The sequence below is a fragment of the Aquidulcibacter paucihalophilus genome (genome assembly GCA_030285985.1).
Classification (GTDB): Bacteria; Pseudomonadota; Alphaproteobacteria; order Caulobacterales; family Caulobacteraceae; genus Brevundimonas.
The window spans coordinates 1267882-1380904 of the sequence record CP127384.1; the positions used below are offsets into that span (position 1 = coordinate 1267882).

Here is a 113023-nt window from a genome sequence, read left to right on the forward strand (position 1 = left end):
GGAGGGTCGCTCCCAGATCGGCGTCGGTCATGGCCCTGACCTAGTCGCGGGCGGCCTCCGGCGCCATACCCACGGCTATGAGCGACTCTCACAAGACCTTTGACGACGACCGCCCGCGGCCCGCGTGGGACGACGGCAGCGACCGGCCGCCGCCGTGGCGGGACGCCGGCTCGGCGGTGACGTTCGAGAATCCGTGGCTCCGAATGACCCGGCATGATGCGACGGCACCGACGGGGGTGAAGGCCGACTATGTGGTCATGCGGCCGCGCAATCTGTCGGTCGGGGTGCTGCCGGTGCATGCGGACGGCACCGTGACCCTGGTAGGCCAGCAGCGGTTCGCCCTGATGAACTGGTCGTGGGAGATGCCCGAGGGCGGGGCCCCGTTCGACGAGGACCCGATCGAGGGCGCGCGTCGGGAACTGATGGAGGAGGCGGGGCTGGAGGCCGCGCACTGGGCCTCGGCCTACAAGGCGGAGATGAGCAACTCCGTCACCGACGAGCGGGCCATGGCCTGGATCGCCTGGGGCCTGACGCCCGTACCGGTCGCGCCGGACCCGACCGAGATCATCCGGGTGATCCGCGTACCGTTCGGCGACCTGCTGCGCGAGATCGGAACCGGGGCGATCCGGGACATGTTCACGCTGGCGACGGCGCTGCGGGCCTACCATATGGCATGGGAAGGCGAACTGCCGCCCGAACTGGCGAAGGCCATGCTGGCGAGCGTATGATGACGCTGGAGGACAGACCGATGCCCAGGCTCGAAATCGTTGCGCAGCGGCCGGACTGCTGGTCCGACCTGCGCGCCTCCGCCGAAGCGGCGACGCGGGATGAGCCGCATCTGGCGTCCCAGATGAGCGCCGTCATTCTGGCGCACAACGACCTGGCCAGCGCCCTGAGTTTCCAGATCGGACGCAAGCTGGGGGACAGCGAGCTGGGGCCCATGTCGGTGCGCGAAGTGTGCCGTGACGCCTTCGCCGCCGATCCGTCGATCGTCGCCGCCGCCGAGGCTGACCTGCAGGCCGTGGCCGAGCGTGATCCGGCGATCAAGACGCTGTTGCAGCCGTTCCTCTACTTCAAGGGCTTCCAGGCGCTGCAGGCCTGGCGGGTGTCGCACTGGCTGTGGACCCAGGGCCGCGAGACGCTGGCCTTCCATTTCCAGAGCCGGATTTCAGAGCTGTTCCAGGTCGACATCCATCCGGCGGCGAAGCTGGGGTCGGGCCTGTTCCTCGACCACGGCACGGGGATCGTGATCGGCGAGACGGCGGTGGTCGGCGACGAGGTGTCGATGCTGCACGCCGTGACCCTGGGCGGAACCGGTGCCGATCGGGGCGACCGGCATCCGAAGATCGGCAAGGGCGTCCTGCTGGGGGCCGGGGCCAAGGTGCTGGGCAACATCACGGTCGGCGACTACGCCAAGGTCGCGTCGGGTTCGGTGGTGCTGAAGCCGGTGCCGGCGCACTGCACGGTGGCCGGGGTGCCCGCGCGGCTGGTCAACTGCCCGACGGATGCGACGCCGGCGCGCACGATGGACCATACGCTGGCCGACATCGTCTACGACTTCGTCATTTGAGGGTTTCCCGCAGGCGGGGGTTTCTCTAGGGTCCGCGCCTTCACGAAAGACCTGAGGCCAAGCATGAACACCGCCGACATGAAGCGCGTCGAGACGCACCTGAAGCGCACCTTCAACACCGGCGGCATCATCCTGAAGCCGCGCGGCAAGCCCAATGACTCCTGCGAGGTCTATGTCGGCGATGAGTTCATCGGCGTCGTCTTCGAGGACGAGGACGAGGCCGGCAGCTTCATGTTCGAGATGGCCATCCTGGCGGAAGACCTGCCGCAGGACTGATCGCTCCCGGCGAAGACCGCGCACGAAAAAGCGCCGGTGGAGCGATCCACCGGCGCTTCGTCGTTTCAGGTCGTGACGGTCAGCTCTTGCCGAAGATGAACCGGCTGATCGACGCGAAGAAGCCCTTGCTCTCGGCGGGCTTGGCGGCGGCCGGAGCCGGCGCGGGGGCCGGGGCGGCAGCGGGAGCCGCCGGCTTCGGAGCCGGTGCGGGCGCAGCGGCGGCAGGCTTGGGCGCGGCGGCCGGTTTGGCGGCGGGCTTCGCAGCGGCCTTCGGCGCAGCCTTGGCGGCGGGCTTCTTCACGGCCGGCTTGGCGGCGGGTTTGGCGGCAGCCTTGGGAGCAGCGGGCTTGGCGGCCGGCTTGGCAGCGGGCTTCGCGGCGGCCTTGGGCGCGGCTTTCGCGGCCGGCTTGGCGGCCGGTTTGGCGGCGGGTTTCGCAGCCGGCTTCGGCGCAGCCTTGACCGCGGCGGGCTTGGCGGCGGCCTTCGGAGCGGCAGGCTTCGCGGCAGGTTTTGCAGCCGGTTTCGGCGCAGCGCTCGACTTTGTCGCCGGTTTCGGCTTGGAAGCGGCGGGCGCCGCCTTCGGTTTGGCAGCCGCCTTAGGCTTGGATGGTGCTTTAGCCATGAATTCCCCGACCCCTCGGTTCGATTGGTTGATGCTGGCGCAGGAGAGCGCACCAGCGTGCGTCTCGATTCGCAATGATAGCGGTGTTTGAGAAATGTCCGAGTCCGCAGTTCAAATAATCGCGAGGGGCCCGCGCGCCGTCGCCGAGGCCGCCGCCGTGTCGCTGGATTCCGATCCGCTGCTGGAAGGCGCGACCTATTCCATCCTCGAGGAAGACGAGGACAAGGGGATCTGGCGCATCGACGCCTTCCCCAATGACGCCGAAGACGCGCGCGGCATCGAGGCGCGGCTGAAGGCGCATGACGGCCTGACCGTGAAGGTGGAGAAACTGGCCGACGCCGACTGGCTGGCCATGTCGCTGTCGGGCCTGCCGCCGGTGCGCGCCGGACGGTTCTTCGTCTACGGCGCCCATGATGAGGGCATCGTTCCGAACAATACCGTCAATCTGAAGATCGATGCCGGCGCGGCCTTCGGCACCGGCCACCACGGCACCACGGTCGGCTGCCTGATCGCCTTCGACGAACTGCTCAAGAAGGAACGGTTCGAGCGCGTGCTCGACGTGGGCTGCGGCACGGGCGTGCTGGCCATCGCCGCGGCCAAGACGGGATCGAAGGTCGCCGTCGGCACCGACATCGACCAGCCCTCGGTGCGGATCGCGAACGAGAACGCCAAGCTGAACATGGCCGATGCGCGCTTCGTTCACGCCTTCGGCCTGAACGACCGCAAGGTGCGCCAGCACGGCCCCTATGATCTGGTCTTCGCCAACATCCTGGCCCCGCCGCTGGTCTCGCTGTCGCAGGACATCAAGAACGCCCTGAGCCTCGGCGGCGTCGCCATCCTGTCCGGCCTGTTGCGGACGCAGGAGCGGCGGGTGTCGGCGGCCTATCTCTCGCGCGGCTTCGTGCTCGAGCGCCGCATCCATCGCGACGCCTGGAGCGCGCTCGTGCTGAGGCGGGTGGGGTAGCCGCGGAACGGGCGTCCTTCGCAACCGTTGCGGCAGTTCAATGGAGGACTGCCCGTGACCCAGTACGACCCGAACACCGATCCGAACCGGGTTCCGCCGCCGGTCTATACCGAGACCGTCGAAACCGTCGTCGTGCGTGAGTCCAATACGGGCTGGTGGATCGCGGGCATTCTGGGCGGGGTGGTCCTGATTGCCGTCCTGTGGATCCTGTTCGCGCGCGGTCCTGATACGCAGACCGATCAGGCCCTGATCGAGGCGCAGTTGGATGCCGCCGCCGCCCAGGCTCAGGCGGACTCCGCCCTGATCCAGGGCCAGGTCGCCGGTGCCCAGGCCAGCGTCGACATCGCCCGCGCCGACGCCGCCCGTTCGCAGGCCGACGCGATCCGCGCCGCCAGTGAGGCGCGCGCGGCTGAAGCCCGTGCCTCGACGCCGATGGTGATCGAGCGGGAAGTCCAGGTTCCGGCACCGAGCGGCGGTGTGGCCGTGGTCACGCCGACGGCACCGCAGGGGTAGTTCGAACGACCGGCTCTCCCTCCCCCCAGGGGGAGGGAGAAGTCACTGTGGCCTCTCCCCACGCCATTGCGTCCGGTGCTATGCCTCGCCCATGCGCCAGTCCTTCGATGAAACCACCGATCCGTCCTTCGGGGCCAAACACCTTCCCCGCGTCCGCGCGAAAATGGCCGAGCAGGGGCTCGACGGGCTGCTGGTGCCGCACGAGGACGAGCACCAGAACGAATATCTGCCGGCCGCCAACGACCGGCTGGCCTGGCTGAGCGGCTTCACCGGGTCGGCGGGTGCGGGCGTGGTGATGAAGGACCGGGCGGCGGTGTTCGCCGACGGCCGCTACACCGTTCAGGTCCGGGCCCAGGTGGATGCGGCGCAGTTCGAGATTCTCGACCTCGTGGAAGGCGGCGTGCCGGCGTATCTGGAGCGTGCGCCCAGGGGTTCGGTGATCGGCTATGACCCGCGCCTGCACAGTCCCGATGCGCTCGCGACCTTGAAGCGCGCGGCGGCGAAGGCCGGGGCTGAACTCAAGCCGGTCGCGCCCAACCCGCTCGATCTCGCCTGGGCCGAGGAACGGCCCGAGCAGCCGACCGCCCCCGTGGTGCCGCACGAGGACCGCTACAGCGGCGAGAGCAGCGCCTCCAAGCGCGCCCGCATCGGCGCGGCGGTGGCCAAGGCCGGGGCCGAGGCGGCGGTGCTGACCGCGCCGGCGTCGCTGGCCTGGCTGTTCAACATCCGCGGCGGCGACGTGATCCGCACGCCCCTGCCGCTGGGACAGGCGGTGGTGAAGGCAGACGGCACAGCGCAGCTGTTCCTCGATCCGCGCAAGGTGACCAATGAGTTGCCCGGCTGGCTGGGCGATGCGGTGACGCTGGAGGCTCCGGCTGCGCTGGACGCCGCGCTCGACGCCCTGTCGGGTCAGAAGGTGCTGGTCGATCCGGGCCAGTCGCCGGCCTGGTATTTCGACCGGCTGGAAGCGACCGGCGCGACGGTGGTGCGCGGGATGGACCCCTGCACCCTGCCGCGGGCCTGCAAAAACCCGGTCGAGATCGAAGGGACGCGGCAGGCGCATATCCGCGACGGCGCGGCCCTGACCCGCTTCCTGCACTGGGTCGATACGGTGGGGCAGGCGACCCTGCCCGACGAACGCCAGATCGCCGAGGCGCTGGAGGGATTCCGCGAGGCGACAGGTGCGTTGAAGGACCTGAGCTTCGACACCATCGCGGGCTGCGGGCCGAACGGCGCCCTGCCGCACTACAAGCCGGTGACACGGACGATCCGCCGTATGGAGAAGGGCAGTCTGCTGCTCGTCGACGGCGGCGGCCAGTATCTGGACGGCACCACGGACGTGACCCGGACCATGGCCGTGGGCGAGCCGACGGCGGACCAGCGGCGGATGTTCACCCTCGTGCTCAAGGGCCATATCGCCATGGCCGTGGTGCGCTTCCCGGTGGGCACCACGGGGTCCCAACTGGATGCCATGGCGCGCCTGCCGCTGTGGATGGCCGGCCACGACTATGACCACGGCACCGGCCACGGCGTCGGCAGCTATCTTGGGGTCCACGAGGGCCCGCAACGGATCGCCAAGGCCCCCAACAGCCAGCCGCTGCTGACCGGCATGATCCTGTCCAACGAGCCCGGCTACTACCGCGAGGGCCACTGGGGCATCCGCATCGAGACCCTGCAGGTGGTGACCCCGCCGACGGCCATTCCCGGCGGCGAGCGCCCGATGCACGGGTTCGAGCAGCTGACCCTGGCACCGCTGGATCGCAAGCTGATCGACGTCGATCTGTTGACGACGGACGAGCGCGCCTACGTCGACGCCTATCACGCCGAGGTGCTGGCCAAGGTCGGCCCGCTGCTGGACGGGGACGTGCTGGCCTGGCTGAAGGTGCAGTGCGCGCCCTTGAAATAAGGCCGAACGGCGCCCATCTCGGGTGCGCCGGCGGAGGCTCCGCTGGCCCCCCATATTTCAAGGAGAGCGGTCATGAAGACGCGCAAACTCGGCCGCAGCGGTCCTGAGGTTTCGGCCATCGGCCTCGGCTGCATGGGCATGGCGTCCTTCTATGGACAGCCGTCGATCGAGGCCGAGGCGTCGGCCGTGATCCACCGCGCGCTCGATCTCGGTGTCACCTTCCTCGACACGGCCGAGATGTACGGCCCGCACACCAACGAAATCCAGATCGGCAAGGCGCTGGCGGATCGTCGGGACAAGGCGTTCGTCGCGACCAAATTCGGCATCGGCTACAATGCCGACCGCACCGCCCTGGCCGTGGACGGCTCGCCGGCCAATGTGCGCCGCGCCATCGAGGGCAGCCTGCAGCGGCTGGGGATGGATCACGTCGATCTCTACTATCTGCACCGGGTCGATGCGAACACGCCGATCGAGGAGACGGTCGGGGCGATGGGCGAGCTGGTGAAGGAGGGCAAGGTGCGCTTCCTCGGCCTGTCCGAGGCCTCGCCGGCGACCCTGCGCCGGGGACATGCCGAACATCCGATCACCGCGCTGCAGACCGAATACTCCCTGTGGAGCCGCGAGCCCGAAGACGAACTGTTCGCGACCTGCGACGAACTCGGCATCGGCTTTGTGCCTTACAGCCCGCTGGGGCGGGGCTTCCTGTCGGGCGACATCAAGTCGGTCGAGGACCTCGCGGCCGACGACTTCCGCCGCACCAACCCGCGCTTTCTCGGCGAGAATTTCCAGAAGAACATCGACCTCGTCCACGCCGTCGCGGCCATCGCGGCGGACAAGGGCGTGAGCGCGGCGCAGCTGGCCCTGGCCTGGGTGCTGGCGCAGGGAGAGACGCTGGTTCCGATCCCTGGCACGCGCCGCGTCCGGACGCTGGAGGAGAACGCCGCGGCAGCCGATCTGGTACTGACGGCCGACGATCTGGCGCAGATCGAGGCGGTGTTCCCGAAGGGGGCGGCATCCGGCCACCGCTATGCCGAAGCGGCGCGGGCGGCGTTGAACCGCTAGAGGTCTGGCTCGACGGCCCAGACCTGAATGCCAGCCTTCTCGAATTTTATGTGTCGCCCGGCGCTGAAGCCCGGGCACATCATGAAGACGTAGCGGTGTGACTCCGTCGCGCCGGCAAGCTTCAACATGTCCTTGTTGAGCTTGTTATTGCTGGCCGGGTGAGTGGCGGCGAAGGTTTCGGCTCCGACGAGGCCTGGAGTGATGCTCATGATGTCGAGAGGCAGAGACATGTGCGCGCCGGGGGCGACCCGATAGCCGCCGGCCTCCGGATGCAGTCCCAGGAGTTGCCGGGTCGCCAGCATGGCGACCATGTAGGTCCAGGTCTGATTGATTTGCTCGATGGCGTTGAGAGGACGATCCTCGACGGGGTGGCACCCGACGGGCTCGAACTTCAAAGCCCGCATCATGTCCAGCGGCGTGCCGGAATGTTCGAGCAGCCAGGAGCGCGTTCGCGCTGCTGAGGCCGCTAGCAGGTCCAAATGATGATCGACGTCGGCAGTGGATCTGATTTCGATCATCATCTAGCCGCCGATCAACGCCAGCCATTCGTCCTCGGTCAGGACCGCCACGCCATGCTTCACCGCGTCGGCCATCTTCGAACCCGCGCCGGGGCCGGCGACCAGATAGTCGGTCTTCTTCGACACCGAGCCGGACACCTTGGCACCGAGGGATTCGGCGCGGGCCTTGGCCTCTTCGCGGGTGAAGCGTTCGAGGGCACCAGTGAAGACCACAGTCTTGCCGGCGACCGGGGTGTCGGACTTCGGCTTCTCGGCGTCCTCGATCCGGGTCATCTCGGCGACGAGGGCGTCGACCATGGCGCGGTTGTGGGTCTCGCGGAAGAACAGGGCCAGCGCCCGGGCGGCGACCGGGCCGACGCCGGAGACGCCGGCGATCTGGCCGAGGCCTTCTGAGGGGCCTTCGTTGCGCGCCACGGCCGCCAGTCGGACCAGTCCGGCCCAGTCATCGGCGAGGGTCGCCAGACCGCGGCGGGCGGGGGCGGCGAGGCCGGGGAAGGCGAGGGCGATCTTCTGGTCGATGGGGGCCTCGGGCCAGGGGTCGGCTGCGGGCGGCGTCGCTTCGGCGAGGGTCGCCACGACGCGGGGCGAGACGGCGTGGGTCTCGTTCAGCCGCATCCAGTCCTCGCTCGGAATGCCGTCGGCGGCGGCGAGGCAGGCGGCCTCGAAGACCGGCCAGGTCTCGAAGGCACGGGCGAGGACGATGGAGGTCTGTTCGCCGATGTCGCGCACGCCGAGGCCGTAGATGAAGCGGTCCAGGGCGATGGTGCGGCGGGCGTCGATGCCGGCGACGAGGTTGCCCACGCTGGTCTCGCCATAGCCGTCCTCGGCGCGCAGGGCGTCGAGCTTTTCGGCGTCGCGGGCGAGGCGGAAGATGTCGGCGGGCTGGTTGATCCAGCCGCGTTCGTGGAAGGCGATCAACTGCTTCTCGCCGAGCCCCTCGATGTCGAAGGCGCGGCGGCTGCAGAAATGCTTGAGGTGTTCGATGCGCTGGAAGGGGCAGGCCAGTTCGCCGGTGCAGCGGCGGACGACGCTCTCGACGCCCGAGGCATTGGTCTCCTTCACCAGGGCGGTCTTCAGGGGGCAGATGCAGGTGTGGGGGAAGGCCCAGGGCTCGCTGCGCCCGGGGCGGTCGGGATCGACGACGCCGAGGATCTGCGGAATGACGTCGCCCGCGCGCTGCAGGGTCACCGTGTCGCCGAGGCGGACGTCGAGGCGGGCGATCTCGTCGGCGTTGTGCAGGGTGGCGTTGCGCACGACCACGCCGCCGACGGTGACCGGATGCAGGCGGGCGACGGGGGTGTGCGACCCCGTCCGGCCCACCTGGATGTCGATCCCCTCCAGCACGGTCGTGGCCTGCTGGGCGGGGAATTTGTGGGCGATGGCCCAGCGCGGGGTGCGAGCGACGAAGCCGAGGCGCGACTGCCAGTCCAGCCGGTCGACCTTGTAGACCACGCCGTCGATGTCATAGCCGAGGCCGGCGCGGTCGCGTTCGAGCCCGGCATAGAGGCCCTGGAGGCCGGCGGCGTCCTCGACCTTTTGCGAGCGGGCGTTGACCTGAAAACCCCAGCTTTCCAGCGCCTTCAGGGCGTCGGCTTGCGTATCGGCGAAGGCGGTCGAGGTCTCGCCCCAGGCGTAGGCGAAGAAGCGCAGGGGCCGCCTGGCCGTGATCGCGGGGTCCTTCTGGCGCAGGGAGCCGGCGGCGAAATTGCGCGGGTTGGCGTAGGTGCGCTGGCCCTCGGCCTCGGCGGCGGCGTTGAAGGCGTCGAAGGCGTCGTTGGGGGCATAGACCTCGCCACGGACCTCGATGACGTCGGGCCAGCCCGAGCCGGACAGGGTCTGCGGAATGTCGGCGATGGTGCGGAGGTTGGCGGTGACGTCCTCGCCGGTCCGGCCGTCGCCCCGCGTCGCGCCGGTGACCAGCACGCCGTGCTCGTAGCGCAGGCTGGCGGAGAGGCCGTCGATCTTGGGTTCGCCGACAAAGGCCACGACCTCATCGACGGGCAGCTTCAGAAAGCGGCGGATGCGGGCGACGAAGTCGGTCACCTCTTCGGCGGAAAAGGCGTTGTCGAGCGACAGCATGGGCACGCCGTGGCGCACCGGGGCGAACTGGCTGGAGGCGGCGGCACCGACGACCTGCGACGGCGAGGCGGCACTGGTCAGGTCGGGGAACAGGTCCTCGATCTCGAGTGCCCGGCGTTTGAGGGCGTCGTAGTCGGCGTCGCTGATCTCCGGGGCGTCCTGCCCGTGATAGAGGGCGTCGTGACGCGCCAGCTCGGCCGAGAGGCGAGCCAGTTCCGTCTCGGCTTCGCCCGCGCTCAGGTCCGGGATCGGTATGTCGGTCATCGGGAATCGGGCGGTTGGAGGACCTTCACCTGTAGCACCGGCAGTCAGGTGGGGGCCACGCGCAAACCGGAGGGATCCTCGACCGAAATCGGTTTAGTTGGTCGGCAGGGACGACCGGTCGTAGTCCGGGCCGAAGTCGAGGATGAAGACCGGACCGAGGTCAATCGTCTGACTGGCCGCGGCCAGCTGGATTGTCGCGGCGGCCGCGCCTGGGGAATAGTCACGCGTTGCCACGGCCTGGGCGAAGTACATTTTCCACTCCGGCCCGACCAGGACCTCCGCGCTGCCGATCTCGGCATAGGGCGCGGCGGCGTCCTGCAGGCGGACGTTGACGCGCGCGGTCTCCGCCCCCGCGGGCAACCGCTCGGCCCGCAGCCAGACGGCCAGCAACAGGACGTCGCCGTTTCGAACGGGCTTCGTCGTCGCTGATCCCGCGCCGACATCCCAGAGGTTGGTGCCGGCCGTCGCGACGTCGACCCGCAGCGCCCGGCCACCCTGGACGGTGGATTCGACGATGGCGTGGCTCTGGCCGGGTCCGTAGACGTTGAAGCTGCTGACGTGAACCGCATTGACCGCGCGTTCGAGCAAGGATGGGCGGGCGGTTGTGGGCGGTGCCTCCTGGGCCGTCGACGACGCCGCGTTGAAGATCAGGACCGCAGCTGCGGCGGCGATCGCCAGTCGTTTCATGTATCCCTCCTCTGCCGGGACACTATCGAGCCTCGGCCTGGAGCTCGCAACGGGCGGGGCACTCACCTTTTGTTTCGCCATGACAGGACGTTAACCTGACGTCTCGCGCCTGGCCTGCTAGCCTGAAATCGACCTTGAGGAGCTTCCATGTCGCACGCCCGTCTTCTCGCCCTGTCCACCGCGCTGGGTGGGGCCCTGCTGCTTTCGGCCTGCGGAAGCCTGTTCGGCCCGGAGGCGACGCCGCCGGCCGCGGCGGCACCCGCGCCCTCGGCGATGCACACCCAGCTGCTGGAAGACGTCCGCATCCTGTCCGCCGACGCCATGCAGGGACGCGACACTGGTGCGCCGGGCGGTGAGATGGCGCGCAGCTATATCGTCGGCCGGCTGGAAGGCCTGGGCGTCGTCGCGCCGCCGATGGGCCGGCTGCAGCCGTGGGAGATGCAGGGCCGGACCCGCGCCGGGCCCCGGACCTACAATGGCGTCAACGTCATCGGGGTGATCCCCGGTACGCGCGTGACCGACCGCTATATCGTCGTCACGGCCCACTACGACCATGTCGGCGTCAATGCCGAGGGCCAGGTGTTCAACGGCGCCGACGACAACGCCTCGGGCGTGGCGACCATGCTGGCGCTGGCGGCGGATCTGAAGCGACAGGCCCCGGAGCACAGCGTGCTGATCGTGGCCCTGGATGGCGAGGAGCACGGCCTGCTGGGCGCAAAGCATTTCGTCGAGGCCCCGCCGATGCCGCTCGAATCGATCGCCATGAACCTGAATTTCGACATGACGGCCCGGGCCGAGACCGACGGCAAACTGTGGGTCACGGGCACCTACCAGCACCCGACCTTCCGTCCGATCCTTGAGGGCATCCCGGCCAATGGCGCGGTCGCCCTGGCCTTCGGCAAGGACACGCCGCAGGACACCGGCGAGGACAACTGGGTCGAGGCGTCGGACCACGGGGCCTTCTACAGAGCGCAGGTACCGTTCCTGTATCTGGGCGTGAACTACCACCCCGACTATCACCGGCCGTCGGACGATTTCGAGAAGATCACGCCGTCGGTGTTCTTCAGCGCCACCGAGCTTTCGATCGCCTCGTTCCGGGCGCTGGACGCCGCGCTGGACCGCTGAGGCTCGACACGGCCCGCGGGGCGTGATGGGTTGAATGCCGGAGGACGCCATGCGCACCAGACTTCTCGCCGTCGCCGGCCTCGCGGCCATGCTCGCCGTCGCATCATGCGATCGCCCGGATACGCAAGGCGAGGCCCCGTCTGGCCCGGCCCCTGCCGCTCCGGCCGCAGCCTTCAGCCACAGCATCAGTTCGGACCTGTCCGGCTACTATATGCCTGCGACCGAGGTGCGGATCGGGAAGTGGTCGTTCGACCATATCTTCGTCGGCCAGGCGCAGGAGTTCGAGGCCTGGGAAGGCGGAAGCCGGAGCGGGACCTTCGGGCCGGTCATGCTGCAGTTCGACGACGTCACCAGCCCCATGGTCCAGACCGAGATCGGTGAGGCGCGCAGCATCACCGCGCGCGTCCTGCCGTCCACCTATTCGGTCACGGACAACCGCATCGCCTTCGAGGGCCGGTCAGCGGAGCTGGGCGCGGTCCGCTTCGAGGGCACGCTGGATCCCGGTGCCCTGGCGACGGCGCGGCGCAACCTCGGCGATGAGGGCGTGGTGGTCACGGGCCGGCTGACGGTCGGCGACGCCCCGGCGCAGGCTGTCCAGTTGCGCTGGTGGGCCGGGGACTGACCCCGCTCAATCGCCCGAGCGGATATCCAGCTTCAGCCCCATGGCCTCGGCCAGGGCCTTGCCGCGGCGGCGGGTCTGTTCGCCCAGCAGGACGTCGGCGTAACCCGCTGACGCCGTCAGGACGAGGGAGCCGTCCTTCACCCCGGCGCGGGCGTTGACCAGCAGCTGGGGCGAGCGGCCGGAGAGGTCGCAGGCCAGGCGGATCGCGAGACCGAGGGCACGGGCCCCCTGGCGCTGTTCCTCGCTGAGCAGGCGGGCCACCGTGGCGGGCTCGGGCGTCGCGGCGGACCCGCCGTAGCGGGCGTTGACGGCCACGGCCAGGAAGGCGCGCTCGGCGTGGGTCTGGCCCGGCACCGGCGCGCGCAGCACCTGATCGAAGGCCAGTTCGACGCGGTGGTCGGGATGCAGGCGCGCGCCGAGATCGGCCAGGCGGCAGGCGGCGTCAGCGAGGATGGCGTCGCGCTCGCGATCAAACACCGGCGGCAGGGCGGCCAGAAGGGGCGCGATCCAGCCGTTCAGGGCTCCGGGCAGGGTCGGTGAAATGCCCTGCCGCGCGCCGAGGGCCGAACTGCCCGCCAGCAGCGGATCGGCTGCAGCGATATCCGGCTCCAGGGCCTCGTACAGCAGACCCTCGCGCACGCCCCAGGCCGACAGGACAATGCGTTTCAGGCCCAGCCGCTCGATCAGCCCTTCAAGGACGAGGGCGGCATGGGGCAGGGTCTCGGCGCGCTTCTTCGACAGGCCGGGCCATTTCTCCAGCGCGGTCTTCGATGCCCGGGCGATCAGCCGGGCCGTGTCGAGCACCTCGGCGGCGTCCATTTCGTACTGGTGCACGATCCGCAGGGGGTAGTCGCTGACGCCCATATGGACCTGGGCCAGTGTCCGCCAGGCACCGCCGACGGCGTACAGGGTGTCCGCCCTGAAATCCCCGGCGACCTTGAGGCGGTCGGCGATGGTCTGGCGCTGCCGGTCGGCGTCGAAGCCGCGCGCGTCGGCCAGGGCGAAGGGGCCGAGGGGCAGGGTGGCACCGCGCCCGACCTCGCCCGCCGTCAGGCGCACGAGCTCAAGACTGGATCCGCCCAGATCACCCACCACGCCGTCGGCCTGGGGAATGCCGGCGAGCACGCCGAGGGCGGCGTAGCGCGCCTCTTCCTCGCCGGACAGGACGCGGATCCGCAGGCCGGTTTCGGCGGCCACGCGGTCGCAGAAGTCCCGGCCGTCCGCGGCCTCGCGCACGGCGGCGGTGGCGGCGACGAAGGTGTGGGCGGGCTGGACGCCCTCGATCACGGCGGCGAAGCGTTTCAGCGCGGTCAGGGCCTGGGCGGCGCCCTCCACGGACAACCGGCCGGTCGATGCGAGGTCCCGGCCGAGGCCAGCCAGCACCTTCTCGTTGAACACCGTCCAGATGGCGCGGCCTTCCAGCCGGTACAGCACCAGACGCACCGAGTTGGAGCCGATGTCGATGGCGGCGACGTCACGCGGCGCGCCGATCGCGGAATGCAACGCTTCCGGCATCAACGCTTCTTCCGCGACGGCTCGTAGCTGAGGTGGCCGGGCAGGGTCTTCACCTTGCGGCCGCGACCCGAAAGGCTGGGGTTGGTCATGAAATATTTGTGCGCCGAGAAGGGCCGCTCGGGGTCGACCGGCGTGACCCGGCGGTAGCTGCCGTCTGCCTCCAGCACCCAGCTCTGGGCGTCGTCCTTGAGGTTGGCGACCATGATCTGGTCCAGCACCTGATCGTGGACGGTGGCGTTCAGCACCGGCGTCATCAGTTCGACCCGCCGGTCCAGGTTCCGGTTCATCCAGTCGGCCGACGAGATGTACAGCTTCGCCTTGTCGTGCGGCAGGTCGCGTCCGTTGGCGAAGGCGACGATCCGGCTGTGCTCAAGGAACCGCCCGACGATGGACTTCACCCGGATGTTCTCTGACAGGCCAGGCACGCCGGGGCGGAGACAGCAGATGCCGCGGATGACCAGTTCGATACGAACGCCCCACTGGCTGGCGCGGTAGAGGGCGTCGATGATCTGCGGGTCGACGAGGGAGTTCATCTTGGCCCAGATCGCCGCCGGCTTGCCCTTGGCCGCCGCCTCCATCTCCTTGCCGATCAGGTCGAGCAGGGTGGTCTTCATGTTGAGCGGCGAGACGACCAGCGCCTCCAGCTCGTCGGGCTGGGCGTAGCCGGTGATGTAGTTGAACACGCGCGAGGCGTCGCGGGCCAGCGCCGGTTCACAGCTGAACAGCGACAGGTCGGTGTAGATGCGCGCCGTGATCGGGTGATAGTTGCCGGTGCCGAAATGGCAGTAGGTCTTGAGGCCGTCGCCCTCGCGCCGGACGACCACGCTGAGCTTGGCGTGGGTCTTCCATTCGACGAAGCCGAAGACGACGTGGACGCCCGCGCGCTCCATGGCGCGGGCCCAGCGCAGATTGGCCTCTTCGTCGAAGCGGGCCTTGATCTCGACGAGGGCGGTGACGTTCTTGCCGTTCTCGGCGGCCTCGATCAGGGCGGCCACGATGGGGCTGTCCTTGGAGGTCCGGTAAAGGGTCTGTTTGATGGCGATGACGTTGGGATCGCGGGCGGCCTGGCGCAGGAACTGGACCACCACGTCGAAGCTCTCGAACGGGTGGTGGATCAGCATGTCCTTCTCGCGGACCGCCGCGAAGATGTCGCCGCCGTTGTCGCGGACGCGTTCAGGATAGCGCGGCTCGTAGCCCTTGAACTTCAGCTCCGGGTGGCCCGAGGGAATGAGCTCCGCCAGCTGGGCGAGGCCCAGCATGCCGTCGACCAGAACGATGTCCTGCGGCGCCGCGTCCAGCTCGTTGGTGATGAAGGTACGCAGATCGTCGGGCATGGAGGCCTCGATCTTGATCCGCACGACCGATCCGAGGCGGCGCTGCTTCAAGGCCTCCTCGAACTCCATGACGAGGTCCTCGGCCTCTTCCTCGATCTCGATGTCGCTGTCGCGGATCAGGCGGAAGACGCCGCGCTCCAGGACGTCGCACCCCGGGAACAGGTGGTCGATGAAGAGCATCAGCAGGCTCTCCAGCGTCAGATAGCGTTTGCGCCCCGGGGTCGAGCGACCGTCGGTGGCCAGCGGCCAGAAGCGCTTCACCTGGGTCGGCACGGGGACGAGGGCGTAGAGGGTGCGGTTGTCCGACCGCCGCTTCAGCTTCAGCGCCAGCGAGAAGCCGAGATTGGGCAGGAAGGGGAAGGGGTGGGCCGGGTCGATCGCCATCGGCGTCAGCACGGCGAACAGCTGGTTCAGGAACTCGGGCTCCAGCCGCTCGCGCTCGGTCTTGGTGATGCGGGCGGCGTCGACGACCTCGATACCGACGCCCGTCAGTTCCTTGCGCAGCTTGCGCCAGCGGCGCTGCTGTTCAGCCATCAGTCCGCCGGCCGCGACATTGACCTTGTCCAGCTGCTCCGCCGGGGTCAGGCCGTCGGCGGAGAGGACGCGCACCCGTTCCCGCACCTGGCCCTTGAGGCCGGCGACCCGGGTCATGAAGAATTCGTCGAGGTTGTTGGCCGAGATCGACAGGAAGCGCAGCCGCTCGAGCAGCGGGTGGCCCGGATTGGCGGCCTCTTCCAGCACCCGGCCGTTGAACGCCAGCCACGAAATCTCGCGGTTGAAGAAGCGCGTCGGCGAGGCCATCAGGGCCTCGGACAGCTCAAGCTGGGGCGCGCGCGAGGACGGGACCTCCTCGCCGGTGGTCGTGTCGCTGATCGCCGTATCGCTCATGTGACCGGTTCTGGCCCGGCGCGACGATGGCCGCAACCTTGCTGTGACAAAGGAAAACGCCGCCCGACCCGGGGGTCGGACGGCGTTTCCTCCGTATACTGATGGCTTACCAGCGCCAGGCGTCGAAGATGACGTCGATGATATAGCCGTCGTATTCGTCGATCAGATAGATGTGGTTGTCGACCAGCACCCAGCGCGTGCCCTCGGGCGGATAGCCGAGGCCGTACGTACGCCAGTCGTTCAGCTGATAGCGCCAGAAGATCGACGGCAGGTAGTCGCCGACATGATAGCGCTGGCCCCAGTAGTTCCGCGGCACCTGGTAGTAGCCGTAGCCCGGCGCGAAATAGAAGCCGATGCGCAGGCCGTTGTAGCCGCGGAACCGGCGGTCGTTACGCCACCAGTCGCTGCGATGGCTGCGATCCCAGTTGCGCCGCCATTGGTCGCCGTTGAAGCGATTGCGGAACTCCCGGTACTCGCGGCGATCCTGACGCCGTTCGGAACGGTCCTCGCGACGATCCCGACGGTCATCACGGCGATCCCAGCGGTCGTCACGCCGGTCATCCCGGCGATCCCAGCGGTCGTCGCGACGATCATCGCGGCGATCATCACGGCCTCCGCGAGGGTCCTGGGGACGGTCGGGCCTTTCAGGACGGTCGGGCCAGCCGCCGCCGCCGCCGGCACCGCCGCCGGGGTTGGGCCGGTTAGGACGGTCCGGTCTGTCGGGGCGATCGGGACGCCCGCCGCCGCCACCCGCGCCGCCGCCACCGCCGGCACCGGGGTTGGGCCGGTCAGGACGATCGGGTCGGTCGGGGCGATCGGGACGTCCGCCGCCGCCACCCGCGCCACCGCCACCGCCGCCTGCACCAGGGTTGGGCCTGTCGGGTCGATCAGGACGGTCAGGTCTGTCAGGACGATCCGGCCGGTCAGGGCGTCCGCCGCCGCCACCCCGGTCGATGAGCGGCGGGGCCGTGGGCCGGTCAGGGCGATTGTCGCCGCCGCTGCGTTCGCTGGCCGGCCGTTCCGGCCGGTTCGGTCTGTCGGGGCGAGCTTCTTCCCCGTCCTGGTTCGAGGCACCGCGGCGGCCCCCGCCCCGTTCGCCGTCCTGGGCCAGCGCCGTCAGCGGCGCCATGGCCGGAACGGCGAAGGCCATGATCGCGGCGGCCATCATCAATGAGCGTTTCATTCTCGTCTTTTCCCCGCACGCCCCTGTCAGACGGCTTGATGTTACGGTCGCGCTTTCATCATGAACCGTGACTGAACAGACGGTGCCATTGCAAGCGGCTGGCCAGATACGAAAACGCCCCGCGAGCCGGAGCCCGCGGGGCGCATGGTCGATCCTCGATCGGGGCCTAGTAGACGCCCGACAGAACGCTGGCGATCAGGCCGGTCGCGATGGCGATCAGCACGATGTCATTGCCGGCATGGACGTAGCGATAGCCGCGCGGCGCGGGGCGCAGGTCGTAGGCGTACGGATCGCGCACATAGTAGTCGCGATAGGCGGACGGCAGATAGTGTCCGCGCTGCCAGCGCTGGCCATAGTAGCGCGGCTCGACGCGGTAGTAGCCGTAGCTCGGTGCGTACCAGTAGCCGTTGCGGGCACCGCGGTAGTCGCGGAAATCGTTGCGGCCGCGCCACCAGTCGCGATTGCTGCGGTCCCAGCGCTGTTCGCGGCGGTAGTCCTGACGGTCTTCGCGGCGCTCTTCGCGGAAGTCGCGGCGGTCGTCGCGGCGATCCTGACGGTATTCGCGGCGGTTGTCGTATTCGCCCTGGCGCCAGTCACGCCGATCGTCGCGCCGCTCCCGGCGGAAGTCCTGCCGGTCATCGCGGCGGTCTTCACGATAGTCGCGGCGGTTTTCGCGACGGTCGCCGCGGTCCTGGGCCTGGGCGGCCATGGGGGCGGCTGTGGCCAGCACCAGTCCGAGCACGGCGGCCTTGGTCAAGCGGTTCATGATCACTCTCCAACTGGGGGGACGGCGACGGCAAACCGGGTCCGGCCCGTTAATCATGCGCCACCGTCTCGCCGCGCGCATGAACTCTCCCTGAACGCGAATGTCAGGAAGAGGTGGTTGGTGATTGGTGGTTGGTGGCTGGCCGACACTCGCGGAGCCGGGCTGACGGCGCCGCCCTTCCGCCGTCAGTGAAGCTGCAATCACCAGCCACCAGTCACCAACCACCCGCCATTGCACTCAATCGGCCCGCCGCCCACCTGTGACCCAGCTTCACAGGACACGCCCATGACCGCGCCGATCGAACTCTGGTACTGGCCCACGCCCAACGGCTGGAAGATCTCCATCGCCCTGGAGGAGATGGGACTGCCCTATGAGATGAAGCCGGTGAACATCGGCGCGGGCGAGCAGTTCGGGGCGGCCTTCCGGGCCATCAGCCCGAACGGCCGGATGCCGGCCATCGTCGATCCGGACGGGCCGGACGGCCAGCCGCTGTCGATCTTCGAGTCCGGAGCCATCCTGCAGTACCTCGGGGTGAAGTCCGGGCAGTTCTATCCGCAGGACCCGCGCGGCAAGGCCGAGGTCGATCAGTGGCTGTTCTGGCAGGTCGGCGGCCTGGGGCCGATGGCGGGCCAGACGCATCATTTCCGGCAATACGCCCCGGCCATCGTCAGGGATCAGCGCCAGATCGCCTATGGCGTCCGCCGCTATACGGACGAGACGCACAGGCTCTATGGCGTGATGGACCGGCGGCTGGCGGACCGTGACTATCTGGCGGGCGACTACTCCATCGCCGACATGGCGGCCTGGCCGTGGATCCTGCCGGAGCTGCAGGGACAGGACCTCGCTGGGTTCCCGAACCTCAAGGCCTGGATGGAGCGGGTCGGTGCCCGGCCCGCCGTGATCGCCGGCCGGGCTCTCGGTGAAGAGATGCGCCGCAACCTCGCCTCGTCGGGCAAGGCCGCCGAGGCGGCCCGCAAGGTGCTGTTCGGACAGCGGGCGCGGTAACCCTTCGTAAGGCTCCCGGTCATGCTCTGTTAGCAGGTGTGAATCAGGGATTTCCGAACTATTTCAGAGGTCTGAACAAGGGCGGAGTATTCGGTCGAACTGTACTGAAAAGGCCCGTAACGGCCCGCGCTGTTAACTTTACCTTCAAGCCCCGGGTATTTGATCGCGTCTCAGAGGACGGGGCCAGAAAGGCGCCGGTTCGGGAGATACGGTGATGAACGCGCAAGAAATGGCGCCCACGGCCAACGAAGAGCAGGGCCTGCCCCTGCCGACCGCCGACATGAGCGGCGACGACCTTTTCCGGCTGGGCATGATGTATTCGAGCGGCCAGGGCGGTTGCCCCATGGACCGCGTCTCGGCCCATATGATCTTCAACCTTGCCGCCATGAAGGGCAGCATCGAAGCGCGCGTCTATCGCCGCGAGATGAGCCAGGAGATGGAGCAGGACGAGATCGCCGAAGCCCAGAAGGCCGCGCGCCGCTGGATCGACGCGGGCGTGGTCTCGCTGGCCGCCTGAGGATCGCCGTCAGGCGCCGCGATCAGCGGGCCTGACGGGTGACGCGTACCGCGACCTCGTTGCGGCGAAGCGGCGGCAGGGTCCAGGGCGGGTCATAGAACCAGACGACCGGATCGCCCGCCGCAGCCCAGCCGCTGCCGGTCAGGGCGGCGTCCAGTTCGGCTTCCTTTACGGCGACCGCCTGGGCGGATCCTGTTCCGGAAAAGCGCAGCACCGCATAGGTCTCGGCCGGAACCACGGCCAGAACGACGGCCGGGTCCCGTGGCACGGGCAGGCTGGCCATCGTATATTCCGACGGCATGAAGAACTGGATCGTCCAGCGATCCTGCCCCACCGCCCCCTGGGCGACGGGCGCAGTCATGGCGATGCTCTGTGACCGGCCCGATGCTCCCTCGCCCGCCTGGGCGACCGGGGCCGTCATGGCGATGCTGGTCCGGGCCGTATTGCCCCCGAAAATATAGCCGGCCAGGCGCTGGAAGCCGCGATTGCGCGCCGCCTCGCTGGAACCCGTGACCACGGTCTGGGCGGCAATCCGCTCGCCATAGGTGCGGATCTCGACGGCACCGACGCGCGCCACCTCCGTAAAGGCCGGCTCCTCGGTGCCGGAGCGAACGCCGACGGTCGAACAGGCGGAGGTCAGCAGGGCCGCAGCCACGGCGACGATTTTCGATTTCATGATCGTGCGGTCCATACCTTGAGTGCGCCCCCTACATGGGGCTGATCGCGTCGCTTCGCCCGTGTCCATCTTGTCGCAGACCGGTGTTCAGTCTTTGCCGATCCCCGCATGGGGCGAGAGGGGGGCGAATTCGGCGGGCGTCCGGGTCATCCGGGCCTGGATGGCGGCCAGAATGTCCGCCGTGTTCCAGATCGAGCCCTGCATCACCGCCACCCATTCCAGCCCCTCGGCGACCGTGTGATCCCGCGCATAGGTCACCGCGGCCTTGGAGCCGGAAATCGCCAGCGGGGCCTTGGCGGCGATGGCATGGGCCATCTCCAGCGCGGCGGCCACCAACGCCTCTGCGTCGGGCAGGACCGCATTGACGAAGCCCAGGCGCTCGGCCCGGTCGGCCGTCAGCGACGTGCCGAGATAGGCCAGTTCGCGAACCACGGCTTCGGGCAGGACATAGGGCAGGCGCTGCAGGCTGCCGACATCGGCCATCATACCGATATTGATCTCCTCGATGCGGAAGTAGGCACCCGCCGCCGCCAGCCGCAGGTCACAGGCGGAGACGAGGTCCAGCCCCGCGCCGACGCAGGCCCCCTGGACGGCCGCGATCACGGGGAACCGCACCTTCTCGACCGAGGTCAGTGTGTCCTGCAGGTCCCGCGCGGCCTGATGGAAGGCCTGCCGCTGGGCGGGCGTGTCGGTCTGGAGGATGGCACCGCCCGAGAAGACCGAGATGTCCATGCCCGCGCAGAAATTGCGGCCCTCGCCCGAGATGACCAGGGCGCGGACCTCGCCCGTCGCATCCAGTGCCTTCAGCGCGGGACCGAAGTCGCGCCAGAACGACAGGTCCAGGGCATTGGACGCTTCCGGGCGGGACAGCCGCAGATGGGCGACGGCGCCGTCGCGGGTGATCTCGAAGGCCGACATGGGTCTTTCGCTCCTGTGCGGAATCTGCGTCTTTGGCGTCTCAAGCGTTTTCTATTGAAACCAACCGGGAGCCAAGTCTCATGTCACTTCAGGGCAAGACGCTGTTCATCACGGGTGCCAGCCGCGGCATCGGACTGGCCATTGGCCTGAGGGCGGCGCGCGACGGGGCCAATGTGGTCATCGCCGCCAAGACGGCCGAGGCGCACAAACACCTTCCCGGCACCATCTATTCGGCGGCGGCCGAGATCGAGGCCGCCGGCGGCCAGGCCCTGCCGCTGATCGTCGACGTGCGCGACGAGGCCTCGGTGATGGCGGCGGTCGAGGCGGCGGTGGCGCGGTTCGGCGGCATCGACATCTGCGTCAACAACGCCTCGGCCATCCAGCTGACCGGCACCCTGGCCACGGACATGAAACGCTATGACCTGATGCATCAGGTCAACGCCCGAGGGACCTTCCTTGTCTCCAAGGCCTGTATCCCGCATCTGAAGCAGGCGCAGAACCCGCACATCCTGGCCCTGTCGCCGCCGCTCGACCTGTCGCCGCACTGGTTCGGGCCGCACGTGGCCTACACCATGGCCAAATACAGCATGAGCCTGGCGATGCTGGGCATGGCGGAAGAGTTCAAGGAGGATGGCATCGCCTGCAACGCCCTGTGGCCGCGCACCGGTATCGCCACCGCCGCCATCGAGTTCGCCCTGACCGGCAAGGCGGGGCTGGCCTTCTGCCGCACGCCCGAGATCATGGCCGACGCCGCCCACGCCATCTTCACCAGCCCGTCTCGCGAGCTGACCGGCCGGTTCCTGATCGACGACAGCTTCCTGTACGAGCGCGGCGAGCGTGACTTCGACCGCTACAGCGTCGAGCCGGGCAAGCCTTTGATGCCGGACTTCTTCGTGCCGGCGGACAGCACGCCGCCGCCGGGGGTGGTCGTGGGGTGACGCCGGCACCGGTGGGTGGTCAGGGTGATTGGTGATTGGTGGTTGGTGATTGCGGCGCCGGCTTCAGGACGCTGGCACTTGGGAAGGGCGTCGGCGGCGGCTCCTGGAGCCACCGATCACCAACCACCAACCACCAATCACGCGCCCCGTCAGAACTGCTGATACTGCCCGCCGATGGCGTAGCTGAAGCCGATCGGCAGGGCGTTGCGGAACAGGCTGATGAAGTTGGCCACCTCGCCGAGATTCGAGCGCGGGACGAAGATGATGTCGCCGCGGCGGAGCGCGATGACCTCGCCGCGCCGGGGGCGCAGGTCGGCCGCGCGCATCATGCGCACGCCGCCCCGGCCACGCCGGATCAGGGCCACTTCGCCCTGTTTGGCGGTCGGCAGGAAGTCGCCGGCCTGGATGATGGCCTGATAGGCGTCGAGGTCGCCGTTCATCTCGATCATGCCCGGCGTGCGCACCTCGCCGCCGACCCAGACGCGGATCGGTCCGGCCGTCTTCAGTGTCACCTCCACCACGGGCCGGCGCAGCTGGCTGGCAAAGGCGGCGGAGGCATCGGCCTCGACCTCGGCGATGGTGCGGTCGGCGGCCATGATCTGGCCGACGAGGGGCAGGGAGATGCGGCCGTCCGGGCCGATCCGCTGGGTGCGGGTCAGTTCGGAGGCCGTGGGGGTCGCGATCTCGATCTCGTCCCCGGGATAGAGGACGTATTCGGGCTCGGCCTCGGACCAGTCAGCAAAGCCGATCTCGGGGAAGGAGGTCCGGCCCGGGGCCTGGATGCGGTTGTCGCTGCCGCGACCGTCCTGCGGCAGGGGCATGCGGGAGCCGTAGTCGTCTCCGCCGCCGAGCCCCGGCATACTGGGGAGTGCCGGCACGCCGCCGCAGCCGCTGACCATCGCACCGGCACCGACAAGGCCCAGCAGCAACAGACGGCGGTCGATGGACATGGGGACTCACTCCGCGAAAACAGCGTTGAGGGCAGGGTCGGTGCTTATGGGTAACCAGTGGTTAACGCCGCTGCTCCAAGGCTGAACATCCAGGTTCAGTACGATGGAATCAGTCCGCCCCTCATGCGCACGTCGGCCTACACGACAGTCCGCCCGCGCTACGGCTTCTCGGATGTCGTCGGCCTGCTGTTCCGCGAAACCCTGCTGATGGTCGTGATCTTCCTGGTGGTGTTCGCCATAGGCACGGCGGCGGTCCTGACCCTGAAGAAGAGCTACACCGCCACCGCCAGCGTCTATGCCGGTGCCGGGCAGGAGTATGTCTACCAGTCCCGGGTCGGCCAGATCGATCCGAGCCAGCCGCTGGAAGCGGACGCCGTGGCCGGGGCGGAGGCGACCATCCTGGGCAGCCTCGAAGTCAAGCGCCGGGCTGTCCGCGCCGTCGGTGCCGATACGGTGCTGGGACCGGACGCGACCGGTACGCCGGCGGAGAAGGAAGCTGCGGCGCTCAAGGCGCTGGACGCAAACCTCGGCGTCGGGGTCACGCCGGGCAGTGCGATCATCGCCGTGTCCTATGAGGCCGATGATCCTGTCCGGGCCGCACAGGTTCTGAACGCCGTCGTCGATCAGTATCTGGTCCGGCGGCGGCAGGTCTTCCAGGGCTCGACCACCCCGGCCTATGCCGCGCAGCGTGAGGCGTTCGAGACCGACCTCAACACGGCCGACGAGGCCTACAACGCCTTCCTGGCGTCCAATGACATCGGCGACTTCGCCACCTTCAAGGCCAGCCTCGCCGCCAGCTATCAGACCACCCAGGCCGAGGCCCTGTCGCTGCGCGCCCAGCTGAACCAGGCGACCCAGAGGCTGTCGACCCTCGAGGCCCAGCTGGCGCAACAGCCCGCCGAGGTGGTGCTGCAGCAGGACCTGAACATCTCGGCCCAGGACCAGATCCTGACGCTGCGCACCCAGCGCGAGGCCCTGCTGTCGCGCTATACGCCCGAGGCCCAGCCCGTGCGGGACATCGACCAGCAGATCGCCGACCTGCAGGCCTATGTGGCCACCGGCACCACGGTCGGGCCCAGGGAGGTCCGGACCGGGCCGAGCACCATCTTCACCGAGATCGAGACCGCCCGGATCACCGCCGCCGCCGACCGCGACGGTCTGGCCGCCCGGCTGGCCGTGGCCGAGGGCCAGCTGAGCCAGCTGCGCTCGCGTCTGGCCGAGATGACCCGGCTGGAATCGACCAACGCCAATCTGGCCGGCAATCGCGAGGTCCTGACGACCCTGGTCCGCGACTTCCAGCAGCGCGAGAGCGCCGCCCGTGCCGACAGTGCCCTGGTCGCCGCCGGGGCGGACAACGTCAATGTGATCGAGCGCGCCGAGGCCCCGACCCGGGGCACCAGCCTGAAGGCACCCCTGCTGGCGGTGGTCTTCCTGTTCGCGGGCTTTACGGCCCTGTGCGTCGGCCTGCTGCGGGTGTTCACGCGCCGGGGCTATGTGACCCCGGCCTCGACCGGACGGACCCTCGACATGCCCGTTCTGGCCGTCGCCCCGATGAAGGCCCGATGACCCCGCCCGTGTTAGCGTAGGAGCCTGTAACGGGCGCGTAGCGATTCGATGGTCGATCTGACATCCGAAATGGCGGCTCTCTGGGCTGCGCTGGGACCGGCGCGGGGCCATCGCGGCCGCGTGGTCCAGATCGCCGCCGCCTCCTCGGGCGAGGGCGTGTCGACGGTCGCCCGAGAATACGCCCGTCTTGCCGCCGTGCGCGCCCGCCGGCCCGTCTGGCTGATCGACGCTGACCTGGCCCAGCAGGGCCAGATGGAGGCCGTCGCCGCCGAACCCGACCGTTTCGGCACGCTGGGCAAGGCGGCCATCGCCACCCCCGACGGCTCCATCTTCTTCGCCGTCACCCCCCGGATCATGGATCGGGCAGGCAAGCCCGTGCATCCGGCCCGGCTGATGAGCGCCCGGCCCTGCCTCGGCGGGCGGCTGTGGGTGACCCGGTTCGCGGCTGAGCACCTGCGCTCGGGGCAACGCGCCGAGGCAGTCAGCGACGCCCGCTATTGGGACGCCCTGCGCAAACATGCCGACACGGTGGTGATCGACGCCCCCGCGGCCGACCGCAGCGACATGGCCATCACCCTTGCTCCCTATGTCGACGCCACGGTTCTGGTGGTGGCGGCGGAGAGCGGGGCGGCCAATGAGCCGTTGATGCTGCGCGACGAGATCGAGGCGGTGGGCGGCAAGATCGCCGGGGTGGTCGTCAACCGTTCGACCTACAATCCGCCGGCCTTCCTGAAGCGGCTGACCGGCTAGACCTTCGCCGCGTCCAGTCGGGCGACTTCCCGCGCGCCATAGAAGTGCGGCTCGAACCCCTTCATCCAGAACAACTTTCCGACACCGCGCGCGGTGCGGTCGTACATCTCCGCCCGCTTCGGGCTGGCGATGAGGGTCAGGGCGGCGGAGGCCGCGCCCCAGACGGCGGTCTGGGCCGCGCCGATCGCCATCCAGCGCGCCACGCCGGGCCAGTTTCGCGCCGCCGCCGCCGTCTGGCTGGGGCCCTGGCCGTAGGCGAAGGCGCGGGCGAGGGCGTAGTTCAGGGTGGCGCGGTGGGCCGGGGCAAACTCCTCGACCCAGGCGTCCGCGGCCCAGCCGAAGCGGCCGCCACGGGCGGCCAGGGCCGCGAACAGGGCGTCGTCCTCGCCGCCGGCCTGGTCCGTGCCCGCGTCGAACGGCGCCGGGCCGGGCAGGGCGGTGGCGCGCAGCATCAGCGAGTTGCCGCACCCGTACGGGTGGTCGATCAGCCCGGTGCGCGCGGGGCCCTCGCGGCCGAAGAACCGTTCCAGCCAGGGCTTGAGCCAGGGCGCGGCGTCGGGGGCCCGGCCCGTGATCGGACCGAAGACGGCGTCGGCGCCGGTCTCCTGCCGGGCCTTGAGCAGGGCGGCGAGCCAGCCGGGCGAGGCGGCTTCGTCGTCGTCAAGGAAGGCGATCAGGGGTGCGTCCGTCGCGGCCAGTCCGGCGTTGCGCGCCGTGGCCACGCCGGGGCGGGGCGCGTGCACATAGTTGAGGGGCCAGGGGGCGCTGGACCGGAGGCCGTCAACGGTCGCCGCCGCCGATCCGAGCGGGTCGTTGTCGACCACGACGATGGCGGTCACCCGGTCTGCGACATGGGTCTGGACGAAGAGCGAGCGCAGGGCGCGCGTGAGGCTTTCGGGCCGTCTGAGGGTCGGCACGATGATCGCGACGTCCGCCATCAGACGGCGTCCGCATAGAGGGCGGCGCGGTACAGGCGCAGGGAGAAGGCGCGGGCACCGACGGGCAGCCAGGCCGCATCGGCGCCACGCCGCATCATCCTGCGCAGCTTCGGCAGGCCGGGGAGGCGCTTCAGCAGCCGGGCCGCCTTGTAGCTGGGGTAGGCGGCGACGATCGCCGGATGGCGCTCGGCCATGCGGGCGAAATTCGGGGCCGACTGCTCGTATTTGCCGGCGAGGGCCGCCACGGTGTCGAGCCCCATATGGGTCGCGGCGTTGTCGAGGTGGACGACGCGGAACCTGCGCGAGACCCGCATGGCCCATTCGACATCCTCCCAGCCCCAGCCGGTGAAGCCAGGGTCGAAGGCCTCGGACTCGAACACGTCGCGGCGGACCAGCAGGTTGGAAGTGTAGACGTATTTCTCGGGCTGTCTGGCCCGCTCGGTATACGGCACGCACTCCGACTTCGCGGCCATGGCGCGGTGGACGGCGAAGCGGGCGTCGGTGGGGGCCTGCAACAGGGAGAAGCCGCCGAAGGCCACGGCCGGGTCCTCGCGCGCGGCCAGGTCGGCCCAGTCGCGCAGGAAGCGACGGTGGTCGGGTCGCATGTCGCTGTCGAGGAACAGCAGGCTGCCGCCGCGCGCGGCCGAGGCCAGTCGGTTGCGCCCGATCGAACGACCCTCATTGGCGGGCAGGGTGATGAGGCGGACGGGCAGGGCCATGGCCCTGACCTGTGCCGTCAGCCGGGTGGTCAGGGCGGCATCGCGGGTGCCGTCGTCCAGCAGGACGATCTCGACCGCACCGGCGACCGAGGCGGCCTCCTCGTCGAGCAGGCCCAGCAGTTCCGCCGGATCGTCACGCAGGAAGGGGATCAGCACCGAGACGGCGGGCTTCGCCGCCTTCCAGGTGGGGCTGTCGGTCATTCTGGCCCGCGCGCTCATGCCGCCGCTCTCCGAAGTCCGCGCCCGGCCATGAGCCCGAGCGCCACGGTCCGCACGCCGGCGGCATTCAGGGTCAGGGCCGCCGCCGCATAGACGATCGCCCCGACGCCGGCGTCGAGGATCAGTTCACCGAGGCCGCCGATCGCCGGCAGCCGCGAGACCACCAGAGCCATGATGCCCGTGGCGACGCCGCACCGGGCGAGGCTTTCCCACGGGATCGGCAGGGCCACGACGCGCCGTCCGATCAGCAGGGTCGCGACCATGCCGAGACCGAAGCTGGCCGCCGTCGCCCAGGCGGCACCCATCAGGCCGAAGCGCGGCACCAGGATCAGGTTCAGGATCACGTTCAGGCCGGCGGGGACGGCCATGGCGAGCAGCAGCCGCCGGGTCTTCTTGCCGAGGGTGAAGGCCTGTCCGAAATAGTAGGCGGTGAGGCCGAACAGCAGGGCCGACAGGGCGATCCACGGCGTCACGCTGGCCGCGGCCGTGCGAAGCTCCTCGCCGATCAGCACCTCGGACAGCGGCCGCGCCACCAGCGCCACGCCGGCCGCTGCGGGCAGGCCGACCAGCAGGAAGGTCGACAGCTGTTCGCGGGCGGCGACCTTCAGCCGGTCCATCCCGCCCCGCTCCAGCGCCATGACCAGCGCCGGCTGGCCGGCCGTGCCGAGCCACAGGAACAGGACGTCCAGCGTGCGATTGGCGATGGAATAGCTGGCGTGATAGGCGCCCACCGCCGCCTCGCCGAGATACGCATCGAGCACGAAGCGATCGGTCGAGGACAGCACCACGGTCAGGGCCAGGGAGGCGGCGATCGGATAGCCGTACATCGCATAGTCCCGCACCCGTCCGGCTTCGAAGGCGCCGCCGCGCGCCTGTTTCAGCTCGCCGGGCAGGACGAAGGGCAGGGCGGCCAAGGGCGCGAGCCCGAGGCCCAGCAGGGGTGCCGCCGCCCCCGCGCCCGCAAGGGCGAAGCCGACACCGATGGCCAGACCGCCCGCAGTCACGGCCATGTCGAGCCGGGCCGACTTCGACACCTCGCCTTCGGCGCGGAACCGTTCTTGCGCCAGTTTGACCATCGATCGTGCCGGAGCGCCGGCGAGGCCGACCGCGAGCGCCAGTTTGAACAGGGGATCGGTGGGCAGCAGCCAGACCACAAGGCCGGTCACCACAAGGAAGGCGGCGCTGAGCACGAAGGCGGTGCGATACAGGCTGGCGAAATGGCCCTGGGCGGCGCCGGGCGTCTGGGCCGCCCAGAAGCGGGCCATGGCCGCCTCCAGCCAGCTGAAAACCGCCACATGGGCCAGGGTCATGACCGAGAAGGCCAGGGCGTAGCGGCCGAAATCCTCGGGACTGAGCAGGCGGGTGAAAAGGATGATGGCCAGGAAGCCGACCACACCCTGCACGATATTCGCGGGCAGATAGCCCCAGACGCCGCGCCAGAACATCAGCGGGCCTCGCTCAACGGATCGCCGCGCGGTCGCCCAGCAGCACCGGCACGGTGATGGCCATGATCCACAGATCCATCCACAGGGACTGGCGCTCGATATAGTCGACGTCGAGCTGCACCCGACGGCGCACGTCCTGGGCGGTGTGCAGCGGGCCGCGCGAACCGTTGACGGCGGCCCAGCCGGTCATGCCGGGCTTGATACGGTGGCGATGGGCGTAGTCGGCGACCAGACGGGCGCTCTCGACGTGGCCGGTCTTCATGCCGATGGCGTGCGGGCGGGGGCCGACCAGTGACATCTCGCCGGCGATCACATTGAGCAGCTGCGGCAGTTCGTCGAGGCTGGTCTTGCGGATGAAGCGACCGATACGGGTGACCCGGTCGTCGTCATGGGTGACCTGCCGGCTGGCGGTCGCGTCGGCGGCCTCCTGCCTCATCGAGCGGAATTTCCACACCACGATTTCCTCATGGTTGAAGCCGTGGCGCCGCTGGCGGAAGAAGATCGGGCCCGGGCTGTCGAGCCGTATGGCGAGCGCGATCAGCGCCATCACGGGTGCCAGCAGGGCGAAGGCGATCAGGCCGAGAATCATGTCCTGAAGCCGCTTGTTGAAGGCCCGGCGATCGTCGTCGGCCGGTCCCTGGACGTCGGCCAGCGGTGCCGCCGCCAACCGGTCCAGCGCCGACTGTGTTTCAGCCACGCCATCGGGTTCGACCAGCAGGGTGACCTCGTGGGGCAGGTTGCGCAGGGTGGCGTTGAGTTCGCGCACCCGCGCCTCGGCCCGCGGGTCGATGGCGAGGACGATGCGATCGACGTAGGGCGTCATCTTGTGGGTCAGCAGATCGGCCGCCGTGCCCAGCACCGGCACGCCCTCGATGGCGCGCGGGCTGCGCGCCATCCGGTCGTCGAAAATGCCCAGGACATTGAGATCGCGCCGCTTGAGGGCCTCACGGATGAGGGACTCGGCATGGCGGGTCGCCCCGACCAGCACGATATTGGGCGTCAGGGCCCCCGAGGCCCGCCAGCGGCCGACGAGGTCGCTCCAGCCGATATGCAGGGCGTTCAGGGTGATCAACATCAGACCGGCCCAGACGAGATAGGCCGCGACCTGCGCCGCCGTCCCGCCGAGGAGCCAGCCGGAGCTGATGGCCACGAGCGCGCCCGCCCCGACCAGGGCGGCGACCGAGGCCAGATGCCGGGCCGTCTTCTGACCGCGCGCGAACCGGTAGCGGCCCAGTGATCGCATCAGTCCCAGGACCGTGGCCGCGCCCAGGGCGAACGGCAGGACCCGCGAGACCTCGGCATGGACCAGCGTGCCCGGGGCGGTGGCCCAGGCGCACAGAAGGCTGACGGCGACCACGGCCAGGGTGTCGAAGGCGCGGAAATAGTGGGCTGCGAGCCGGGAGGCATGCCGCTGCCGCGCGTTCAGCCAGACCTCGGGGCGGAAGGGACCGCGGCGCGCTGCGGCGTCGGCGACGGCTTCCGGCGGCGCGGACACGGCCGCAGCGGCGAGGGCCTGAAGCCCTGTCGCATCCATCCCGCTGGTTTCCAACCGGGTGGCATCGAACGAATGGCGGCGGACGGCTTCGGTCATGGGGCTCGTGGCGAGGACTTCCCGGGTACCATGCACGCCCGCTCTCACTGTCCCGTTAACGCAGAGTCATTCTCCAGCGCCGTGCGTGTTGACCGTTGCGCCGGTCGGTTTGCTCGGCTAATCACGCCGCCTGCCGGAGACGTGGCCGAGTGGCTGAAGGCAACGGTTTGCTAAATCGTCGTACCCTGTAAGGGGTACCCAGGGTTCGAATCCCTGCGTCTCCGCCAGAACCTCCTTCATGCTGACGGGCTTCGGCGGGTCTGCCGGGCCGGAAGGCCGGGGAAGAGGGTGGGTACGGACGCATCCAGCGCCTCCACCGCCTCATAGCCGTGCACGGCGTCATGGATGTCCAGACCCTCGACGAAGGCACGGTCGACGCAGGAGAAGGACCGCCCGCGCCGCCTGCGCCTAGAGTCCCGGTGGCCCGAGCAGCCAGGTCAGCCAGATGCCGACGGCCAGACAGGGCCCGAACGGCAGGCGATCCGCGGCCGACACCTTTTTCCCCACCAGTACCCGGGCCGCGACCAGGCTGAGGCCGGCGGCCGACGCCCAGAGCAGCACGCCGGGCAGGCCGATCCAGCCCACCCAGGCCCCGCCGGCGGCGAGCAGGAAGGGGTCGCCGTCGCCGAGACCCTCGCGGCCGCGCAGCCGGCGATAGGCGAAGGCCAGCAGCCACAGGCTGGCGAAGCCCGCGGCGGCACCGACCAGGGCGTCGAGGGGGGCGGTGTGATCCAGCAGGAAGGCCGCGAGCCCTCCCGTTGCGAGGAGGGGCAGTGTCAGTTGATCCGGCAGGCGGAAATGTTCGGCGTCGATGACCGAAATCAGCAGGAGCTGCCAGCCGAGCAGCGCCGTCAGGACGGCGGCGAGTGGCGTGGGCTGGGCGAGGGCGGCCCAGACGCCGAGCCCGGCTGCCCCGAGCGCCATGAGCGCATACCGGCGCGGACCCGGGCGCCGGTCGGCGTCGTCCGGCAGCAGGCGCTCGCCCAGCCGGACAAGGCCGCCGCCCGTGATCAGGCCGGTTCCGCCCAACAGCAGGGCGAGGATCGCTGGCGTCACGCTCCGGCCTCCTGCGAAGGGGCGTCGCGCCCTTGCGGCCCCCAACCGGGCCCATGTAGCCCGGACCCGGCGATTGGGCTACGACTGTCGCGGGGGCCGTCGGGGCCGGCTTGGGGAAGCCAAAGTGATCGGCGCAGTGCGGAGTTTCAGCGAGGTGGCGCGTCAGGCGCTGGCGGCGCGGCCGGACCGTGTCCGCGCGGGTGTCGAGCTTGCGCTGGCGCTGGTTCTGGCGGTGCAGCTCGGCCGGCTGATCCTGATCGCCGTGGAGCCCGCGGGTCCGGCTGCGACCAACACACCCCCGGCGGCGCTGAAGCCGGTCGACTATGCGGTCTTCCAGCGTTTCGACGCGTTTTTCCGCACGGGTGGTCAGAGCAGTCTTGCGGAGGCGAGTGCGGCGGGGAGCGGGCAGATGCGGTTGTATGGTCTGCGCTCGGACGGCGCGGGCGGGGGTTCGGCGATCATCGGGCTGGCGGATGGGCGTCAGGTTTCGGTGGGCGTGGGGGAAGAGGTTGAGCCGGGGCTGGTGCTGCGCGGGGTAGGCGCGGATCATGTGACGCTGGCGCGCGGCGGGTCGGTGAGCCGGCTGGTGTTTACGGATCTGCCGATGGGGGTGGCACCGGTGCCGCCGCCGCCGCCGGGCCCGCAGACAGTGACGCCTGCGCCGGCGGTGTCGGTCGCGCCTGCGGGGGCTTCGATTGATCCGGCGCGGTTGCTGGGCCAGGCGGGGCTGCGGCCGCGGATGCGCGGGGCGCGGCTGGACGGGTTTACGGTGTCGGGCGCGGGCGATGCGGCGGTGCTGCGGGCGGCGGGGCTGCAGGCCGGGGATGTGATCCTGGCGGTGAACGGCCAGCCGCTGGACAGCCTCGAGCGGATCGCGGCCCTGCGCAGCCAGCTGGCCAACAGCGCGGGCGCCGAACTGCGCATCGAGCGCGACGGACAGGTACAGACCTCCACCCTGGGAAGCGGCCAATGAAGCGATCGAACCTGATCGGCGCCGTGATGGCCGCCGTCCTCGCCGTGCAGGGGCCGCTGGCCGCCGGGCCGGTGTGGGCCCAGTCGCAGACGCTGAACGTGCAGGGCGCGGACATCCGCGCCTTCATCCAGGACGTGGCGCGCTCGACGGGGCGGACCTTCATCGTCGATCCGGGCGTGAGCGGCACGGTGACGGTGTCCAGCGACCGGCCGCTGAGCCGGACCCAGCTGTTCGAGGTCTTCCTGTCGACGCTGCGGGCCAACGGCCTGGTGGTGACCCCGACGGCCTCGGGGGCCTACCGGATCAGTCCGGCGCAGGGGGCGGCGCAAGGCCCCGCGACGGTGGGCTCGGAGCGGTTCTCGACCGAGGTGTTCCAGCTGAGGAATATCGATGCGGCGGCGGCGGCGGAGACGATCCGGCCGCTGGTGGGGGCGCAGGGCCAGGTGCTGGCCAACCCCGGTGCCAACAGCGTGGTGGTGGCCGACTTCGCCGACAACCTGGTCCGCATCCGCGCCCTGATCGGGCGGATCGACGTGGACCGGACCGGGTTCGAGGTGGTGACGCTGCAGAACTCCTCGGCGCGCGAGATCGCCGCCGTCCTGCAGACGGTGCTGGCCCCGCCCGGCGGCCAGCCCGGCTCCGGCATGGTCAGCGTGACCCCGGTGGAGAGCTCCAACTCGATCGTGCTGCGCGGTGATCCGGCGGCGCTGGCGCGCATCCTGCCGCTGATCGGCGACCTGGACCGCCGGGCCGAGAGCGCCGACGACGTCAAGGTGGTGTTCCTGCAGCATGCCGACGCCGAGGCCCTGCTGCCGGTGCTGCAACAGGTGGTGGGCCAGCCGGTGACGGCACCTGTTCCCAACGCCGCGCCGGGGTCCGGTCGCAGCAGCGCGGTGGACGCCCCCGCCGCAGCGGTTACGCCCGCCGGCGTCCCGGCGGCGGTGATCGCGCGCTTCCCCGGTGCCAATGCGCTGGTCATCTCGGCCTCGGCGGATACGCAGCGGATGCTGGCCGAGGTGATCCGTCAGCTGGACCAGCGCCGTCAGCAGGTGCTGATCGAGGCGATCGTGGTGGAGCTGTCGGACAATGCGGTGCGCGAGCTGGGGGTGCAGTGGCTGCTGGCGGGCGAGGACGGCAATCCCGTCGGCCTGACCAACTACTCCGACCGGGCCGCGCCGCTGGTGCCGCTCGCGGGCGGGGCCGGGGCGGGCCAGCTGGAGGCCGACGACCCCTTGCGCGACCAGCTGCAGACGCTGGCGCTGAACACCCTGCTGGGGGCCAATGGCTTCATCGGCGGGGGCGGCGGGCGGATCGGCGACGGCCTGTTCGGCTTCATCATCAATGCGGCCAAGACGGATGCGGGCTCCAACCTGCTGCAGACGCCGTCGCTGATGACGCTGGACAATGAGGAGGCGACCATACTGGTGGGTCAGGAGGTGCCGATCACGACCGGCGAGACCCTGCTGGACGGCAATGCCAATCCCTTCCGCACGACCCAGCGCCAGGACATCGGGGTCAAGCTGGTGGTGCGGCCGCAGATCAATGCAGGTGGCTCGATCACCCTGTTCCTGCGTCAGGAGGTGTCCAGCATCAACGGCGTGCTGACCGACAGCGCCAATGATCTGGTGCTGAACAAGCGCGAGCTGGAGACGACGCTGGTGGTCGACGACGGCGACATCGCGGTCGCCGGCGGCCTGCTGGACCAGAACGACCGGCTGTCGGTGGACGGGGTGCCGGGGCTGGCCAGCCTGCCTTACGTCGGCGGCCTGTTCCGCTCGACCAGCCGCCAGCGCGGGCGGACCAATCTGATGGTGTTCATCCGCCCGACCATCATCCGCAGCCCGGCCGATGCCCAGGCGCTGGCGGCGGACCGCTGGGGCTATATGCGCCAGCAGCAGCTCAGCAATGCGCCGGGGGTGGAGCCGTCGCTGGACGAGATGCTGCGCGACTATATGCGCACGCAGCCTCCAGCAGCGCCCGACGATACGATCACCGCCCCCGTGGGCGAGGTGACCGCCGCGCCGCTGGCTCCGGTCTCTTCAGGCCAGTGAGGCGGCGGTGATCACCCTGATCAATCCGACCCTGCCCTATGGCTTCGCCAAACGGCACGGGGTGATCCTGCTGGAGGCGGGCGAGGTCTGCGTGGTGGGCCTGCGCGAGGGGGCCGATCCCTCGGCCCTGATCGAGACGCGCCGGGCGCTGGGCCGGCCGCTGCGGGTCGAGCCGCTGGACCAGGCCAGCTTCGACCGGCGGCTGTCGCAGGTCTATGCGGGCGATCACCTGAGCGCGACGGACGGCGACGACCTGTCGATGCCCTCGGGGCTGGAGAGCCTGATCGACGACATCCCGGCCGCGGCCGACCTGCTGGACACGGCCGATGACGCGCCGGTGATCCGGCTGATCAACGGCATCATCGCCGAGGCCGTGCGGGCGGGGGCTTCGGACATCCATCTTGAGCCGTTCGAGACGGCGCTGACGGTGCGGATGCGCATCGACGGCGTGCTGCGCGAGACCCTGTCGCTGAACCCGCGGATCACGCCGCTGCTGGTGTCGCGGATCAAGGTGATGGCGCGGCTGGACATCGCCGAGAAGCGGGTGCCGCAGGACGGCCGTATCCCGCTGGCCCTGGGCGGCAAGACGCTGGATGTGCGCGTCTCCACCCTGCCGTCGCGGATGGGCGAGCGGGTGGTGCTGCGCATCCTGGACCGGGATCAGGCCGGGCTGACGCTGGACCGGCTGGGCATGGCCCCCGATGCGCTGGACGCCTTCCGCGCGGCGCTGAGGGAGCCCAACGGCATCATCCTGGTCACCGGCCCGACGGGCTCGGGCAAGACCACCTCCCTCTACGCCGGCCTGTCGCTGCTGAACGACGCCACGCGCAACATCCTGACGGTCGAGGACCCGGTGGAATATGCCATCGACGGCGTCGGCCAGACCCAGGTCAATCCCAAGGTCGGCATGACCTTCGCGGCGGGCCTGCGGGCGATCCTGCGTCAGGACCCGGACGTGGTCATGGTCGGCGAGATCCGGGACGTGGAGACGGCGCGGATCGCGGTGCAGGCGGCCCTGACCGGCCATCTGGTGCTGTCGACGGTGCACACCAATGATGCGGCCGGGGCTGTGACCCGGCTGAGGGACATGGGGGTGGAGCCCTTCCTGCTGGCCTCGACCCTGCGGCTGATCGTGGCCCAGCGGCTGGTGCGCCGGCTGTGTGGCGACTGCCGGCGGCCGGAAGGTGCGGACAAGGCCACCGCGAAACTGGCGGGGGTCAAGGTCGGCCAGACGGTGTGGCGGCCGCAGGGCTGCGGCCAGTGCGGCCAGACGGGCTATGTGGGACGGGTGGGCCTGTATGAGGTGATCCGGGTCGATGACCGGGTGCGCCGGCTGATCGCCGCCGAGGCCGGCGAGGAGGCGATCAACGCCGTGGCCTTTGCGGGTGCCGAAACCCTGACCCAGCGCGCGCGGACCCTGGTGCTGGAGGGCGTCACCTCGGTCGAGGAGGCGGTGCGGGTGACGCGTCAGGAGACCGCCGAGGCGCATGATGAGCCGGGGCTGGCTGTCGCGGTTCCCGCGGTTGCGACCGGGCGTGAGGATGCGGCCTGATGGCGGTGTTCGACTATGTGGCGGTGGACGCGGGCGGGCGCACGGTCAGCGGGACGCTGAGCGCCGATGACGACGCGGCCGCGCGGGCCCTGCTGGCGCGGCGCAGGCTGATGCCGCTGGAGGTCACGGCGTCGCGCGGGGCGGCCCCGGCGCGGGGGGCGGCCCCGTCGCGGGCCGCCGCTCCGGCACTCAAGGGCCCCGGCAAGCTGGATTCGCGCACCCTGGCGCTGGTCACGCGCCAGCTGGCCACCCTGGTGACCGTCTCGCCGGTCGAGGAGGCGCTGCGGGCCATTGCCATCCAGGCCGACCGGCCGGCGGTGCGCGCCGTGCTGGAGGGGGTGCATGGCGGGGTGATGGAGGGCCGGCGGCTGTCGGACGCCATGGCCCTGCAGGGTCAGGCCTTCCCGCCGCTGTACCGGGCCATGGTGTCGGCGGGCGAGACCTCGGGGGCGCTGGCCCCGATCCTGGAGCGGCTGGCCGAGGGGCTGGAGCGCGACCAGGAGGTGCGGGGCAAGGTGATCACGGCCCTGGTCTATCCGGCGGTGCTGGCGATCGTGGCCATCGGGGTGGTGATCGCCCTGATGACCTTCGTGGTGCCGCGGGTGGTGGACCAGTTCGACAGCATGAACCAGACCCTGCCGCTGCTGACGCGGCTGGTGATCGGCCTGTCGGACGCGATGCGCGACCAGGGCTGGCTGGTGGCGCTGCTGCTGGCGGCGGCGGCCGTCGGCGGCGTGTTCGCCCTGCGCAATCCGGCCGTGCGGCTGGCGGTCGACACCGTCCTTCTGCGCCTGCCGCTGATCGGGCGGCTGGCGCGCGACCTGCACGGGGCAAAGATGGCGCGGACCCTGTCGACGATGATCGCGGCGGGGCTGCCGGTGCTGGAGGGGCTGACGATCACGGCGCGGACGGTGTCCAACCGCCGCCTGCGGCTGGCCACGGAGCGGATGGCCGAGGCGGTGCGCGAGGGCGGCGGCCTGTCGGCGGCCATGCGCCGGGCCGACGTCTTCCCGCCCATTCTGGTGACCATGACCGCCTCGGGCGAGGCCGGCGGCCGGCTGGAGCCGATGCTGGAGCGCGCCGCGGAATACCTCGAGCGGGAGTTCTCCACCTTCACCGCGGTGATGCTGAGCCTGATCGAGCCGGCCATCATCGTGGTCATGGGCGGGGTGGTCGCCGTGATCATCCTGTCCATCCTGCTGCCCATCCTGCAGATCAACACCCTGGCCATGGGGTGAAGGGAATGATGATGAACACTTCTCTGGCTCCAGACCTCCGCCACGCAGCCGCACGCATTGTTGCCTGGGCCGCGGTCACAAGGCTCCGCCTTGTCGACCCGACGCGGCCTGGCGCTTCGCGCATCCCACGCGCTCAAGCAGCGAGCCGCCGCGCGGCGAGCGTTAGCGCCCCCCACAGGGCCGGCTTCACCCTGGTGGAGCTGATGGTGGTGATCGTGATCATCGGCCTGCTGGCCACTGTGGTGGCGATCAACGTCCTGCCCAGCCAGGACCGGGCCATGGTGACCAAGGCCAAGGCCGACATCGCCACCCTGGAACAGGCGATCGAGACCTATCGCCTCGACAACCTCGACTTCCCCGACGACCTGCAGGCGCTGGTCACCGCCCCGCCGACCCTGGCCAGTCCGGACCGCTACCGTCCGGGCGGCTATGTGCGCCGCCTGCCCGAGGACCCCTGGGGCGAGCCCTATCTCTACCGCCGCCCGAGCGCCCACGGCGGCCAGTTCGACGTCTACTCCCTGGGCGCCGACCGCAAGGAAGGGGGCGAGGGCAACGATGCCGACCTCGGAAACTGGGAGACCTAAGGGCGCTACCGCTCGCGACGCGGTCGCTCGCTGCTTGAGCGCGGGGCGGGGCGCCAACGCTCGCCGGGCGTGGCATGCGCGAAGCGCCAGGCCGCGTCGGGTCGACAAGGCGGAGCCTTGTGACCGCGGCCCCCACAAAGAAGGCTTTACGCTGGTGGAGCTGCTGATGGTGGTGGCCATCATGGGGCTGGCCGCCGGGGCCGTGGTCCTGTCCGTGCCCGATCCGCGGCCGTCGGTGGCCGCCGATGCCGAGCGGTTCGCCGCCCGGCTGAGCCGCGCCCGCGAGGAGGCCATCCTGACCAACCGTCCGGTCGCGGTCGAGGCGACCGCCGCCGGCTATGTCTTCACCGCGTTCGACGGCGCCGCCTGGTCGGCGCTGGACGAGGGCCCGTTCGGGCCGGAGACCTGGACGGCGGGCACGAGCGTCACCCCCTCAGCCCCGCCCGCCCGGATCGTGTTCGACCCCACGGGCGTCGCCGACCCCGCGGCCCTCACCCTGACCCGCGACCGCCACAGCCGCACCATCACCGTCGACGGCGCCGGAGAGGTCACCCTCAATGGCTGACTTGAAGGAAGGCGCTAACGCTCGCGACGCGGTCGCTCGCTGCTTGAGCGCGGGGCGTGCGCGAAGCGCCAGGCCGCCCACGGGTCCGACCTTCGGTCGGCCCGAGGACAGGCTCAGGGTCGACAGGGCGGAGCCCTGTGACCGCGGCCTCAACAAGGAGGGCTTTACTCTGATCGAGCTTCTCGTGGCGCTCGCCGTGTTCAGCCTCGCGGCCCTGGCCCTGCTGAACCTGTCGGCCGAGAACACCCGCTCGGCCGCCCGCGTCGAGACCCGCACCCTCGGCGGCATCGTCGCCGAGAACCTCGCCGTCGAGACCATGATCGCCCCCGCCGTCAGCGAAGGCACCACCACCGGCCAGACCCCGCTCGCCGGCCGCCCCTGGACCTGGACCCGCACCGTCGCACCCACCGAAGACCCCGACCTCCTGCGCATCCACATCACCGTCAAAACACCCGAAGGACAGGCCGCAGAACGCACACTGTTCCGCTCGAGAACCCGACCATGAAGCCCGTTCGTCTGATCCTCATCCCGGCGACCGCCGGCCAGCCCGCGCCCTTCCTGATCGTCGGCGGCGACGGTTATGTCCTCGAGCGCGGTACGCTGACGCTCGACGGCGGCCCCGTGCCCGAGCCGATGCGGACGGTGGCGGTCACGCCCGGTGGCGATGTGCTGATCCGCTGGCTCGACCTTCCCGTGGGCCATCCGGTGCAGGTCCGGGCGGCGGCGGCCTGGATGCTGGGCGATCAGGTGGCGACGACGCCCGACCGGCTGGTGACCGTCCTCGGCCCGGCCGCGCCCGCCGGCGAACCGCGGCTCGTCGCCGTTGTCAGCCGGTCGCTGATCCAGGCCTGGATCGACTATCTCGCCGCGCTGGGTGTGCGTGCCGATGTGATGGTGCCCGATGTCCTGACCCTTGCGGGGCCCGACGCCGACGACAGGCTGTCGGCCGTCAGCTTCGGTGAGGGCATGGCGCTGAGAGGCCGCCGGTTCGCCGCCACGGTACAGACCGATCTGGTCGAGCTGATCGCCGCAGGTCGCCGGGTCGAGCTCGTGCAGGACCCCGCCGCCGTCGAACGCGCCCTGTGCGCGGCAGCCCTGGCCCCGGCGATCAATCTTCTGGACACGGGTGAGCGCGAGGGGAGGGCGGTCGGCGGCTGGAGACGGGCGCTGGTTCTGGCGACGTTGGCGGCCCTGTCGCCCCTCATCCTGATCATGGCCGCCGCGGCGCGCGACGGCGTGGCGGCGCAGAAGGCCCGGGCGGACGCGCTTGAGGCTATTGCGGCGGCCGCGCCCGATCTGGCGCGCGAGGCCGATCCGGTTGAAGCCCTGCGCCGTCGGGTCGCCGCAGCCCCCCCGCCGGGGGGGATCACGGCCGCCGCCGCGGCGCTGTTCACCGCCGTCGAGGCCGTCGAGGGCGCGGAGCTGGACATTCTGATCGCGGACCCGGACGACGGGATGAAGGCCACGGTCAGCCATCCCGCCCATGGCGAGATGGCGGTGATCCGGCGCTCCATGGCGGAAGCGGGCATGTCCGTCACCGAAACCGGCACCCTGGAAGACGGCGGCCGCATCGTCAGCGACATCACCATCGGAGCCGGTCGATGAGGCGGATGACGGACCGGCTGTATGCGTGGTGGTGCGCGCGGACCGTTCGCGAGAAGCGGCTGCTGGCCGTGATGCTGGCGCTGCTGGCGGCGGTGTTGTTCTGGCTGGCGGTCGTCCGGCCGGTGCTGGACTGGCGCGGGCAGGCGGCCGCTGACCGGGCGGACGCCGAGGCCGAACTGGCTGGGGTGCAGACGGCACTCCGGCTCGTTACGCCGAAGGCGGCGGCGAGGCCGGTGATCGATTCCGAAGGCTTTGAGTCGCTGGTTCTCCGGACGGCGGAGGGGGCGGGCCTGCACATCTCCACGGGTATTGAGCCGGGGAGAGGGCTCGCCTTCCGCATTCCCGACGCCTCCAGCGCGGGCCTGTTCGGCTGGATGTCCGCCCTCGAACGCGACTACGGGATCACGGTCGTCAGCCTGGGTGTCGTCGAGAACACCGATGCGACCCTGCAGGTGGAGGGCGTGCTGTCGCGTCAGCCCTGACCGGGCCGACCGGGGAGGTGGCGGGCGACCGGTGTTCGTGAACCGGATCCGGTCTGACGGGTTGCGCTGGGTAGTTCTCTCCCTCGCCGGCGACCCGAATGCCCGAAGCGCCTTCCGACCTTGACCAGCTGGTGCAACAGGCGCGCCGGTTCGCGGCGAGCGTCAGACCCCACCACCTCGCCATGGTCGCTTTGGCGACGGCGGTGGGGCTCGGGGTTCTGGCGGCGCGGACCCTGGCATTGCCGGGGCCGCAGCCGATCCTCGATGGCGAGCGGATGAAAATCCAGGTCGTCGCGCCGGTCGAGCCGGAGGTCGCCCCCGGGTCGGTGATGGAGGTCGGCGATCTGGTCGAAGGGTTCGAATACAGACGGCCGCCGCCGGCCATGATCGAAGCCGCGGACCATGGGGCCCGGGAAGATGCGTTCGAGGCCCCGGCACCGCGGCCTGTCTCACGACGCGACGATGACGACGGCAGGGGATATGCGCCGCCGCCGCCGGACGCGCCGGTCGAAAAACCGCCTGAAGACCGGCGTGACCGGCGTGCAGACCGCTGGTTCGGCTTTGATGCGCCGCAGCGGGACTATCGCGCAGAGCGGGAAGCCCGCCAGGCGCGGATCGAGGCAAGGATGGAGCGGGAGCGGGATCGCCGTGAGGTTCGATGGTACCGCTCCGATGGCCAGGCCGTCGGCGAGGACGAGCGCGATGATCGCCCCGGCGCGCCTGTGGGCTGACGGTGCGGGCGGGGGGCGGTCCTCGTTGCTGTCCAGGTGACGGCACGGCGTGAACTTGCAGAACAGGGATACATGACGTCCGTTCCGGAGTATGGTGTACGGGAACACCGATAGCTGTCGGATTGGGTCATGATTGCACTGCTGCTTGCGCTCAGCCTCGGCCAGACTCCTGCAGGCGCTACGGTCCCGCAGCCGCCTCTGGATTCGCAGGAGACGCGGATGCCCTGCGAGTCGACGCCGGAGGGCTGGGTCTGCCGGATGCCGCCGGTGATCCTGCGACCGTCGCCGTCCGGAGCCGTGGTCATGACCGGCCCGCCCGTGATTTCCGCCCCCCTGCCAGCGACTGTTCCCGCCCTGGTGCCGCCGGCCGAGACCAGTTCGGCGGAGGCGGACCGGCAGGCGCGGCTGATTGCGCGCTGCGCCGATGCGTCCTGGCTGTCCCTGTGCTTGCCGGATGACCGCCGTGAGGCCCGGGCGCTGCGTGACGCCGCCAATGTCCGCGCGGCGCTCCGGAGCGACGTCACCCGGCTGTTGAGCGAGGGGAAATGCGATGAGGCTGTTCGGGCCGCCCTGGCCGGCGCTGACATGGCGCTGGCATGGGAGGTGCGGAACATGAATTTCTGTGCGGCCGGACCCGCCACCGCAGAGGTCGCCCCCGACCCGAACTGACGTCGGACCGGGAACATCCGGCAAGACAAAGGCCCGACGCCTTGCGGCGCGGGCCTTTGCTTTTGATGGAGGACGGACCGGCCGGACGGGGTCCGGTCGGTCCTGATCCGGTTCCTAGCCCCGCTCGCCGTCGCCGGAACGGCCCGGTGCGTAGTCGCGGCTCACGGGCGCGCACTCGTGCAGGTCCTCGCAGTCGGAGAAGTGGATTTCCGGCGGCTCGACGGTGACATCGGACGGGCTGATGTGCACTTCGGGAGCGTGCAGGTAGATCTGCGGCGCCTGGATGCGGATCGGCGGAGCCTCGACGTAGATCGGCGGGCCCTGGATATCGATCCGGCCCGAGGCGATGGTCACCGGCCGGCCGCGAACGCGGACACCCGGTCCGCCGGCGCGAACGACGGTCCACGGCGTCGTGGGCCGGTAGAAATCGACCTCGTAGTCGCAGACACAGACCCCATAGGCGTCACGAGGGCCTCCGTCGCGGCACGGCGGCGGCGGGACGCAGCACGGCGGCGGCGGCGGCGGACCGTAGCTCCGGTCCTGGGCGACTGTCGTTCCGGCACTGCCGGCCGTGGCCAGCAGAGCGCCGAAGGCGGCGATGACTATGTGTTTCACTTTAGCTCCCCAAATCCAGTCGAGACGTGGCCCTGAACAACCCCAGAGCCAGGAACCCAAGTATCATCGTTATGGTAACCTTAACGGCTTGGCAAGGCGACCCTTCCCCGGCGGTGGCCGGATTGTTGCGGCCGCTGCGCGTCCTTCCCCGCACGCGCGATTTGTTCGCTCCGGAGGGGAAAAACTCGCGCTCCCGCCGCGATATTTCGCCGCGAAATGTCCCCGCGCTCACACATTGTCCCGTCAACTTGACCCGGCGTGACCTTGGCAGCCGCCCGGGCGCGGTCTAGGTCGAAGGCTCAATCCGATCACCGGCCGACCGGGGATCGCGCAATACGGAGAAGCGCTCATGGCCGACCTGGCTCAAGTCACCGAACACATCCGCGGCGCCGTTGGCGATAACTCGGGTCTGGGCAAGACCGTGAAGATCGATCTGGGCGATGTCGGCAAGATTTTCATCGACGGTGCCTCGGTTCCGAACTCGGTGACCAACGAAGACAAGCCCGCCGACGCGACCGTCTCGATCAACTGGGACGACTTCATGGCCCTGTCGGCCGGGACGCTGGATCCGATGATGGCCTTCATGCAGGGCAAGCTGAAGATCGCCGGCGACATGATGATCGCCCAGAAGCTGGCCCCGCTGCTGAAGCGCTGAGTGTGATCTGAAGCAAGGCATCCCACGGCGCGGTCCCGCAGAGGGGTCGCGCCGTTTTCATCTCCGGAGCAAGACCATGGAATTCCGCCACAGCGACAAGGCCCTGCACTGGCAGGAGCGGGTCAAGCGCTTCCTCGACGACCATGTCCTGCCGCGCGAGGAGGAATACCGCGCCCAGGTCCGCGAGAACCCCCGGCGCCAGCCGCCGGCCATGGAGGAGATGAAGGCGAAGGCGCGCGAGGCCGGACTGTGGAACATGTTCCTGCCCGGCGACCACGGGGCCGGGCTGACCAATCTCGAATACGCGCCGCTGGCCGAACTGATGGGCCGCCATCTGTGGTCGGCCGAGGTGTTCAACTGCAACGCCCCCGACACCGGCAATATGGAAGTCCTCCATATGTACGGGAACGAGGCCCAGCAGGCGAAATGGCTCAAGCCGCTGATGGCCGGCGAGATCCGCTCGGCCTTCCTGATGACCGAGCCCGAGGTCGCCTCCTCGGACGCCACCAACATCCAGACCCGGATCGAACGCGACGGCGACCACTATGTGATCAACGGCCGCAAATGGTGGTCGACCAATATGGCGCACCCGAACGTCGCCGTGACCATCGTCATGGGCAAGACCGACCCCGACGCTTCGGTGCACACCCAGCAGTCCCAGATCATCGTCCCGACGGACACCCCCGGCTTCCGCGTCGCGCGGATGCTGTCCGTGTTCGGCTATGACGAGCTGCCGATCGGCCACGCCGAGGTGGTGCTGGAGAACGTCCGCGTCCCGGTCGAGAACCTGATCGCCGGCGAGGGCCGGGGCTTCGAGATTGCCCAGGGCCGCCTCGGGCCGGGCCGTATCCATCACTGCATGCGCGTCATCGGCATCGCCGAACGGGCGCTGGAGCTGATGGTCCAGCGCCTGCTGTCGCGCACCGCCTTCCGCAAGGCGCTGGCCGAGCATTCGGTCTGGGAGCAGCGCATTGGCGAGGCCCGCACCAATATCGAGATGTGCCGGCTGCTCGTGCTCAAGGCCGCATGGATGATGGACGAGGCCGGGGCGAAAAACGCCAAGTCGGAGATCGCCCAGATCAAGGTCGCGGCGCCGCGCATGGCGCTTCAGATCATCGACGACGCTATCCAGGCGTTCGGCGGGGCAGGGGTCTCGGCCGACACGCCCCTGGCAGAAATGTACGCCATGGTCCGCACCCTGCGCATCGCCGACGGCCCCGACGAGGTTCACAACCGGACCGTGGCGCGGCTGGAGTATGCGAAGCACGGCGGCCGGGGCGGGTAAGCTCGACCAGGTCCTTCCCCCTGAAATGGGGGAAGGACCTTCCGGGCCTCGGTTGCTCCGGCGGTCCCGCCATGCCAGCTTCGCCGCCACAGGGAGACCCACCATGCTGAATCGTCTGGCCGCCGCCGTCGCGCTTTCGCTCGCGCTTGCGACGCCCGCCTTCGCCGACACCCTCGTCGTAACCGCGGCCCGGATGGTCGATGTCGAGCGTGGTCGCTACGTCGACAATCCCGTGGTCGTGGTCACCGATGGGCGGATCGTCTCGGTCGGGACGTCCGCGCCCGCGGATCTGCCGGCTGACGCCCGCCGGCTCGACCTGCCGGGCCTGACCCTGCTGCCGGGCCTGATCGACATGCACGTCCATCTGGCCTCGACGCCCTATGTCTCGGGCTGGAACGAGCTGGACTACGCGGACGACTTCGGGACCATCCTGCAGGTCGGCCATGCCCGCGCCAATCTGATGGCGGGCTTCACCACGGTGCGGAACCTCGGCGGGCCGGATTTTGCCGACGTCGCCCTGCGACAGGCCATTGACGGCGGTTTCGTCGAGGGACCCCGGGTCGTTCCGGCGGGCGTCTCGTTCGGTGCCACGGGTGGCCATTGCGACATCACCGGCATGCCGCGTTCGCTGAACCAGGCCAATGCGTACAACACCGACGGCGTCGAGAATGCCCGCCACGCCGTCCGCGAGGTGCGCAAATACGGCGCCCAGGTGATCAAGATCTGCGCCACCGGCGGCGTCTTCTCGCGCAACACCGAGCCGGGCCAGCAGCAGATGACCCTGGCCGAACTGACCGCCGTCGCTGACGAGGCGCATATGTGGGGCCTGCGGGTCGCCGCCCATGCGCACGGTGCCTCGGGCATCCGCGACGCCATCCGCGCCGGCATCGACACCATCGAACACGCCTCGCTGATCGACGCCGAGGGCATCCGGCTGGCGGTCCAGCACGGGACCTGGCTGTCGATGGACATCTACAACACGGACTTCACCCAGGCGACGGGCACCGAGTTCGGCGTGACCGAGGACAATCTGCGCAAGGACCGCGAGATCGGCCAGCTGCAGCGCGACAATTTCCGCGCCGCCCACCGCGCCGGTGCCCGGATGATCTTCGGCAGCGACGCCGCCATCTATCCGCATGGCCAGAACGCGCGGCAGTTCGCCATCATGGTGGAATACGGCATGACCCCCGCCGAGGCGATCCGCTCGGCGACCTGGAACGCCGCCCAGGCGCTCGGTCGGGAAGGCGACGTGGGGGCGATCGTGACCGGCCGCTACGGCGACCTTATTGCGGTCTCCGGTGATCCGCTCGCCGACGTGCGGATGCTCGAGGCGGTGCCCGTGGTGATCAAGGGTGGCGCGGTCGTCCGGGACGCGCGCTGAGGCGTCTCAGCCGACGTAGACGCGCGGCACCCGCGTATTGATCGCGCTGATCAGTTCATAGCCGATCGTGCCGGCGGCGGCGCCGGCGTCGTCCAGCAGCCGGTTGGCGCCGAACAGCTCGACCCGGTCGCCGACGGCGACGTCCAGCCCGGTCACGTCGACCGCGCAGGCGTCCATCGACACGCGTCCGACGATCGGGCGCAGTTCGCCGGCCACGAAGACCTGACCCCGCGGACTGTAGCTGCGCATGACGCCGTCGGCGTATCCGGCGGCGCAGGTGGCGATCCGGGTCGGTCGCGCCGCCGTGAAGCCGCGCGAATAGCCGACGGTCTCGCCGGCGGGCACCGCGTGCAGCTGCAATACCTCCGCCTCCAGCGTTGCGACGGGTCGGATGCGGGCGTCAGGGCGACCTTCGGGCCCGCCGCCGTAAAGGCAGATGCCGGGTCGTGTCGCGTCGAAGGCATAGTCGGCACCGAGGAAGACGCCACCGGAGTTGGCGAACGACCGCACGACGCCGGGGTAGCGGACCGAGGCCGCGGCAAAGGCGTCCCGCTGGCGCGCGTTCATGGGCTCTGCCGGGTCATCGGCGCAGGCGAGGTGGCTGAGCACCAGTTCGAGCCCTTCGAACGGCTCGGGCGCGGCCTCCGTGCGGAAGCCGAGCCGGTTCATACCCGTGTCGATCTGCACCCCACAGGGCCCGCCGCCTGCGGCGCGCCATTCGGCCAACTGTGCGTCGGCGTTGAGCACCGGGCGAAGGGCTGCGGCCCGGAGTCGGGCCGCGCGTCCGGGCAGGCAGCCGTCCAGCACATAGATAGCCGGTTCGGCGCCCAGGGCCGCGCGCAGCCGCTCGCCTTCGGCGGTCCGGGCCACGAAGAAGGTGCGGGCACCCTCGGCCATCAGCCGCCCGGCGCAGGCCGCGGCCCCGAGGCCGTAGCTGTCAGCCTTGACCACCGGATGCACGGGCACGCCGCCGACCCCCTCCAGCGTGCGGAAATTCGCAGCGAGGGCGTTCAGGTCGACGGTGAGTGTGGCCGGGGCGGGCATCGGACCATCTAGAAGCGTTGCGTTGTGCGACGCAACACGCCTCAGGCCTGCAGCCGATCGAAAGCCTCGCCGTCGGCGTCGAACAGATGCGCCTGATCCGCCGGAACCCTGAGGCTCAGGGTCTCGCCCGTGGCCGGCCGCACATCGCCGGGCAGCAGGACCGTGACCGGCTCCTCGCCCGCGGTCAGATAGGCATAGGTGGCATGACCGAGGGTCTCGACGAAGACGACTTCCGCCGAGATCACGTCGCCCTTGCCGGCGGTCGTCAGATGCTCGGGCCGCACGCCGAGCGTGACCCTGTCGCCCACCCTGGCCCGGGCCGCGTTGACGGCCACCTTCAGGCGGTCACCGGCGGCGGTGCGCACGGTCGCGCCTTTCGCCGTCCCTGTGACGATCTCGGCGGGCAGCAGGTTCATCTTCGGACTGCCGATGAACTCGGCCACGAAAAGGTTCCGCGGCCGCTCATACAGCTCCATCGGCTTGCCGACCTGTTCGATCCGGCCGGCGTTCAGCACCACGATCCGGTCGGCCAGGGTCATGGCCTCGACCTGGTCGTGGGTGACATAGACCATGGTCGTTTTCAGCCGCTCGTGCAGGCTGGCGAACTCATAGCGCATCCGCACCCGCAGGGCGGCGTCGAGGTTGGACAGGGGCTCGTCGAACAGGAAGACCTGCGGCTCGCGCACGATGGCCCGGCCGATGGCGACGCGCTGGCGCTGGCCGCCGGACAGGGCCTTGGGCTTGCGGTCCAGATAGTCGGTGATGTTCAACGTCTCGGCCGCCCCGCGCACGCGCCGGTCGATCTCGGCCTTGTCCGCCTTGGCCAGCTTCAGGCCGAAGGCCATGTTCTCGTAAACGCTCATGTGCGGATAGAGGGCGTAGGACTGGAACACCATGGCGATGCCCCGGTCGGACGGCGACAGGTCGTTGACGACCTTGCCGCCGATGGCGATGTCGCCGCCGGTCGCCTCTTCCAGACCCGCGATGGTGCGCAGCAGGGTGGACTTGCCGCAGCCCGACGGCCCGACGAAGACCACGAACTCGCCGTCGGCGATCTCGAGGTCGACGCCTTTCAGAACCTGGGTGGTCCCGAAGCTCTTGGTCACGCCGGTCAGCCGGACGTCCGCCATGTTTTCCTGCCCGCAGCTTCTTGTTTGGCCAGACGCGCGTCGCGCGCCTTGAGGCCGGGTTTTGCGGTCACCGTAAACGGTTACATCGCGCGATCAATCCTTCGCGCGCAGCAGTCGGGTCCTGTCAGCGCGGCCCCTTGGCCTTGTACGGCGGCTTGGCTCCGGCCGGCTTGCCGCGCGCGTCCTTTGCGGCCCACGGACGATCGCCGCCCTTGGGCTTGCCCTTCCAGGGGCGATCGCCGGCGGCGGCGGCAGGGGCGGTCTCGGCGTCGGAGCGCGGCGTCCAGGGCGTCTTGCCCTCAACCGGCGGCTTCTTCACCCACGGCTTCTTGCCGTCCGGCGTCGGATCGGTCGGCGTGCGCTTGACCCAGGGCTTCTTGCCTTCGGCGGCCGGGGCAGGGGCGTCGTCCCGCTTCACCCACGGCTTCTTCTCACCCTGCGGACGGTCCTCGCGGGCCTTCCACGCAGGCTTTTCGCCGGTCTCCTCGCGCTTGACCCAGGGCTTCTTGCCCTCGGCGGCGGGGGCGGAGTCCTCACGCTTGACCCACGGCTTCTTCGCGCCTTCGGGCCGGTCCTCGCGCGGCTTCCAGGCCGGCTTGTCGCCGCCTTCCTCGCGGGCCTTCCAGGGCTTGCGCTCCGGACGGTCGCCCGAGGGGCGGTCGCCGGCGGGCTTCTTGTCCCAGCGGCTGACGGGCTTCTCGGACGGGCCGGGCTTGACCGCCGGATCGATCTTGACGCCGTCCTCGAGGCCGAGGGCCACGGCGGCCTCGAACTTTGCCTGCATCTCCTGGGTGATCTCGAACTTGGTCTCGCGCTCGAAGATCTTGATCGAGCCGATGTCGCGCTTCGTGACATGGCCCAGCCGGCAGATGGTCGGCATCAGCCATTTCGGGTCGGCGTTCTTGTCGCGGCCGATGTTGATCCGGTACCAGACCATGTCGCCGCCGCGGGCAAAGTCCGTGTACGGAACATCCGGCTGGCCCTTGTCGTTCTTGCCGGTCTCCTGCTGACGCTTCATCCGGTCGTCGTCGTAGACGTCTTCCGGGGCGGGCAGTTTCTGCTGGTAGAGGCGGATCAGGGCGGCCGCGATCTGTTCCGGCGAGCTCTTCTCGAGAAGCTGTTTGCCGAGGGCCAGGACGGCTTCGTCCTCGACCGGCGCGATCAGAACCGGGTCGGCCAGCATGCGGGCCTGGTCGTTGGCGAGGATCATCTCGGCCGAGGGCGGGCCGCTCCATTCGGCCTTGATCGAGGCCGATTGCAGCATCAGCTCGACCTTGCGGCGGCGCGTGTAGCTGACCAGCAGGACGGAGACGCCCTTCTTGCCGGCGCGGCCCGTACGGCCCGAGCGGTGCAGCAGGCCGGCCTTGTTGACCGGGATCTCAGCGTGGATGACCAGCCCCAGATCGGGCAGGTCGAGGCCGCGCGCGGCGACGTCGGTGGCGACGCAGACGCGGGCGTGGCCGTCGCGCAGGGCCTGCAGGGCCTCCGAACGCTGGCTCTGGGTCAGTTCGCCGGACAGGCCGACGACGGAGAAGCCACGCTCGCGCAGGGACGAGGTCAGGTGTTTCACCCGCTCGCGCGTATTGGCGAACACCAGCGCGCCGGGGGCCTCGAAATAGCGAAGCACGTTGACGACGGCCAGTTCGACCTCGTTCGGGGCGACGCGGATGGCCTTGTATTCGATGTCGGCGTGCGAGGCGTTGCCCGCGACCGTGTCGATCCGCAGCGCGTCCTTCTGATAGGTCTTGGCCAGCTGCACGATGTCGCGCGCCAGGGTGGCCGAGAACATCAGCGTGCGGCGCTCGGCCGGGGCCGTTTCGAGGATGAAGGTCAGGTCCTCGTGGAAGCCCATGTCGAGCATTTCGTCGGCTTCATCGAGCACGACGGCCTGCAGGGTCGTCAGGTCGAGCGAGCCGCGCTCGAGGTGGTCGCGCAGACGGCCGGGCGTGCCGACCACGATGTGACAGCCGCGGTTCAGCGCCTGGCGCTCGACCTTGGGGTCCATGCCGCCGACGCAGGAGACGATCCGGGCACCGGTCTTGGCGTAGAGCCATTGCAGCTCGTTCGAGACCTGCAGGGCCAGTTCGCGGGTCGGGGCGATGACCAGGGCCACAGGCGCGCCGAACTCGGCGAATTTCTCGGCCTCACCCAGCAGGGTGGGGGCGAGGGCCAGACCGAAGGCGACGGTCTTGCCCGAACCGGTCTGGGCAGAGACCAGCAGATCGCGGCCCGGTTCGGCCTCCAGCACGGCGGATTGTACCGGCGTGGGCTCGGCATAGCCGCGTTCGGAAAGGGCGCGGTCGAGCGCGGGATGACTGGCGGGGAAGGGCATGGGGCGGTCCAATAGCACGATTCAGCGCGCGAACGGTCGGCGCAGAAGGCGGCGGACGGCGGCGTATGAGGGGAAATAACGGCGGAATGGTGAAAGCCGCCGAATTGAGGCTGCGCCCCATACAGGACGTTGCGCGGCTTTACCAATTGGAGTGCCTGCGGGCAGAGCCTCTGCCCCGGTTCGTCCTCCGTGCCGCCGGCTCCCTGGTCGTTTTACTGGCGGGGATGCCCGGCCATTATCATTCTGGAAAACATCCCGCCTGCAGGAAGGGGCCCCTGGGCGCGCCTGAAAGGCTGCTATGTCGGATCGCGCTGTTCGCAGCCTCGAGTTTCTGGAGAAGTCGGCCTCGACCGCGCGGGTGCTGAACCTGTTCCAGATCTCCAAGGTTCATGGCCATACGGCGGCATGGCGCGAGGAGCCGCTGTTCCAGAGCCCGGGACTGAACCAGGCGCTGCTGATAAAGCACCGGCTGCGTCGCAACGAGACCGACCAGTTCCGGGGCCACCGCCGGGTCGCGACCAAGATTGTTGTGCCGATCGACGGACGCGAACTGAAGGCCGGCGGCCGCTTCGTCTTTGTGGGCCAGACCGACTACGCCCCCATTCTCAAGGAGGTGTTCGGGGTCACCGTGGATCACCCCGATTTCCGGACCCTGCAGCTTCTCGACGAGTTGCCGTCGCTGGATCCATTTCTTTTGCGGGAACAGCTGAGCCGGGCCGGCATCGTGCCGGCACCCTGCTACTTCGCCATCAGCGATGCCGACATGCAGAAGATGCTGAGTTTCGTCCAGGGCGAGATCGAACCCCTGGTCCAGCTCAGTCTCGGCGGGACCAAGGCCTCGACCGGTGCCGTTGCCCGGATGGCCGCCAAGATCCTCTCCAATGCGCCGGGTGACCGGATGGTCGGCCTGGGCGAGGTTCTGAGGCTCAGCCCGGAGCAGTATGAGGAGGGCATCTTCTGCTGGAAGGGGTTCCTCTACTTCAAATGGACGCTCGGCAGCATGGCGGAGGATGTCGCCGGCGTGTTGTCCAAGGTCGCCAGCATCAAGCCGGTCGGGTCCATGGATGGTGACGCCCGGGAATATATCGCCCGCAGCCGCGAGGTGGTCAGCGGACAGATCAAGCGGGCGCGGGCAGAGACCCGCCAGACGATGAAAATCTATGACGAGGCCTATGCGGGTCTGACGGAGAACGGCAATCCATTGATCTTCCGGGACTTCCTGCTCAAGGCGCCCGCGCTGTTCGCGCGCCTGGGCGAGCAGCTCGGTGCCATCCAGCACGTCGTCAGCTTCTGGAATTTCCGCTTCCGGCCGAGGGCCCCGGCACCGAGCCCGTCCGAGCTGATCGACATCTTCATGGATTTCGAAACCAGCCTCAGGGGCCGGTCTGAAGAGGTCTGACCGACGGCGCGGGAACCGTCGGTGTCCGGGGGGGGGGCGTGCTACGTCGCCCCTCGCGTGTCCGGGTCCTCGGCTTGGCACCGAGTTTGGGGATTTCTGCGGGTGTCGCCGGGGGCAGGTTCCGGAGAACGCCGGTATCAACTTACCTCGTGCGGGCCTTGTCGCTAAATTAAGAATTGGGTTCCAATAGCTAAGCTTCCGGTCCAGGCCAGAGGGGCACTGATGTTTGGAATGATCCACAAGTCGGCACGAGCCATGGTGCTCGAGCAGTTCGGACCGGCCGCCTGGGATCAGATCCTTCAGTCCGCCAAGCTTGATGATGGAGACTTCGTCAGCGCCCAACCCTATCCCGATGAGACGACCTTCAGGCTGATTGGTGCGGCGGCCGCCACGGCGGGCCTCACGGTTGACCAGACGCTGCAGGCTTTCGGCCATCACTGGGTCAAGGCCGCCGACCAGGGGCTCTATTCCAACGTCATGGCGATCCTCGGCGGATCTCTTCTGGAAGCCCTGACAAACCTCGACCGGATGCACGCGAGTATCCAGATCGCCCTGCCGGATGCCCAGCTTCCGCAATTCGTGGTCGTCTCCCAGGATGAGCGGTCGATTCATCTGGCCTATTACTCCAAGCGGGAGGGCCTTGAGAGCTTTGTCTCCGGCCTGCTTGAAGGCCTGCTGATCCGGTTCAACCAGCCGGGATCCGTCGTCTTCTCCGGGATGGACGGCGCGGCCAGGCTTTTCACCGTGACGTTTGATCCGCCGGTGGAAGAATAGCGATGGATGTGGTTCTGGCCGGCGGGGATTTTGAAAACTTCTTCCCCTGCTATCTGGTGACCGACGAGGCGTTCGCCATTCAGGGCGTCGGCCGATCCATCTCGAGATTTCTGCCCGACCTGCTTCCCGGCGATCGACTGGACAGATGGTTCATCTTTGACCGCCCCGTTGCGACCCCGGACGCGCGCACCCTGGTGCGCGACCAGACTCCGGTCCAGATCAGGTCGATCGACGGCCGGCTTCAACTGTCGGGCTGCGTGGTCGAACAGGCGTTCGGCTTTGTATTCTGTTTGAGCCACTCCCCGGGGCGGGCCGCAGCCTGGGGCGAGCTCGGCCTGACGGTGAGGGATTTTTCCATAGCCGATCAGTCCCTGGCCGTCGGCACGGCGATCAGCCTGCAGAAGACCTTGATGGCCGAGTTGCAGGAAACGATTGAAAACCTGCGGCGTGCCCGGGACGAGGCGACGGCCGCCAGCCTTGCCAAGTCGACCTTCCTGTCGGTCATGAGTCACGAGATCCGCACGCCGCTGAATGGTATCCTTGGCATGACCCAGGTCATGATCCGCGACACGTCGGAAGAGCAGACCCTCTCCAGGCTCGACATCGTGCAGCAGTCCGGTGAGGGCCTGCTCGCCATCCTCAACGATTTGCTGGACCTGTCTCGTATCGAGGCGGGGAAAATCGAGCTGGAGTCGATCCCCTTCGACATGGGCGAGGTGTTGAGCGGGGCCCACTCGGCCTTCACCGCCCTGGCCAACAAGAAGGGATTGTCCATGCGCCTCGACATCGAGGCGATCCAGGGCCGGTACATCGGCGACCCGACCCGCATCCGGCAAATCGTCTATAATCTCGTCTCGAACGCCCTGAAGTTCACCGAATCCGGAAGCGTGGAGATCAGGGCGCATTCGATCGAGGGGGGACTCGAGATCGTGGTCACCGATACAGGTATCGGTATCGCTCCTGACAAATTGTTGGAAATCTTCCGCGAATTCAATCAGGCGGACACTTCGATCAACCGACGCTTCGGTGGAACAGGCCTTGGCCTGTCCATCGCCCGCGATCTTGCCGCCCTGATGGGGGGCTCGATCAGGGTGGAAAGCCAGCCGGGAGAAGGCTCCCGATTCACGGTCAGGCTTCAGGTTGTCCGCACGGGCGACCCGGAACCCGTGACCGAGCCTGTTGAGGACGCACAATCCGAGACCTTCTCGCTGGGCAGCCTGCGTGTGCTCGCGGCCGAGGACAATGACGTCAACCAGCTCGTTCTCCGGACGATCCTTGAGCAGTTCGGCGTCACCGCGACGGTCGTCAAAAATGGTCGCGAGGCCGTGGATGCCTGGGCCAGACAGCCCTGGGACGTCATCCTGATGGATATCCAGATGCCGGTGATGGGCGGGGTGGAGGCCACCCGGCTCATCCGGATGCAGGAGGCCGAGACCCGGCGTAGTGCGACGCCCATTGTCGCTTTGACGGCGAACACCATGACCCATCAACTGCCCGAGTACGAGGCGGCGGGCTTCTCAGGCCTGGTCGCCAAGCCGATTCAGGTGGGCCTGCTTATGCAGGCCCTGCTCGACACGGCCGCCGCCTCCGGAGCAGACGCGGTGGCGTGAGCCGGGCAGGTTTCCAAAGGTCGACAGCGCGTCCCCGAGCGGGATCGACCCGGAAGCCGGGTCCGCCATTCGGTGCATTGAGGAAGGAATGGTGGATGCGACAGGGATTGAACCTGTGACCCCCTCGGTGTGAACGAGGTGCTCTCCCGCTGAGCTACGCATCCATCTATCGCGGAGGCGGCGACATAGCCCGCGCGTTCGCAGCGCGCAAGGTGTCAGATGGCGGGGGCGGTCGTCCCTGTCGCCGCCTGCTGCAAGGTCGCGACCGCCGCGATCAGATCGGAGAAGCAGTCGATGACGATGTCCCCGCCCAGGTCCGCGAGCGGCACGTCATTGTAGCCGAAGCCGGCGACCACACAGGGCACGCCGGCCGCCCTGGCGCTGCCGGTGTCGGTGGTGGCGTCGCCGACCATCACGGCCCGTTCAGGATCACCGCCGGCCAGCAGGACCGCCTCGCGGACGTGAGCCCCGTCGGGCTTGCGGGCGCTGACACGGTCGGGCCCCGCGACCACGACGAAGTGACGCGTCAGATCGAGCGCGCCGATCAGGGCCTCGGCAAGGTCGGTGCGCTTGTTGGTGGCCACGCAGAGCAGGGCGCCGCGAGTCGCGAGATGGTCCAGCGTCTCAACCACGCCCTCAAACGGGCGGCTGTCGTCGGCGATGTGGGCGACATAGTCCTCGATGAAATGGTCGAAGAGTTCGGGCTCGGCGGCCTCGTCCCAGACGGCACCGGCCTCCGTGAAGCCGTGGCGGAGCAGGGCGCGGGCACCGTGGCCGACCAGATGGCGGGCGGAGGAGAGGGGCACGGCCGGATAGCCGCGCGGTGCCAGCATGCGGTTCAGGGTGCCGATCAGGTCCGGCGCGGAGTCCACAAGGGTCCCGTCCAGATCGAAGGCGATGGTCCAGCCCTCGAGGTCGCGCGCGCTCATCGGCATCTCCCGTCGGTCGCCAGGATGGGCTAGACCGCTGGCGACGACTAGCCGCCGGACTGATTCATGACCAGCACTCCCCTATCTTCCGGTCCGAGGGCCGCCATCATTCTCGCCGCCGGACAGGGCACGCGGATGAAGTCGCCCCTGCCCAAGGTGCTGCACCCGGTCGGCAGCCGCGCCATGCTGGATCACGCCATCGATGCGGCCGAGGCGCTCGGGTGCGAGCGGATCGTGGTGGTGGTGGGCAATCACTCACCCGAGGTCCGCGCCCATGTGGTCAAGCGGCTGGGCGAGGCGGCGATCGCCGTGCAGGATCCGCCGATCGGCACCGGCCATGCGGTGCGGGCCGCCGAGGCCGCGCTGGCGGGGTTCGCCGGCCAGGTCGTGATCACCTATGGCGATGTGCCGCTGTTGAAGGCCGCCGACATCGAGCCGGTGTTCGGTGTGACCGCCGGCGTGACCGTGGTCGGGTTCGAGGCGCGCGACCCGAGCGGCTACGGCCGCCTGATGGTTGACGCCGACGGGGGGCTGGAGGCGATTGTCGAGCACAAGGAAGCCTCGCCCGACCAACTGAAGGTCACCGCCTGCAACTCGGGCGTCATGGCCGCACCGGCGGCCCTGCTGTTCGACCTGCTGGCCGAGGTCAGGAACGACAACGCCAAGGGCGAATACTATCTGACCGACGTGGTGGCGCTGGCCCGGGCCCGTGGCGAACCGACCCGGACCGTGTTCGCGGATGAGGACGCGGTCATGGGGGTCAACGCCCAGGCCGAGCTGGCCGTGGCCGAGGCCCTGTTCCAGAAGGTCCAGCGCGAGACGTTTCTCGCCGCGGGCGTGACCATGCCGGCACCCGAGACGGTGCATTTCTCGTTCGACACCGAGGTCGGCGGCGGAACGACGATCGAGCCCTTTGTCGTGTTCGGACCCGGCGCGAAGATCGCGAGCGGGGCCCGCATCCGCAGCTTCAGCCACATCGAGGGGGCGACGGTCGCCGCCGGCGCCGAGGTCGGGCCCTATGCCCGGCTTCGTCCCGGCGCGGACCTGGGCGAGGGGGCCAAGGTCGGCAACTTCGTCGAGGTGAAGAACGTCCGCATGGGCAAGGGCGCCAAGGCCAACCACCTGTCCTATCTGGGCGACGGCGAGGTGGGGGCGAAGGCCAACATCGGCGCGGGCACGATCTTCTGCAACTACGACGGCTTCTTCAAACACCGCACGACGGTGGGAGAGGGGGCCTTCGTCGGTTCGAACAGCTCGCTGGTGGCGCCGGTGACGATCGGCGCGGGCGCGATGGTCGGATCAGGGTCGGTGGTCACCGCCGATGTCGCGCCGGGCGATCTGGCCCTGGCGCGGGGCGTCCAGACGGCCAAGGCAGGCTGGGCCGCGCGCTTCATGGAAACCATGCGGGCGAAGAAGGCGGCGAAAGCGAAATGAGCGCGGACGATCAGAAGCGCCACGCCGGCGAAGCCGCCGCCCTGCGCGTCGAGGCGGGCATGGTCGTCGGCCTCGGCACCGGCTCGACCGCGGCCTGGTTCGTCAAGGCGCTGGCGGCGCGCGGGCTGGACGGGCTGCGCTGTGTGCCCACGTCCGAAGCCACCGCCGAACTGGCGCGCGACCTGGGCCTGACCCTGTCGACGCTGGAGGACACGCCGCGTATCGACCTGACGGTCGACGGCGCCGACGAGGTCGGGCCGGGGCTGGCTCTGATCAAGGGCGGCGGGGCTGCCCTGCTGCGCGAGAAACTGGTGTGGGAGGCCTCGGCCCGCTGCATCGTCATCGCGGACAAGGCCAAGGTGGTGCCTGTGCTGGGTGCCTTCGCCTTGCCGATCGAGGTGGTCGCCTTCGGCCACAAGACCACGGCCAACCGCATCGCCGACGTCCTCGCCGACCATGACATCGCCATGCCGGCGCGGGTGCGGACGGCCGAGCGCGGGCTGGTGCGCACCGACGGCGGCAATCTGATCTACGACGCGAAATGCGCCGCCATCCACGACCCGGTGCGGCTGGCCGATGATCTGAAGCTGATCACTGGCGTGGTCGAACACGGCCTGTTCCTCGACCTTGCGGACGAGGCGATCATCGGCACGGACGACGGGGTCGAGGTGCTGACGCCCTGAGGCCGGCCTACTGTTGCGGGGCGGGCTCTTCGGCCTCTTCATCGCGCAGCCGCTCGTGGGACCGCCGGATCGAATTGGCGATCTCATTGCGATCCGCCTGGGTCGCCAGATGGTTGCGCTCGGCGTCGTAGAGGCCATCAAGATAGGCCAGGTCCCAGTCCGTCAGACTGTCGCTGACCTCGGGCGCGTCGAAGACATTGAGAATGGTGGCGTAGCCGCTGGTGTCGGCCTTTGGGTCGATCTGGGCCAGCGACACCATGGCGATATAGTCGGCCAGTTGAAGCACCGAGACCTCCGACACCTGGTCGACGTCGACGATGACGATGGCGCGGGTCAGGTTGTCGACGATCTGGGTGGTCAGGCGGGAGGCCGAGGCGACGGCGATCTGTGGGGCGTAGTCGCTGGCACTGACGCAGGCACCCGTGCAGACGCCGGGAATGCGGACCGCGATGTCGCCGGTCTCGGAATCCACCGGGATGGCCATCTGCCACCAGCGCACGGGCCGGTCCGTCTCGACGAAGTCGCGCAGGGCCGCCCCGCCCCGGTCCATGCCGGCACCACCCATGCGGAAGGCGCGGCGGCGTTCCTCGGTGAGCTGACGGGCGAGGTCGCCGGCGTCGGCGGTCGCGATGACCATGATATTGGGGGTGCAGCCGGGTCCGCCCACGGAAAGACCGAGGTCGGTGGCGACGGTCGAAATCCGGTCGGACAGGTAGCGGGCGATCTCTCCATCAAGATTCGCCACGCCGACACAGACGCGATCATTCCAGCGGGCAAGGCCACGGTTGCGATTGGGCTCGGCCACCTCGCCCACGAAATCGCGGATCAGGGTGTCCAGCGTGCGGCCGGAGACAATGACGTCTTCCAGCTGAACCGGGTCCTGGCTGGCGGGGGGTGTCTGGGGCGGCGACAGGAGCAGCGCGCCCGCCAGGAACAGTTCGATCATCATGCTTGCCCTGATTTGAAACTCTTGCGGCACTAAGGAGAGCGGGACGGACACGGTCAACGCGAAACGGCGCGGATTGCCGTCTCTGTGGTGAATTGCGGTCCGCACGACACGGCCGGACGAGGTCTTGTACGGGCGCGCGCGGCTATTCCGGCGCGGGGCGACTTGCCGGTCGGGGAACGGATGGCTACCTGCCACGGCGAACCATCCGGGAAATGCGCCGTGTCTGACACCTACGACTACGACCTGTTCGTCATCGGCGCCGGCTCGGGCGGTGTGAGGGCGGCGCGGCTGACGGCGCTCGGCGGCAAACGGGTCGCCATCGCCGAGGAGCACAGGGTCGGCGGCACCTGCGTGATCCGCGGCTGCGTGCCCAAGAAATTCATGGTCATGGCCAGCGACTTCGCCCACCAGTTCCATACGGCGGAAGGGTATGGCTGGACCGTCGAGGCCAGTTTCGACTGGCCCAAATTCCTCCAGGCCAAGGATGTGGAGATCGCCCGCCTGTCCGGCATCTATGCCGCCAACCTGGGCAAGGCAGGCGTCGATCTGGTTCACGGGCGTGCGGTGCTCAAGGACGCGCACACGGTCGAAATCCTCGGCAAGGACCAGACGATCACGGCGGAGAAGATCCTGGTCGCCACGGGCGGCCGGCCCTGGGTTCCGGAAGGGCTGCCGGGCATCGAACACGCCATCACCTCGGAAGAGGCCTTCCACCTGCCAGAACTGCCGAAGCGCATCCTGATCGCCGGCGGCGGCTATATCGCCGTGGAGTTCGCGGGCATTTTCGCCGGCCTGGGCGTCGAGACGACGCTGATCTATCGCGGCCCCAACATCCTGCGCGGCTTCGACGACGACGTGCGCGCCCACCTGGCCGGCGAGATCGAGAAGCGGGGCATCAAGGTGATCCTCGGCTGCCAGCACGAACGCATCGAAAAGACGGAGACCGGCCTGCTCAGCGTGCTGGAGAACGGCATGAAGATCGAGACGGACGTCGTCATGTTCGCCACCGGTCGCGTGCCACACGTCAAGGCGCTGGGGCTGGAGACCGCCGGGGTCGAACTGAACGACGACGGGGCCATCAAGGTCGATGTTCATTCGAAGACGACGGCGGAGAACATCTGGGCCATCGGCGACGTCACCGACCGGATGAACCTGACGCCCGTGGCGATCCGCGAGGCCGTGGCGTTCCATGAAACCGTCTATCGCGACAATCCGCAGGCCTTTGACTACGAGGCCGTCGCCAGCGCGGTGTTCAGCCAGCCACCGGTCGGTACCGTGGGCCTGACCGAGAGCGAGGCGCGGCACAGCTGTCCGGGCGAGGTCGATGTCTATGTGACCCGGTTCCGTCCGATGAAATACGCCTTCACGGGCTCTGATGAGCGGGTCCTGATGAAGCTGGTCGTCGACGGGCAGAGCCAGAAGGTGGTCGGCGTCCATATCGTCGGGCCCGAGGCACCGGAGATGATCCAGCTGGCCGCCATTGCCGTGAAGGCCGGCCTGACCAAGGCGCAATGGGACGCGACCTGCGCGGTCCACCCGACCATGGCCGAGGAACTGGTGACGCTGAAAGAGAAGCAGCGGCCCGGGAATATGTCGGCGGGCTGACAATCGCGACACCGCGTTCATTGTCCCGGAAGGACCATCCGCCTATCTTGGCGGCATGAGTACGCGCTGGACGCCTGAAAGCTGGAGATCGAAGCCCGTCGTGCAGATGCCGATGGACTATCCGGACATGGATGCGCTGCATCGTGTCGAGGATGAGCTTCGGGCCCTGCCGCCGCTGGTGTTCGCCGGCGAGGCGCGGCGGCTGACCGCCAAACTGGCCGAGGTTGAAGCCGGGAATGCCTTCCTGCTCCAGGGCGGCGACTGTGCCGAGAGCTTCAAGGAGTTCTCGACCGACAACATCCGCGACACCTTCCGGCTGATCCTGCAGATGGCGGTGGTCCTGACGTTCGCGGGCCGAAAGCCGGTGGTGAAGGTCGGGCGTATCGCCGGCCAGTTCGCCAAGCCGCGTTCGTCCTCGATCGAGCAGATCGACGGCGTGGAACTGCCCAGCTACCGCGGCGACATCATCAACGGCATGGCCTTTACGCCGGAAGAGCGTCTGCCGGATCCGCAGCGCTTGCTGCGCGCCTACAACCAGTCGGCCTCGACCCTGAACCTGCTGCGTGCCTTCGCCGGCGGCGGCTATGCCGACCTGTACAACATCCACCGCTGGACGATGGGCTTCGCCGCCGACAGCGCCTATGGCCACAAATACCGCGAACTGGCCGACAAGATCACGGAAGCACTGGCCTTCATGGAGGCCGTCGGCGTCACGCCCGAGAGCCATCCGGATCTGAGCCGGGTCGAGGTCTTCACCAGCCACGAGGCCCTGCTGCTGAACCTTGAGAGCGCCCTGACCCGCCTCGACGGCGCGACCGGTGAATGGTTCGACACCTCGGCCCACATGGTCTGGATCGGTGAGCGCACGCGCCAGCCGGACGGTGCCCATGTCGAGTTCGCGCGGGGGATCAGGAACCCGATCGGTCTGAAATGCGGGCCGACCATGGAGCCCGACGATCTGCTGACCCTGATCGACCTGCTCAATCCCGACAACACGCCGGGTCGCCTGACACTGATCGGCCGGTTCGGCGTCGACAAGGTCGGAGACCGTCTGCCGCGCCTGATGCGGGCGGTGAAGGAGAACGGCAAGCGCGTGGTCTGGTCGATCGATCCGATGCACGGCAACACCCTGAAGGCCGGCAACGGCTACAAGACACGACCGTTCGAACGCATCCTTGGCGAGGTGAGGGGCTTCATCGATGTGGCCGAGGCCGAGGGGGTCCACCCCGGCGGCGTCCATCTGGAGATGACCGGTCAGAATGTCACCGAATGTCTCGGCGGAGCGCAGGCCCTGACCGAGGACGACCTGTCGAGCCGCTATCACACCCATTGCGACCCGCGCCTGAACGCCGATCAGGCGTTGGAGCTGGCCTTCCTGGTCGCCGAGCGGCTGAAGGCCGGGCGGCGCGCCCAGTCGGAAGCGGCCTGAGATGGAGGGCGTCGGCAGGGCCGGGGGCGGACGCTGCGCCTATCAGGGCGCGCCGGGGGCCTTCAGTCACGAAGCCTGTGTTGATCTGCGGCCCTGGGACGAGGCGGTCGCTTATGACTCCTTCGAGGCCGCCATTGCCGCGCTGAAAGCCGGCGAGGTCGGTTGTGCCCTGATCCCGGTCGAGAACTCCACCATCGGCCGGGTGGAGCCGGCGGCCACGCTGGTCGAAGGAGCGGACCTGACGGTTGTCTCCGAGGTCTGGCGGCCCATCCGTCTGGCGCTCATGGCTCCGGCCGGAGCGAGCCTGCGGACGGTGAAGACCGCCGAAAGCCATCCGGTGGCCCTGCGGCAGTGCCCGGCCTCGCTGGCCGCCCTCGGGATCACGGCGGTCGAGGCCTTTGACACCGCCGGGGCTGCCCGCGCGGTCGCGGAAGCGGGTGATCCCAGCCGTGCCGCCGTGGCCCCGGTGCGTGCCGCTGAAGTCTACGGATTGTCGATTTTGCGCAACGACATCCAGGATTCCGAGGACAACCGCACGCGTTTTGTCCTGTTAAGCACCAAAGCGGCTTGACGCAGCACGATCCGTGCGTCCTTTGAGGCTCATGGTCCGTTCGCAAGCCATCGCTGCGACTGCATTCGCCCGCTCTTACGCGGCCGCGGACCTGTATTTCTACGGCTTTCGATACGCCGGCTGAGGCGTTCGGGACATCGTCCTGACGACCTCGCCGGCGACCGCCCCGGGACGGGGCGGCGGCTCGCAAAATCCTCATTGCCGCTCATCGAAATCGAAAGCCCACGCCCGTGTCCAATTCCTGTACCAAGCCCGCCCTCCAGCAAGTCTGGCCCGTCGCGACCGACATCTCGCCCGAGCATATGGCGCTCGCCGCCCTGCGCCACGAGATCGACCAGATCGATGACGACCTGCTGGCCCTGTTCGAACGCCGTCTGGCCATCGCCGCCCGCGTCGGCCAGGCCAAGGATGCCCCTGCCGGGCCCCATGTGAAGCTGCGGCCCGACCGCGAACAGGCCGTTCTGGCGCGGATGCTCGAGCGCGCCCGACCTGACAACCACGAGGCGGTCGGAAGCCTCTGGCGGCAGATCGTCGGCTGGGGCCTGGCCCGTCAGGGCCGGATCAAGGTCCAGGTCTGGTCGCCGGTGGAGCCGACCCGTGCGTTCGACGGCGCGCGCCTGCGCTTCGGCGCGGCGGCCGATATGCGCGCGGTCCGTGATCCGCAGGCGGCCCTCGCCTGGGCCGCCGAAGGTCACGGGGTCGCCGTGCTGGCGGTCAATGCCGATGACGCCTGGTGGACGGGTCTGCGTCGCGAATGGTCGATGCTGAGCGTCTTCGACGGGTTCGGGGGCGATACGCCCACGGCGCTGGCCGTCGGCCGGATCGATCCCGCGGCCCTGCCGACCGGACGGCGGGTCATTGTCGATGCGGGCGGCGACGCCGGTGACGGAGGCGGCATCCGCCGGCTGGGTCTCGCGACCCATCACGGCTGGACCCTGTCCCTGACCGACGCGAAACTGCCGGTTGGCGGCGACGAAGGCTGCGTCGGCGCGATCGTCTGACCGGACAGCGCCTCCGGGTCAGGCCGCCTTGGCGGCCCGGATGGCGCGGTCGATATCCGCCGGCTGGATGCTGGCCATCGCCCGACCGTTGATGAAGAAGGTCGGCGTGCCCTGAAGGCCAAGGCTGGTCGCCGAGAGCTGGATATCCGCCAGGTGGCGGGCGATTTCCGGGCTGGCCATCGCCGTCCGCGCCGAGGGCAGGGCGACGCCGTTGGCGGCGAGGATGCGGTCCACGGCGGCACGGGTCAGGGCCGGCTCGGCCATCAGGGCGCGGAAGACCGGCAGATATTTGCCTTGCCGATGCGCCGCCTGGGCCGCGCGGGCGGCGTAGTGCGAGGTGTCGTCGCTTCCGCGGTCCAGGATGGGCCAGTCCTTGAAGACGAAGCGGACGTCGGGGTGCGCCTGCATCAGTTGCAGCACCTCGGGCGCGGTCGATTTGCAACCCGGGCAGCGGAAGTCGAAGAACTCGACGACCGTCACCCGCGCATCGGTCGGCCCGAATGAGGGATCGCGCGCATCGATGGCGAGAAGGGAGGGATTGGCCGCGACACGGGCGGTCATTTCCTGCGCATGCACCCGCGTCTGGGCCATCTGGGCCTGCTGGGCCTTCTCTTCCAGCTTGAGGCTGACCTCCTGCAGGATCTCGGGGTTCCTGAGCAGGTAAGAACGAACCCGGCCGTCGAAATCACCGCCGGTCGCATAGGGCGCAACCGCCAGAACGAGGGCGATGACCGACACGGCCAGGGCGGCCATGCCGGCGCGCGGCCCCGTCAGGAAGCCGCCGCGGGGTGTCTCGGGCGTTTCGGTCATGCGGTCTCTCGGTACGAAGGCTCAGCTGGCGGGAATGACGCCGCCGCGGTCACGACGGCTGTTGCGGCGGTCGACGTCATCAATGTCCTGCTGGGTCGCGCCCGATGCGAAGACGATGTCCATGGCGCGGGTCCATTCGGCCGTGCCGGGCTCCAGCATGTCGCGGGCGCGCAGGGCGAACTGGGTGGCCTGCACCTCGGCACCGCCGGCGAAATACATCTCGGCGGAGGCCAGGCGCGCTTCGCCCTCCTTGCCCTGGGCGGCATAGGCCTGGCTCATCAGCCGCCAGGCCATGGTGTTGTCGCTCTCGAGCGCCGTGGCGCGCTTCAACTCGCCGATCGCCGGATCCAGCAAGGCCCGGTCGTGGGTCTCGATCATGGCGTGGGCGAGATTGATGCGTAGAAGGGGCGCGTCAGGCCGAAGCTCGACCGAGCGCTGGTGCGCGCCGATCGCCTCGGCGGGCCGGCCTTCCTCAAACAGGATCTGGCCCCTCAACTCCCAGAAATACGGGTTCTCGGGTTGCTCGGTCAAAAGGGCGTCGACGGCAGCCACGGCCTTGTCCGTCTGGCCGTCGCGGTACCAGGCGATGGCGCGGGCGTAGCGGCCGGGCAGGGAGACGTCGCTCTCCGGATAGTCCCGCAGGGTCTGGTTCGGCTCGTCCATGAAGGCGTGGATCTTGGCCAGGATCAGGGCGTGCTGGGCCACCCGTTCCGGGCTGTCCGTCCGGTCGTAGTTGGACTGTTCGGCAACAAAGCGCCGCAGGTTCTCGATCCGGTCGGACGAGAGGGGGTGGCTGCGGAAATAGGGGAAGCGCCGGGCGTCGGAGAAGACTTCCTGCGAGCGGAAATTCTCGAAGAAGCTGACCAGGCCACGGCCGGACTCGCCGGCGTTCTCCAGGGCGCGGGCACCGGTGTTGTCGGCTTCGCCTTCCTGGTGGGTCATGTAGCGCAGGGCGCTGAGGGTGCCGAAATACTGGCTGTTGCCCAGCAGCACGGCGCCGGCCTGGGGGGCACCGGCCGCGATGGCGAGCGCGCCGAGGGCCATGGTCATCAGCATGGGCTGCATGCCGGCACCCTGGGCCCCGTCCCGCAGGGTGTGGCGGTTCTTGATATGCCCGGCCTCGTGAGCGAGCACGCCGAGCAGTTCGTTGGCGGTCCGGGTCTTCAGGATCAGGCCGGTGTTGACGCCCATGATCCGGCCGCGGGTCGCGAAGGCGTTCAGATCATTCTCGTTGATCAGCAGGATCTCGACCTCGGTCGGCTCGAGGCCCATGGCGACGAGAACCGGGTCGGCCCATTCGTGAATGATGCCCTCGATCTCGGTGTCGCGGATCGCGTTCTGGGCCGAGGCGGGCGAGGCCGCCGCCAGCACAAGGCCCATGGCGGCGACGACGCCCGTTGCACGGAAGGCGGTGCGGGACAGCCAGTTCACGTCGAACTCCTCATACCCGGAACACCCCCCTGCAACGACCTCACTATCTAATCACGGCCATTCAGCGGCGCCACCATCCACGTTTCGGCTTCTCGGGCGGTGCGACGATCTGGTTCGGGTCTTCCGCGATCAGGGCGGCGACGTCGACTTCAGGCTGGGGTGCGGGCTTCGGCTCGGCCACGGCGGCGACCTTCGGCTCGGGCATGGGCTCAGGCACGGGCTCGGGGGCGGGTTCGGGCTCGACCTCAGCGGCGGCTTCCGCGGGGGTGACGTCAAGGACGGCCGGTTCGGCCATGCTCTCGATCTCGTTGGGTTCGACCTCCGACGTCGCGCTGCCCGAGACCTTGCGACGCACGCGGCGACGTTTGGGCTCCTCGGCGAGGGCGACCGGAGCGGCCTCCGCTGCGTCGTCGACGATCACGGCCATCGGGGTGTCCGGCGAGCCGTCCGCCGGCATGCCTTCGTTGGTGGCGCGGGTCTCGACCTTGACCTCGTGGGTCAGGCCCTGCTCGCTGCCACGATCCCGGCCGCGACCACGTCCCCGGCGGCGACGCGAGCGCGGACCGCGCTCTCCGCCGGTTTCGCCTTCGGGACGTTCGCCGATCACTTCATCGACATCCGCCGCGCTGGTTGCGGCGACGGCGCCGGCCGGGGCTTCGTTCCGTTCCGGATTGATCGGGTCGAACCAGACATAGGGATCCTCGAGCGACGGCGTGCGGCCGCGCACCCAGTTGAACCCGTCCCGCTCGCCGCCTTCTTCACGCACCCGGCGTCCGCCGCGGCGGCCCCGGCGACGGCGACGGCCGCTTTCGCTGTCGTCGTCGTCCTCGCCGGCTGCAGGCGCAGCGACGGCGGCTGCGTCGTCGGTCGAGGCGTCTGCGCTATCACGGCGTCCGCCACGACGGCGGCGTCCACGGCCACGTCCGCCTTCGCCCTCGGTGCGTTCCGTCCGCTCGCGCGGCTGGTCGTCGTCGGAGTCCTCGGCGTCGAGGTCGGACTCGTCGTCTCCGGCGATGAATTCGTCGTCGCCGTCGTCTTCATCCGCATAGGCGCTGTCGTCGAAATCGTCGTCGAGGTCGACGAAGGCTTCGGGGCGTTCGAGGGGGACGAAGTCCTCGTTGGTTTCGGTGCGTTCGACGGCGTGCTCGCCCTGGCCGAGGCTGTCGTCGATCAGGATGACGACGTTCAGGCCGCGCTGGGCCAGCATGCGCTGCAGATAGTCGCGCTTGTGGTTCAGGATGTAGAGGGCGACGGCGGTGCAGAGGCGCAGGTTGATCGAACCCGCGCCGTTCTTGCCGGCTTCGATGTCGACGGCGCGCAGGGTCATCAGGGCGGCGCTTTCCGCCGAGCGGACGCGTCCGGCGCCCTGGCAGTGCGGGCAGACCTCGGTGGCACCCTCGATGACGCCGAGACGGCGGCGCTGGCGGCTGATTTCCATCAGGCCGAAGCCCGAGATGCGGCCCATCTGGATACGGGCGCGATCCTTGGCCAGCGCGTCCTTCAGGGCTTTTTCGACGGCGCGGTTGTTCTTCGACTCATCCATGTCGATGAAGTCGATGACGATCAGGCCGGCGAGGTCGCGCAGACGCAGCTGGCGGGCAGCCTCGACGGCGGCCTCCATATTGGTCTTGGTCGCGGTGGCCTCGACGTTACGTTCCTTGGTGGAGCGACCCGAGTTCACGTCGATGGCGACCAGGGCTTCGGTCTGGTTGATGACCAGATAGCCACCCGAGTGCAGCGGCACGACCGGCTGGTGGATCTGGGTCAGCATCTCCTCGATGCCGTTGGTCGCGAACAGCGGACGGGCACCCTGGTACAGGTGCACCTTCTTCGATTGCGAGGGCATCAGGACGCGCATGAAGTCGCGCGCTTCCTTGAAGCCCTCGACGCCCTCGACCTGGATGCCGTCGAAATCCTTGTCGAACATGTCGCGCACGGCGCGGCGGACGAGGTTCTCTTCCTCATAGATGACGGAGGGGGCGTTCGACTTCAGCGTTGTTTCGCGGATCGTTTCCCACAGGCGCAGCAGATATTCGTAGTCGCGCTTGATCTCGGCCTTGGTGCGTTTGGCACCGGCGGTGCGGATGATCAGGCCCATGCCCTGGGGCACATGCAGGGCCGCCGCGGCGGCCTTCAGGCGCTTGCGGTCGGTGGCCTGGGTGATCTTGCGCGAGATGCCGCCACCCTTGCCGGTGTTGGGCATGAGGACGCAGTAGCGGCCGGCCAGCGACAGCCAGGTGGTCAGGGCCGCGCCCTTGCCGCCGCGCTCGTCCTTGACGACCTGGACCAGCATGACCTGACGGCGCTTGATAACGTCCTGGATCTTGTAGCGGCGCATGAGGCGGCGCTTGAGGCGCTCTTCCTCGGCCATGCCGCCTTCGGACTCGTCGTCGCCTTCGCGGGCGTGTTCGTCGTGATCGTCGTCCTCCGAATGCGCTTCGGCCATGATGGCTTCGCGGTCGGCGACGGGGATCTGGTAGTAGTCGGGGTGAATTTCGCTGAAGGCGAGGAAGCCGTGGCGATTGCCGCCGTATTCCACGAACGCAGCCTGCAGGCTGGGCTCTACGCGAACGACCTTGGCGAGATAGATATTGCCGCGAAGCTGGCGCTTCGCGCGGGATTCAAAGTCGAATTCCTCGACCTGACGGCCCTCGACGATGGCGACCCGGGTCTCCTCGGGATGCGCGGCATCGATCAACATGGTCTTTGACATGGGATATTTCTCTCTGGCGCGCTCGGCCATCCCCGCGAAGGGGGCAGGCGGCTCGCCGAATGGGATTGGGGGCGAACGCAGGCGCCATCCCGTCGCCGCGGCGGATGCCGTGGGCGAGGTCGGTCAGATCAGACCGGAAGGGAGCGCAGGCGATAAGGCCCATGGGGTTTCGTACGGTCCTGGGCCCGGACGCCGTCTGGGGCGCCCCGAACCCGGTCGTCGAACAGGCGGGGGAAACCCGGCCGGCTCTCGGATCAGTGAAAGTCATGCCGCGAAGAGGGCGCGTCCAGGCCTGAGAGTTCAGGGGACGCGATCGGTCGCGAGCCGTTCAAGCATAGTCATGCCGCACGCGAATTAAAAGCGTCGTGCGCTTTAACCGGTTGTCGACGACGTTGCGTCATCATGGCCCCAACCAAGAAGGTGGGTCTCCGTCGAAATGCACGGACTGTCGCGTATAAACCTGACGCAGTGGCGCGCGCGCGAATGGGCGATGACGGCGATTGCCTTCGTCGTGATTTGCGTCGTTCTGCTCGCGGCCGGCCGGGGCCTGGCCTCCGGGGCAATGGGCGAGGTGCTGCGCGTCCGTTTCGGCGGCGATGCTGAACACACCCGCGTGGTGCTCGATCTGGACCGGACATCGCGCGGCGAGGTGGTCCAGGCCGGCGACGACGGCCGGGTGGTTGTGTCGCTGGCGGGTGTCGCACCGGCCAGCCGCGGCCTGACCGGTGCCGGCACGGGGCTGGTGCGCGGTTGGCGGGTCACCGGCGCGGGTGCCGCCTCGCGCGTTGAGCTGGACCTGGCGACCAGCGCCGAGATCGAGCGCCGTTTCCTGCTGCCGCCCGGCGACGGCATCGCCCACTTCCGCTATGTGATCGACCTCAAGGCCACGGGCCGCGCGCCGACGCCGCGCCCGGGTCGCGTTCCGCCCGCCGCGCCCCGCAGCGCCCAGCGGCCGACCGAACGGCCCCTCATCTTCATCGACGCCGGCCACGGCGGTCGCGATCCGGGTGCCCACGGCGCTGAATCCCGCGAGAGCGCCGTCACCCTCGCCGCCGCCCTGGCGCTGAAGCAGGAGCTGGAGCGGACGGGCCGCTATCGTGTGCGCCTGACGCGGGAGAGCGACGCCTATGTCGCCCTGTACCGGCGCGTGGCCATCGCCCGTCAGGCCGATGCCGACCTCTTCATCAGCCTGCACGCCGACGCCGGCGCCGATCCGGCGACGCGCGGCGCATCGGTCTACACCCTGTCCGAACAGGGCGCGGGCCGTGCCGTGCGCGAGTTCACCCGCGGCGAGAACTGGCACCGCAGCCTGAACCTGCCGGGCCGCGACCCCTCGGTCGACCGGATCCTGCTGGATATGACCCAGCGCGCCACCCAGAACCGCTCGGCCCAGCTGGCCCGCACCCTGCTCGGCGAGCTGGAGGGGGCCGACCATGCCATGCTGCGCCGCAGCCACCGCGACGCCGGCCTGGCCGTGCTTCTGGCCCCCGACGTGCCGGCGGTCCTGCTGGAGATGGGTTTCATCACCAATCCCGAGGACGAGCGGATGCTGAACGACAGCCGCGCCCGCCGCCGCCTGATGCGCGCCGTGGCCGACGGCATCGACCGCTATTTCCGCGAGCCGTCGGGCACGATGCAGATGGCCTCGACCGGCGGAGCGTCCGGCCAGCCCTGAGGCGAGTCTCAACGACCAATTGACGCGCGAGCGGGGACTTCCATTCGGAGACCGCGGCGAGTAGTGGGCACAGCGTGTCGTCCCGTTCACCCGAGCACTGGTCGCTGATGCGGTCGCTGGCCTTCCTGGCCGCGACGTTCGCCATCGTGTTCGGCTCTCTGCTGCCCTCCGCGGTCGCAGCCTCGGCAGCGACCGGCGATCCGGTCGTGCTGTGTTCCGGCGACCAGATCATGGTCGTCTATGACAAGGACGGCTCACCGCGGCCTTCCGGGCCGATGGACAGCCTGAGCTGCGCCGACTGCGTCCTGTCGGCGCTGACGACCCTGCCGCCCCCGCCGCCGCCGATGCATCCCGTGGCCCCGCCGCGGATCGTGGTGGTGCTGCCCGACCTTCTGCCGGCCGCGATTCCGCCCAGTGGCCTGCGCGCCGGCCTCCCGCCGCCCTCGACGGCCCCCCCGACCGCCTGAACCAGCCGAATGCCTGCGTGCCGACGCCCCGTCGGCGCGCGCCTTTCCCTGTTCAGGATTCAAGAAATCATGTCTCTCAAGACCACCGCAGCGCCGTGCGCGCTGCTGCTCGCGGCCGCCTTCGCCGTCCCTGCCCATGCCCAGACACCGCCGACGTCTCAGGACGTCCAGACGCTGGACACCGTCATCGTCACCGGGGTTCGCGATCCCGAGGATCCGCCCGTCGTCGCCGACGCGCGGGCGCTGCTCAGCCGCACGCCGGGCTCGGTCGCCGTCGTCTCGTCCGAAAGCTATGCGACCCGCTTCGCCCAGGGCTTTTCCGACAGTCTCAGGAACGTCCCCGGCGTTCTGGCCCAGAAGCGGTATGGCGAGGAAAGCCGTCTCTCCATCCGCGGCTCGGGCATCGCCCAGGGTTTCCACCAGCGCGGCGTTCTGTTCGCCCAGGACGGCGTCCCCTTCGCTGACGCCGACGGCTTCTCCGACTTCCAGGGCATCGACCAGCTCAGCGCCCGCTACATCGAGGTCTACAAGGGCGCCAACACCCTGCGCTTCGGCGGGGCCCAGCTGGGCGGCGCGATCAACATGGTCACCCCGACCGGCCGCACCGCTGCGGACGATCTGGTGCTGCAGCTCGAAGGCGGCTCCTTCGGCTTCCGCCGCCTGCACGGCGAGTTCGCCGGCGAGCGCGGCGACTGGGACGCCTTCGTCGGCGTCACGGCGCTGGAAACCGACGGCTATCGCCAGCAGAGCGACCAGAGCCAGGGCCGGCTGACCGCCAGCGTCGGCCGCCGCTTCGGCGAGGACCGCGAGATCCGTCTGATCGCCCAGGCCGCGGACATCCAGCAGTCGGTGCCGGGGGCGCTGAACCTGACGCTCGCCCTGACGACGCCCCGCGTCGCGCCCGCCAACAACATCCTCAACGACAACGCCCGCGACCAGACCCTGAAGCGTGTCACCCTGCAGACGCGCTGGCGGTTCGATGACAGCACCCTGTTCGAGGGCGCGATCTGGGGCTGGGAGAAGTCGCTGTACCACCCGATCTTCCAGGTCGTGGATCAGGAGAGCGAGACCCGCGGCGCCTTCGCCCGGATCGACTGGACCGGAACGGTCGGTGGCATGCGCGCCGACGCCTTCTATGGTCTGAGCTATCGCGACGGCCAGATCGACGCCCTGCGGTACGTCAACGTCGGCGGCTTCCGCGGCGCCCTGACCGCCAACGGCTTCCAGGAAGCGGACGGGCTGGACGTCTTCGCCGAGGGCCGCCTCTTCGTCAGCGACCGTCTGGCCCTCGTCGCCGGGGGCTCGTTCGGCCGGGCCACCCGGGACTATGTCGACCGCCGGAACGCCCTGAACAATGACGGCATCAGCTACGAGTGGTTTTCGCCCCGGCTCGGCCTGTTGTGGGAGTCGGAAGACGGCGCCCAGGTCTTCGCCAATGTGACCCGTTCGGTCGAGCCTCCGGCCTATGGCGCGCTGGTCCAGGCGCCGCTGGTCGGGTTCACGCCGATCGACATCCAGGACGCATGGACCGCCGAGATCGGAACCCGCGGCCGTCGCGGCGCCTTCGCCTGGGACTTCACCGTCTATCGTAGCCAGATCGACGGCGAGATCCTCAACTTCATCGTCGGCCCCGACATCCCGGCCGCGACGTTCAACGCGGACAGGACCATTCACCAGGGGATCGAAGCCGGTCTGGACTGGCGGCTGCCCGTGGAAATCGCGGACGGCTCGCTGCTGCTGCGCCAGACCTATGCGTTCAGCGACTTCCATTTCGTCGATGACGCACGGTGGGGCGACAACACCCTGCCGGTCGTGCCCGAGCACCAGTACCGGGCCGAGCTGACCTGCCGGCATCCGTCCGGCCTGTTCGTCACGCCTTCGGTCGAGTGGCGCCTCTCGGATGTCTGGGTCGACTACGCCAACACGCTGAAGGCACCGTCCTATGCCTTGGTGGGTGTGAATGCGGGCTTCAAGCTCGGCTCCGGCGCGACGGTCTATCTCGACGCCCGCAACCTGACCGACGAGCGCTATGTCGGTGAGTTTTCGGCCGTCACCGACGCCCGCACCGCCTCAACCTCGGTCTTCTTCCCCGGCGAGGGCCGCTCGGCGTTCGTCGGCGTGCGCCTGACCTACTGATCCGAAACCGGGGCGGGTCGTGAGGCCCGCCCCGACGGAGTTGAACATGACATCCCAAGCTGCCGACCAACCTCTTTCCGGCGCCTTCCGCGCCGTCTGGCGCTGGCATTTCTATGCCGGCCTGCTGGTTCTGCCCTTCCTGATGCTGATGGCGCTGACCGGCGCTCTCTATCTGTTCGCCGACGAGATCGACGGGGCGGTCTATCGCGACCTGTCCCGGGTGGAGGTCCGCACCGCAACCGCTTCTCCGGACCGCTGGGTCGCCGCAGCCGAGACCGGGCTTGGCGGCAAGGTCGCCAATGTCCTGTTGCCGGTCGGGGCCGATCAGGCCGTGCGCCTGACCGTCGACCTGCCCGACGGCGGCCAGCGCACCGCCTTCGTCGATCCGTATGACGCCCGGCTCATCGGCGACACCGGCTTCGGCGGGGTGATGGAGACGGTCAAACAGTTGCACAGCCTCATCCTGCTGGGCCGCTGGGCCAACTATGTCGTCGAGATCGTCGCCGGCTGGGCCATCATCCTGGTCGCCACAGGCCTGTTTCTGTGGTGGCCGCGTGGGCGGGGCGTCGGCGTGGTCGCGATCCGGGCCGCCGATCCGAAGCGGCGACCCTTCTGGCGCGACGTCCATGCCGTGACCGGCCTCTACGCCGGCGCGGTCATCGCCTTCCTCGTCATCACCGGCATGCCCTGGTCGGCCTTCTGGGGCGACCAGTATATGGCCGCGGTCAAGGCCAATGGTCTGGGCCGCCCCAAGGCCCCGGCCGCCGCGAGCCCCTTCATCCATGCCGAACATCCCGCGGACGCCCCCGTCGGGGTCGGCTGGACCATGGAGGGTATGGTCATGCCCACGCCCCACGCCGGGTCGCCCAGCCTGTCGCGCGTGATTGAAGCGGCCGACGGGCAGGATCTGGCCCGGCCATATCTGGTCTCGATCCCGTCGAACCCCGCCCTGGCCTTTACCGCGGCCCGCCAGGTCAAGCAGGTCGAGGACACCCGCACCCTCTATATCGATGCGGCCACCGGCGCCGTGCGGGCCGACATCCGCTACGACCAGTTCGGCGTCGGCGCGAAGGCCTTCGAATGGGGCATCGCCGTCCACCAGGGGACCCAGTACGGCTGGATCAATCGCTATCTGATGCTGGGCGGCTGTATCGCCATCTGGCTGCTGGCGATCAGCGGCGTCCTGATGTGGTGGAAGCGCCGGCCGCCGAAACTGTCCAAAGGCCGCATCGGCGCGCCTGACGCCCCGCCCGGCCCCCGCGTCCGCGCCGCCGTGCTCGGCATCGTTCTGCCGCTCGCCATTCTCTACCCCCTTACCGGTCTGAGCCTGATCGCCGCCCTGGCGATCGAGCGGGCCGCAACCCTCGTGCGCCGTCATCTCGACGGCCGCGCCACAAGGACCATCTGATGAAACGCCTGCTGATCCCCGCCGTCCTTTTGACCCTCGCGGCCTGCAACCCGGCACCGACGCCGGAAGCGCCTGCGGTCGTCACGACCACGGACGCCCTGTGCCGCCCCACGCCCAACGGTCGCGCCATGACCGGCTGCTATCTGACCCTGACCGCCAGCCGCGACGACCGGCTGGTCGCGGTGTCCAGCCCCGTGGCCGGGGACGGCCAGATCCACGAGATGAAGGTGGCGAACGGCATGATGTCGATGGCCGAGCTCGAAGACGGACTTGTCTTGCCGGCCGGAGAGGCTGTCGCGCTCCAGCCGGGCGGCAACCACCTCATGCTGATGGCCCTGAAGCAGCCGCTGGCCGAGGGTGAGATGGTGTCACTGACCCTGACGTTCGAGCATGCACCGCCGATGGGCGTCCGCGCGGTCGTCGGGCAGCCGCCGGCGGGCTGAGTCCCTCCGGCTCGCGCTGCGCCGCCAGAACCCCTATCTCCGCCGGATGCGTCTGCGAGTCGTCGATCTTGAAACCTCTGGCGGGGACCGGTCCGCCGAAATCCTCGAGGTCGGGATCGTCGATGTCGTGCCCGACGGGGCGGGGGGCTGGACCGCCCTGCCGCCTGTCACCAAGCTGTTCCGGCCGCGCGGGGAGATCTCGTTCCACGCCATGGCGGTGCATCACCTGACGCCTGAGCATTTCTGCGACGATGATCCGCACTGCGACGAATACCGGCTGCGGGAGATGTTCCTCCCGACGCCCGCCGATGTGATGGTGGCGCATTCGGCGCAGTTCGAGCGCGGGTTCATTGCCGATACGGCGCACGGCGGCCTGCCGTGGATCTGCACCGTGCGCTCGGCGAAGAACGTCTGGCCGGAGGCACCCGGGCATTCGAATCAGGTTCTTCGGTACTGGCGCGGCCTGCGACTGGATCCGGCCCTGGCCGATCCGGCGCACCGGGCGGGGCCGGACGCCTGGGTGACCGCGCATCTTCTGATCGACATGCTGAAGGTCGCCACGGTCGAGCAGATGCTGGCCTGGACCAATGAAAAGCGGCGCATCGACCGGATTCCGTTCGGCAAGCATCGCGGCAAGGCATGGTCCGAACCGCCGGACGACTACCTGCGCTGGATGGCCGGGCAGGGGGATATGGACGCCGATGTCGTGGCCGCGGCGCGACAGGAGCTGGACCGTCGCGTCACGGCTCTAGCCGGGGCCTCCGACGCGGGCTAAACCAGCCCATCGGGCCCGTCCTTCGGAGTATCAGGTGAAGATTGCCGAACGCTGGTTCGTGATGGCGGGCGTGGCCCTGCTGGGTGGAATCGCCCTCGCCGGGCTGATTGTGGCCATCTATGCGGCCTGGCTGTTTCATGACCTGCCCGACGCCTCGGAACTGGCCGACTATCGGCCGGCGACCGCGACGCGGGTCTACGCCGGCGACGGGACGCTGATCGGCGAATTCTCGGACGAGCGGCGCATCTATGTGCCCTATGAGCAGATCCCGCTTCCGGTGATTCAGGCCTTCCTCGCGGCCGAGGATCGGAATTTCTTCAACCACGGCGGCATCGATGTGGGCGGTCTGGGCCGGGCCATGTTCAAGAACGTTCTCAACGCGGCCACGGGGCGGCGGCTCGAGGGCGGCTCGACCATCACCCAGCAGGTGGCCAAGAACGTCCTGCTGACCAACGAGAGCAGCATCAACCGCAAGGTCAAGGAAGCCATCCTCGCCAACCGGCTTGAAGCCACCCTGACCAAGCAGCAGATTCTCGAGCTGTATCTGAACGAGATTTTCCTCGGCTACCGCTCCTATGGCGTGGCCGCGGCGGCCTACAACTATTTCGGCAAGTCGCTGAGCCAGCTGACGCCGGATGAGGCGGCCTTCCTGGCGGCCCTGCCCAAGGGGCCGAACAACTACCACCCCAAACGCCACCCCGAGGCCGCCCTCGGCCGCCGTAACTGGGTGCTGGGCGAGATGAACCAGAACGGCTTCATCGATGACGCCCAGCTGGCCACGGCCCTGGCCCGGCCCCTGTCGGCCCAGGATGCGCCGCGGCGGGCCCAGTACGCCGACGCTGACTTCTTCGTCGAGGAGGCGCGCCGCCAGGCCATCGCCCGCTTCGGCCAGGAAGAGGTCAATCGCGGCGGCTACTATATGCGGACCACGCTGGACCCGACGCTGCAGTCAGCGGCGCGCGACGCCCTGATGCGTGGGCTGGAGAACTACGATCGTCGCCACGGCTGGCGCGGGCCGTGGGGCAGGACCGACTTCGCCGAGGGCTGGCGCGAGACCGCCGTGCGCGGCCAGCGGCCGCCGGAACGCCGGGCCTGGGAGGCCGCGGCCGTTGAGTCCGTCGCCGGCAACAATGTCCGTATCCGCACCGCCCGCGACAACCGCTCCGGCGCCCTCGTCACCGCCGACGCCGCCTGGGCCAATGCCAACCGGCCGCTGCGCCGGGGCGACCTGATCTTCGTCGAGGCGCGGGGCGGACAGTACCTCTTGAAACAGGTGCCCAACGTCAACGGCGCCCTGGTGGCGATCGAGCCCCAGTCCGGCCGGGTGCTGGCCATGGTCGGCGGCTATTCCTACGCCCTGTCCAGCTTCAACCGCGCGACCCAGGCGAACCGCCAGCCGGGCTCCGCCTTCAAGCCCTTCGTCTATGCGGCGGCGCTGGAGGGCGACTATACGCCGGCCTCGATCGTGCTGGACGCGCCCATCAGTTTCGCCGGTGGTCCGAACGGCACGCGCTGGAGCCCCGAAAACTACAGCCGCGAATACTATGGACCGCAGAGCCTGCGGCGCGGACTGGAGCTGTCGCGCAACGTCATGACCGTGCGGCTGGCCGAGGACGTGGGCATGCGCAACGTCGTCGATCTGGCCCGCCGTATGGGCGTGTCCGACACCCTGCAGCCCAACCTGTCGGTGTCGCTGGGTGCGGGCGAGACCACGCCCTATCGCCTGACGGCCGCCTACGCCGCCTTCATCAACGGCGGGCGGCGGGTCGAGCCCTATCTGATCGAAATGGTCCAGGATCGGGACGGCGAGACCATCTTCCGGGCCGACCGGCGCCGCTGCCGCGACTGCGGCCGGGCCTTCAGCGGGCAGGAGTCGCCGCGGCTTGAGGGACGGGGGACGCAGGTGATCGATCCGGTCACCGCCTATCAGATCAGCTCGATGCTCGAAGGCGTGATCCAGCGCGGCACCGGTGCCAGCGCCCGCGGCCTCGGCCGCTGGGTCGGCGGCAAGACGGGCACGACCAACGAATACCGCTCCGCCTGGTTCGTCGGCTTCTCGTCGGACATCGTCGTCGGGGTGTTCATCGGCTTCGATGACAACCGGCCGCTGGGGTCTGGCGAGACCGGAGCCACCGGCCCGGTGCCCGTGTTCACCGAGTTCATGCAGGCCGCCCTGCGCGAGCGCCCGGCGCGGCCGTTCGTGCGTCCCCGCAATGCGGTCTTCCGCACGGTCAACGGCATCGAGGAGGCCTTCCGCCCCGGCACTGAACGCCGCCGCGAGGAAGAGGCCCCGGCGGAGGAAACCCCGATCGGGCCGCAGAACTACAATGAGGTGATCCGCCGCGAGGAGGAGGAGGCGTCGGGCCAGACGCCGTCCACCACCCCGGCCCCGCCCACGACGCCACCGGCACCGAAGAAGGAGCCGGCGGAGGATCTGAGCGGGCTCTACTGAGTGGCCAGTGGCTAGTGGCTAGTGGCTAGTGGCTGGCCACCGCTTCAGAGGCCGTGCTGGCAGCGTCGTCCTTCCGCCGACAGGGAGGCAGCAATCGCTAGCCACTAGCCACTGGCCACTAACCACTCTATGTCCGCGCCTCACCTTGTATCGCAGGAGTTCGCGATGAGACCGGATGTCGAGGCCATGAAGGCCGACATCGAGCAGAGCATCGCTCTGCTCAGGAGGCGTCTTTGACTGGGATGTCGCGCTTCGAAAACTTGATGAGCTGAACGCGCGGGTCGAGGACCCGACGCTGTGGAACGACCCCGAGGCGGCCCAGGCCGTTTCGCGCGACCGCTCGCGCCTGGCCGCCCAGATCGACACCGTCCGCGAGATGGAGACCGGTCTGGAGGAGGGCGTGATGCTCGCCGACATGGCCGATGAGGAAGGCGACGAGGCGACGCTGGAAGAGGCGCGTGCCTCGCTCAAGGCGATCAAGGATCGCGCCGGCCGCGCCGAGCTGGAAGCCCTGCTGTCCGGCGAGGCCGACGGCAATGACGCCTATCTGGAAGTGAACTCCGGTGCCGGCGGCACCGAGTCCTGCGACTGGGCCGGGATGCTGCTGCGGATGTATTCCCGCTGGGCCCGGGCCCACGGTTATGAGGTCGAGCTGGAGGCCGAGGAATCGGGCGACCAGGCGGGCATCAAGTCGGCCACCATCCTGATCACCGGGCCCAACGCCTATGGCTGGCTGAAGTCGGAATCGGGCGTGCACCGGCTGGTGCGCATCAGCCCGTATGACGCGGCGGCCAAGCGGCACACCTCCTTCGCCTCGATCGGGGTTTCGCCGGTGGTGGACGACGCCATCGAGATCGACATCAATCCCTCGGACGTGCGCACCGACACCTATCGCGCCTCGGGCTCGGGCGGTCAGCACATCAACAAGACGGACTCGGCGGTGCGTCTGACGCACATTCCGACCAATACGGTCGTGGCCTGCCAGGCCGGCCGGTCGCAGCACCAGAACCGCGAACAGGCGTGGAAGATGCTGCGGGCGCGTCTCTACGAACTGGAACTGCAGCGGCGTGAGGCGGCGGCCCAGGCCGTGGCCGATGCCAAGACCGACATCGGCTGGGGCCACCAGATCCGGTCCTACGTCCTGCAGCCCTATCAGATGGTCAAGGACCTGCGGACCAACGTCGAGACCTCGGACACCCAGGGCGTCCTGGACGGCGACCTGGACATGTTCATGGGCGCAGCCCTGGCAGCCAGGGTCGGCGAGACGCGCGGCAGCACCGTGGAATAGAAAAAGGCCCCGGATCGCTCCGGGGCCTTTTGTCTTTCAGACCTGATGGATCAGGCCGAAGGACCCTTCATGTCGATGATCTGCGGCGCGGGCTCGTGCGCGGCGGGACGCGGGGCCGGCGTCGGAGCCGGGGCCTCGCGGCGGCCTTGCAGGACGCGGCCCTGGAAATAGGCACCGATGTCGATCGACATCTGTTCGGCGGTGATGTCGCCGTCGACATAGGCGGTGGCGATCAGTTTGACCTGCTTGCCCGAGATGCCGCCGACGATACGGCCGCGAACCTCGACATAGTCGGCCGAGACATTGCCCTCGACGGCGCCGGTTTCACCGACGATCAGCCGGCCGACGCGGACGTCGCCCTTGATCGAGCCGTCGATCTGCAGATCGCCGCCACCGGTGATGCCGCCCTCGAACTGGAGATCGGCCGACAGGGTCGACAGACCGCGGGGGCTCGGCGCGGCCGGAGAGGCGGCGCGGGCAGGGGCCGCCGACGAACCGCCCGGCATGGGCAGATCGGGCAGCGGCGGGATGGATGAACCGTTGTCAGCGCGGGGCTGGGGCGACGGGGCGGGGGATTTAGTCTTGTTGAACAAGTTGGTCTCCGGCTCTCATGAAGCGGGCGGGGTTTTGGGGGCGGCCGTTCATCCACACTTCATAGTGCAGATGCACGCCCGTGGAGCGTCCTGTGGTTCCCATGGCGCCGACACGCTGGCCGAGCGTGATCCGCTGGCCGGGCTGGACAGCAGTGGCGTTCAGGTGGGCGTAGCGCGTCTTGAAACCGCGACCATGATCTATCTCAACGGTGTTGCCATACCCTGAACGAACGCCGACGAAAGACACGATCCCGGGCGCCGGGGCGTAGATGGGCGTGTTCAGCGGGGCCGCGAAGTCCTGACCCTGATGCAGGGCGGGGCGGCCGTTGAACGGGTCGAAGCGGACGCCGAAGCCGGAGGTGGTGCGGGCCTGGGTCGGGCGGCGGAAGGGCATGCCCTCCGCGGCATTGGCCAGCGAGCGCATGTCGGACAGATTGTCCGCGGCGTGCCGGATGCGCACGGCGAAGGCCTCATCCACATCCAGAACGGCGGCCAGGGCCCGGGGATCGCGCGCCTCGACCAGCGGCCCGCCCAGCGCGGCGTCATGCGGGGTGTAGGCGGCCGGGTTCAGGCCGGCGAGGCGGAAGGCCAGCCGCAGCCGTTCGGCGCGGGTCTGGGCCTCGGTCTCGGCGCGGGCGATCAGCCGCTCCTGGTCCATGCGCACGGCGATCATCCGCTGGACCGGCGAAGAGCGATCGGGATTGAGGGCCGGGGCGGGGCGCAGCGCCTGCTCGGCACCCTCGACGCCGCGGAACATGCCCATGACCTGGGTCAGGGCCGCGTGGCGGCGCTCGACCATCTGGGCCATTTCATCGAGCGAGCCGGTGGTGGCGGTCATGCGCACCACGGCGCTGTCCAGTCGGGCCTGCAGGTCGGCGTTCATCCGCTCGGAGGCGGCGCGGGCGCTGGCGACGGTTCGATCCGTCTGACTCTGCGCCACCATGTCGAAGATCATGCTGCCCGAGGCGAGGGCGGTCCAGCCGCCCAGCAGGACCGCGGCGACCGCGGCGGCCGCCTGTTTGCCGGGTGTCAGGGCCCAGGCGCGGACGGACTCGCCATCGCGCAGGTAGAGATATCGGGTCGGAAACCACTTTCCGATCAGAGACCGCCTGACAGTCGGCTCTTGTTCGGTCATCACGCAACGCCCCCAGAACGTACGACGAGGGGTTATGCGCCATGGTCCAGCTTGGGTACAAGTGTGTTCACGTCTTGTTAACCACGCTGAATGGTGTTCACGCGAAGAACGACGGTATTCAGTCCGATTATTCGCTTGTGAGGCGAGTCTGCGAATCTATGGAACGCCGGTTACATCTCCGGCGGTGTCGGTTCAGAGAGATTCGACCGCCGCCAAAACTTCCGCAGCGTGACCCTTGACTGACACCTTGCGCCAGACGCGCCGTACGACGCCGGCGCCGTCGATCAGGAAGGTGGCCCGTTCGATGCCCATGTATTCGCGGCCGTAGAGCTTCTTCTCGACCCAGACGCCCCAGGCCTCGGTCACGTCCTCGGGTTCGTCGGAGGCAAGGATGACCTTGAGGTCGTATTTGGTCCGGAAGCGGTCGAGCTTCTTCACCGGGTCACGGGAGACGCCGATGACGGTCGCGCCCGCCGCGGCAAAGGCGTCGATGTGCTCGGAGAAGTCCCGCGCCTCATTGGTGCAGCCCGGCGTGTCGGCCTTCGGATAGAAATAGAGCACGACCTTGCGGCCCTTGAGCCCGTCGAGGGACACGCGGCCGCCGTCGGCCGTGGCCATGTCGAACGCGGGAGCTTTCGAACCTTCGGTGATGTCAGTCATTGCGGGCTTTCAAACGGGACGGACGAGGACGATCTTCTTCTTGCCGGCGGCCAGTTTGAGCACGCCGTCGGCATTGACGTCGGACGCCTCGATCAGCCGGGCGCCATCGGCGATGGCGGTGTCGTTCAGACGCAGGCCGCCGCCCTGGGCCAGACGGCGGGCCTCGCCGTTGGAAGCGGTCAGGCCGGCCTTTGTGGTCAGGGACGCGATCATGGCACCGATCACTTCGTCCGCGGGCAGTTCGACGGTGGGAAGGCCCGCCGACGTTTTGCCGTCCTCGAAGGCCAGCTTTGCCGTTAGTTGGGCAGCCAAGGCTTCAGTTTCGCCATGCAGAAGCGTGGTGGCCTCTGTGGCCAGCCGGATCTTCGCATCATTGATGCCGGCGCCCTCAAGCACCTCCAGCCGGGCGATCTCATCGAGCGGCAGGTCCGTGAACAGGCGCAGGAATTTGCCCACGTCGGCATCGTCGACGTTGCGCCAGAACTGCCAGTAGTCGTACGGCGACAGCTGTTCGGCGTTCAGCCAGACGGCACCCTGGGCCGTCTTGCCCATCTTGCCGCCGGAGGCGGTGGTCAGCAGGGGGGTGGTCAGGCCGAAAGCGGCCTTCTGGTCCACGCGGCGCACCAGATCCACGCCCGAGACGATGTTGCCCCACTGGTCGGAGCCGCCCATCTGCAGGGTGCAGCCATGGGCGCGGTTCAGCTCGAGGAAGTCCACCGACTGCATCAGCATGTAGTTGAACTCGAGGAAGGTCATCGGCTGTTCGCGTTCCAGCCGCAGCTTGACCGAGTCGAAGGCCAACATCCGGTTGATTGTGAAATGCGTGCCGTATTCGCGCAGGAATTCGACATAGCCGTAGGTCGACAGCCACTGGTCGTTGTCGAGCAGGATGGCGTCGGTCGGGCCGTCGCCGAAGGTCAGGAATTTTTCGAACACCGTCTTGATGGAGGCAATGTTCGACTGGATGGTCTCGTCGGTCAGCTGGGGACGCGAGGCATCCTTGCCGGTCGGGTCGCCGACCTTGGTCGTGCCGCCGCCCATCAGGACGATGGGCTTGCCGCCGGCCTGCTGCAGCCGGCGCAGCATCATGATCTGGATCAGGCTGCCGACGTGCAGCGACGGTGCAGTGGCGTCGAAGCCGATGTAGCCGGTGACCACGCCGTCGGCGGCCGCCGCGTCGAGCTCGGCCGGGTGGGTGATCTGATGGATGTAGCCGCGCGCCTGGAGGGTTCGCAGGAAGTCGGACTTGAAATTCTGGTCGCTCATGGCGGCTCCGTTAGCAGGGATGCCGGCGGGCGTCATGGGAGTTTGCGCGCCGGTGTGGGCGGCGCGTGGGTTCGCTGGCCGCTCGTCAGATCGAGAGGCGGTAATACAGGCCGGGAGTGATGGCGCGGGCGAACATGAGCCTTGGCGTAGCCGTCACCGTTGACCGGCGTCAAGGGCGCGCTATCGAAGGAGGATGCTGGTCACCCTCAAGCCGCACCCGGACACGCCGGGACCCGCGATCGAGATTGCCGTCGAGGTACTGCGCCCCCGCACGGCCGGCGTCGCGCTACGCTACCTTATGTCCGGCGATGTCTCCCGGGTCGTCCTGCCCGCGTCCGTCCGGCCGTCGCAGGCCGACGAACTGTGGCGGACGACCTGTTTCGAGGCCTTTATCGAGAAGCCCGGCGGCGGCTACTGCGAACTCAACCTCTCGCCGACCGGGCGGTGGGCGGCCTACGAATTCACGGGCTATCGGGAAGGCATGCACGGCCACGCGGGCGTCGAGAAGCGCGACCCGCGGCGGGTGCAGGACGAGACGAGTTTCGGCCTCTGGGCCACCTTTGATCTGGACCGTGTGCTCGGCGACCAGCCGAGGCCATGGCGTATGGGCCTGTCGGCGGTCATTGAAGATGTCGACGGCGGCATCTCCTACTGGGCCCTGGCCCATCCGCCCGGTAAGCCGGACTTCCACCATCCCGACTCTTTCGCCCTGACCCTGCCGCCCCCGGAGCCCGCATGAAATTCGGCATCGACCGCCTGCTGACCGAGCCCGCGCTCCAGGCCGATCTGAAGGGCCGCCGTGTCGCCCTGCTGGGGCATCCGGCCTCGGTGACGGCCGACCTGACGCATTCGCTGGATGCGCTGATGGCCTGTCCCGACCTGAACGTCACGGCGGCCTTCGGGCCGCAGCACGGCATGCGGGGCGACCTGCAGGACAATATGATGGAGAGCCCGGACTTCACCGATCCGCGGCACGGGATTCCGGTGTTCAGCCTCTACGGCGAGGTGCGGCGGCCGAGCGGGCAGGCGATGGGGACGTTCGACGTCCTGCTGGTCGACATGCAGGACCTGGGCTGCCGCATCTACACCTTCGTGACGACGCTGCTCTATGTGCTCGAAGAGTCGGCGAAGCACGGCAAGGCGGTCTGGGTGCTGGACCGCCCCAACCCCGCCGGCCGGCCGGTCGAGGGCACCACCCTGCTGCCGGGTTGGGAAAGCTTCGTGGGGGCCGGGCCGATGCCGATGCGGCACGGCATGACCCTGGGCGAGATGGGCCGCTGGTTCATCGACCACTTCAAGCTGGATGTGGAATACCGGGTCATTGAGATGGAGGGCTGGGCACCGGATCAGGGGCCGGGCTTCGGCTGGCCGATCGGCGAGCGCAGCTGGATCAACCCCAGCCCCAATGCCGCCAACCTGTCGATGGCGCGGGCCTATGCCGGCACGGTGATGCTGGAGGGGACGACCCTGTCCGAGGGGCGCGGCACGACCCGGCCGCTGGAGCTGTTCGGGGCCCCGGACATCGACGCCCGCGCGGTGATCGCCGAGATGCAGGCCTTTGCGCCGGCGTGGCTGGAGGGCTGTCGCCTGCGCGACTGCTGGTTCGAGCCGACCTTCCACAAGCACGTGCACCAGCTTTGCAACGGTGTGCAGATCCACGTCGACGACCGGGCCTATGACCATGCGGCGTTCCGGCCGTGGCGGCTGCAGGCGCTGGGCTTCAAGGCGATCCGTCGGCTGTATCCGGACTACGCCCTGTGGCGCGACTTCCCGTACGAATACGTCTTCGACAAACTGGCCATCGACGTGATCAACGGCGGGCCGGGGCTTCGCGAATGGGTGGACGATCCGGCCTCGACGCCGGCCGATCTGGAGGCGCTGGCCGGACCGGACGAGGCGGCGTGGGTGGAGCTGCGGCGGCCGTATCTGCTCTACTGATGGTCGTACGTTCGCCGTAATCGGCGGCTGTTCTCGTCTGCCGGGGAGGACATCATGATCGCACTACTGCTAGCAGCGCTTTTGGCTTTTCAGGAGCCCGCAACGCTGAGCCCCGAGGCTCGCGCCCTGATCGCGCCGGTGGCGGAGGCGATCGCCGCGGAAGAGGCGAGGCAGGCGGCGTTGCCGCCAGCGGCCAACGATCGCGAGCGGCTGGAACGGATGGGCGTGCTGGACCAGGTGGGTCGCCGCGCCTTGAATCCTATCGATCTCACTCTGCTTCCGGAGTCAGAGCGCGCGGCGGCCAACTCCGCGATGTGGGCGCCGCTGGTGGCGACGGATGAGCGATTGATGGCCGAGCTTCTGACCATGGTGCCGCCCGAAGGCTGGTTCCTGAAGAGCGCCTATGGCGAGCAGGCCGCCAGCGCCGCCTTCCTGATCGTGCAGCACTCGGATCTCGAGAACTGGCGGCGCTTCGTGCCGATTCTGGAGCCGCTGGTGGCGGCGGGCGAGGTCGACGGGCAGTCGTACGGGTTGATGTATGACCGTCTGGCCCAAAACGAGGGCAGGCTGCAGCGCTACGGCACGCAGGTGACCTGCAAGGCCGGCAAATGGGTAATCGACCGGGAGAATCTGGAAGACCCGGATAACGCGGACGCACGTCGACGTGAAATGGGCTTCCGCTGGACATTGGCGGAATACGAACAGGTATTCGCCAACCACCCGCCGTGCGAGGTCGGGCGCTAGGCCGTCAGGCGACCTAGGCCGGCTTTTCCGTCAGCCGCTTGTCCAGATAGGCCCCGACGCGGGTGTCGACGGCGCCGATGTGGTCCTGCCAGAAATGGGTCGCGCCCTCTTCCAGCTCATAGTCGATGATGATGCCCTTCTGGGTGCGCAGCTTGTTGACCACGCGCTCGACCTCGACCGGCGGGACGACGGTGTCATTGGTGCCGTGCAGGAACAGGCCCGAGGCCGGGCAGGGGGCCAGGAAGCTGAAGTCGTACATGTTCGAGGGCGGCGAGACCGAGATGAAGCCGTCGGTCTCGGGGCGGCGCATCAGCAGCTGCATGCCGATATAGGCGCCGAACTGATAGCCGGCGACCCAGGTCTGGGAGGCGCCGGGGTTGTTGGACTGGAGCCAGTCGAGGGCGGTGGCCGCATCGGCCAGCTCGCCGATGCCGCTGTCGAACTCGCCCTGCGACTTGCCGACGCCGCGGCTGTTGTAACGCAGCGTCGCGAAGCCGCGCTTCTGGAACAGCTGGTAGAGGGTCACGGTGACCGGGTTGTTCATATGCCCGTTCGCCTTGGGGTGCGGATGCAGGATCAGGGCGATCGGCGCGTTCGGGCGTTTGCCGGGCGAGTAGCGGCCTTCGATACGGCCAGAGGCGCCGGGCAGGATGACTTCAGGCATATGCGTCGAATTCCGTGTTCAACTGTCGTTTCGCAACTGCGTAATACTTGACTGCAGGGGTAGGACTTTCTAAGTCCCCCGTGCGCGCCGACGCCTTTGTGAAGGCGCGGGTTCTAGCACAGGACCCCCGAAAAGCGCGCGATTTTTGAAGGTGTGCGATGCGTCTGTCGACCAAGGGACGATACGCCGTGATGGCGATGGCCGATCTGGCCCGGAACGGCCATGCCGACGGCGTGGTCCGGGCGGTGTCGCTGGCCGAGATTGCGACGCGTCAGGAGATTTCCCTCAGCTATCTGGAACAGCTGTTCGCGCGGCTGCGGAAGGGCGGCCTGGTGCAGAGCGTGCGCGGTCCGGGCGGCGGCTACCGGCTGGCCAAGGGCGCGCATGAGACGGTGGTGGCCGAGATCGTGCTGGCCGTCGACGAGCCCATCCGCGCCACCCGCTGTATCGGTCATTCGTCGCCCAAGGGCTGTATGATGGCCGGCGAGCGCTGCATCACCCACAATCTCTGGGAGGATCTCGGCGACGAGATCCATCGCTATCTGGCCGGGGTGTCGCTGGAGGATGTGGTGATGAACCGCACCGGGGCGCGGCGCCGGACCAGTGTATCGGACGCCGGGACCGGCATCGGAGTGGCGGCGTGAGCGGCATCTATCTGGACTACAATGCCTCGGGCCTCGTCCGGCCCGAGGTTCAGGTGGCGATGGCCGAGGCCTTGGCCGACGGCGGCAACCCCAATGCGGTCCATGCGGCCGGGCGGCGGGCGCGGGCGCGGGTCGAGACGGCTCGGGCCCGGGTGGCCGATCTGGTCGGGGCTGATCCGACGGCGGTGGTCTTCTCCAGCGGCGGCACGGAGTCGAACGCCCAGGCGGTGGCCAGCGCCATCGCGGCGGGCTGCGAGCGGCTGATCGTCAGCGCCACCGAACATCCCTGCGTGGCCGAGGCGGCCAACGTCAGCGGTGTGCCGGTCGAGATCCTGCCGGTCGATGCGAACGGCGTGGTCGATCTGGTCTGGCTGGCTGCCGCGCTGGGACGTCCGGGCCGGGCGCTGGTGGCCATCCACCATGCGAACAATGAGAGCGGTGTGATCCAGCCGATCGCCGAGGCGGCGGCTCTGGTGCGGGCGGCCGGCGGCTGGCTGCACGTCGACGCCATCCAGACGGCGGGCAAGATCCCGGTCGACATGCGTACCCTGGGTGCCGACACCCTGACCCTGTCGGCGCACAAACTGGGCGGGCCCCAGGGCGTGGGCGCGCTGATCTCGAAGGACGGCGCGCCGATCGTCCGCACCCTGCACGGGGCGGGGCAGGAGCGGGGGTTGCGCGCCGGCACGGAGAATGTACCCGGCATCGCCGGCTTCGGCGTCTCGGCTGACTGCGCGGCGCGCGACCTGTCCGAGGCCATGGCCCATGTGGCCTGGCGCGACGCGGCCGCTGACGCCGTCGCAGCCGCCGGGGCGATCATCATCGGCGGGGCGGCCGAGCGCCTGCCCAACACCCTGTTCATGGCCGTCGAGGGCTGGGACAGCCCGCAGCAGTTGATCACCCTCGACCTGCAGGGCGTCATGGTCTCGGCGGGCAGCGCCTGTTCCTCGGGCAAGACCAAGCCGTCCAAGACCATCATGGCCATGGGTCTGGACCATCTGGCCACCGGCGGCGTGCGCGTCTCGGGCGGCTGGGGCACGACCCGGGAGGATTGGGAGCGGTTCGCCGCCGCCTGGGTCGAGGCCTATGCCAAACACCGCGTGCGCACTGCCGAGCGCCAGAAAGCCGACGCTTGATGGCCGCTGTCCAGAAGACCATCGACGCCGTCGCCGCGCTGGAGAAGTACGAGCACGGCTTCACCTCGGACATCGAGATGGAATACGCCCCCAAGGGGCTGAGCGCCGACATCGTCCGCTTCATCTCCGAGAAGAAGGGTGAGCCGGAATGGATGCTGGAATGGCGTCTGGCCGCCTATGAGCGCTGGCTGGCGATGGAGGAGCCGACCTGGGCGTCGGTGAAATACACGCCGGTCGACTATCAGGACCTGTTCTACTACGCCGCGCCGAAGGAGAAGGCGGGGCTGAAGTCGCTGGACGAGGTCGATCCGGAGATCCTCGCCATCTACGCCAAGCTGGGCATCCCGCTGAAGGAGCAGGAAGTGCTGGCGGGCGTCGAGGGCGCGGCGCGCTACGCCGTCGACGCGGTGTTCGACAGCGTCTCGGTGGTCACCACCTTCAAGGCAGAGCTGGCGAAAGTGGGTGTGATTTTCATGCCGATTTCCGAGGCCTTGCGCGAACATCCTGAGCTGGTGCGCAAATATCTGGGGTCGGTGGTGCCGGTCTCGGACAACTATTTCGCGGCCCTGAACAGCGCTGTCTTCAGCGACGGCTCGTTCGTCTACATCCCGCCGGGCGTGAAATGCCCGATGGAGCTGTCGACCTATTTCCGCATCAATGCGAGCCAGACGGGGCAGTTCGAACGCACCCTGATCATCGCCGACAAGGGCAGCTACTGCTCCTATCTGGAGGGCTGCACGGCCCCGATGCGCGACGAGAACCAACTGCACGCTGCGGTGGTCGAACTGGTGGCGCTGGACGACGCCGAGATCAAATATTCGACGGTCCAGAACTGGTACCCCGGCGACGCCGAGGGCAAGGGCGGCATCTACAACTTTGTCACCAAGCGCGCCGACTGCCGCGGCGACCGGTCGAAGGTGTCATGGACCCAGGTCGAGACCGGCTCGGCCGTGACGTGGAAATATCCGTCCTGCATCCTCAAGGGCGAGGAGAGCTCGGGCGAATTCTATTCGATCGCCATCACCAACGGGCATCAGCAGGCCGACACCGGCACCAAGATGATCCATCTGGGCAAGAATTCGAAGAGCCGGATCATCGCCAAGGCGGTCTCGGCGGGCAAGTCGGACTCGACCTATCGCGGCCTGGTCTCGGTGCATCCCAAGGCGACGGGGGTGCGCAACTTCACCCAGTGCGACAGCCTGTTGATCGGCAAGGACTGCGGCTCGCACACCGTGCCCTACATCGAGGCCCGCAACGGCTCGGCCCAGCTTGAGCATGAGGCGACGACGACGCGCCTGTCGGATGACCAGCTGTTCTATGCGCAGCAGCGCGGCCTGTCGCAGGAGGAGGCGGTGGCCCTGCTGGTCAACGGCTTCGTCCGCGACGTGATGCAGAAGCTGCCGATGGAGTTTGCCGTCGAGGCGCAGAAGCTGGTGGCGATCTCGCTGGAGGGGTCGGTCGGATGACCCCCCACACTCCGTCATCCTCGGGCTTGTCCCGAGGACCCATGGTACGGCATGCTCACAACCATGAGCAGAGAGCGCGTCCTGATCGCCGTCTACATCATGACCAACGCGCCGTACGGCACGCTGTACGTTGGGGTGACGAGCAATCTGTACAAGCGCGTCTATCAGCATCGCGAGGGAACGTTCGGCGGCTTCACCAGCAAATACGGGCTGAAGCGGCTGGTTTGGTACGAGACCTTCGAGTTCATGACCACTGCGATCAAGCGCGAGAAGTCGATCAAGCGGTATCTGCGCGACTGGAAGATCAATCTGATCGAGCGCGACAATCCGCATTGGGAAGACCTGTCGCTGGACTGGAATCGCCCGGCGGTGTGGACGCACGGGCCGACGGACGAGTAGCTCTCTCCAGCATTCCCCTCATCCGTCATCCTCGGGCTTGTCCCGAGGACCCATCGTTCCTCGGCGTGGCTGGTTCGTGCTTGCCGCACAAGTTCACGAACACTGACCTACGGTACGTGCACGCTGACAAATGGGTCCTCGGGACAAGCCCGAGGATGACGGAATTTAAGGTGGCGATCAGTCTGGAAGGGAGCGTGGGGTGACATTTCCCAGCACCGAAATCGACAAAATCGGACTCGAGCTTCATGAGCTTGCCAAGGCATATGCCGAAAAAGCGGCAGGGCTGGCGGCTGACCCGTATTTTCGCGACGCGATAATGAAAGCGGCCGTCTCCGGCTTTGTCTGGGCTCTCTATGACGCGTTCGACGACCGCGGCCGTGCCGTCCTCGCTGAGGAACTTGTCGAGCAAACCAATGCGGTCCGCCGCGCCGTTGATCCCACCGAATTGGCTAACTGAATGCTGTCGATCCAGAACCTCCACGTTTCCGTCGGCGACAAGCCGATCCTCAAGGGCCTGACGCTCGACGTTCCGGCGGGCGAGGTGCACGCCATCATGGGGCCGAACGGGGCCGGCAAGTCGACGCTGGGCTACGCCGTGGCCGGACGGCCCGGCTATGAGGCGACCGAGGGCGGCGTGTCGTGGAAGGGCGAGGACCTGCTGGGTCTGGAGCCGGCCGAGCGAGCGGCGAAGGGCGTCTTCCTGTCGTTCCAGTATCCGATCGAGATCCCCGGCGTTCCGGCTCTGACCTTCGTGCGCACGGCCCTGAATGCGCAGAAGCGCGCGCGCGGCGAGGAGGAGGTCTCGGCCCCGAATTTCCTCAAGCTGGTCAAGGCGGCGGCGACGGCGCTGAAGATGGATTTCGACATGTTGAAGCGGCCGCTCAATGTCGGCTTCTCGGGCGGCGAGAAGAAGCGGATGGAGATCCTGCAGATGGCCCTGCTGGAGCCGTCGCTGCTGATCCTCGACGAGACGGATTCCGGCCTCGACATCGACGCCCTGCGGATCGTGTCGGAAGGCGTCAACGCCCTGCGCAGTCCCGACCGCGCCATGCTGGTGATCACCCACTATCAGCGGCTGTTGGACTACATCAAACCCGACCGGGTGCATGTGCTGGCCGCGGGCCGGATCGTGGCCTCGGGCGGGCCGGAACTGGCGCTTCAGCTCGAGGCCGAGGGCTACGACAAATATGCGATGGAGGCGGCGTGAACGCCCTGCCGCTCATCGATCTGAAGGACGCCTCCAGCTTCCCTTCGCGCCGGGTCGAGGCCTGGAAATACAGCGACCTCAGGAAATACCTGCGCGACGCCCCCGCGCCTTCGCCGTCGGCGACGGTGCCGCTGGCCGGCGGCGGGCCGTTCGAGGCGCTGGGCGGCGAGGCCATGGTGTTCGTCAACGGCCGTGCCGTGGGCGAGCCCACCCTGTCGGTCTCCGGCGACAAGACGGTGCGTCTTCGCCTGATCTCGCGCGCCGAGGGGACGGGCCACGCCCTGACGGCGCGCATCTCGGTGCGGGCCGGGGCGAAGCTGCTGCTGCTGGAGAGCCACGAGGGCGAGGGTTCAGCCTGGGTGGCGAACAACCGGCTGGAGCTGGATGTGGCGCGCGGTGCCGAAGTGACCCGGATCGTGCTGGCCGACGAGCCGGCGGATGCGATCTCGATCACCCAGGCCCAGGTCCGGGTGGAGGCGGGCGGCTTCTACCGCCAGACCATTCTGACGACTGGCGCCAAGCTGCAACGGCTCGAGACCCAGGTGGCCCACGGGGCGAAGGGCGCGGATGTGCGGCTGGACGGGGTCTATGTGCTGTCGGGCGAGCGGCAGGCGGACCTGACGACGGTGGTCGACCATGTGGCCGCGGATGGTGTCACCAGCCAGCTGACCAAGGGCGTGGTACGCGACACGGCGCGCGGCGTCTTCCAGGGCAAGATCGTCGTCGAACGCGGCGCGGACGGCACCGATGCGCGCATGGGCCATCATGCCCTCATCCTCGGCGAACGGGCCGAGGTGGACGCCAAGCCCGAGCTGGAGATCTACGCCGACGACGTTCAGTGCGCGCACGGCAATACGGTCGGAAATCTGGACGAGAGCGCCCTGTTCTACATGCAGCAACGCGGCATCCCCGCGGACGAGGCGCGGGCGCTTCTGACCGAGGCCTTCCTCATCGAGGTCGTGGACCGGATCGCGCACGAAGGCGCGAGAGAGGTGGTGCGGGCATGGCTGACGGATCGCCTGTGACCCTGTTTGACCCCTATGCGGCGCGTGCGCAGTTCCCGATCCTGTCTCGGACGGTGAACGGCAAGCCGCTGGTCTATCTGGACTCGGCCGCCTCGGCGCAGAAGCCGCGGGCGGTGATCGACGCCCTGACGACGGCGATGGAGCACTCCTACGCCAACGTCCATCGCGGCCTGCACACCCTGGCCAATGAGACGACCGAGGCCTTCGAGGCGGCACGCGAGAGCATGGCGCGGTTCCTGAATGCGGAAAGCCCTGAGCAGATCATCTGGACCAAGGGCGGGACCGAGGCGATCAATCTGGTCGCGGCGGGTCTCGGCCAGTCGATCCAGCCGGGCGACGAGATCGTCGTCACCCAGATGGAGCATCACGCCAATATCGTGCCCTGGCACATGCTGCGCGAGCGCTTCGGTGCGGTGCTGAAATGGGCTCCGGTGACCGGCGCGGGTGCCCTGGACATGCCGGCGCTGGCGGCCCTGATCGGGCCGCGGACCCGCCTCGTTGCTGTGACCCATATGTCCAATGTTCTGGGCACGGTGAACGATGTGCGCGCCATCGCGGATATGGCCCATGCGGCCGGGGCGCTGATCCTTGTCGACGGCTGCCAGGGGGCGGTGCACTGCAGCCCCGACGTCCAGGCGCTGGGTGCCGACTTCTATGTCTTCACCGGTCACAAGCTGTTCGGCCCGACCGGCATCGGTGGGCTGTACGGCAAGCGCGCGGTGCTGGAGGCCCTGCCGCCTTACCAGGGCGGGGGCGAGATGATCGCCACGGTGACCGAGGAGGCCGTGTCCTATGCGGGCCTGCCGCACCGGTTCGAGGCCGGCACGCCGCCGATCCTCGAGGCCATCGGCCTCGGCGCAGCGATCAACTGGATGCAGCAGTTCGACGCCAATGCGGTGCGGGCCCATGAGCAGGCCCTGATGGACCGGTTGCGCGAGCGACTCGACGGCCGGAACTGGCTGACCGAGATCGGCACGGCGAAGGGGAAGGGGGCGATCTTCACTTTCACCGTCGAGGGGGCCCATGCCCATGACATCGCCCAGGTGATGGACCGCTACGGCGTGGCCGTGCGGGCCGGCCTGCACTGTGCCGAGCCCCTGTCGCGCCGGTTCGGGCTGACGTCGAGCGCCCGCGCCAGCTTCGCCCTATATAACACCCTCGAGGACGCCGACGCCTTCGCCGACGCCCTGATCAAGGCCCGTGAGTTCTTCGCATGAGCGACCCGACGACCGAAAAGACCGACAGCGCGGCCTTCGCCGAAGCCTGGGACGCGCCGCAGAAGAGCGCCCTGGCCCAGGCCGAGATCGACCGGATGACGGACGATATCATCGAGGCGCTGAAGTCGGTGTTCGACCCGGAGATCCCGGTAGACATCTATGAGCTGGGGCTGATCTACAAGGTCGACCTGTCCGACGATCGCGATGTGGTGGTCGAGATGACCCTGACGGCACCGGGCTGCCCCGTGGCCGGCGAGATGCCGATCTGGGTCGAGCAGGCGGTGATGAAGGTCGACGGCGTGAAGTCGGCGCGCGCGGAGCTGACCTTCGATCCGCCGTGGGACGCCTCGAAGATGAGCGACGAGGCCAAGCTGGCCCTGAACATGTTCTGATGGACCGTCCGATGACCGAGCTTCAGACCACGCCCCGTCCGCGTCGCCCGCGCCCCGCTGTCGTCACCCTGACCGAGGCCGCGGCCGAGCGGGTGCGCGCCCTGACCGAGGCCGGCGGACACAAGGCGCTGCGCGTCGGGCTGAAGAATGCGGGCTGCGCGGGGCAGGAATACACCTTCGCCTTCGCCGACGAGCTCGGCCCGCTGGACGAGGTGGTGGTCGACAAGGGCGCGACCATCGTCGTCGATCCCAAATCGATCCTGTTCCTGATCGGATCCGAGCTCGACTACGAGACGACGAAGCTGGCCTCGAAATTCGTCTTCCGGAACCCGAACCAGACGGATGCCTGCGGCTGCGGCGAGAGCGTCACCATCATTCCCGCGAAGGCGCTGGAAGCCGACTGATGATCCGACTGGATGGAGTGACGAAGCGCTTCCGGAGCGCGGCGGGCGAGCGCGTGGCGCTGGACGCGGTCGATCTGACCGTGGCCGCCGGCGAGGTGTTCGGCGTGGTCGGCCGGTCGGGCGCCGGCAAGTCGACCCTGATCCGGACGATCAATCTGCTGGAACGTCCCGACGCCGGAACGGTGACTGTCGACGGTCGTGAGATTACGGCGCTGGGACCTGCGGAGCTGCGGGCTGCGCGGCGACGGATCGGCATGATCTTCCAGCATTTCAACCTGCTGAACGCAAAGACGGTGGCCGAGAACGTCGCCTTCCCGCTGCGCCTGGAGGGGCGGCCGGCGGCCGAGGTCGATCGGCGGGTCGCGGACCTGCTGGAGCAGCTGGGCCTGTCCGAGCATGGGAAGAAGCATCCGGCGCAGCTGTCGGGCGGGCAGAAGCAGCGGGTCGGCATCGCCCGGGCCCTGGCCTGCGAGCCGGGGGTGCTGCTGTGCGACGAGGCGACCAGTGCGCTGGACCCCGAGACGACCGACGAAATCCTGTCGCTGCTCGACCAGCTGAATCGCGACCTGAAGCTGACCATCGTCCTGATCACCCACCAGATGGAGGTGGTGCGCCGCGTCTGCGACCGGGTGGCCGTGCTCAAGGACGGGCGGGTGGTGGAGCAGGGGGCGACGGCCGATGTCTTCCTGCATCCGCAACACGCCGCCACCCGCGCCATGCTGGCCGAGGGGGAGGACGGGTTCGAGACCGCCGATGTGCCGCCGGGCGGCCGACTGGCGAAGCTGACGTTCCGGGGCGGTTCGACCTATGAGCCCGAACTGAGCCGCGTCGCGCGGTCGGTGGGGGTGGACTATTCGATCCTGTCGGGCCGGATCAGCCGCATCCGCGGCGAGCCTTACGGCCAGTTGGTTGTGGCCTTCACGGGCGGCGATGCGGAGGCGGCGGTGGCGCAGCTGACCGCGCGTGGCGTCACGGTGGAGGGCGTGTGATGGAAGCCTTCTTCGTCAACATTGACTGGCCCGAGATTGCGCGGGCGAGCCGCGACACCCTGCTGATGCTGGGCGGATCGATGGCCCTGACGGTGCTGTTCGGCATTCCGCTGGGTGTGCTGCTTTACCTCTCCGGCAAGGGCCGGCTGGCCGCCAATCCGTTGGTCAATGCGGTGCTGTCGCTGGTCGTCAACATCCTGCGGTCGGTGCCCTTCATCATCCTGCTGATCGTCATGCTGCCGGTGACGGTGCTGCTGGTCGGGACGTCGCTGGGCGTGGCGGGTGCCATTCCGCCGCTGGTCGTCGGGGCCGCGCCCTTCTATGCGCGCCTGGTCGAGACGGCGCTGCGCGAGGTCGACAAGGGGGTGGTCGAGGCGACCCAGGCCATGGGCGGTTCGACCTTCCAGATCGTCACCCGCGCCCTGCTGCCGGAGGCCATGCCCGGCATCCTCGCCGGGGCGACCGTCACCGCCATCGCCCTGGTCAGCTACACCGCCATGGCCGGGGTGGTCGGTGCGGGCGGCCTGGGCGACCTGGCCATCCGCTTCGGCTATCAGCGGTTCCAGACCGATGTCATGGTCGTGACCGTCGTTCTCCTGCTCCTGCTGGTGCAGGTCCTCCAGATGCTCGGTGACCGGCTGGTCGCCGCTGTTTCCCACCGCTGATCGCTCCCCCGAAAGGCCCGCCCATGATCCGCCGCTCGCTCCTGACCCTCGCCGCCGCTTCGCTGCTGCTCGCCGCCTGCGGACAGGGGGCCGCGAAGAAGGCCGACGCCGATGCGCCGCTGGTCGTCGGGGCGACCGCCGTGCCGCATGCGGAGATTCTGGAGCACATCAAGCCGCTGTTGGCGGCCGAGGGAATCCAGATCGAGATCAAGGTCTTCAATGACTATGTTCAGCCGAACACCCAGCTGGCCGAGGGCCGGCTGGATGTGAACTATTTCCAGACCAAACCCTATCTGGATGAGTTCAACGCCTCGCGCGGTTCGGACCTGGTCACGGTGGCCGGTGTGCACGTGGAGCCGCTGGGCGCCTATTCGCGCCGCTTCCGCACGCTGGCCGAACTGCCGGACGGGGCGCAGGTGGCGGTGCCGAACGACGCCTCCTCGATCGGCCGGTCGCTGATCCTGCTGCAGAAGGCCGGACTGATCCGGCTCAAGGACCCCTCCAACCCGCTGCAGACCCTGCGCGACATCATCGCCAACCCGAAGAACCTGCGCTTCCGCGAGCTGGAGTCCGCGACCCTGCCGCGGGTGCTGGACCAGGTCGACATGGCGGTGATCAACACCAACTACGCCCTGGACGCCGGCCTGAAGCCGCGCACCGACGCCCTGGTGCTGGAAGGCGCCGACAGCCCGTATGTGAACTATCTGGTGGCGCGGTCGGACAACCGGACGGACCCGCGCATCGTTGCCTTGGCGGCCATGCTGCGCAGCCAGGCGGTCAAGGATTTCATCGCGCAGAAATACGACGGCGCGGTGATCCCGGCGGCCTGATCCCAAGCGCCGGTCCGCGCCTGGATGTATTGATCGATTTGACGATTTCCTGGCGAGTTTGATCAGGATGTTTGATCAGTTTGACACAGGACCGGCACTGGCCCGACGGACCTCATCCGGCGCCAGCACCCGCACCGCCGGTGTGACCGGCTGACCGGTCGCCTCAGCAACCAGCTCGGCGGTCTTGCCTTCGACGGCGGCTTCAAGCCGGGCGAGGAACTCCTCCTTGCCCAGTCCGGTGGGGATTGGATCGAGGAACTCCAGCGTCGCGGTCCCCGGGTTCTTGCGGAATTCCTCCTGCGGCCAGAACAGGCCGAGGTTGGTGGCCAGGGGCACCACCGGCATGTCGAAGTCGCGGTACATGTGCCAGACGCCGGAGCGGTAGCGGAACTTCTCTCCCACCTTCGCCAGATTGCCCTCGGGATAGATCAGGATCCTGCGGCCGGCGGCGTGGGCGTCAGCGGAACGGTGCTTCAACGCCTCACGCGCTTCACGCCCGCCGCAGTTGTTGACGACGATGGCACCCAGTTTGCGCAGCACGGTTCCCAGCAGCGGGAATTTCTCCAGATGGTCGCCGGTGACGAAGGCGAGGTCGTCGAACTGGTCGTAGGTGGCGAAGCCGTCGCCCCAGCTCTGGTGCTTGGACGCGATGATGAAGGCTCCGGCCGGCAGTCGTTCACGACCGCGGACCTCGATCCGGATTCCGGCGAAAACACGCATGGCCTGCACCATCCGCTTCACATAGCGGCGGATGATCCAGCTGGTCGCGCCTCGCCCGGGTGCCAGGGCCGCGAAGGCTGCCGCCGAGGCATAGAGGATGGACAGGAGCCAGTAGGCGACGTTGAAGGCGAGGCTGCGCATCGGTCCACTATGACGCGAAACGACCGGGACGAAAGGCCTCAGGCTGCCTGTTCGAGACGGTCGGCGCTGGTGACCCGGTTCCGGCCAGCGTGTTTGGAGGCGTAGAGCGCCGCGTCGGCGCGATCCAGCAGTGCAGAGGCCGTCTCGCCCGGACGGCGCCGCGCAAATCCGGCGGACAGGGTCACGGCCCCGAGTTCATCGTCCGTCGAACGGCGACGCAGCGAGCGGGAGCCGATCTCCTTGCGGACGGCCTCCAGCGCGCTCTCGACCTGGCCGAGAGATTCGTTCGGGAAGATCATCGCGAACTCCTCGCCGCCGTATCGGGCTGCGATGCGAGGGTCCTTGGCCACCCGGCCCATGACGCTGGCGACATAGCGGAGCACCTGGTCGCCGGTCTGATGGCCCCAGGTGTCGTTGAACCGCTTGAAGTGGTCGATATCGAGCACGGCCAGCGTCAGGGCGCCGTCCTCCGCGTCCGCCCGGGTGCAGGCGGCTTCCAGATGTTCGTCGAACGCCTTGCGGTTGGCCAGATTCGTCAGGGCGTCGGTCATGGCGTCGCGGCGCACCTGTTCGAGGTGCTCGCGCAGACGGGCGACCTCGCGGGTCGAAGCGTCGAGCCGCTTCTCCAGCGTCTCGTTCTCGCTCTGGACCTTGCGGGTGGCCGAGGTCAGTCCGGTGACGATGGCCTGCAGTCCGGCCCCGTCGCCGACGGACTCAATGCTGGTGGCGGCCTGGTCGAGGGTCTCGCCGTAGGCGGCCTGTGATTTGTGCGCCTTGGAGATGGCCTCAGAGACGCTGGACAGCTCACGGTCCAGAACGCGACCGGCGTCGCGAATTTCCTCGGTCAGCCGCCCGCGCGGCAGATACTCGGCGGCCAGCATATCCGCCGTCGCTTCGGTGAACGGCTCGGCCGCCGCCAGGATGCGTTTGATTTCACGGCCGAGCGGCCCTTCGGGATCGCCCAGGTAGTGGACCCAGATCTCGAAATTCAGCGGGGTCGGCCAGACGCCCGCCGATTCCATCGCCTCAATGACCCGACGCGCCAGACCGTAGGCCTCAGGTCCCCGAAGAGTGGTTTCGAGCTGAGCCGCCATACGTAATCATTCCCCGCCGGGCCGCTCCGGGGCGACCGATTTCGCGGGTAACGCTATGCGGGGTTCCGTAACGACGGGTTAAATCCGGTTCGGTGACCGTCGATTTGGGAGATATTTCAGCCCTTGATCGACACCGGGCGGCGCAGGAAGGCGGGGATGTCGCCTTCGCCGAACGGACGACCGTTCGACCGCTGCGGCTCCGCATTCGCATTGTCTCCACGACGGTCCGACTGCCGCAGGTGGGTTTCCTGCACGGGTCGGTCCTGGGACGGGGTTGCAGTGCCCGGAGTCGCCGGGGTGGGGGCCGCAGCGGCAACGGCCGGGGCGACGATCGCTTCGGCGCCCTCGGCGTTTTCCGTCGCAGCCGATCTGGAACCACGGCGGCTGCGCGTCCGGCGCGGCTTGGGCGTATCCGCCGTCAGGGTCCCGGTCGCGGGGGCCTCGAAAGCGGCTTCGGTCATCGCCGGCTCGGCGGTGGGCACGGGCGCGACGACCTCGGCGGGCGCTGCCGTCGCGTCCTGCGGCGTTTCGCGAGGGCCTCGACCCCGGCCGCGGGCGGGTGCCCGTTCGGGGCGATCCGAATCACGACGCGGCTGGGCCTTGCCCGGCGAGAAGTCGACGCCGTCCAGCGTGAGCTCGATCGGATCCATCTTGATCAGCTTCAGGACCTTGTCGAGCGAGCGGTCATCCGCCGGCGTGACGATCATGAAGGTCTGGCCCAGCTTGCCCGCGCGGCCGGTGCGGCCGATGCGGTGGACGTAGTCGTCGGCGTGGTGCGAGACGTCGTAGTTGAAGACGTGGCTGACGTCGGGAATGTCCAGACCGCGGGCGGCGACGTCGGAGGCGACCAGCAGCTTGAGCTCGCCCGAGCGGAAGGCGGCCAGGGTCTTCATGCGCAGGGACTGGTCGAGGTCGCCGTGGATCGGGGCGGCGTCGAAACCATGCTGCTTCAGCGACTTGGCGACGACGTCGACTTCGGATTTACGGTTACAGAAGACGATGCCGTTGCGCACGTCGGCGCGGCCGATCAGGGCGCGCAGGGCGGCGCGCTTGGCCTTGGGATCGGTCGAGGGAATGCGGACCAGATACTGGGTGATGGTGTCGGCGGTCTGGGCCGGGCGCGAAGCCTCCAGTCGCGTCGGGTCCTTGAGGAACTGGGTCGTCAGCCGGGTGATCTCCGGCGGCATGGTGGCCGAGAAGAACAGGGTCTGCCGGCGCGGCGGCGTCAGTTTGAAGATGCGCTCGATGTCGGGGATGAAGCCCATGTCGAGCATGCGGTCGGCTTCGTCGATGACCATGATCTCGACGCCGTTGAGCATGACCTTGCCGCGTTCAAACAGGTCCAGCAGGCGGCCGGGTGTGGCGATCAGGACGTCGACGCCCTTGTTCAGCAGGGTCACCTGGTCACCCATGGAGACGCCGCCGATCAGCAGGGCCCAGCTGAGTTTGGTGCCCTTGGCGTATTTCTCGAACGAGGAGGCGACCTGGTCGGCCAGTTCGCGGGTCGGGGCCAGAACGAGGGCGCGCGGCATGCGGGCCTTGGCCCGGCCCGACGCGAGGCGGTCGATCATCGGCAGGGTGAAGGCGGCGGTCTTGCCGGTGCCGGTCTGGGCGATCCCGAGTACGTCGCGTCCCGCGAGGGCGACCGGGATGGCGGCAGCCTGGATCGGGGTGGCGGTGGTGTAGCCGGTATCAGCAACGGCTTTGAGAGTCGTGGCCGAGAGGCCCAGCTGGGAGAATTCGGTCATGGGTCCTTGGGACTGGTAAGGACGGCCCGCGCATCGGGTCGTCGTGCGATGTCGCGGAACCGCCCTGTCTCTGGGCGAGCGGGCGGCGCGGATTCGCCAGTCCTGTCCCGAACGTGCGCCGGATATAGAAGCCCCCACGCCAGAGTCAACTATTCGTGTACCGGGAGTCAGGGGTTGGCATTTCCTAACCGATTGTTAATAGTCGCGCTCGCGAAGGGCTGAGTAGGGGTGCTCGAATGCTGCGAACGGCTGCCGTAGCGACATTGGTTGTCGCGTGTCTGGCTGCGGGCCCGGGTCGGGCCGAAATGAATTCCGTCTTCGGCAATACGGTCTTGTCCCGTTACCCGGATGGCGGCTGGGTCAAGCACTGGTTCAATCCGGACGGCTCCTATGCGGCGCAGTTTTCTGATGGCCGCCGGCTGGCCGCGCGCTGGTCTGTCGCCGGTGAGCAGGTCTGCCTGACCAATATGCGGCCCTATATGCTGATCCCGCGCTTCTGCACCCAGATGGTCGAGGCCGAGGTCGGCCAGACCTGGCAGTCCCGCGATCCGCTGGGCCGCCGGGTCCAGAATGTGCTGGTCGCCGGCCGGAACCCGTAGCCGTCATCTCCCCCACGGGTTGCGAGCGCTCGCTGGACCGGGTGCGGCCGGTAGCGTGCGGGCCTGAAACCTCGGGGGAGGATCTGTGCGTCTGTTCCTGATCGCCCTGACGGCTGCCTTTGCCGTCTGGCTGCCGCGCGCGCCCGCGGTGAGCAGCGAGGTTCCCTATACGCCCCCGGCGACCGCACAGGCGGGCCAGGCCCTGCTGACGATCGAGCCGGGACGCTACGGCTCCATCCAGCACCTCCGGACGCCGCTGCCGCCCGGGGCCATCGCCCTGACCTTCGATGATGGCCCCGGCCCGCTCTACAACAGGCAGGTGCTCGACATCCTCGACGAGCGGGGGATCAAGGCCACCTTCTTCTTCGTCGGCCAGTATGTGCGGGCGAACCCTGAGCAGGTGCGGGAGGTCGTGCGTCGCGGCCATAACGTCGCCAGCCACAGCTGGTCCCATCCGACCTATCTCCGGTACTGGGCCCGCGAGGCCCAGGTCAGCGAAGTGCGCCGGAGTTTTGCGGCACTGGAGGCCGCCCTGGCCGACGCGCCGCCTGAGGAGCGCGCCCGGATCGAGCCGATGTTCCGCTTTCCAGGTCTGGGCGAGGGGGCCTGGATGGCCGACTGGCTGAACCAGCGGGGCGTCATCGTGGTGTCAGCCGAAGCCGGCACCGACGACTGGCGCGGCTATTCCGCGGACTCGATCACCCGCGTCACCCTGAACGCCATGGAGAGCAATCGGGGCGGGGTGCTGATCCTGCACGAGACCCGGCCGCAGATGATCGCCGCCTTGCCGGGCCTGCTCGATGAACTGACCGCGCGCGGCTTCACCTTCGTGCAGATCACCGCCGGGGCGGAAGGGCGCGAACAGGCGCTGGCGGCCGAAGGTGCGGTGCTGATGCTGCGGTGAAGGGGGGCCGGTTCACACCGGCGGGGCCGCGCCATTCCCTGAAATCGATTTCAAAGGGAATGGCGCGAGTGACGGGACTCGAACCCGCGACCTCCGGCGTGACAGGCCGGCACTCTAACCAACTGAGCTACACCCGCGTATTCCCGACGCGAAGCAGTGCTCCGCGGCGAGGGGCGTCGTTTAGGCGGGGGGGCCTCGCACTGTCAAGCGCGTCCGGGAAGGAAATCGACGATCAGCGCTTCGGGACTCCCGGACCCGCCACGGCGGCGGCTTCCGGGGGTGCCACCGGGCCCGTGATGCCGCCGTCCACGGGCAGCTGAACAGCCACCGCAGGCGGGGGCGCAGAATAGTGCACGCCGACGCCCGGCCCCAGCGGCAGATCCAGCGCGACCCAGAGCGCCACCATGCTCAGGCCCGCGATCAGGAAGGCCCCGGCGTAGGGCAGCATCGTCGACATGAGCGAGCCGAGGCCGAATCGCGGATCCCAGCGCTGGGCAAAGGTGAGGATCAGGGGGAAGTAGCTCATCAGCGGGGTGGCGATGTTGGTGACCGAGTCGCCCATGCGGTAGGCGGCCGTGGTCATCTCGGGGCTGATGCCCAGCAGCATGAACATGGGCACCACGATCGGCGCGAGGGCCGACCATTTGGCCGAGGCCGAGCCGACGAACAGGTCGAAGAAGCAGGAGACGAGCACGACGCTGATCAGCAGCAGGGGAGCGGGCATGTTGATCTGGCGCAGCTGCTCGGCGGCGTGAATGGCCAGGATCGGCCCCAGCCCCGACCAGTTGAACATCGCCACGAAATGGGCGGCGAAGAAGACGAGCACGAGATAGGGGGCGAGCTGGACGATGCCCTCGCGCATCATCCGCACGAGATCGCGGTGGCTGGTCACGCTGCGCGCGCCGATGCCGAAGGCCGCGCCCGACATGAAGAAGGTCAGGGCAAAGAAGGCGGCGAGAGACTTGTAGAGCGGGTTGAACCGCTGCGCGGGCTCGGCCTCGGGATCGATGAAGGGCGAGCCGGGCAGGGCGGTGATGAGGGCCCAGACGGCGATCATGGCAAGGATGGTGAGGCCCGCGAAGGCGAGACCGCGCTTCTCGTCGGCGGTCACCACCTGTTTCTCGTCAGCCGTCGCCGGGGGCGCGTCCTTTGAAACCCACGGGCCGAGGCGGGGCTCGATGATCCGGTCGGTGATGAACCAGACGATCGGGGTGAAGACCAGCACGACGCCGACGATGAAGAACCAGTTGCCGGCGATGTTCACGGAATACGACGGATCGATCAGGTGGGCCGCCGGCTCGGTGATGCCCAGCAGCAGCGCGTCCTGGGCGCCGGGGAACAGGTTTCCGGCATAGCCGCCCGAAACCGCTGCGAATCCGGCTGCGAGGCCTGCCAGGGGGTGACGGCCGACGGCGGCGAAGATCACGGCGGCCAAGGGGATAACCACGACATAGGCGGCGTCAGAGGCGTGGTGGGAGACCATGCCGGTGATGACGATGACCGGAGTCAGGATCGCCTTGGGCGCATTCAGCAGGGCGGCGCGGATCGCGGTGGTGAACAGGCCGCTGCGTTCGGCAACCGAGGCGCCGTAGATGATGGTCACCACGATCCCCAGCGGCGGGAAGTCGGTCAGGGTCGAGGGCATGCCGATGATCAGCCGCTCGAGGTTCTCGGGTGCCAGCAGGCTTTTCGCGGCCAGGGTATCGCCTGTCACCGGATTGACCGCCGACCAGCCCAGGCCAGCGCCGACAAGGCTCAGGACGATCAGACCGCCGATCAGCCAGAGGAACAGAAAAACGGGATCGGGCAGTTTGTTGCCGATGCGTTCGATGCCGTTCAGCACCCGACTGCCAATGGTCATGCGTCCCTCCCGGACGGTTCCTGGAACAGCGTGCCATAGGGCGGGAGCGGGGCTCGCGAGGCAAGGCTGGGGGCCTGCGACATGCTGTCCCTGAATCTGCGAACCATTCTCAAGAAAAACCTTTCGTCACATGGGTTTGAACGGGCGCGGTTCCGGGGCTAGAAAGCGCCGAATCCGCCCCTCCCTCTGGCGACGGACAAGGTCCCTTCCGGATGAATGCATTCCTGCTCGAATATCTGCCGATCGTGATCTTCCTCGGGATCGCGGCGGTTCTCGGCGTCGGTTTCATGCTGGCGGCCTGGGTGCTCGCGCCCAAAAACCCGGACAGCGAGAAGCTGTCGGCCTATGAGTGCGGCTTCAACGCCTTCGACGACGCGCGCATGAAGTTCGACGTGCGCTTCTATCTGGTCTCCATCCTCTTCATCATCTTCGACCTTGAGGTCGCCTTCCTGTTCCCGTGGGCGGTGTCGATGTTCGACCTGTCCCGCTCGGGCATGGTGTTCGCCTTCTGGTCGATGATGGTCTTCCTCGGCGTGCTGACCGTCGGGTTCATCTACGAATGGAAGAAGGGCGCGCTCGAATGGGAGTGACGACCAATACCGTCCCGCTGATCGGTGTCGGCAACCAGGGCACCTCGCCCGTGGGGCCGGCGTCCTCACGTCTGGCGACGCCGATGAGCACGACCATGTTCAACACCGGCGCGCGGTCGTCGGTGGAGGGCTATGACCCGGCCATCCACGACAAATTCTTTGAGGCCGTGAACGCCGAGCTGGGTGAGCGCGGTTTCATCACGACCTCGCTGGACGACGTCATCAACTGGGCCCGCACCGGTTCGCTGATGTGGATGACCTTCGGCCTGGCGTGCTGCGCCGTCGAGATGATGCAGGCCTCGATGCCGCGCTTCGACATGGAGCGGTTCGGCATGGCCCCGCGCGCCAGCCCCCGTCAGTCCGACCTGATGATCGTGGCAGGCACCCTGACCAACAAGATGGCTCCGGCCCTGCGCAAGGTCTACGACCAGATGCCGGACCCGCGCTATGTGCTGTCGATGGGCAGCTGCGCCAATGGCGGCGGCTATTATCACTACAGCTACAGCGTCGTTCGCGGCTGCGACCGGGTCGTGCCGGTCGACGTCTATGTGCCCGGCTGTCCGCCGACGGCGGAGGCGCTGCTGTACGGGCTGCTGCAACTGCAGAAGAAGATCCGCCGCACCGGGACGATCGACCGATGAACGCGCTGGCCCGCATCACAGAGATGGAAACGGCGCTCACGCCGCTGGGCGCCGAGATGGTCGGCGCGCTGGGCGTGCAGGCGCAGGTGGCCTTCGGCGAACTGACGCTGATCACGGACCGCGACAGCATCCTTGAGGTGCTGACGGTCCTGAAGGAGCGGTTCGGCTTCCACCAGCTGCTCGACCTGTGCGGCGTCGACTTCCCGGATCGCGAGGAGCGGTTCGAGGTGGTCTATCACCTGCTGTCGATGACCCGGAACGCGCGCGTTCGGGTCAAGCTGACGACCGACGAGGTCCAGCCTGTGCCCAGCGCCGTGGGCGTCTTCCCCTGCGCCGACTGGTTCGAGCGCGAGGCGTTCGACATGTACGGCATGCTGTTCTCGGGTCACCCCGACCTGCGTCGCCTGCTGACCGACTATGGCTTCCAGGGGCATCCGCTCCGCAAGGACTTCCCGATGACCGGGTATGTCGAAGTGCGTTATGACGAGGAGCAGAAGCGGGTTGTGTATGAACCCGTCAAACTGACCCAGGAGTTCCGGAACTTTGATTTCCTGTCGCCCTGGGAAGGTGCCGAATACCCGGCGACCATCCTGCCCGGCGATGAGAAGGCGGGATGATCCATGAAGATGAATCGCGCAGCCATCCGTTCAGCGTCATCCTTCTTTCTGGTGACCTTTTCGACGGCGTTCCTGTTCACGCTCGGGGCACGGCTGACCGGCTGGTTCACGCGGGCCCCAGAGGTGGAGCCGGCGCAACTGCAGTCGCTGGGCGTGGCGATCATGGTCGCCGTGGTCTGTCTGGCGGTCGGGGCAGGCATCCGTCGCCTGTCGGCCGGCGAGCTGCAGAGCGCGCTTCTGGGCGCCTCGGCGGTGCTGCTGTCGACGCCGCTGGCGCTGGCGGTGCTGACCGGCAACTGGGAGATTTCGACTGCAGCCGTTTCGGGCATGGGCTTGTTGACGCTCGCCCTGGGCTGGCTGGTGGCGCTGGCCCGCAAGGGGCGCTCGCACGACGAGGATTCGATTGATGGCTGACGGCCACGCCCCCACCACGCCGATCGGCGCGACCGACATCTTCGATGACGGCCTGACCGACCACGCCCGCGCGCTGGACGACCGCAAATTCACGATCAATTTCGGCCCGCAACACCCGGCTGCGCACGGTGTGCTGCGTCTGGTGCTGGAGCTGGACGGCGAGCTGGTCACGCGCGTCGACCCGCACATCGGCCTGCTGCACCGCGGCACCGAAAAGCTGATGGAGGCCCGCACCTACCTCCAGAACGTGCCCTATCTCGACCGCCTCGACTATGTCGCGCCTATGAACCAGGAGCACGCCTTCTGCCTGGCCATCGAAAAGCTGCTGGGCGTGGATGTGCCGTACCGGGCCCAGCTGATCCGGGTGTTGTACTCCGAGATCGGCCGCATCCTCTCGCACCTGCTGAACGTGACCACCCAGGCCATGGACGTGGGTGCCCTGACGCCGCCGCTGTGGGGCTTCGAGGAACGCGAGAAGCTGATGGTGTTCTACGAGCGCGCCTCGGGCGCCCGTCTGCACGCCAACTATTTCCGGCCCGGCGGCGTCCACCAGGATCTGCCCAACGACCTGGTCGACGACATCGGCCGCTGGTGCCGCGAGTTTCCCGCGGCGCTGAAGGACATCGAGTCCCTCGTCACCGAGAACCGCATCTTCAAGCAGCGCAACGTCGACATCGGCGTGGTGTCGAAGCAGCAGGCGCTGGACTGGGGCTTCACCGGGGTGATGCTGCGCGGTTCTGACATCCCGTGGGACCTGCGCAAGTCGCAGCCCTACGAATGCTACGCCGACCTCGAGTTCGACATCGCCGTCGGCAAGAACGGCGACTGCTGGGACCGTTATCTCTGCCGCATCGAGGAGATGAAGCAGTCGGTGCACATCATGGAGCAGTGCATCCACAAACTGCGCAACTGCCCCGGCGAGCCGGTGATGACCGTGAACAACAAGATCGTCCCGCCGCGGCGCGGTGAGATGAAGCGGTCGATGGAAGCGCTGATCCACCACTTCAAACTCTACACCGAGGGCTTCCGCACGCCCGAGGGCGAGGTCTATGCCTCGGTCGAGGCGCCCAAGGGCGAGTTCGGCATCTATCTGGTCTCGGACGGCACCAACAAACCCTATCGCGTCAAGATCTCGGCCCCGGGCTTCCGCTCGCTGCAGGCCATGGACTGGATGAACCGCGGCCACATGCTGGCGGACGTCTCGGCCATCCTGGGCTCGCTCGACATCGTTTTCGGAGAAGTAGACCGATGAGCGTTCGTCGTCTCGCCAAGGTCCAACCTGCCTCGTTCGCCTTCTCCAAGGCGACGAAGACCAAATGCGACTGGTGGATTGCCAAATACCCGGACGACCGCCGTCAGTCGGCTGTAATCCCGATCCTGTGGCTGGTGCAGAAGCAGGAAGGCTGGGTTTCCGAGCCCGCCATCCGCGCGATCGCCGAGCTGCTGGGCATGCCCTGGATCCGGGTGCTCGAGGTCGCGACCTTCTACACCATGTTCATGCTCGAGCCGGTCGGCTCGGCCGCCCTGATCCAGGTCTGCGGCACCACGCCCTGCATGCTGCGCGGCGCGGGCGAGCTGATGGCGGTCTGCAAGTCGAAGATCGGTCCCAAGGACGTGCTGAGCGCCGACGGCCGCTTCACCTGGCAGGAAGTCGAGTGCCTGGGCGCCTGCGCCAATGCGCCGATGGCCCAGATCAACGACTATTATTTCGAGGACCTGACCGCCGACAGCATGGCGCAGATCATCGACGACTTCGCCGCCGGCAAGAAGCCCAAGCCGGGCAGCCGCGTCGGCCGCACCAGCTCGGAACCGGAGGGCGGGGCCCTGACCCTGACCGATCCGAAGCTTTATGACGGCTCGGCATCCAGGAAGATCAAGAAGCTGCCGAACTCCGATCCGGTGACCGCATGACGCGCCCTGATCTGTCAGACGAGGCGAGGATCGCCGAATACCGCGCCGAGCTGCGGCTGGTCGGCCGCAACCAGCGCCTCGCCGGCTTCGCCCTCGTGGTCGGCGGAGCCATCGCGGTCTGGGCCGCCGGTTACGCCGGCGCCCTCGGGCCGATGGTGCAGTGGGCCGGCTATGCCGCGCTCGCCTTCGGCTGGGCCCTGATGCTGGCCGCCATCTTCCTGCGCACCCGCTATCACCGCCAACGCATGCGGGAGACGAACTGAACCATGGTCGGCATCCTCGAAGACAAGGACCGCATCTTCACCAACCTGTACGGCTTCCATGACTGGACGCTGGAGGGGGCGAAGTCGCGCGGCGCGTGGAACGCGACCAAGGACATGCTCGATCTGGGGCGTGACTGGATCATCACCAACGTCAAGAACTCGGGCCTGCGTGGACGCGGCGGTGCCGGCTTCTCGACCGGGCTGAAGTGGTCCTTCATGCCGAAAGAGGTGAAGGATCGGCCGCACTATCTGGTCGTCAACGCCGACGAGTCCGAACCCGGGACCTGCAAGGACCGGGAGATCATGCGCCATGATCCGCAGCTGCTGATCGAAGGCTGTCTGATCGCCAGCTTCGCGATGCAGGCGCACGCCTGCTACATCTATCTGCGCGGCGAATATGTGCTGGAACGCGAGCGCATGGAGGCGGCGGTCAAGCAGGCCTATGAGGCCAGGCTGATCGGCAAGAACAACGTCCATGGCTGGGATTTCGACGTCTACATCCACCACGGCGCCGGTGCCTACATCTGCGGCGAGGAGACGGCTCTGCTGGAGTCGCTGGAGGGCAAGAAGGGCCAGCCGCGACTGAAGCCGCCGTTCCCGGCCGGCGCGGGCCTGTATGGCTGCCCGACCACGGTGAACAACGTCGAGTCGATCGCGGTGGTGGGCACCATCCTGCGCCGCGGGGCAGAGTGGTTCGCGGGCTTCGGCCGACCGAACAACACCGGCACCAAGATCATGTCGATCAGCGGCCACGTGAACCGGCCGTGCAATGTCGAAGAGGCGATGTCGATCCCGCTGCGTCAGCTGCTGGAAGACCATTGCGGCGGCGTGCGGGGCGGCTGGGACAATCTGAAGGCCATCATCCCGGGCGGCTCGTCGGTGCCGTTGATCACGCGTGAAATGTCCGAAGTCGCGCTGATGGATTTCGACTCCTTGCGCGAAATGCGCTCGGGCCTCGGCACGGCGGCAGTGATCGTCATGGACCAGTCGACCGACCTGGTCCGCGCCATCGCCCGCATCAGCTATTTCTACAAGCATGAGAGCTGCGGCCAGTGCACGCCCTGCCGCGAGGGCACGGGCTGGATGTGGCGCGTTCTGGAACGGATGGCCGTCGGTGAAGCCGACCCGTCCGAGATCGACCTGCTGCTGGAAGTCTCGACCCAGATCGAGGGTCACACCATCTGCGCGCTCGGCGACGCCGCCGCCTGGCCGGTGCAGGGCCTGATCCGCCACTTCCGTCACGAGATCGAGGAGCGCATCTCCTCCTACCGCAGCCGCCGCGCGAATTTCGCCGGCCATGCGATCGCGGCGGAGTAGGGATGCGTCTTCACCCCGCCCTGATCGTGCTCCTGGCGCTGGGGGCCTGCAACGCGCCCGCCGCGCCCGAGGCTGCCGAGAGACCCTCGTCGGGGCCGGAGGCGACGACGTCTGCGCCCGCCGCGCCCACACCCGGGCCATTGATCCGGCCTGCGGCGCTTCTGGAACAGGCCTGCCGTGACCGCGTGTCCGAGCAGTTCGGCCAGGCAGGGACGTCCGTCCGCTATGAGGCGCAGGGCACGGCCCGCGCGACCGTGTCCTGGGCGGCACCCGTGGATGGCGGCGTGTTGAGTTTCGAATGCCGGATGGGCGAGGCCGGTGCGGATCTGTTCCGCGATGGTCAGTCCGTAACCGTGAATGTACCGACGGCGGCCGATGCCGCCGAACAAGAGGCCCGCTGATGCCTATCGCCAAAGTCAACGGCGTCGAAGTCGAGTTCGAGCCCGGGATGACCGTGCTGCAGGTCGCCGAACGCGCCGGCCAGGAGATCCCGCGCTTCTGCTATCACGAGCGACTGTCGATCGCCGGCAACTGCCGCATGTGCCTGGTCGAGGTGAAGCCCGGACCGCCGAAGCCGCAGGCGTCGTGCGCCCTGCCGGCCGCCGAGGGCCAGGAGATCTTCACCGACACGCCGATGGTCAGGAAAGCGCGCGAAGGGGTGATGGAGTTCCTGCTCATCAACCACCCGCTGGACTGCCCGATCTGCGACCAGGGCGGCGAGTGCGACCTGCAGGACCAGGCCATGGGCTATGGCCGCGACGGTTCCCGCTATGCGGAGAACAAGCGCGCGGTCGAAGAAAAGAACATGGGTCCGACCATCAAGACCTTCATGACGCGGTGCATCCAGTGCACCCGCTGCGTGCGGTTCGTGACGGAAGTGGCGGGCGTGCCGGACATCGGCATGATCTCGCGCGGCGAGGACGCCGAGATCACGACCTATCTGGAGAAGGCGGTCGACAGCGAACTGTCGGGCAACGTCAACGACCTGTGCCCCGTCGGCGCCCTGACCCACCGGCCGTGGCAGTACCACTACCGCCCGTGGGAGTTGAAGAAGACCGAGACCATCGACGTCATGGACGCCCTGGGCTCGAACATCCGCGCCGACGCCAAGGGTGCCGAGGTGATGCGCATCCTGCCGCGCGTCAACGAGGGCATCAACGAGGAGTGGCTGTCGGATATCAGCCGCTACGCCGTTGACGGTCTGCAGCGCCAGCGGCTGGACAAGCCCTATGTGCGCGAGAACGGCAAGCTGCGCGCCGCGTCGTGGGACGAGGCCCTGGGTCTCGTGGCGGCGAAGCTCAACGCCGCAGCTGCGGACCGGATCGGCCTGATCGCGGGCGATCTGCAGGACGCGGAATCGATGAAGGCGGCGCTGGACCTGTTCCGCGCCCTGGGATCGGCCAACACTGACTGCCGTCAGGACGGCTCGGCGCTCGGCCATGGTCCGCGCGAAGGCTGGCTGTTCAACTCGGGTCTGGCCGGCGTCGAGAATGCCGACGCCGTGCTGATCGTGGGCGCCAATCCGCGCACCGAGGCACCGCTGCTGAACGCCCGCCTGCGCAAGGCGTGGCTGAACGGCAAGATGGAAATCGGCCTGATCGGCGAACAGGCCAACCTGACCTTTGACTACAACTGGCTCGGTGCCGGCTCGAAGACCCTCGCCAAGCTGCCCAAGGCGGCGATGGACTTCCTGACCAGGGCCGAGCGGCCGGCGATCATCGTCGGCGCGGGCGCGGTGTCGGGCGCGGACGGCGCGGCCGTTCTGAATGCGCTGGGCGCGCTGGCGAAAAAGGTCGGCGTGGTCGCGGATGGCTGGAACGGCTTCAACGTTCTGCACAGCGCAGCGTCGCGCGTCGCCGGCCTCGACATGGGCCTCGTCCCGGGCGAGGGCGGCAAGTCGGCGGCGGAGATGGCGGCCAAGGGCGCGCTGGACGTGCTGTTCCTGCTCGGTGCCGACGAGATCGATCTGTCGAAGTCGAAGGCCTTCCGCGTCTATCTGGGCAGCCACGGCGATCGCGGCGCGCACGGCGCGGACGTGATCCTGCCGGGTGCGGCCTATACCGAGAAGTCCGGCCTGTATGTGAACACTGAGGGCCGGGTGCAGTTGGCCGAACGCGTCGTCTTCCCCAAGGGGCAGGCGAAAGAGGACTGGGCCATCCTGCGCGCCCTGTCGGCGATGGTCGGCCAGACCCTGCCTTACGACACGCTCGACGCCCTGCGCTCGAAACTGATGGCGGATCAGCCGACCTTTGGTCGAATTGACTACCTGCCGGCACCCGCGTCGTTTGACGTGGCTTCGCTCGGCAAGAAGGGCGACCTCGGCGACACGGCCTTCCTTTCGGCTGTGCGCGACCCCTATCTGAACAACCCGATCACGCGCGCCAGCGTGACCATGGCCGAGCTGTCCGCCCTGCGGATCGCCCCGGTCGCGATGGCGGCGGAGTAAGGCGCGATGGACTTCTGGACCACTCCTCTCGGCTGGACCCTCGCCACGGCGGGCGGCATCCTGCTCGTCACCGTCGGCATCCTGATCTCGCTGGCCTTCCTGCTGCTGGCCGACCGGAAGATCTGGGCCGGCGTGCAGATGCGCAAAGGGCCAAACGTCGTCGGGCCGTTCGGCCTGCTGCAGTCGTTCGCCGACTTCTTCAAATTCGTCCTGAAGGAAATCATCGTGCCGGCCGGTGCCGACAAGGTGGTCTTCCTGCTGGCACCGCTGCTTACCTTCATCCTGGCCTTCATCGCCTGGGCGGCCATTCCGTTCGCGCCGGGCTGGGTGATCTCCGACCTGAATGTCGGCATCCTGTACATCTTCGCGATCAGCTCGCTGGGCGTGTACGGCATCATCATGGGCGGCTGGGCTTCGAACTCGAAGTATCCGTTCCTCGGCTCGCTGCGGTCCGCGGCGCAGATGGTGTCCTATGAGGTCTCCATCGGTCTGGTGATCATCAACGTCATCCTGCTGGCCGGGTCGATGAACCTGACCTCGATCGTCACGCAGCAGCAGGGCATGTTCTGGAACTGGTTCGCCTTCGGCGGCGGGGCCGGGACCTGGCCGACCATCGCGGTGATGTTCCCGATGGCGATCATCTTCTTCGTCTCGGCCCTGGCCGAGACCAACCGTCCGCCGTTCGACCTGCCCGAGGCGGAGTCCGAGCTCGTGGCCGGCTACCAGGTTGAATACAGCTCGACCCCGTACCTGCTGTTCATGATCGGCGAATACGCCAACATCGTCTTCATGTGCGCCATGATCACCCTGCTGTTCTTCGGCGGGTGGAATCCGGGCGTGCCGCAGGACTGGCTGGACATGCTGCCGGGCTGGCTGGAGCAGGCGATCTATCTGGTCACCTTCCTCGGCAAGACCGTGTTCTGGTTCTGCATGATCGCCCTGGTGAAGGCCTTTGTGCCCCGCTACCGCTATGACCAGCTGATGCGCCTGGGCTGGAAGATCTTCCTGCCGACCTCGCTGGTCTGCGTCGTTGTGGTCGCCGCCTGGCGCGTGTTCGCGGTGGGCTCATGATCCGCGCGCTTGTCCTGCCCGGCCTGGTCCTGTCGGCAGTGGCCGTGGGCGGTTGCACCTGGCGGTATGACCCGCGGGTGGAAGAGACGACCTCGGTCGGCACGCTCGAGCGGGCGGAACGCGCGCGCACGGCGGCGGACCGCATGCACCCCGCCTGCCGCGACGGCCGCACGGACCGCGATCAGCAGCCGGAAGGTTGCGACGTTGTGGTGAGGCGGGACTGATGCGTCGTACCCTGACCCTCATCCTGGCCGCCGCATCGCTGTCGGCCTGCGCCCCTTACGAGCCTGAGCCGGTGTCACCGTATCAGTGGCAACAGCGCCAGGAGCGCATCCAGCGGCAGGAGGCCGAGCGCCTGCGCCGCTGCGAGACCATGGACCAACAGAGCGAGCGATACGCCCGCGAGTGCGCCCGCACCGGAGCCAGCCAGTAATGTTCAACCGTATCGTCCAGGCCGCGAAGGGCGCGCTTCTGATCGACGCCGTCGGCGCGATCGGCCTGTCGCTGAAATACATGGCCCGTCCCAAGGCCACGGTGAACTATCCGTTCGAGCGCAATCCGCAGTCGCCGCGCTTCCGCGGGGAGCACGCCCTGCGTCGCTATGCGAACGGCGAGGAACGCTGCATCGCCTGCAAGCTGTGCGAGGCGATCTGCCCCGCCCAGGCCATCACCATCGAGGCCGAACCGCGCGCCGACGGCAGCCGCCGCACGACCCGCTACGACATCGACATGGTCAAATGCATCTACTGCGGACTGTGCGCCGAGGCCTGCCCGGTGGACGCCATCGTCGAAGGCCCGAACTCGGAGTTCACGGTCGAGACGCGGGAAGAGCTGCTCTACGACAAGGACCGGCTGCTCGCCAACGGCGACCGCTGGGAACGACTGATCGCGAAGAATCTGGAACTCGACGCGCCTTACCGTTAAGGCGCAGACGCTGAACAGGACGGCGATTCCGAACGGGGTCGTCCTCCACTAACCGAAAGGGGCCGAGGCCTCCGATGTTGCAAGGCATTGCCTTCTATCTGCTGGCCACGGTGGCCGTGCTGGGCGGCCTCATGGTCGTCACGGCGAAGAACCCCGTGCACAGCGTGCTGTGGCTGATCCTGGCCTTCTTCTCGTCGGCGGGACTCTTCGTCCTGCTCGGCGCGGAGTTCCTGGCGATGCTGCTGGTGGTCGTCTACGTCGGCGCCGTCGCGGTGCTGTTCCTGTTCGTCGTCATGATGCTGGACGTTGACTTCGTGCGGCTGCGTGAGGGC

The 113023-nt window shown here is 68.5% G+C and carries 114 protein-coding genes and 3 tRNA genes (2 of these 117 running past the window's edge); 80 read left to right on the forward strand and 37 right to left on the reverse strand.

Features of this window, described 5'->3' with window-relative positions; all coding sequences use genetic code 11:
- Window positions 1–31 carry the 5' end (the start) of a nitroreductase gene (locus KB221_06235; protein ID WIY70617.1) on the reverse strand. 572 nt of this gene lie to the left of the window's left edge, so 31 of the gene's 603 nt are visible here — the first part of the coding sequence; the start codon lies at window positions 29–31; its stop codon lies off the left edge, out of view.
- Window positions 32–77: 46 nt separating this feature from the next.
- Between KB221_06235 and KB221_06240 the strand changes: the two genes are divergently transcribed.
- The 3 genes from KB221_06240 to KB221_06250 all read left to right on the forward strand — a co-directional run bounded on the left by KB221_06240 (window position 78) and on the right by KB221_06250 (window position 1846).
- Window positions 78–728 carry an NUDIX hydrolase gene (locus tag KB221_06240; GenBank protein WIY70618.1) on the forward strand — a complete coding sequence of 217 codons (651 nt, stop codon included), beginning with the start codon at window positions 78–80 and terminating at the stop codon, window positions 726–728.
- A gap of 20 nt (window positions 729–748) precedes the next feature.
- Window positions 749–1570, forward strand: coding sequence for a serine O-acetyltransferase (gene cysE / locus KB221_06245; protein WIY70619.1), 822 nt, complete (start codon window positions 749–751; stop codon window positions 1568–1570).
- A gap of 63 nt (window positions 1571–1633) precedes the next feature.
- A complete protein-coding gene (locus KB221_06250; protein ID WIY70620.1) occupies window positions 1634–1846 on the forward strand; it encodes a DUF3126 family protein in 213 nt (70 codons plus the stop codon).
- A 79-nt stretch (window positions 1847–1925) separates the two neighbouring features.
- Here the strand turns inward: KB221_06250 and KB221_06255 are convergent, their stop codons facing one another.
- Window positions 1926–2147: a hypothetical protein gene (locus KB221_06255; protein ID WIY70621.1), complete on the reverse strand. Its 222-nt coding sequence runs from the start codon at window positions 2145–2147 to the stop codon at window positions 1926–1928.
- A 46-nt stretch (window positions 2148–2193) separates the two neighbouring features.
- On the opposite strand from KB221_06255, the gene KB221_06260 reads away from it, so the two are divergent.
- From KB221_06260 to KB221_06280, 5 genes are all read left to right on the forward strand, one after another.
- Window positions 2194–2559, forward strand: a complete 366-nt coding sequence (locus KB221_06260; GenBank protein WIY70622.1) for a hypothetical protein — start codon at window positions 2194–2196, stop codon at window positions 2557–2559.
- Between the two features lie 3 nt (window positions 2560–2562).
- Window positions 2563–3432 carry a 50S ribosomal protein L11 methyltransferase gene (locus KB221_06265; protein ID WIY70623.1) on the forward strand — a complete coding sequence of 290 codons (870 nt, stop codon included), beginning with the start codon at window positions 2563–2565 and terminating at the stop codon, window positions 3430–3432.
- Between the two features lie 54 nt (window positions 3433–3486).
- Entirely contained in the window at window positions 3487–3945 is a 459-nt protein-coding gene (locus KB221_06270; protein ID WIY70624.1) for a hypothetical protein, read from the forward strand.
- Between the two features lie 91 nt (window positions 3946–4036).
- Entirely contained in the window at window positions 4037–5851 is a 1815-nt protein-coding gene (locus KB221_06275) for an aminopeptidase P family protein (protein WIY70625.1), read from the forward strand.
- Window positions 5852–5923: 72 nt separating this feature from the next.
- A complete protein-coding gene (locus KB221_06280) occupies window positions 5924–6913 on the forward strand; it encodes an aldo/keto reductase (GenBank protein ID WIY70626.1) in 990 nt (329 codons plus the stop codon).
- Here the strand turns inward: KB221_06280 and KB221_06285 are convergent.
- The 3 genes from KB221_06285 to KB221_06295 all read right to left on the reverse strand — a co-directional run bounded on the left by KB221_06285 (window position 6910) and on the right by KB221_06295 (window position 10461).
- Entirely contained in the window at window positions 6910–7434 is a 525-nt protein-coding gene (locus KB221_06285; protein WIY70627.1) for a hypothetical protein, read from the reverse strand. The two genes, KB221_06280 and KB221_06285, sit on opposite strands and share 4 nt — an antisense overlap.
- Window positions 7435–9774, reverse strand: a complete 2340-nt coding sequence (gene ligA / locus KB221_06290) for an NAD-dependent DNA ligase LigA (GenBank protein WIY70628.1) — start codon at window positions 9772–9774, stop codon at window positions 7435–7437. It lies immediately after the preceding gene.
- A 93-nt stretch (window positions 9775–9867) separates the two neighbouring features.
- On the reverse strand, window positions 9868–10461 hold the full coding sequence (locus KB221_06295) for a hypothetical protein (GenBank protein WIY70629.1): 594 nt from the start codon (window positions 10459–10461) through the stop codon (window positions 9868–9870).
- A gap of 147 nt (window positions 10462–10608) precedes the next feature.
- Here KB221_06295 and KB221_06300 point away from each other — a divergent pair, with 147 nt between their 5' ends.
- Window positions 10609–11586 carry a M28 family peptidase gene (locus KB221_06300; GenBank protein ID WIY70630.1) on the forward strand — a complete coding sequence of 326 codons (978 nt, stop codon included), beginning with the start codon at window positions 10609–10611 and terminating at the stop codon, window positions 11584–11586.
- 49 nt (window positions 11587–11635) lie between these two features.
- Entirely contained in the window at window positions 11636–12208 is a 573-nt protein-coding gene (locus KB221_06305; GenBank protein ID WIY70631.1) for a hypothetical protein, read from the forward strand.
- A 6-nt stretch (window positions 12209–12214) separates the two neighbouring features.
- On the opposite strand, the gene KB221_06310 is transcribed toward KB221_06305, so the two are convergent.
- The 4 genes from KB221_06310 to KB221_06325 all read right to left on the reverse strand — a co-directional run bounded on the left by KB221_06310 (window position 12215) and on the right by KB221_06325 (window position 17894).
- A complete protein-coding gene (locus KB221_06310) occupies window positions 12215–13723 on the reverse strand; it encodes a Ppx/GppA phosphatase family protein (protein ID WIY70632.1) in 1509 nt (502 codons plus the stop codon).
- Window positions 13723–15945, reverse strand: a complete 2223-nt coding sequence (locus tag KB221_06315) for an RNA degradosome polyphosphate kinase (GenBank protein WIY70633.1) — start codon at window positions 15943–15945, stop codon at window positions 13723–13725. The genes KB221_06310 and KB221_06315 overlap by 1 nt, the downstream gene beginning before the upstream one ends.
- 106 nt (window positions 15946–16051) lie before the next feature.
- Window positions 16052–17128: an RcnB family protein gene (locus KB221_06320; protein ID WIY70634.1), complete on the reverse strand. Its 1077-nt coding sequence runs from the start codon at window positions 17126–17128 to the stop codon at window positions 16052–16054.
- A 166-nt stretch (window positions 17129–17294) separates the two neighbouring features.
- The gene (locus KB221_06325) at window positions 17295–17894 is read right to left on the reverse strand and encodes an RcnB family protein (protein ID WIY70635.1); all 600 of its coding nucleotides are present in this window, start codon (window positions 17892–17894) and stop codon (window positions 17295–17297) included.
- 285 nt (window positions 17895–18179) lie between these two features.
- Between KB221_06325 and KB221_06330 the strand changes: the two genes are divergently transcribed.
- Window positions 18180–18899, forward strand: a complete 720-nt coding sequence (locus tag KB221_06330; protein WIY70636.1) for a glutathione S-transferase N-terminal domain-containing protein — start codon at window positions 18180–18182, stop codon at window positions 18897–18899.
- A gap of 214 nt (window positions 18900–19113) precedes the next feature.
- Window positions 19114–19416, forward strand: a complete 303-nt coding sequence (locus KB221_06335) for a sel1 repeat family protein (protein ID WIY70637.1) — start codon at window positions 19114–19116, stop codon at window positions 19414–19416.
- A 22-nt stretch (window positions 19417–19438) separates the two neighbouring features.
- Here KB221_06335 and KB221_06340 read toward each other — a convergent pair whose 3' ends face one another.
- Both KB221_06340 and KB221_06345 read right to left on the reverse strand, forming a co-directional pair.
- Window positions 19439–20092 carry a heme-binding protein gene (locus KB221_06340; protein WIY70638.1) on the reverse strand — a complete coding sequence of 218 codons (654 nt, stop codon included), beginning with the start codon at window positions 20090–20092 and terminating at the stop codon, window positions 19439–19441.
- A gap of 87 nt (window positions 20093–20179) precedes the next feature.
- Window positions 20180–21010, reverse strand: a complete 831-nt coding sequence (locus KB221_06345; protein ID WIY70639.1) for an enoyl-CoA hydratase-related protein — start codon at window positions 21008–21010, stop codon at window positions 20180–20182.
- A gap of 80 nt (window positions 21011–21090) precedes the next feature.
- On the opposite strand from KB221_06345, the gene KB221_06350 reads away from it, so the two are divergent.
- The gene (locus KB221_06350) at window positions 21091–21948 is read left to right on the forward strand and encodes an NAD(P)-dependent oxidoreductase (GenBank protein WIY70640.1); all 858 of its coding nucleotides are present in this window, start codon (window positions 21091–21093) and stop codon (window positions 21946–21948) included.
- 149 nt (window positions 21949–22097) lie between these two features.
- Here the strand turns inward: KB221_06350 and KB221_06355 are convergent, their stop codons facing one another.
- A complete protein-coding gene (locus KB221_06355; GenBank protein ID WIY70641.1) occupies window positions 22098–22898 on the reverse strand; it encodes a polysaccharide biosynthesis/export family protein in 801 nt (266 codons plus the stop codon).
- Window positions 22899–23021: 123 nt separating this feature from the next.
- Here KB221_06355 and KB221_06360 point away from each other — a divergent pair, with 123 nt between their 5' ends.
- Together KB221_06360 and KB221_06365 are read left to right on the forward strand one after the other, a co-directional pair.
- Window positions 23022–24464 carry a chain-length determining protein gene (locus KB221_06360; GenBank protein ID WIY70642.1) on the forward strand — a complete coding sequence of 481 codons (1443 nt, stop codon included), beginning with the start codon at window positions 23022–23024 and terminating at the stop codon, window positions 24462–24464.
- A 48-nt stretch (window positions 24465–24512) separates the two neighbouring features.
- Window positions 24513–25214, forward strand: coding sequence for a hfsB (locus tag KB221_06365; GenBank protein ID WIY70643.1), 702 nt, complete (start codon window positions 24513–24515; stop codon window positions 25212–25214).
- Here the strand turns inward: KB221_06365 and KB221_06370 are convergent.
- Genes KB221_06370 through KB221_06385 form a run of 4 tightly spaced genes read right to left on the reverse strand, consistent with a single transcriptional unit; the run spans window position 25211 to window position 30126 of the window.
- Complete coding sequence (locus tag KB221_06370; GenBank protein WIY70644.1) at window positions 25211–26152, reverse strand: glycosyltransferase family 2 protein; 942 nt, start codon at window positions 26150–26152, stop codon at window positions 25211–25213. The two genes, KB221_06365 and KB221_06370, sit on opposite strands and share 4 nt — an antisense overlap.
- Window positions 26152–27072 (reverse strand): glycosyltransferase family A protein, encoded by a 921-nt coding sequence (locus KB221_06375; GenBank protein ID WIY70645.1) that lies wholly within the window; start codon window positions 27070–27072, stop codon window positions 26152–26154. The genes KB221_06370 and KB221_06375 overlap by 1 nt, the downstream gene beginning before the upstream one ends.
- Window positions 27073–27086: 14 nt before the next feature.
- Entirely contained in the window at window positions 27087–28535 is a 1449-nt protein-coding gene (locus tag KB221_06380) for a polysaccharide biosynthesis C-terminal domain-containing protein (protein ID WIY70646.1), read from the reverse strand.
- A 13-nt stretch (window positions 28536–28548) separates the two neighbouring features.
- Entirely contained in the window at window positions 28549–30126 is a 1578-nt protein-coding gene (locus KB221_06385) for an exopolysaccharide biosynthesis polyprenyl glycosylphosphotransferase (GenBank protein ID WIY70647.1), read from the reverse strand.
- 135 nt (window positions 30127–30261) lie between these two features.
- Here KB221_06385 and KB221_06390 point away from each other — a divergent pair.
- Window positions 30262–30353: transfer RNA gene (locus KB221_06390), tRNA-Ser, on the forward strand.
- A 181-nt stretch (window positions 30354–30534) separates the two neighbouring features.
- Here the strand turns inward: KB221_06390 and KB221_06395 are convergent.
- A complete protein-coding gene (locus KB221_06395) occupies window positions 30535–31182 on the reverse strand; it encodes an A24 family peptidase (protein WIY70648.1) in 648 nt (215 codons plus the stop codon).
- A gap of 124 nt (window positions 31183–31306) precedes the next feature.
- Between KB221_06395 and KB221_06400 the strand changes: the two genes are divergently transcribed.
- From KB221_06400 to KB221_06450, 11 genes are all read left to right on the forward strand, one after another.
- On the forward strand, window positions 31307–32155 hold the full coding sequence (locus KB221_06400; GenBank protein ID WIY70649.1) for a type II secretion system protein N: 849 nt from the start codon (window positions 31307–31309) through the stop codon (window positions 32153–32155).
- Window positions 32152–34206 (forward strand): type II secretion system secretin GspD, encoded by a 2055-nt coding sequence (gene gspD, locus KB221_06405; GenBank protein ID WIY70650.1) that lies wholly within the window; start codon window positions 32152–32154, stop codon window positions 34204–34206. Before KB221_06400 ends, gspD begins: the two co-directional genes overlap by 4 nt.
- Before the next feature lie 7 nt (window positions 34207–34213).
- Window positions 34214–35758: a type II secretion system ATPase GspE gene (gspE, locus tag KB221_06410; protein WIY70651.1), complete on the forward strand. Its 1545-nt coding sequence runs from the start codon at window positions 34214–34216 to the stop codon at window positions 35756–35758.
- Window positions 35758–36996, forward strand: a complete 1239-nt coding sequence (gene gspF, locus KB221_06415) for a type II secretion system inner membrane protein GspF (GenBank protein WIY70652.1) — start codon at window positions 35758–35760, stop codon at window positions 36994–36996. Before gspE ends, gspF begins: the two co-directional genes overlap by 1 nt.
- A 203-nt stretch (window positions 36997–37199) precedes the next feature.
- Complete coding sequence (gspG, locus tag KB221_06420) at window positions 37200–37580, forward strand: type II secretion system major pseudopilin GspG (protein WIY70876.1); 381 nt, start codon at window positions 37200–37202, stop codon at window positions 37578–37580.
- 154 nt (window positions 37581–37734) lie between these two features.
- Entirely contained in the window at window positions 37735–38145 is a 411-nt protein-coding gene (locus tag KB221_06425) for a GspH/FimT family pseudopilin (protein ID WIY70653.1), read from the forward strand.
- Window positions 38146–38188: 43 nt separating this feature from the next.
- On the forward strand, window positions 38189–38650 hold the full coding sequence (gene gspI, locus KB221_06430) for a type II secretion system minor pseudopilin GspI (GenBank protein WIY70654.1): 462 nt from the start codon (window positions 38189–38191) through the stop codon (window positions 38648–38650).
- Window positions 38647–39750, forward strand: a complete 1104-nt coding sequence (gene gspL, locus KB221_06435) for a type II secretion system protein GspL (GenBank protein ID WIY70655.1) — start codon at window positions 38647–38649, stop codon at window positions 39748–39750. The genes gspI and gspL overlap by 4 nt, the downstream gene beginning before the upstream one ends.
- Entirely contained in the window at window positions 39747–40232 is a 486-nt protein-coding gene (gene gspM / locus KB221_06440; protein ID WIY70656.1) for a type II secretion system protein GspM, read from the forward strand. Before gspL ends, gspM begins: the two co-directional genes overlap by 4 nt.
- 98 nt (window positions 40233–40330) lie before the next feature.
- Complete coding sequence (locus KB221_06445) at window positions 40331–40963, forward strand: hypothetical protein (GenBank protein ID WIY70657.1); 633 nt, start codon at window positions 40331–40333, stop codon at window positions 40961–40963.
- A gap of 129 nt (window positions 40964–41092) precedes the next feature.
- On the forward strand, window positions 41093–41632 hold the full coding sequence (locus KB221_06450) for a hypothetical protein (protein ID WIY70658.1): 540 nt from the start codon (window positions 41093–41095) through the stop codon (window positions 41630–41632).
- Between the two features lie 114 nt (window positions 41633–41746).
- Here KB221_06450 and KB221_06455 read toward each other — a convergent pair whose 3' ends face one another.
- Window positions 41747–42247: a hypothetical protein gene (locus KB221_06455; GenBank protein ID WIY70659.1), complete on the reverse strand. Its 501-nt coding sequence runs from the start codon at window positions 42245–42247 to the stop codon at window positions 41747–41749.
- 349 nt (window positions 42248–42596) lie between these two features.
- Between KB221_06455 and KB221_06460 the strand changes: the two genes are divergently transcribed.
- From KB221_06460 to KB221_06470, 3 genes are all read left to right on the forward strand, one after another.
- Window positions 42597–42902, forward strand: coding sequence for an SCP2 sterol-binding domain-containing protein (locus KB221_06460; GenBank protein WIY70660.1), 306 nt, complete (start codon window positions 42597–42599; stop codon window positions 42900–42902).
- Window positions 42903–42978: 76 nt separating this feature from the next.
- Complete coding sequence (locus KB221_06465) at window positions 42979–44187, forward strand: acyl-CoA dehydrogenase family protein (protein ID WIY70661.1); 1209 nt, start codon at window positions 42979–42981, stop codon at window positions 44185–44187.
- Window positions 44188–44290: 103 nt separating this feature from the next.
- On the forward strand, window positions 44291–45568 hold the full coding sequence (locus tag KB221_06470; GenBank protein ID WIY70662.1) for an amidohydrolase family protein: 1278 nt from the start codon (window positions 44291–44293) through the stop codon (window positions 45566–45568).
- Between the two features lie 6 nt (window positions 45569–45574).
- On the opposite strand, the gene alr is transcribed toward KB221_06470, so the two are convergent.
- The 3 genes from alr to KB221_06485 form a co-directional block, all read right to left on the reverse strand.
- A complete protein-coding gene (gene alr, locus KB221_06475; GenBank protein WIY70663.1) occupies window positions 45575–46612 on the reverse strand; it encodes an alanine racemase in 1038 nt (345 codons plus the stop codon).
- 41 nt (window positions 46613–46653) lie between these two features.
- Window positions 46654–47742, reverse strand: a complete 1089-nt coding sequence (ugpC, locus tag KB221_06480) for a sn-glycerol-3-phosphate ABC transporter ATP-binding protein UgpC (GenBank protein ID WIY70664.1) — start codon at window positions 47740–47742, stop codon at window positions 46654–46656.
- A gap of 124 nt (window positions 47743–47866) precedes the next feature.
- Window positions 47867–50074 carry a DEAD/DEAH box helicase gene (locus KB221_06485; GenBank protein ID WIY70665.1) on the reverse strand — a complete coding sequence of 736 codons (2208 nt, stop codon included), beginning with the start codon at window positions 50072–50074 and terminating at the stop codon, window positions 47867–47869.
- A 298-nt stretch (window positions 50075–50372) separates the two neighbouring features.
- On the opposite strand from KB221_06485, the gene KB221_06490 reads away from it, so the two are divergent.
- From KB221_06490 to KB221_06500, 3 genes are all read left to right on the forward strand, one after another.
- A complete protein-coding gene (locus KB221_06490; GenBank protein WIY70666.1) occupies window positions 50373–51473 on the forward strand; it encodes a hypothetical protein in 1101 nt (366 codons plus the stop codon).
- A gap of 231 nt (window positions 51474–51704) precedes the next feature.
- Window positions 51705–52247, forward strand: a complete 543-nt coding sequence (locus tag KB221_06495; GenBank protein WIY70667.1) for a heme NO-binding domain-containing protein — start codon at window positions 51705–51707, stop codon at window positions 52245–52247.
- 2 nt (window positions 52248–52249) lie between these two features.
- A complete protein-coding gene (locus tag KB221_06500) occupies window positions 52250–53857 on the forward strand; it encodes an ATP-binding protein (protein ID WIY70668.1) in 1608 nt (535 codons plus the stop codon).
- Between the two features lie 89 nt (window positions 53858–53946).
- Here KB221_06500 and KB221_06505 read toward each other — a convergent pair.
- Window positions 53947–54021, reverse strand: a tRNA-Val gene (locus KB221_06505).
- Between the two features lie 51 nt (window positions 54022–54072).
- Complete coding sequence (locus KB221_06510; GenBank protein ID WIY70669.1) at window positions 54073–54786, reverse strand: HAD hydrolase-like protein; 714 nt, start codon at window positions 54784–54786, stop codon at window positions 54073–54075.
- 66 nt (window positions 54787–54852) lie between these two features.
- Between KB221_06510 and glmU the strand changes: the two genes are divergently transcribed.
- Both glmU and rpiA read left to right on the forward strand, forming a co-directional pair.
- Window positions 54853–56220 (forward strand): bifunctional UDP-N-acetylglucosamine diphosphorylase/glucosamine-1-phosphate N-acetyltransferase GlmU, encoded by a 1368-nt coding sequence (gene glmU / locus KB221_06515; protein ID WIY70670.1) that lies wholly within the window; start codon window positions 54853–54855, stop codon window positions 56218–56220.
- Window positions 56217–56903, forward strand: a complete 687-nt coding sequence (gene rpiA / locus KB221_06520) for a ribose-5-phosphate isomerase RpiA (protein ID WIY70671.1) — start codon at window positions 56217–56219, stop codon at window positions 56901–56903. Before glmU ends, rpiA begins: the two co-directional genes overlap by 4 nt.
- A 7-nt stretch (window positions 56904–56910) precedes the next feature.
- On the opposite strand, the gene KB221_06525 is transcribed toward rpiA, so the two are convergent.
- Window positions 56911–57849 (reverse strand): hypothetical protein, encoded by a 939-nt coding sequence (locus KB221_06525; protein ID WIY70672.1) that lies wholly within the window; start codon window positions 57847–57849, stop codon window positions 56911–56913.
- A 222-nt stretch (window positions 57850–58071) separates the two neighbouring features.
- On the opposite strand from KB221_06525, the gene gor reads away from it, so the two are divergent.
- From gor to KB221_06545, 4 genes are all read left to right on the forward strand, one after another.
- The gene (gor, locus tag KB221_06530) at window positions 58072–59457 is read left to right on the forward strand and encodes a glutathione-disulfide reductase (GenBank protein WIY70673.1); all 1386 of its coding nucleotides are present in this window, start codon (window positions 58072–58074) and stop codon (window positions 59455–59457) included.
- Between the two features lie 55 nt (window positions 59458–59512).
- On the forward strand, window positions 59513–60886 hold the full coding sequence (locus KB221_06535) for a 3-deoxy-7-phosphoheptulonate synthase class II (GenBank protein ID WIY70674.1): 1374 nt from the start codon (window positions 59513–59515) through the stop codon (window positions 60884–60886).
- A gap of 1 nt (window position 60887) precedes the next feature.
- Complete coding sequence (locus KB221_06540) at window positions 60888–61457, forward strand: prephenate dehydratase domain-containing protein (protein ID WIY70675.1); 570 nt, start codon at window positions 60888–60890, stop codon at window positions 61455–61457.
- A 230-nt stretch (window positions 61458–61687) separates the two neighbouring features.
- The gene (locus tag KB221_06545; protein WIY70676.1) at window positions 61688–62458 is read left to right on the forward strand and encodes a chorismate mutase; all 771 of its coding nucleotides are present in this window, start codon (window positions 61688–61690) and stop codon (window positions 62456–62458) included.
- 18 nt (window positions 62459–62476) lie between these two features.
- Here the strand turns inward: KB221_06545 and KB221_06550 are convergent, their stop codons facing one another.
- From KB221_06550 to KB221_06560, 3 genes are all read right to left on the reverse strand, one after another.
- Window positions 62477–63268 carry a thioredoxin domain-containing protein gene (locus tag KB221_06550; protein ID WIY70677.1) on the reverse strand — a complete coding sequence of 264 codons (792 nt, stop codon included), beginning with the start codon at window positions 63266–63268 and terminating at the stop codon, window positions 62477–62479.
- 21 nt (window positions 63269–63289) lie between these two features.
- On the reverse strand, window positions 63290–64699 hold the full coding sequence (locus KB221_06555) for a M48 family metalloprotease (GenBank protein WIY70678.1): 1410 nt from the start codon (window positions 64697–64699) through the stop codon (window positions 63290–63292).
- A 61-nt stretch (window positions 64700–64760) separates the two neighbouring features.
- Window positions 64761–67412 (reverse strand): ribonuclease E/G, encoded by a 2652-nt coding sequence (locus KB221_06560; protein WIY70679.1) that lies wholly within the window; start codon window positions 67410–67412, stop codon window positions 64761–64763.
- 490 nt (window positions 67413–67902) lie between these two features.
- Here KB221_06560 and KB221_06565 point away from each other — a divergent pair, with 490 nt between their 5' ends.
- From KB221_06565 to prfB, 8 genes are all read left to right on the forward strand, one after another.
- The gene (locus KB221_06565; GenBank protein WIY70680.1) at window positions 67903–69087 is read left to right on the forward strand and encodes an N-acetylmuramoyl-L-alanine amidase; all 1185 of its coding nucleotides are present in this window, start codon (window positions 67903–67905) and stop codon (window positions 69085–69087) included.
- A 74-nt stretch (window positions 69088–69161) separates the two neighbouring features.
- The gene (locus KB221_06570) at window positions 69162–69554 is read left to right on the forward strand and encodes a DUF2946 family protein (protein WIY70681.1); all 393 of its coding nucleotides are present in this window, start codon (window positions 69162–69164) and stop codon (window positions 69552–69554) included.
- A gap of 69 nt (window positions 69555–69623) precedes the next feature.
- The gene (locus tag KB221_06575; GenBank protein ID WIY70682.1) at window positions 69624–71690 is read left to right on the forward strand and encodes a TonB-dependent receptor; all 2067 of its coding nucleotides are present in this window, start codon (window positions 69624–69626) and stop codon (window positions 71688–71690) included.
- Window positions 71691–71736: 46 nt separating this feature from the next.
- A complete protein-coding gene (locus KB221_06580) occupies window positions 71737–73098 on the forward strand; it encodes a PepSY domain-containing protein (protein WIY70683.1) in 1362 nt (453 codons plus the stop codon).
- Window positions 73098–73541, forward strand: coding sequence for a copper chaperone PCu(A)C (locus tag KB221_06585; GenBank protein WIY70684.1), 444 nt, complete (start codon window positions 73098–73100; stop codon window positions 73539–73541). The genes KB221_06580 and KB221_06585 overlap by 1 nt, the downstream gene beginning before the upstream one ends.
- A 46-nt stretch (window positions 73542–73587) precedes the next feature.
- Window positions 73588–74316 (forward strand): hypothetical protein, encoded by a 729-nt coding sequence (locus KB221_06590; protein WIY70685.1) that lies wholly within the window; start codon window positions 73588–73590, stop codon window positions 74314–74316.
- Window positions 74317–74377: 61 nt separating this feature from the next.
- Window positions 74378–76768, forward strand: a complete 2391-nt coding sequence (locus tag KB221_06595) for a penicillin-binding protein 1A (GenBank protein WIY70877.1) — start codon at window positions 74378–74380, stop codon at window positions 76766–76768.
- Between the two features lie 165 nt (window positions 76769–76933).
- A protein-coding gene (prfB, locus tag KB221_06600; protein ID WIY70686.1) for a peptide chain release factor 2 occupies window positions 76934–78056 on the forward strand; the annotation gives its coding sequence in 2 pieces (ribosomal slippage) (window positions 76934–77002 and window positions 77004–78056; 1122 coding nt in all).
- 50 nt (window positions 78057–78106) lie between these two features.
- Here prfB and KB221_06605 read toward each other — a convergent pair.
- The 4 genes from KB221_06605 to tyrS all read right to left on the reverse strand — a co-directional run bounded on the left by KB221_06605 (window position 78107) and on the right by tyrS (window position 81710).
- Window positions 78107–78649 carry a polymer-forming cytoskeletal protein gene (locus KB221_06605; GenBank protein WIY70687.1) on the reverse strand — a complete coding sequence of 181 codons (543 nt, stop codon included), beginning with the start codon at window positions 78647–78649 and terminating at the stop codon, window positions 78107–78109.
- Complete coding sequence (locus KB221_06610) at window positions 78633–79784, reverse strand: M23 family metallopeptidase (GenBank protein WIY70878.1); 1152 nt, start codon at window positions 79782–79784, stop codon at window positions 78633–78635. The genes KB221_06605 and KB221_06610 overlap by 17 nt, the downstream gene beginning before the upstream one ends.
- A gap of 192 nt (window positions 79785–79976) precedes the next feature.
- On the reverse strand, window positions 79977–80444 hold the full coding sequence (bcp, locus tag KB221_06615) for a thioredoxin-dependent thiol peroxidase (GenBank protein ID WIY70688.1): 468 nt from the start codon (window positions 80442–80444) through the stop codon (window positions 79977–79979).
- A gap of 9 nt (window positions 80445–80453) precedes the next feature.
- On the reverse strand, window positions 80454–81710 hold the full coding sequence (gene tyrS, locus KB221_06620; protein WIY70689.1) for a tyrosine--tRNA ligase: 1257 nt from the start codon (window positions 81708–81710) through the stop codon (window positions 80454–80456).
- A gap of 193 nt (window positions 81711–81903) precedes the next feature.
- Between tyrS and KB221_06625 the strand changes: the two genes are divergently transcribed.
- From KB221_06625 to KB221_06635, 3 genes are read left to right on the forward strand one after another with little or no spacing between them, the layout of a single operon-like run.
- Window positions 81904–82449: a DOMON-like domain-containing protein gene (locus KB221_06625; protein ID WIY70690.1), complete on the forward strand. Its 546-nt coding sequence runs from the start codon at window positions 81904–81906 to the stop codon at window positions 82447–82449.
- Window positions 82446–83648, forward strand: coding sequence for a DUF1343 domain-containing protein (locus KB221_06630; protein ID WIY70691.1), 1203 nt, complete (start codon window positions 82446–82448; stop codon window positions 83646–83648). Before KB221_06625 ends, KB221_06630 begins: the two co-directional genes overlap by 4 nt.
- A gap of 54 nt (window positions 83649–83702) precedes the next feature.
- A complete protein-coding gene (locus tag KB221_06635) occupies window positions 83703–84392 on the forward strand; it encodes a hypothetical protein (GenBank protein ID WIY70692.1) in 690 nt (229 codons plus the stop codon).
- Between the two features lie 13 nt (window positions 84393–84405).
- On the opposite strand, the gene KB221_06640 is transcribed toward KB221_06635, so the two are convergent.
- Window positions 84406–85056 (reverse strand): alpha/beta hydrolase, encoded by a 651-nt coding sequence (locus KB221_06640; protein WIY70693.1) that lies wholly within the window; start codon window positions 85054–85056, stop codon window positions 84406–84408.
- Between the two features lie 158 nt (window positions 85057–85214).
- Between KB221_06640 and KB221_06645 the strand changes: the two genes are divergently transcribed.
- The 13 genes from KB221_06645 to KB221_06705 all read left to right on the forward strand — a co-directional run bounded on the left by KB221_06645 (window position 85215) and on the right by KB221_06705 (window position 95430).
- The gene (locus KB221_06645; protein ID WIY70694.1) at window positions 85215–85700 is read left to right on the forward strand and encodes an Rrf2 family transcriptional regulator; all 486 of its coding nucleotides are present in this window, start codon (window positions 85215–85217) and stop codon (window positions 85698–85700) included.
- Window positions 85697–86836: a cysteine desulfurase family protein gene (locus KB221_06650; protein WIY70695.1), complete on the forward strand. Its 1140-nt coding sequence runs from the start codon at window positions 85697–85699 to the stop codon at window positions 86834–86836. The genes KB221_06645 and KB221_06650 overlap by 4 nt, the downstream gene beginning before the upstream one ends.
- Window positions 86836–88302, forward strand: a complete 1467-nt coding sequence (sufB, locus tag KB221_06655; protein WIY70696.1) for a Fe-S cluster assembly protein SufB — start codon at window positions 86836–86838, stop codon at window positions 88300–88302. The genes KB221_06650 and sufB overlap by 1 nt, the downstream gene beginning before the upstream one ends.
- 63 nt (window positions 88303–88365) lie before the next feature.
- A complete protein-coding gene (locus tag KB221_06660) occupies window positions 88366–88701 on the forward strand; it encodes a GIY-YIG nuclease family protein (GenBank protein ID WIY70697.1) in 336 nt (111 codons plus the stop codon).
- A 199-nt stretch (window positions 88702–88900) separates the two neighbouring features.
- Window positions 88901–89158 carry a hypothetical protein gene (locus tag KB221_06665; protein WIY70698.1) on the forward strand — a complete coding sequence of 86 codons (258 nt, stop codon included), beginning with the start codon at window positions 88901–88903 and terminating at the stop codon, window positions 89156–89158.
- On the forward strand, window positions 89159–89908 hold the full coding sequence (sufC, locus tag KB221_06670; GenBank protein ID WIY70699.1) for a Fe-S cluster assembly ATPase SufC: 750 nt from the start codon (window positions 89159–89161) through the stop codon (window positions 89906–89908).
- Window positions 89905–90933, forward strand: a complete 1029-nt coding sequence (gene sufD / locus KB221_06675) for a Fe-S cluster assembly protein SufD (protein ID WIY70700.1) — start codon at window positions 89905–89907, stop codon at window positions 90931–90933. The genes sufC and sufD overlap by 4 nt, the downstream gene beginning before the upstream one ends.
- Window positions 90912–92150: a cysteine desulfurase gene (locus tag KB221_06680; GenBank protein WIY70701.1), complete on the forward strand. Its 1239-nt coding sequence runs from the start codon at window positions 90912–90914 to the stop codon at window positions 92148–92150. The genes sufD and KB221_06680 overlap by 22 nt, the downstream gene beginning before the upstream one ends.
- Window positions 92147–92542 (forward strand): SUF system Fe-S cluster assembly protein, encoded by a 396-nt coding sequence (locus tag KB221_06685; GenBank protein ID WIY70702.1) that lies wholly within the window; start codon window positions 92147–92149, stop codon window positions 92540–92542. The genes KB221_06680 and KB221_06685 overlap by 4 nt, the downstream gene beginning before the upstream one ends.
- 11 nt (window positions 92543–92553) lie before the next feature.
- Window positions 92554–92946 carry an iron-sulfur cluster assembly accessory protein gene (locus KB221_06690; GenBank protein WIY70879.1) on the forward strand — a complete coding sequence of 131 codons (393 nt, stop codon included), beginning with the start codon at window positions 92554–92556 and terminating at the stop codon, window positions 92944–92946.
- Window positions 92946–93935, forward strand: a complete 990-nt coding sequence (locus KB221_06695; GenBank protein ID WIY70703.1) for a methionine ABC transporter ATP-binding protein — start codon at window positions 92946–92948, stop codon at window positions 93933–93935. Before KB221_06690 ends, KB221_06695 begins: the two co-directional genes overlap by 1 nt.
- Window positions 93935–94600: a methionine ABC transporter permease gene (locus KB221_06700; GenBank protein WIY70704.1), complete on the forward strand. Its 666-nt coding sequence runs from the start codon at window positions 93935–93937 to the stop codon at window positions 94598–94600. Before KB221_06695 ends, KB221_06700 begins: the two co-directional genes overlap by 1 nt.
- 23 nt (window positions 94601–94623) lie before the next feature.
- Entirely contained in the window at window positions 94624–95430 is an 807-nt protein-coding gene (locus tag KB221_06705) for a MetQ/NlpA family ABC transporter substrate-binding protein (GenBank protein ID WIY70705.1), read from the forward strand.
- A 75-nt stretch (window positions 95431–95505) separates the two neighbouring features.
- Here KB221_06705 and KB221_06710 read toward each other — a convergent pair whose 3' ends face one another.
- The 3 genes from KB221_06710 to KB221_06720 form a co-directional block, all read right to left on the reverse strand.
- The gene (locus KB221_06710; GenBank protein WIY70706.1) at window positions 95506–96291 is read right to left on the reverse strand and encodes a lysophospholipid acyltransferase family protein; all 786 of its coding nucleotides are present in this window, start codon (window positions 96289–96291) and stop codon (window positions 95506–95508) included.
- 38 nt (window positions 96292–96329) lie between these two features.
- Window positions 96330–97385 (reverse strand): GGDEF domain-containing protein, encoded by a 1056-nt coding sequence (locus KB221_06715; protein WIY70707.1) that lies wholly within the window; start codon window positions 97383–97385, stop codon window positions 96330–96332.
- A 116-nt stretch (window positions 97386–97501) separates the two neighbouring features.
- Window positions 97502–99133: a DEAD/DEAH box helicase gene (locus KB221_06720; GenBank protein ID WIY70708.1), complete on the reverse strand. Its 1632-nt coding sequence runs from the start codon at window positions 99131–99133 to the stop codon at window positions 97502–97504.
- A 305-nt stretch (window positions 99134–99438) separates the two neighbouring features.
- On the opposite strand from KB221_06720, the gene KB221_06725 reads away from it, so the two are divergent.
- Window positions 99439–99732 (forward strand): hypothetical protein, encoded by a 294-nt coding sequence (locus tag KB221_06725; GenBank protein ID WIY70709.1) that lies wholly within the window; start codon window positions 99439–99441, stop codon window positions 99730–99732.
- Window positions 99733–99817: 85 nt separating this feature from the next.
- The gene (locus KB221_06730; protein ID WIY70710.1) at window positions 99818–100636 is read left to right on the forward strand and encodes a polysaccharide deacetylase family protein; all 819 of its coding nucleotides are present in this window, start codon (window positions 99818–99820) and stop codon (window positions 100634–100636) included.
- Between the two features lie 60 nt (window positions 100637–100696).
- Here KB221_06730 and KB221_06735 read toward each other — a convergent pair.
- Together KB221_06735 and KB221_06740 are read right to left on the reverse strand one after the other, a co-directional pair.
- Window positions 100697–100773 (reverse strand) — tRNA-Asp (locus tag KB221_06735).
- Between the two features lie 95 nt (window positions 100774–100868).
- Window positions 100869–102497 (reverse strand): AbgT family transporter, encoded by a 1629-nt coding sequence (locus KB221_06740; protein ID WIY70711.1) that lies wholly within the window; start codon window positions 102495–102497, stop codon window positions 100869–100871.
- Between the two features lie 212 nt (window positions 102498–102709).
- On the opposite strand from KB221_06740, the gene KB221_06745 reads away from it, so the two are divergent.
- The 15 genes from KB221_06745 to KB221_06815 all read left to right on the forward strand — a co-directional run.
- The gene (locus tag KB221_06745; protein ID WIY70712.1) at window positions 102710–103087 is read left to right on the forward strand and encodes an NADH-quinone oxidoreductase subunit A; all 378 of its coding nucleotides are present in this window, start codon (window positions 102710–102712) and stop codon (window positions 103085–103087) included.
- A gap of 83 nt (window positions 103088–103170) precedes the next feature.
- A complete protein-coding gene (locus KB221_06750) occupies window positions 103171–103728 on the forward strand; it encodes an NADH-quinone oxidoreductase subunit B family protein (protein WIY70880.1) in 558 nt (185 codons plus the stop codon).
- A 23-nt stretch (window positions 103729–103751) separates the two neighbouring features.
- A complete protein-coding gene (locus tag KB221_06755; protein WIY70881.1) occupies window positions 103752–104345 on the forward strand; it encodes an NADH-quinone oxidoreductase subunit C in 594 nt (197 codons plus the stop codon).
- Between the two features lie 3 nt (window positions 104346–104348).
- The gene (locus tag KB221_06760; protein ID WIY70713.1) at window positions 104349–104759 is read left to right on the forward strand and encodes a hypothetical protein; all 411 of its coding nucleotides are present in this window, start codon (window positions 104349–104351) and stop codon (window positions 104757–104759) included.
- Window positions 104752–106011: an NADH-quinone oxidoreductase subunit D gene (locus KB221_06765; GenBank protein WIY70714.1), complete on the forward strand. Its 1260-nt coding sequence runs from the start codon at window positions 104752–104754 to the stop codon at window positions 106009–106011. The genes KB221_06760 and KB221_06765 overlap by 8 nt, the downstream gene beginning before the upstream one ends.
- Entirely contained in the window at window positions 106008–106670 is a 663-nt protein-coding gene (nuoE, locus tag KB221_06770) for an NADH-quinone oxidoreductase subunit NuoE (GenBank protein WIY70715.1), read from the forward strand. Before KB221_06765 ends, nuoE begins: the two co-directional genes overlap by 4 nt.
- Complete coding sequence (locus KB221_06775) at window positions 106667–106933, forward strand: hypothetical protein (GenBank protein ID WIY70716.1); 267 nt, start codon at window positions 106667–106669, stop codon at window positions 106931–106933. The genes nuoE and KB221_06775 overlap by 4 nt, the downstream gene beginning before the upstream one ends.
- A 3-nt stretch (window positions 106934–106936) precedes the next feature.
- The gene (nuoF, locus tag KB221_06780) at window positions 106937–108250 is read left to right on the forward strand and encodes an NADH-quinone oxidoreductase subunit NuoF (GenBank protein ID WIY70717.1); all 1314 of its coding nucleotides are present in this window, start codon (window positions 106937–106939) and stop codon (window positions 108248–108250) included.
- A 2-nt stretch (window positions 108251–108252) separates the two neighbouring features.
- Window positions 108253–108651, forward strand: a complete 399-nt coding sequence (locus KB221_06785; GenBank protein ID WIY70718.1) for a hypothetical protein — start codon at window positions 108253–108255, stop codon at window positions 108649–108651.
- Window positions 108651–110696, forward strand: a complete 2046-nt coding sequence (nuoG, locus tag KB221_06790; GenBank protein ID WIY70719.1) for an NADH-quinone oxidoreductase subunit NuoG — start codon at window positions 108651–108653, stop codon at window positions 110694–110696. Before KB221_06785 ends, nuoG begins: the two co-directional genes overlap by 1 nt.
- A 6-nt stretch (window positions 110697–110702) precedes the next feature.
- A complete protein-coding gene (nuoH, locus tag KB221_06795; protein WIY70720.1) occupies window positions 110703–111767 on the forward strand; it encodes an NADH-quinone oxidoreductase subunit NuoH in 1065 nt (354 codons plus the stop codon).
- Entirely contained in the window at window positions 111764–111991 is a 228-nt protein-coding gene (locus KB221_06800; GenBank protein WIY70721.1) for a hypothetical protein, read from the forward strand. The genes nuoH and KB221_06800 overlap by 4 nt, the downstream gene beginning before the upstream one ends.
- The gene (locus tag KB221_06805) at window positions 111991–112200 is read left to right on the forward strand and encodes a hypothetical protein (GenBank protein WIY70722.1); all 210 of its coding nucleotides are present in this window, start codon (window positions 111991–111993) and stop codon (window positions 112198–112200) included. Before KB221_06800 ends, KB221_06805 begins: the two co-directional genes overlap by 1 nt.
- Window positions 112200–112691, forward strand: a complete 492-nt coding sequence (gene nuoI, locus KB221_06810; GenBank protein WIY70723.1) for an NADH-quinone oxidoreductase subunit NuoI — start codon at window positions 112200–112202, stop codon at window positions 112689–112691. The genes KB221_06805 and nuoI overlap by 1 nt, the downstream gene beginning before the upstream one ends.
- Window positions 112692–112765: 74 nt before the next feature.
- Window positions 112766–113023: the start of an NADH-quinone oxidoreductase subunit J gene (locus KB221_06815; GenBank protein ID WIY70724.1), read on the forward strand. The gene runs 369 nt beyond the window's last position; only the first 258 of its 627 coding nucleotides appear in the window; its start codon is at window positions 112766–112768; its stop codon lies off the right edge, out of view.

Coding starts and splice junctions, on each gene's coding strand:
- KB221_06240 (WIY70618.1), top strand. CDS start 78: ATGAGCGACTCTCACAAGACCTTTGACGACGACCGCCCGCGGCCCGCG.
- cysE (WIY70619.1), top strand. CDS start 749: ATGCCCAGGCTCGAAATCGTTGCGCAGCGGCCGGACTGCTGGTCCGAC.
- KB221_06250 (WIY70620.1), top strand. CDS start 1,634: ATGAACACCGCCGACATGAAGCGCGTCGAGACGCACCTGAAGCGCACC.
- KB221_06265 (WIY70623.1), top strand. CDS start 2,563: ATGTCCGAGTCCGCAGTTCAAATAATCGCGAGGGGCCCGCGCGCCGTC.
- KB221_06275 (WIY70625.1), top strand. CDS start 4,037: ATGCGCCAGTCCTTCGATGAAACCACCGATCCGTCCTTCGGGGCCAAA.
- KB221_06280 (WIY70626.1), top strand. CDS start 5,924: ATGAAGACGCGCAAACTCGGCCGCAGCGGTCCTGAGGTTTCGGCCATC.
- KB221_06285 (WIY70627.1), bottom strand. CDS start 7,434: ATGATGATCGAAATCAGATCCACTGCCGACGTCGATCATCATTTGGAC.
- ligA (WIY70628.1), bottom strand. CDS start 9,774: ATGACCGACATACCGATCCCGGACCTGAGCGCGGGCGAAGCCGAGACG.
- KB221_06295 (WIY70629.1), bottom strand. CDS start 10,461: ATGAAACGACTGGCGATCGCCGCCGCAGCTGCGGTCCTGATCTTCAAC.
- KB221_06300 (WIY70630.1), top strand. CDS start 10,609: ATGTCGCACGCCCGTCTTCTCGCCCTGTCCACCGCGCTGGGTGGGGCC.
- KB221_06305 (WIY70631.1), top strand. CDS start 11,636: ATGCGCACCAGACTTCTCGCCGTCGCCGGCCTCGCGGCCATGCTCGCC.
- KB221_06310 (WIY70632.1), bottom strand. CDS start 13,723: ATGCCGGAAGCGTTGCATTCCGCGATCGGCGCGCCGCGTGACGTCGCC.
- KB221_06315 (WIY70633.1), bottom strand. CDS start 15,945: ATGAGCGATACGGCGATCAGCGACACGACCACCGGCGAGGAGGTCCCG.
- KB221_06320 (WIY70634.1), bottom strand. CDS start 17,128: ATGAAACGCTCATTGATGATGGCCGCCGCGATCATGGCCTTCGCCGTT.
- KB221_06325 (WIY70635.1), bottom strand. CDS start 17,894: ATGAACCGCTTGACCAAGGCCGCCGTGCTCGGACTGGTGCTGGCCACA.
- KB221_06330 (WIY70636.1), top strand. CDS start 18,180: ATGACCGCGCCGATCGAACTCTGGTACTGGCCCACGCCCAACGGCTGG.
- KB221_06335 (WIY70637.1), top strand. CDS start 19,114: ATGAACGCGCAAGAAATGGCGCCCACGGCCAACGAAGAGCAGGGCCTG.
- KB221_06340 (WIY70638.1), bottom strand. CDS start 20,092: ATGAAATCGAAAATCGTCGCCGTGGCTGCGGCCCTGCTGACCTCCGCC.
- KB221_06345 (WIY70639.1), bottom strand. CDS start 21,010: ATGTCGGCCTTCGAGATCACCCGCGACGGCGCCGTCGCCCATCTGCGG.
- KB221_06350 (WIY70640.1), top strand. CDS start 21,091: ATGTCACTTCAGGGCAAGACGCTGTTCATCACGGGTGCCAGCCGCGGC.
- KB221_06355 (WIY70641.1), bottom strand. CDS start 22,898: ATGTCCATCGACCGCCGTCTGTTGCTGCTGGGCCTTGTCGGTGCCGGT.
- KB221_06360 (WIY70642.1), top strand. CDS start 23,022: ATGCGCACGTCGGCCTACACGACAGTCCGCCCGCGCTACGGCTTCTCG.
- KB221_06365 (WIY70643.1), top strand. CDS start 24,513: ATGGTCGATCTGACATCCGAAATGGCGGCTCTCTGGGCTGCGCTGGGA.
- KB221_06370 (WIY70644.1), bottom strand. CDS start 26,152: ATGGCGGACGTCGCGATCATCGTGCCGACCCTCAGACGGCCCGAAAGC.
- KB221_06375 (WIY70645.1), bottom strand. CDS start 27,072: ATGACCGACAGCCCCACCTGGAAGGCGGCGAAGCCCGCCGTCTCGGTG.
- KB221_06380 (WIY70646.1), bottom strand. CDS start 28,535: ATGTTCTGGCGCGGCGTCTGGGGCTATCTGCCCGCGAATATCGTGCAG.
- KB221_06385 (WIY70647.1), bottom strand. CDS start 30,126: ATGACCGAAGCCGTCCGCCGCCATTCGTTCGATGCCACCCGGTTGGAA.
- gspD (WIY70650.1), top strand. CDS start 32,152: ATGAAGCGATCGAACCTGATCGGCGCCGTGATGGCCGCCGTCCTCGCC.
- gspF (WIY70652.1), top strand. CDS start 35,758: ATGGCGGTGTTCGACTATGTGGCGGTGGACGCGGGCGGGCGCACGGTC.
- gspG (WIY70876.1), top strand. CDS start 37,200: ATGGTGGTGATCGTGATCATCGGCCTGCTGGCCACTGTGGTGGCGATC.
- gspL (WIY70655.1), top strand. CDS start 38,647: ATGAAGCCCGTTCGTCTGATCCTCATCCCGGCGACCGCCGGCCAGCCC.
- gspM (WIY70656.1), top strand. CDS start 39,747: ATGAGGCGGATGACGGACCGGCTGTATGCGTGGTGGTGCGCGCGGACC.
- KB221_06445 (WIY70657.1), top strand. CDS start 40,331: ATGCCCGAAGCGCCTTCCGACCTTGACCAGCTGGTGCAACAGGCGCGC.
- KB221_06450 (WIY70658.1), top strand. CDS start 41,093: ATGATTGCACTGCTGCTTGCGCTCAGCCTCGGCCAGACTCCTGCAGGC.
- KB221_06460 (WIY70660.1), top strand. CDS start 42,597: ATGGCCGACCTGGCTCAAGTCACCGAACACATCCGCGGCGCCGTTGGC.
- KB221_06465 (WIY70661.1), top strand. CDS start 42,979: ATGGAATTCCGCCACAGCGACAAGGCCCTGCACTGGCAGGAGCGGGTC.
- KB221_06470 (WIY70662.1), top strand. CDS start 44,291: ATGCTGAATCGTCTGGCCGCCGCCGTCGCGCTTTCGCTCGCGCTTGCG.
- alr (WIY70663.1), bottom strand. CDS start 46,612: ATGCCCGCCCCGGCCACACTCACCGTCGACCTGAACGCCCTCGCTGCG.
- ugpC (WIY70664.1), bottom strand. CDS start 47,742: ATGGCGGACGTCCGGCTGACCGGCGTGACCAAGAGCTTCGGGACCACC.
- KB221_06485 (WIY70665.1), bottom strand. CDS start 50,074: ATGCCCTTCCCCGCCAGTCATCCCGCGCTCGACCGCGCCCTTTCCGAA.
- KB221_06490 (WIY70666.1), top strand. CDS start 50,373: ATGTCGGATCGCGCTGTTCGCAGCCTCGAGTTTCTGGAGAAGTCGGCC.
- KB221_06495 (WIY70667.1), top strand. CDS start 51,705: ATGATCCACAAGTCGGCACGAGCCATGGTGCTCGAGCAGTTCGGACCG.
- KB221_06500 (WIY70668.1), top strand. CDS start 52,250: ATGGATGTGGTTCTGGCCGGCGGGGATTTTGAAAACTTCTTCCCCTGC.
- KB221_06510 (WIY70669.1), bottom strand. CDS start 54,786: ATGAGCGCGCGCGACCTCGAGGGCTGGACCATCGCCTTCGATCTGGAC.
- glmU (WIY70670.1), top strand. CDS start 54,853: ATGACCAGCACTCCCCTATCTTCCGGTCCGAGGGCCGCCATCATTCTC.
- rpiA (WIY70671.1), top strand. CDS start 56,217: ATGAGCGCGGACGATCAGAAGCGCCACGCCGGCGAAGCCGCCGCCCTG.
- KB221_06525 (WIY70672.1), bottom strand. CDS start 57,849: ATGATCGAACTGTTCCTGGCGGGCGCGCTGCTCCTGTCGCCGCCCCAG.
- KB221_06535 (WIY70674.1), top strand. CDS start 59,513: ATGAGTACGCGCTGGACGCCTGAAAGCTGGAGATCGAAGCCCGTCGTG.
- KB221_06540 (WIY70675.1), top strand. CDS start 60,888: ATGGAGGGCGTCGGCAGGGCCGGGGGCGGACGCTGCGCCTATCAGGGC.
- KB221_06550 (WIY70677.1), bottom strand. CDS start 63,268: ATGACCGAAACGCCCGAGACACCCCGCGGCGGCTTCCTGACGGGGCCG.
- KB221_06560 (WIY70679.1), bottom strand. CDS start 67,412: ATGTCAAAGACCATGTTGATCGATGCCGCGCATCCCGAGGAGACCCGG.
- KB221_06565 (WIY70680.1), top strand. CDS start 67,903: ATGACGGCGATTGCCTTCGTCGTGATTTGCGTCGTTCTGCTCGCGGCC.
- KB221_06575 (WIY70682.1), top strand. CDS start 69,624: ATGTCTCTCAAGACCACCGCAGCGCCGTGCGCGCTGCTGCTCGCGGCC.
- KB221_06580 (WIY70683.1), top strand. CDS start 71,737: ATGACATCCCAAGCTGCCGACCAACCTCTTTCCGGCGCCTTCCGCGCC.
- KB221_06585 (WIY70684.1), top strand. CDS start 73,098: ATGAAACGCCTGCTGATCCCCGCCGTCCTTTTGACCCTCGCGGCCTGC.
- KB221_06590 (WIY70685.1), top strand. CDS start 73,588: ATGCGTCTGCGAGTCGTCGATCTTGAAACCTCTGGCGGGGACCGGTCC.
- KB221_06595 (WIY70877.1), top strand. CDS start 74,378: ATGGCGGGCGTGGCCCTGCTGGGTGGAATCGCCCTCGCCGGGCTGATT.
- KB221_06610 (WIY70878.1), bottom strand. CDS start 79,784: ATGACCGAACAAGAGCCGACTGTCAGGCGGTCTCTGATCGGAAAGTGG.
- bcp (WIY70688.1), bottom strand. CDS start 80,444: ATGACTGACATCACCGAAGGTTCGAAAGCTCCCGCGTTCGACATGGCC.
- tyrS (WIY70689.1), bottom strand. CDS start 81,710: ATGAGCGACCAGAATTTCAAGTCCGACTTCCTGCGAACCCTCCAGGCG.
- KB221_06625 (WIY70690.1), top strand. CDS start 81,904: ATGCTGGTCACCCTCAAGCCGCACCCGGACACGCCGGGACCCGCGATC.
- KB221_06630 (WIY70691.1), top strand. CDS start 82,446: ATGAAATTCGGCATCGACCGCCTGCTGACCGAGCCCGCGCTCCAGGCC.
- KB221_06635 (WIY70692.1), top strand. CDS start 83,703: ATGATCGCACTACTGCTAGCAGCGCTTTTGGCTTTTCAGGAGCCCGCA.
- KB221_06640 (WIY70693.1), bottom strand. CDS start 85,056: ATGCCTGAAGTCATCCTGCCCGGCGCCTCTGGCCGTATCGAAGGCCGC.
- KB221_06645 (WIY70694.1), top strand. CDS start 85,215: ATGCGTCTGTCGACCAAGGGACGATACGCCGTGATGGCGATGGCCGAT.
- sufB (WIY70696.1), top strand. CDS start 86,836: ATGGCCGCTGTCCAGAAGACCATCGACGCCGTCGCCGCGCTGGAGAAG.
- KB221_06660 (WIY70697.1), top strand. CDS start 88,366: ATGAGCAGAGAGCGCGTCCTGATCGCCGTCTACATCATGACCAACGCG.
- sufC (WIY70699.1), top strand. CDS start 89,159: ATGCTGTCGATCCAGAACCTCCACGTTTCCGTCGGCGACAAGCCGATC.
- KB221_06680 (WIY70701.1), top strand. CDS start 90,912: ATGGCTGACGGATCGCCTGTGACCCTGTTTGACCCCTATGCGGCGCGT.
- KB221_06685 (WIY70702.1), top strand. CDS start 92,147: ATGAGCGACCCGACGACCGAAAAGACCGACAGCGCGGCCTTCGCCGAA.
- KB221_06690 (WIY70879.1), top strand. CDS start 92,554: ATGACCGAGCTTCAGACCACGCCCCGTCCGCGTCGCCCGCGCCCCGCT.
- KB221_06695 (WIY70703.1), top strand. CDS start 92,946: ATGATCCGACTGGATGGAGTGACGAAGCGCTTCCGGAGCGCGGCGGGC.
- KB221_06700 (WIY70704.1), top strand. CDS start 93,935: ATGGAAGCCTTCTTCGTCAACATTGACTGGCCCGAGATTGCGCGGGCG.
- KB221_06705 (WIY70705.1), top strand. CDS start 94,624: ATGATCCGCCGCTCGCTCCTGACCCTCGCCGCCGCTTCGCTGCTGCTC.
- KB221_06710 (WIY70706.1), bottom strand. CDS start 96,291: ATGCGCAGCCTCGCCTTCAACGTCGCCTACTGGCTCCTGTCCATCCTC.
- KB221_06715 (WIY70707.1), bottom strand. CDS start 97,385: ATGGCGGCTCAGCTCGAAACCACTCTTCGGGGACCTGAGGCCTACGGT.
- KB221_06720 (WIY70708.1), bottom strand. CDS start 99,133: ATGACCGAATTCTCCCAGCTGGGCCTCTCGGCCACGACTCTCAAAGCC.
- KB221_06725 (WIY70709.1), top strand. CDS start 99,439: ATGAATTCCGTCTTCGGCAATACGGTCTTGTCCCGTTACCCGGATGGC.
- KB221_06740 (WIY70711.1), bottom strand. CDS start 102,497: ATGACCATTGGCAGTCGGGTGCTGAACGGCATCGAACGCATCGGCAAC.
- KB221_06745 (WIY70712.1), top strand. CDS start 102,710: ATGAATGCATTCCTGCTCGAATATCTGCCGATCGTGATCTTCCTCGGG.
- KB221_06750 (WIY70880.1), top strand. CDS start 103,171: ATGAGCACGACCATGTTCAACACCGGCGCGCGGTCGTCGGTGGAGGGC.
- KB221_06755 (WIY70881.1), top strand. CDS start 103,752: ATGGAAACGGCGCTCACGCCGCTGGGCGCCGAGATGGTCGGCGCGCTG.
- KB221_06760 (WIY70713.1), top strand. CDS start 104,349: ATGAAGATGAATCGCGCAGCCATCCGTTCAGCGTCATCCTTCTTTCTG.
- KB221_06765 (WIY70714.1), top strand. CDS start 104,752: ATGGCTGACGGCCACGCCCCCACCACGCCGATCGGCGCGACCGACATC.
- nuoE (WIY70715.1), top strand. CDS start 106,008: ATGAGCGTTCGTCGTCTCGCCAAGGTCCAACCTGCCTCGTTCGCCTTC.
- KB221_06775 (WIY70716.1), top strand. CDS start 106,667: ATGACGCGCCCTGATCTGTCAGACGAGGCGAGGATCGCCGAATACCGC.
- nuoF (WIY70717.1), top strand. CDS start 106,937: ATGGTCGGCATCCTCGAAGACAAGGACCGCATCTTCACCAACCTGTAC.
- KB221_06785 (WIY70718.1), top strand. CDS start 108,253: ATGCGTCTTCACCCCGCCCTGATCGTGCTCCTGGCGCTGGGGGCCTGC.
- nuoG (WIY70719.1), top strand. CDS start 108,651: ATGCCTATCGCCAAAGTCAACGGCGTCGAAGTCGAGTTCGAGCCCGGG.
- nuoH (WIY70720.1), top strand. CDS start 110,703: ATGGACTTCTGGACCACTCCTCTCGGCTGGACCCTCGCCACGGCGGGC.
- KB221_06800 (WIY70721.1), top strand. CDS start 111,764: ATGATCCGCGCGCTTGTCCTGCCCGGCCTGGTCCTGTCGGCAGTGGCC.
- KB221_06805 (WIY70722.1), top strand. CDS start 111,991: ATGCGTCGTACCCTGACCCTCATCCTGGCCGCCGCATCGCTGTCGGCC.
- nuoI (WIY70723.1), top strand. CDS start 112,200: ATGTTCAACCGTATCGTCCAGGCCGCGAAGGGCGCGCTTCTGATCGAC.